At 65.8% G+C, this 115,343-nt stretch carries 99 protein-coding genes, 1 pseudogene and 2 riboswitches (2 of these 102 running past the window's edge); of the genes and pseudogenes, 39 read left to right on the forward strand and 61 right to left on the reverse strand.

All coding sequences use genetic code 11. The features are described 5' to 3' along the window. The 7 genes from uvrC to AL3_RS05910 form a co-directional block, all read right to left on the reverse strand. On the reverse strand, nt 1–1,873 hold the 5' portion of the coding sequence (uvrC, locus tag AL3_RS05880; protein ID WP_066297969.1) for an excinuclease ABC subunit UvrC. The gene continues 140 nt to the left of window position 1, outside the view; the window shows 1,873 of its 2,013 coding nt (coding positions 1–1,873); its start codon is at nt 1,871–1,873; its stop codon lies beyond the left edge, outside the window. Between the two features lie 96 nt (nt 1,874–1,969). Then, on the reverse strand, nt 1,970–2,638 hold the full coding sequence (locus tag AL3_RS05885; RefSeq protein ID WP_066297971.1) for a lysophospholipid acyltransferase family protein: 669 nt from the start codon (nt 2,636–2,638) through the stop codon (nt 1,970–1,972). Then, nucleotides 2,625–3,320 (reverse strand): HAD hydrolase-like protein, encoded by a 696-nt coding sequence (locus tag AL3_RS05890; protein ID WP_066297973.1) that lies wholly within the window; start codon nt 3,318–3,320, stop codon nt 2,625–2,627. Before AL3_RS05890 ends, AL3_RS05885 begins: the two co-directional genes overlap by 14 nt. 110 nt (nt 3,321–3,430) lie before the next feature. Further along, a complete protein-coding gene (gene uvrA, locus AL3_RS05895; protein WP_174522116.1) occupies nt 3,431–6,325 on the reverse strand; it encodes an excinuclease ABC subunit UvrA in 2,895 nt (964 codons plus the stop codon). Between the two features lie 54 nt (nt 6,326–6,379). After that, complete coding sequence (locus AL3_RS05900; protein WP_066297977.1) at nt 6,380–6,757, reverse strand: GntR family transcriptional regulator; 378 nt, start codon at nt 6,755–6,757, stop codon at nt 6,380–6,382. Between the two features lie 96 nt (nt 6,758–6,853). Beyond that, the gene (locus AL3_RS05905; RefSeq protein WP_083521486.1) at nt 6,854–8,767 is read right to left on the reverse strand and encodes an ABC transporter ATP-binding protein; all 1,914 of its coding nucleotides are present in this window, start codon (nt 8,765–8,767) and stop codon (nt 6,854–6,856) included. Nucleotides 8,768–8,769: 2 nt separating this feature from the next. Beyond that, nucleotides 8,770–10,503, reverse strand: a complete 1,734-nt coding sequence (locus AL3_RS05910) for an ABC transporter ATP-binding protein (protein WP_066297981.1) — start codon at nt 10,501–10,503, stop codon at nt 8,770–8,772. A gap of 137 nt (nt 10,504–10,640) precedes the next feature. On the opposite strand from AL3_RS05910, the gene AL3_RS05915 reads away from it, so the two are divergent. Continuing rightward, nucleotides 10,641–11,288 carry an MBL fold metallo-hydrolase gene (locus AL3_RS05915; RefSeq protein ID WP_066297987.1) on the forward strand — a complete coding sequence of 216 codons (648 nt, stop codon included), beginning with the start codon at nt 10,641–10,643 and terminating at the stop codon, nt 11,286–11,288. Between the two features lie 434 nt (nt 11,289–11,722). Here the strand turns inward: AL3_RS05915 and AL3_RS05920 are convergent, their stop codons facing one another. Beyond that, complete coding sequence (locus AL3_RS05920; protein WP_066297990.1) at nt 11,723–12,499, reverse strand: trans-aconitate 2-methyltransferase; 777 nt, start codon at nt 12,497–12,499, stop codon at nt 11,723–11,725. Between the two features lie 61 nt (nt 12,500–12,560). Next, complete coding sequence (locus tag AL3_RS05925) at nt 12,561–13,928, reverse strand: MFS transporter (protein WP_066297992.1); 1,368 nt, start codon at nt 13,926–13,928, stop codon at nt 12,561–12,563. A gap of 323 nt (nt 13,929–14,251) precedes the next feature. Between AL3_RS05925 and AL3_RS05930 the strand changes: the two genes are divergently transcribed. From AL3_RS05930 to AL3_RS05950, 5 genes are all read left to right on the forward strand, one after another. Next, a complete protein-coding gene (locus AL3_RS05930; protein WP_066297993.1) occupies nt 14,252–16,792 on the forward strand; it encodes a DEAD/DEAH box helicase in 2,541 nt (846 codons plus the stop codon). Between the two features lie 10 nt (nt 16,793–16,802). Then, a complete protein-coding gene (locus tag AL3_RS05935) occupies nt 16,803–17,300 on the forward strand; it encodes a GNAT family N-acetyltransferase (protein WP_066297994.1) in 498 nt (165 codons plus the stop codon). Between the two features lie 41 nt (nt 17,301–17,341). Beyond that, nucleotides 17,342–18,592 carry an alpha/beta fold hydrolase gene (locus tag AL3_RS05940; protein ID WP_066298459.1) on the forward strand — a complete coding sequence of 417 codons (1,251 nt, stop codon included), beginning with the start codon at nt 17,342–17,344 and terminating at the stop codon, nt 18,590–18,592. 62 nt (nt 18,593–18,654) lie between these two features. Beyond that, a complete protein-coding gene (locus AL3_RS05945) occupies nt 18,655–19,869 on the forward strand; it encodes a polysaccharide pyruvyl transferase family protein (RefSeq protein WP_083521487.1) in 1,215 nt (404 codons plus the stop codon). 222 nt (nt 19,870–20,091) lie between these two features. Beyond that, a complete protein-coding gene (locus tag AL3_RS05950) occupies nt 20,092–21,270 on the forward strand; it encodes a hypothetical protein (RefSeq protein ID WP_066297996.1) in 1,179 nt (392 codons plus the stop codon). A 107-nt stretch (nt 21,271–21,377) separates the two neighbouring features. Here AL3_RS05950 and AL3_RS05955 read toward each other — a convergent pair whose 3' ends face one another. The 4 genes and pseudogenes from AL3_RS05955 to coaE form a co-directional block, all read right to left on the reverse strand. Next, nucleotides 21,378–21,755, reverse strand: a complete 378-nt coding sequence (locus tag AL3_RS05955) for a PLDc N-terminal domain-containing protein (RefSeq protein ID WP_066298001.1) — start codon at nt 21,753–21,755, stop codon at nt 21,378–21,380. A 425-nt stretch (nt 21,756–22,180) separates the two neighbouring features. Beyond that, nucleotides 22,181–23,176 (reverse strand): annotated as a pseudogene (locus tag AL3_RS05960) (TerC family protein); the annotation flags it as partial. An 83-nt stretch (nt 23,177–23,259) separates the two neighbouring features. Then, nucleotides 23,260–25,338, reverse strand: a complete 2,079-nt coding sequence (gene uvrB, locus AL3_RS05965; RefSeq protein WP_066298003.1) for an excinuclease ABC subunit UvrB — start codon at nt 25,336–25,338, stop codon at nt 23,260–23,262. Between the two features lie 74 nt (nt 25,339–25,412). Further along, on the reverse strand, nt 25,413–26,036 hold the full coding sequence (gene coaE / locus AL3_RS05970) for a dephospho-CoA kinase (RefSeq protein WP_066298004.1): 624 nt from the start codon (nt 26,034–26,036) through the stop codon (nt 25,413–25,415). 58 nt (nt 26,037–26,094) lie between these two features. Here coaE and AL3_RS05975 point away from each other — a divergent pair, with 58 nt between their 5' ends. From AL3_RS05975 to AL3_RS06005, 7 genes are all read left to right on the forward strand, one after another. Next, nucleotides 26,095–26,769, forward strand: coding sequence for an IMPACT family protein (locus AL3_RS05975; RefSeq protein WP_066298005.1), 675 nt, complete (start codon nt 26,095–26,097; stop codon nt 26,767–26,769). Beyond that, nucleotides 26,766–27,965 carry a class I SAM-dependent methyltransferase gene (locus AL3_RS05980; protein WP_066298008.1) on the forward strand — a complete coding sequence of 400 codons (1,200 nt, stop codon included), beginning with the start codon at nt 26,766–26,768 and terminating at the stop codon, nt 27,963–27,965. The genes AL3_RS05975 and AL3_RS05980 overlap by 4 nt, the downstream gene beginning before the upstream one ends. 303 nt (nt 27,966–28,268) lie before the next feature. Further along, nucleotides 28,269–29,537, forward strand: a complete 1,269-nt coding sequence (locus AL3_RS05985; protein WP_066298461.1) for an ABC transporter substrate-binding protein — start codon at nt 28,269–28,271, stop codon at nt 29,535–29,537. Between the two features lie 63 nt (nt 29,538–29,600). Further along, nucleotides 29,601–30,587 carry a carbohydrate ABC transporter permease gene (locus AL3_RS05990; RefSeq protein ID WP_066298009.1) on the forward strand — a complete coding sequence of 329 codons (987 nt, stop codon included), beginning with the start codon at nt 29,601–29,603 and terminating at the stop codon, nt 30,585–30,587. Nucleotides 30,588–30,673: 86 nt separating this feature from the next. Beyond that, the gene (locus AL3_RS05995) at nt 30,674–31,495 is read left to right on the forward strand and encodes a carbohydrate ABC transporter permease (protein WP_151723989.1); all 822 of its coding nucleotides are present in this window, start codon (nt 30,674–30,676) and stop codon (nt 31,493–31,495) included. Then, nucleotides 31,495–32,958 (forward strand): GH1 family beta-glucosidase, encoded by a 1,464-nt coding sequence (locus AL3_RS06000; protein WP_066298011.1) that lies wholly within the window; start codon nt 31,495–31,497, stop codon nt 32,956–32,958. Before AL3_RS05995 ends, AL3_RS06000 begins: the two co-directional genes overlap by 1 nt. A 70-nt stretch (nt 32,959–33,028) precedes the next feature. Next, the gene (locus AL3_RS06005) at nt 33,029–34,048 is read left to right on the forward strand and encodes a LacI family DNA-binding transcriptional regulator (protein ID WP_370665058.1); all 1,020 of its coding nucleotides are present in this window, start codon (nt 33,029–33,031) and stop codon (nt 34,046–34,048) included. Nucleotides 34,049–34,084: 36 nt separating this feature from the next. Here the strand turns inward: AL3_RS06005 and AL3_RS06010 are convergent, their stop codons facing one another. The 4 genes from AL3_RS06010 to polA form a co-directional block, all read right to left on the reverse strand. Continuing rightward, on the reverse strand, nt 34,085–34,789 hold the full coding sequence (locus AL3_RS06010; RefSeq protein ID WP_066298014.1) for a hypothetical protein: 705 nt from the start codon (nt 34,787–34,789) through the stop codon (nt 34,085–34,087). A 111-nt stretch (nt 34,790–34,900) separates the two neighbouring features. Continuing rightward, nucleotides 34,901–36,373, reverse strand: coding sequence for a 30S ribosomal protein S1 (gene rpsA, locus AL3_RS06015; protein ID WP_066298016.1), 1,473 nt, complete (start codon nt 36,371–36,373; stop codon nt 34,901–34,903). Nucleotides 36,374–36,705: 332 nt separating this feature from the next. Next, complete coding sequence (locus tag AL3_RS06020; protein ID WP_066298018.1) at nt 36,706–38,016, reverse strand: GNAT family N-acetyltransferase; 1,311 nt, start codon at nt 38,014–38,016, stop codon at nt 36,706–36,708. Nucleotides 38,017–38,064: 48 nt separating this feature from the next. After that, nucleotides 38,065–40,698, reverse strand: coding sequence for a DNA polymerase I (gene polA / locus AL3_RS06025; protein WP_066298463.1), 2,634 nt, complete (start codon nt 40,696–40,698; stop codon nt 38,065–38,067). 265 nt (nt 40,699–40,963) lie between these two features. Here polA and AL3_RS06030 point away from each other — a divergent pair, with 265 nt between their 5' ends. Then, nucleotides 40,964–41,452: a PaaI family thioesterase gene (locus tag AL3_RS06030; RefSeq protein ID WP_066298020.1), complete on the forward strand. Its 489-nt coding sequence runs from the start codon at nt 40,964–40,966 to the stop codon at nt 41,450–41,452. A gap of 15 nt (nt 41,453–41,467) precedes the next feature. On the opposite strand, the gene AL3_RS06035 is transcribed toward AL3_RS06030, so the two are convergent. Both AL3_RS06035 and AL3_RS06040 read right to left on the reverse strand, forming a co-directional pair. Beyond that, nucleotides 41,468–43,492, reverse strand: a complete 2,025-nt coding sequence (locus AL3_RS06035; RefSeq protein ID WP_151723934.1) for an MFS transporter — start codon at nt 43,490–43,492, stop codon at nt 41,468–41,470. Between the two features lie 71 nt (nt 43,493–43,563). Then, a complete protein-coding gene (locus tag AL3_RS06040) occupies nt 43,564–43,974 on the reverse strand; it encodes an Hsp20/alpha crystallin family protein (RefSeq protein ID WP_066298023.1) in 411 nt (136 codons plus the stop codon). 318 nt (nt 43,975–44,292) lie between these two features. Between AL3_RS06040 and gad the strand changes: the two genes are divergently transcribed. The 3 genes from gad to glsA are packed head-to-tail and all read left to right on the forward strand — an operon-like array spanning nt 44,293 to nt 48,365. Continuing rightward, nucleotides 44,293–45,675: a glutamate decarboxylase gene (gene gad / locus AL3_RS06045; protein ID WP_066298025.1), complete on the forward strand. Its 1,383-nt coding sequence runs from the start codon at nt 44,293–44,295 to the stop codon at nt 45,673–45,675. Between the two features lie 18 nt (nt 45,676–45,693). Beyond that, nucleotides 45,694–47,415, forward strand: coding sequence for a glutamine/gamma-aminobutyrate antiporter GadC (gadC, locus tag AL3_RS06050; RefSeq protein WP_083521491.1), 1,722 nt, complete (start codon nt 45,694–45,696; stop codon nt 47,413–47,415). Next, entirely contained in the window at nt 47,412–48,365 is a 954-nt protein-coding gene (glsA, locus tag AL3_RS06055; protein WP_066298027.1) for a glutaminase A, read from the forward strand. The genes gadC and glsA overlap by 4 nt, the downstream gene beginning before the upstream one ends. Before the next feature lie 123 nt (nt 48,366–48,488). On the opposite strand, the gene AL3_RS06060 is transcribed toward glsA, so the two are convergent. The 3 genes from AL3_RS06060 to AL3_RS06070 all read right to left on the reverse strand — a co-directional run bounded on the left by AL3_RS06060 (nt 48,489) and on the right by AL3_RS06070 (nt 52,097). Then, the gene (locus AL3_RS06060) at nt 48,489–49,259 is read right to left on the reverse strand and encodes an IclR family transcriptional regulator domain-containing protein (RefSeq protein ID WP_066298030.1); all 771 of its coding nucleotides are present in this window, start codon (nt 49,257–49,259) and stop codon (nt 48,489–48,491) included. Between the two features lie 109 nt (nt 49,260–49,368). Continuing rightward, on the reverse strand, nt 49,369–51,201 hold the full coding sequence (locus AL3_RS06065) for a bifunctional sugar phosphate isomerase/epimerase/4-hydroxyphenylpyruvate dioxygenase family protein (RefSeq protein ID WP_066298032.1): 1,833 nt from the start codon (nt 51,199–51,201) through the stop codon (nt 49,369–49,371). Between the two features lie 23 nt (nt 51,202–51,224). Further along, the gene (locus tag AL3_RS06070) at nt 51,225–52,097 is read right to left on the reverse strand and encodes a shikimate dehydrogenase (RefSeq protein ID WP_066298034.1); all 873 of its coding nucleotides are present in this window, start codon (nt 52,095–52,097) and stop codon (nt 51,225–51,227) included. A gap of 180 nt (nt 52,098–52,277) precedes the next feature. On the opposite strand from AL3_RS06070, the gene AL3_RS06075 reads away from it, so the two are divergent. Further along, entirely contained in the window at nt 52,278–53,588 is a 1,311-nt protein-coding gene (locus AL3_RS06075; RefSeq protein ID WP_066298036.1) for an MFS transporter, read from the forward strand. A 113-nt stretch (nt 53,589–53,701) separates the two neighbouring features. Here AL3_RS06075 and AL3_RS06080 read toward each other — a convergent pair whose 3' ends face one another. From AL3_RS06080 to AL3_RS06105, 6 genes are all read right to left on the reverse strand, one after another. Continuing rightward, nucleotides 53,702–55,363 (reverse strand): ABC1 kinase family protein, encoded by a 1,662-nt coding sequence (locus AL3_RS06080; protein ID WP_066298038.1) that lies wholly within the window; start codon nt 55,361–55,363, stop codon nt 53,702–53,704. Nucleotides 55,364–55,449: 86 nt separating this feature from the next. Further along, on the reverse strand, nt 55,450–56,769 hold the full coding sequence (locus tag AL3_RS06085) for an MFS transporter (protein ID WP_066298040.1): 1,320 nt from the start codon (nt 56,767–56,769) through the stop codon (nt 55,450–55,452). A 103-nt stretch (nt 56,770–56,872) separates the two neighbouring features. Then, on the reverse strand, nt 56,873–57,328 hold the full coding sequence (locus AL3_RS06090; RefSeq protein ID WP_083521492.1) for an acyl-CoA thioesterase: 456 nt from the start codon (nt 57,326–57,328) through the stop codon (nt 56,873–56,875). A 110-nt stretch (nt 57,329–57,438) separates the two neighbouring features. After that, nucleotides 57,439–57,792, reverse strand: a complete 354-nt coding sequence (locus tag AL3_RS18890; protein ID WP_066298043.1) for a DUF4389 domain-containing protein — start codon at nt 57,790–57,792, stop codon at nt 57,439–57,441. Next, nucleotides 57,783–58,838: a hypothetical protein gene (locus AL3_RS18720; RefSeq protein WP_066298046.1), complete on the reverse strand. Its 1,056-nt coding sequence runs from the start codon at nt 58,836–58,838 to the stop codon at nt 57,783–57,785. The genes AL3_RS18890 and AL3_RS18720 overlap by 10 nt, the downstream gene beginning before the upstream one ends. 84 nt (nt 58,839–58,922) lie before the next feature. Continuing rightward, on the reverse strand, nt 58,923–59,999 hold the full coding sequence (locus tag AL3_RS06105; protein ID WP_066298049.1) for an ATP-dependent DNA ligase: 1,077 nt from the start codon (nt 59,997–59,999) through the stop codon (nt 58,923–58,925). 58 nt (nt 60,000–60,057) lie between these two features. On the opposite strand from AL3_RS06105, the gene folP reads away from it, so the two are divergent. Together folP and AL3_RS06115 are read left to right on the forward strand one after the other, a co-directional pair. Continuing rightward, nucleotides 60,058–61,050, forward strand: coding sequence for a dihydropteroate synthase (gene folP, locus AL3_RS06110; protein ID WP_246168554.1), 993 nt, complete (start codon nt 60,058–60,060; stop codon nt 61,048–61,050). A 5-nt stretch (nt 61,051–61,055) separates the two neighbouring features. Beyond that, nucleotides 61,056–61,817 carry a pyrimidine reductase family protein gene (locus AL3_RS06115; RefSeq protein WP_066298051.1) on the forward strand — a complete coding sequence of 254 codons (762 nt, stop codon included), beginning with the start codon at nt 61,056–61,058 and terminating at the stop codon, nt 61,815–61,817. On the opposite strand, the gene lpdA is transcribed toward AL3_RS06115, so the two are convergent. The 5 genes from lpdA to AL3_RS06140 all read right to left on the reverse strand — a co-directional run bounded on the left by lpdA (nt 61,814) and on the right by AL3_RS06140 (nt 68,745). Next, the gene (gene lpdA, locus AL3_RS06120) at nt 61,814–63,214 is read right to left on the reverse strand and encodes a dihydrolipoyl dehydrogenase (protein ID WP_066298054.1); all 1,401 of its coding nucleotides are present in this window, start codon (nt 63,212–63,214) and stop codon (nt 61,814–61,816) included. The genes AL3_RS06115 and lpdA overlap by 4 nt on opposite strands. A 94-nt stretch (nt 63,215–63,308) precedes the next feature. Further along, nucleotides 63,309–64,826 (reverse strand): carboxylesterase/lipase family protein, encoded by a 1,518-nt coding sequence (locus AL3_RS06125; RefSeq protein WP_066298059.1) that lies wholly within the window; start codon nt 64,824–64,826, stop codon nt 63,309–63,311. 248 nt (nt 64,827–65,074) lie between these two features. Then, nucleotides 65,075–65,368 carry a hypothetical protein gene (locus AL3_RS06130; protein WP_151723933.1) on the reverse strand — a complete coding sequence of 98 codons (294 nt, stop codon included), beginning with the start codon at nt 65,366–65,368 and terminating at the stop codon, nt 65,075–65,077. 141 nt (nt 65,369–65,509) lie between these two features. Further along, entirely contained in the window at nt 65,510–67,147 is a 1,638-nt protein-coding gene (abc-f, locus tag AL3_RS06135) for a ribosomal protection-like ABC-F family protein (RefSeq protein WP_066298066.1), read from the reverse strand. Between the two features lie 74 nt (nt 67,148–67,221). Continuing rightward, entirely contained in the window at nt 67,222–68,745 is a 1,524-nt protein-coding gene (locus tag AL3_RS06140; protein WP_066298069.1) for a carboxylesterase/lipase family protein, read from the reverse strand. A gap of 247 nt (nt 68,746–68,992) precedes the next feature. Between AL3_RS06140 and AL3_RS06145 the strand changes: the two genes are divergently transcribed. Then, the gene (locus AL3_RS06145; RefSeq protein WP_066298071.1) at nt 68,993–69,649 is read left to right on the forward strand and encodes an SDR family oxidoreductase; all 657 of its coding nucleotides are present in this window, start codon (nt 68,993–68,995) and stop codon (nt 69,647–69,649) included. Nucleotides 69,650–69,766: 117 nt separating this feature from the next. On the opposite strand, the gene galK is transcribed toward AL3_RS06145, so the two are convergent. The 4 genes from galK to AL3_RS06165 all read right to left on the reverse strand — a co-directional run bounded on the left by galK (nt 69,767) and on the right by AL3_RS06165 (nt 73,967). Next, nucleotides 69,767–70,954: a galactokinase gene (gene galK, locus AL3_RS06150; RefSeq protein WP_066298074.1), complete on the reverse strand. Its 1,188-nt coding sequence runs from the start codon at nt 70,952–70,954 to the stop codon at nt 69,767–69,769. Next, nucleotides 70,951–72,210, reverse strand: a complete 1,260-nt coding sequence (gene galT / locus AL3_RS06155; protein WP_083521494.1) for a galactose-1-phosphate uridylyltransferase — start codon at nt 72,208–72,210, stop codon at nt 70,951–70,953. Before galT ends, galK begins: the two co-directional genes overlap by 4 nt. 12 nt (nt 72,211–72,222) lie before the next feature. After that, nucleotides 72,223–73,035, reverse strand: coding sequence for a lysophospholipid acyltransferase family protein (locus AL3_RS06160; RefSeq protein WP_066298076.1), 813 nt, complete (start codon nt 73,033–73,035; stop codon nt 72,223–72,225). Nucleotides 73,036–73,121: 86 nt separating this feature from the next. After that, complete coding sequence (locus tag AL3_RS06165; protein WP_066298078.1) at nt 73,122–73,967, reverse strand: class I SAM-dependent methyltransferase; 846 nt, start codon at nt 73,965–73,967, stop codon at nt 73,122–73,124. Nucleotides 73,968–74,100: 133 nt separating this feature from the next. Between AL3_RS06165 and AL3_RS06170 the strand changes: the two genes are divergently transcribed. Further along, entirely contained in the window at nt 74,101–75,060 is a 960-nt protein-coding gene (locus AL3_RS06170) for an alpha/beta fold hydrolase (protein ID WP_083521495.1), read from the forward strand. 3 nt (nt 75,061–75,063) lie between these two features. Here the strand turns inward: AL3_RS06170 and AL3_RS06175 are convergent, their stop codons facing one another. The 4 genes from AL3_RS06175 to AL3_RS06190 all read right to left on the reverse strand — a co-directional run bounded on the left by AL3_RS06175 (nt 75,064) and on the right by AL3_RS06190 (nt 78,929). Beyond that, nucleotides 75,064–75,822 carry a glycosyltransferase family 2 protein gene (locus tag AL3_RS06175; RefSeq protein ID WP_066298080.1) on the reverse strand — a complete coding sequence of 253 codons (759 nt, stop codon included), beginning with the start codon at nt 75,820–75,822 and terminating at the stop codon, nt 75,064–75,066. A 170-nt stretch (nt 75,823–75,992) separates the two neighbouring features. Then, nucleotides 75,993–76,613, reverse strand: coding sequence for a malonic semialdehyde reductase (locus AL3_RS06180; protein WP_066298081.1), 621 nt, complete (start codon nt 76,611–76,613; stop codon nt 75,993–75,995). A 116-nt stretch (nt 76,614–76,729) separates the two neighbouring features. Further along, nucleotides 76,730–77,749, reverse strand: a complete 1,020-nt coding sequence (gene ligD / locus AL3_RS06185; protein ID WP_066298086.1) for a non-homologous end-joining DNA ligase — start codon at nt 77,747–77,749, stop codon at nt 76,730–76,732. 31 nt (nt 77,750–77,780) lie between these two features. Continuing rightward, nucleotides 77,781–78,929: an MFS transporter gene (locus AL3_RS06190; RefSeq protein ID WP_246168552.1), complete on the reverse strand. Its 1,149-nt coding sequence runs from the start codon at nt 78,927–78,929 to the stop codon at nt 77,781–77,783. 309 nt (nt 78,930–79,238) lie between these two features. Between AL3_RS06190 and AL3_RS06195 the strand changes: the two genes are divergently transcribed. Next, on the forward strand, nt 79,239–79,661 hold the full coding sequence (locus tag AL3_RS06195; protein WP_066298088.1) for a VOC family protein: 423 nt from the start codon (nt 79,239–79,241) through the stop codon (nt 79,659–79,661). A gap of 81 nt (nt 79,662–79,742) precedes the next feature. On the opposite strand, the gene AL3_RS06200 is transcribed toward AL3_RS06195, so the two are convergent. Further along, entirely contained in the window at nt 79,743–80,186 is a 444-nt protein-coding gene (locus AL3_RS06200; RefSeq protein ID WP_157075242.1) for a hypothetical protein, read from the reverse strand. Nucleotides 80,187–80,308: 122 nt separating this feature from the next. Here AL3_RS06200 and AL3_RS06205 point away from each other — a divergent pair, with 122 nt between their 5' ends. The 3 genes from AL3_RS06205 to AL3_RS06215 all read left to right on the forward strand — a co-directional run bounded on the left by AL3_RS06205 (nt 80,309) and on the right by AL3_RS06215 (nt 84,153). Next, the gene (locus AL3_RS06205; protein ID WP_066298093.1) at nt 80,309–80,929 is read left to right on the forward strand and encodes an L-threonylcarbamoyladenylate synthase; all 621 of its coding nucleotides are present in this window, start codon (nt 80,309–80,311) and stop codon (nt 80,927–80,929) included. 154 nt (nt 80,930–81,083) lie between these two features. Further along, nucleotides 81,084–83,393, forward strand: coding sequence for an alkaline phosphatase (locus tag AL3_RS18780; protein WP_205054108.1), 2,310 nt, complete (start codon nt 81,084–81,086; stop codon nt 83,391–83,393). 106 nt (nt 83,394–83,499) lie between these two features. After that, entirely contained in the window at nt 83,500–84,153 is a 654-nt protein-coding gene (locus tag AL3_RS06215; protein WP_066298097.1) for a hypothetical protein, read from the forward strand. On the opposite strand, the gene AL3_RS19165 is transcribed toward AL3_RS06215, so the two are convergent. Beyond that, nucleotides 84,150–84,323 carry a DUF8730 family Cys-rich protein gene (locus AL3_RS19165; RefSeq protein ID WP_502685928.1) on the reverse strand — a complete coding sequence of 58 codons (174 nt, stop codon included), beginning with the start codon at nt 84,321–84,323 and terminating at the stop codon, nt 84,150–84,152. The genes AL3_RS06215 and AL3_RS19165 overlap by 4 nt on opposite strands. A 130-nt stretch (nt 84,324–84,453) precedes the next feature. On the opposite strand from AL3_RS19165, the gene AL3_RS06220 reads away from it, so the two are divergent. After that, on the forward strand, nt 84,454–84,711 hold the full coding sequence (locus AL3_RS06220; RefSeq protein WP_066298099.1) for a metal-sensitive transcriptional regulator: 258 nt from the start codon (nt 84,454–84,456) through the stop codon (nt 84,709–84,711). Nucleotides 84,712–84,721: 10 nt separating this feature from the next. On the opposite strand, the gene AL3_RS06225 is transcribed toward AL3_RS06220, so the two are convergent. The 4 genes from AL3_RS06225 to AL3_RS06240 form a co-directional block, all read right to left on the reverse strand. Further along, nucleotides 84,722–86,677: a glycerophosphodiester phosphodiesterase gene (locus tag AL3_RS06225; protein WP_066298104.1), complete on the reverse strand. Its 1,956-nt coding sequence runs from the start codon at nt 86,675–86,677 to the stop codon at nt 84,722–84,724. A gap of 2 nt (nt 86,678–86,679) precedes the next feature. Beyond that, nucleotides 86,680–87,540 carry an oxygenase MpaB family protein gene (locus AL3_RS06230; protein ID WP_066298106.1) on the reverse strand — a complete coding sequence of 287 codons (861 nt, stop codon included), beginning with the start codon at nt 87,538–87,540 and terminating at the stop codon, nt 86,680–86,682. Between the two features lie 174 nt (nt 87,541–87,714). Next, entirely contained in the window at nt 87,715–88,809 is a 1,095-nt protein-coding gene (locus AL3_RS06235) for a DNA alkylation repair protein (protein ID WP_066298108.1), read from the reverse strand. 63 nt (nt 88,810–88,872) lie between these two features. Next, on the reverse strand, nt 88,873–89,172 hold the full coding sequence (locus AL3_RS06240) for a hypothetical protein (protein WP_066298111.1): 300 nt from the start codon (nt 89,170–89,172) through the stop codon (nt 88,873–88,875). A gap of 334 nt (nt 89,173–89,506) precedes the next feature. Between AL3_RS06240 and AL3_RS06245 the strand changes: the two genes are divergently transcribed. The 6 genes from AL3_RS06245 to AL3_RS06270 are packed head-to-tail and all read left to right on the forward strand — an operon-like array spanning nt 89,507 to nt 94,343. Further along, on the forward strand, nt 89,507–90,637 hold the full coding sequence (locus AL3_RS06245) for an ABC transporter substrate-binding protein (protein WP_066298112.1): 1,131 nt from the start codon (nt 89,507–89,509) through the stop codon (nt 90,635–90,637). A 2-nt stretch (nt 90,638–90,639) separates the two neighbouring features. Continuing rightward, a complete protein-coding gene (locus tag AL3_RS06250; protein WP_246168551.1) occupies nt 90,640–91,746 on the forward strand; it encodes a FecCD family ABC transporter permease in 1,107 nt (368 codons plus the stop codon). After that, nucleotides 91,736–92,584 carry an ABC transporter ATP-binding protein gene (locus tag AL3_RS06255; RefSeq protein WP_066298116.1) on the forward strand — a complete coding sequence of 283 codons (849 nt, stop codon included), beginning with the start codon at nt 91,736–91,738 and terminating at the stop codon, nt 92,582–92,584. Before AL3_RS06250 ends, AL3_RS06255 begins: the two co-directional genes overlap by 11 nt. Then, nucleotides 92,581–93,267 carry a hypothetical protein gene (locus AL3_RS06260; RefSeq protein ID WP_066298118.1) on the forward strand — a complete coding sequence of 229 codons (687 nt, stop codon included), beginning with the start codon at nt 92,581–92,583 and terminating at the stop codon, nt 93,265–93,267. Before AL3_RS06255 ends, AL3_RS06260 begins: the two co-directional genes overlap by 4 nt. Beyond that, on the forward strand, nt 93,264–93,890 hold the full coding sequence (locus AL3_RS06265; protein ID WP_066298122.1) for a hypothetical protein: 627 nt from the start codon (nt 93,264–93,266) through the stop codon (nt 93,888–93,890). The genes AL3_RS06260 and AL3_RS06265 overlap by 4 nt, the downstream gene beginning before the upstream one ends. A gap of 9 nt (nt 93,891–93,899) precedes the next feature. Continuing rightward, a complete protein-coding gene (locus AL3_RS06270) occupies nt 93,900–94,343 on the forward strand; it encodes a hypothetical protein (protein WP_066298125.1) in 444 nt (147 codons plus the stop codon). Here AL3_RS06270 and AL3_RS06275 read toward each other — a convergent pair. Together AL3_RS06275 and AL3_RS06280 are read right to left on the reverse strand one after the other, a co-directional pair. Beyond that, nucleotides 94,327–94,506, reverse strand: a complete 180-nt coding sequence (locus AL3_RS06275) for a YegP family protein (RefSeq protein WP_066298126.1) — start codon at nt 94,504–94,506, stop codon at nt 94,327–94,329. The two genes, AL3_RS06270 and AL3_RS06275, sit on opposite strands and share 17 nt — an antisense overlap. Before the next feature lie 147 nt (nt 94,507–94,653). Next, complete coding sequence (locus tag AL3_RS06280) at nt 94,654–95,316, reverse strand: MBL fold metallo-hydrolase (protein WP_066298127.1); 663 nt, start codon at nt 95,314–95,316, stop codon at nt 94,654–94,656. 305 nt (nt 95,317–95,621) lie between these two features. Next, a riboswitch (cyclic di-AMP (ydaO/yuaA leader) is annotated at nt 95,622–95,795 on the forward strand. Between the two features lie 3 nt (nt 95,796–95,798). Between AL3_RS06280 and AL3_RS06285 the strand changes: the two genes are divergently transcribed. Both AL3_RS06285 and AL3_RS06290 read left to right on the forward strand, forming a co-directional pair. Continuing rightward, entirely contained in the window at nt 95,799–96,692 is an 894-nt protein-coding gene (locus AL3_RS06285; RefSeq protein ID WP_066298135.1) for a LysM peptidoglycan-binding domain-containing protein, read from the forward strand. 355 nt (nt 96,693–97,047) lie between these two features. Continuing rightward, nucleotides 97,048–97,560 carry a CarD family transcriptional regulator gene (locus tag AL3_RS06290; protein WP_066298139.1) on the forward strand — a complete coding sequence of 171 codons (513 nt, stop codon included), beginning with the start codon at nt 97,048–97,050 and terminating at the stop codon, nt 97,558–97,560. A gap of 54 nt (nt 97,561–97,614) precedes the next feature. Here the strand turns inward: AL3_RS06290 and hrpB are convergent, their stop codons facing one another. From hrpB to AL3_RS06310, 4 genes are all read right to left on the reverse strand, one after another. Next, on the reverse strand, nt 97,615–100,260 hold the full coding sequence (hrpB, locus tag AL3_RS06295; RefSeq protein ID WP_066298141.1) for an ATP-dependent helicase HrpB: 2,646 nt from the start codon (nt 100,258–100,260) through the stop codon (nt 97,615–97,617). 61 nt (nt 100,261–100,321) lie between these two features. Next, complete coding sequence (locus AL3_RS06300; RefSeq protein WP_066298143.1) at nt 100,322–100,981, reverse strand: methionine ABC transporter permease; 660 nt, start codon at nt 100,979–100,981, stop codon at nt 100,322–100,324. Beyond that, nucleotides 100,982–102,010 (reverse strand): methionine ABC transporter ATP-binding protein, encoded by a 1,029-nt coding sequence (locus AL3_RS06305; RefSeq protein WP_066298147.1) that lies wholly within the window; start codon nt 102,008–102,010, stop codon nt 100,982–100,984. It lies immediately after the preceding gene. Between the two features lie 81 nt (nt 102,011–102,091). Then, entirely contained in the window at nt 102,092–102,973 is an 882-nt protein-coding gene (locus AL3_RS06310) for a MetQ/NlpA family ABC transporter substrate-binding protein (RefSeq protein ID WP_066298149.1), read from the reverse strand. Nucleotides 102,974–103,053: 80 nt separating this feature from the next. Next, a riboswitch (SAM riboswitch) is annotated at nt 103,054–103,171 on the reverse strand. Between the two features lie 240 nt (nt 103,172–103,411). Here AL3_RS06310 and AL3_RS06315 point away from each other — a divergent pair. Continuing rightward, on the forward strand, nt 103,412–104,335 hold the full coding sequence (locus tag AL3_RS06315) for a macrolide 2'-phosphotransferase (RefSeq protein ID WP_066298153.1): 924 nt from the start codon (nt 103,412–103,414) through the stop codon (nt 104,333–104,335). Nucleotides 104,336–104,672: 337 nt separating this feature from the next. Then, nucleotides 104,673–105,545, forward strand: a complete 873-nt coding sequence (locus AL3_RS06325) for a pentapeptide repeat-containing protein (protein WP_066298165.1) — start codon at nt 104,673–104,675, stop codon at nt 105,543–105,545. 5 nt (nt 105,546–105,550) lie between these two features. Here AL3_RS06325 and AL3_RS06330 read toward each other — a convergent pair whose 3' ends face one another. From AL3_RS06330 to AL3_RS06345, 4 genes are read right to left on the reverse strand one after another with little or no spacing between them, the layout of a single operon-like run. Beyond that, entirely contained in the window at nt 105,551–106,987 is a 1,437-nt protein-coding gene (locus AL3_RS06330; protein WP_174522118.1) for an LLM class flavin-dependent oxidoreductase, read from the reverse strand. Between the two features lie 22 nt (nt 106,988–107,009). Then, nucleotides 107,010–107,999 carry a carbohydrate ABC transporter permease gene (locus AL3_RS06335; protein ID WP_246168549.1) on the reverse strand — a complete coding sequence of 330 codons (990 nt, stop codon included), beginning with the start codon at nt 107,997–107,999 and terminating at the stop codon, nt 107,010–107,012. Beyond that, nucleotides 107,996–108,922, reverse strand: a complete 927-nt coding sequence (locus tag AL3_RS06340) for a carbohydrate ABC transporter permease (protein ID WP_246168547.1) — start codon at nt 108,920–108,922, stop codon at nt 107,996–107,998. The genes AL3_RS06335 and AL3_RS06340 overlap by 4 nt, the downstream gene beginning before the upstream one ends. Next, nucleotides 108,915–110,249, reverse strand: coding sequence for an ABC transporter substrate-binding protein (locus tag AL3_RS06345; protein WP_066298170.1), 1,335 nt, complete (start codon nt 110,247–110,249; stop codon nt 108,915–108,917). The genes AL3_RS06340 and AL3_RS06345 overlap by 8 nt, the downstream gene beginning before the upstream one ends. A gap of 398 nt (nt 110,250–110,647) precedes the next feature. Between AL3_RS06345 and AL3_RS06350 the strand changes: the two genes are divergently transcribed. Further along, nucleotides 110,648–111,682, forward strand: coding sequence for an aldo/keto reductase (locus tag AL3_RS06350; protein ID WP_066298481.1), 1,035 nt, complete (start codon nt 110,648–110,650; stop codon nt 111,680–111,682). Nucleotides 111,683–111,723: 41 nt separating this feature from the next. On the opposite strand, the gene AL3_RS06355 is transcribed toward AL3_RS06350, so the two are convergent. The 4 genes from AL3_RS06355 to AL3_RS06370 form a co-directional block, all read right to left on the reverse strand. Further along, nucleotides 111,724–112,791, reverse strand: coding sequence for a sulfate/molybdate ABC transporter ATP-binding protein (locus AL3_RS06355; RefSeq protein WP_066298173.1), 1,068 nt, complete (start codon nt 112,789–112,791; stop codon nt 111,724–111,726). Continuing rightward, the gene (locus AL3_RS06360) at nt 112,788–113,579 is read right to left on the reverse strand and encodes an ABC transporter permease (protein ID WP_066298176.1); all 792 of its coding nucleotides are present in this window, start codon (nt 113,577–113,579) and stop codon (nt 112,788–112,790) included. The genes AL3_RS06355 and AL3_RS06360 overlap by 4 nt, the downstream gene beginning before the upstream one ends. Before the next feature lie 69 nt (nt 113,580–113,648). Continuing rightward, a complete protein-coding gene (gene modA / locus AL3_RS06365) occupies nt 113,649–114,440 on the reverse strand; it encodes a molybdate ABC transporter substrate-binding protein (RefSeq protein ID WP_066298178.1) in 792 nt (263 codons plus the stop codon). After that, the gene (locus tag AL3_RS06370) at nt 114,440–114,850 is read right to left on the reverse strand and encodes a TOBE domain-containing protein (protein WP_066298180.1); all 411 of its coding nucleotides are present in this window, start codon (nt 114,848–114,850) and stop codon (nt 114,440–114,442) included. The genes modA and AL3_RS06370 overlap by 1 nt, the downstream gene beginning before the upstream one ends. Before the next feature lie 51 nt (nt 114,851–114,901). Here AL3_RS06370 and AL3_RS06375 point away from each other — a divergent pair, with 51 nt between their 5' ends. Beyond that, nucleotides 114,902–115,343: the 5' portion of a putative protein N(5)-glutamine methyltransferase gene (locus AL3_RS06375; protein ID WP_066298181.1), read on the forward strand. 419 nt of this gene lie beyond the right edge of the window; only the first 442 of its 861 coding nucleotides appear in the window; the start codon lies at nt 114,902–114,904; the stop codon falls past the right edge of the window.

The raw sequence follows: 115,343 nt of genomic DNA on the forward strand, positions 1-115,343 counted from the left end.
GCCGGCGCACCGAACCAAAGTGCTTGATCAGTGCCTTCTGCTTGGCCGGGCCCAGACCGGGGACGTTATCCAGGGCGGACGCGGTCATGGACTTGCCGCGCTTCTGCCGGTGGAAAGTGATGGCGAAGCGGTGTGCCTCGTCCCGGATGCGCTGCAGCAGGAACAGCGCTTCGGAGGAGCGGGGCAGGATGACCGGGAATTCGCTGTCCGGTACCCAGACTTCTTCCAGCCGCTTGGCCAGCCCCACCACGTACACGTCTGTGATGCCCAGGTCTTCCAGCGCCCGGGACGCCGCGGCGACCTGGGGCTTGCCGCCGTCGACCACCACCAGGTTCGGCGGGTAGGCAAACTTGGCCTTCGGCGCGGCGGTCAGGGTGTCCGCCACCGGTTCACCGGACTGCAGTGCGGCAGGGTCCGCTGCCCCGGGCACCGAACCGGAATCGGCGTCGGGCACCGCAGCGGCCGGGTCGAAGTTATCCGCCAGATAGTGCTTGAACCGGCGGGAGATTACGTCATACATGGACGCTGTGTCGTCCCGGGCTGCGTCACCGGTGATCGAGAAGCGGCGGTAGTCGGATTTCTTCATCAGACCGTCTTCCGCCACCACCATCGACGCCACCACGTTGGTGCCCTGCACGTGGGAGATGTCGTAACACTCGATGCGCAGCAGCGGCACGGGGATATCCAGTGCTTCCTGGAGTTCGGACAGGGCGGCTGACCGGGTGGTCAGGTCTCCTGCCCGCCGGCTCTTATGCAGGCGCATGGCATCTTCGGCGTTCCGGGTGACGGTTTCCATCAGCGATTTCTTATCGCCGCGCTGGGGAACGGAAATCTTCACCTTGGAGCCGCGCAGGCCGCGCAGCCAGACCTGGAGCTCTTCCGCGTTCTCCGGCAGCACCGGAACCAGGACCCTGCGCGGAATCCGGTCCGCCATGGCAGCTTCACCGTAGACCTGCTGCAGCAGGTGTTCCACGATCTCGCCGGTGTCCATGTCCTCGACCTTTTCCACGACCCAGCCGCGCTGGCCGCGGATCCGGCCGCCGCGGACGTGGAAGACCTGGACGGACGCTTCGAGTTCGTCCTGGACGAGGCCGAAAATGTCCGCGTCGGTATCCTCGGACAGGACCACCGTGTTGCGTTCGAAGACTTTCCTCAGTGCGGAAATGTCATCCCGGATGCGGGCGGCCGACTCATAGTCCAGTTCCGCCACGGCATGCTGCATCCGTTTTTCCAGGTCCTGGATGAAGCGCTTGCTGTCCCCGGACATAAAGGCGCACAGTTCAGCGGCCAGGGCACGGTGGTCTTCCGGGCTGATCCGGCCAACGCACGGTGCGGAGCACTTATCGATGTAGCCCAGCAGGCAGGGGCGTCCGGTGCGCTCGGCCCGCTTGAAGACGCCGGCACTGCAGGTGCGGACCGGGAAGACCCGCAGGAGCGTGTCGAGGGTCTCGCGGATTGCCTTCGCCGGGTAGAACGGGCCGAAGTAGCGGGTGTCCTTCCGCCGGTCTCCGCGCATCACCTGGGCGCGGGGGTACTTCTCCCCCATGGTGACGGCGAGGTACGGGTAGGACTTGTCGTCCCGGAACATGATGTTGAACCGGGGACTGAATTCCTTGATCCAGGTGTACTCGAGCTGCAGGGCCTCGAGCTCGGTGCCAACCACCGTCCATTCCACGCTGGTGGCGTTAAAGACCATGGCGCGGGTTTTGGGCAGCAGCTGCCGCGGGTTGGCGAAATAGGAGTTAAGCCTGGAACGCAGGTTTTTGGCCTTGCCCACATAAATGACCCGGCGGTGTTCATCCCGGAACCGGTACACCCCGGGTTCCGTCGGTATTTCCCCCGCCCGGGGCCGGTAAGTTGCTGGATCTGCCACTTTTCCATCCTAAGGCGGTGCCGGCCTGCCGCCGGACGCCTGCCCGGCCGGTTTCGCCGCCCGCGCAAAGCACGCGCCCCCCCGGCGGGTCCCGGCTCAGGCGCCGTCGGGCCGGTTCTGGTTGTAGCTGGCGGCGCGCTCCTGGCCGGAGAGCTCGGCAATGGCGTCCATGACCTGGTCCGTCACCCGCCGCCGCTCCGGCAGGGCGTGGCCCGGGCCGGTCTTCTGGAAGTACAGCGGCCGGCCCACGGACATGGTGAAAGGCCGCGGCTTCACCCATTTCTTGCCCGCCGGCTGCAGCCGTTCCGTGCCGATCAGGCCAACGGGGACCACCGGCGCTCCGGAGGTCAGCGCCAGCCAGCCGACGCCGGTGCGGCCGCGGTAGAGCAGGCCGTCACGGGAACGGGTGCCCTCCGGGTAGATGCCGATGCCGCCGCCGGTTTCGAGCACGTCGAGCAGGGATTTCAGTGCCGCGACGCTGGCAGCCTGCTGGTCCCGCTCAACCGGAATGGAACCGACGCTTTCGAAGAAGCTGCGCATCGCGGCGCCCTTGAGCCCCGGAGTAGTGAAGTACTCGGCCTTGGCGAAGAAACCGACCCGCCGCGGCATCAGCGCTTGGATCAGGACGCTGTCCAGGAAGGAGAGATGGTTGGAAGCGACAATAAAGGGCCCGGACGTTGGCACGTTCTCCAGGCCGCTGACGGTAGGGCGGCAAAGGCGGATGAGCCCGCGGGTGCTGGAACGGGTGAGATCATAGAGGGCCATGGGCACCTGCCAGACCTGCGGCCTCCGCGACGGCAGCCTTCAGCTCCGCGGCGGATCCGACGACGGCGGCAGCCCCCGCGGCTTCCAGCTCGCCGTCTGCTGCGAAGCCCCAGGAAACCCCGATGCAGGGAATCAGGTTGGCGGCAGCACCGTGCACGTCATGCTGGCGGTCCCCCACCATGACTGCCGCGGAATACTTTCCTGCGTGCCGGTCCAGGGCGGCCTTGATGATGGAGGCCTTGCCGTCACGTGCTGCGGCCCGCTCATCAGCCGGCGAACCGTGGATTGAATCGAACAGTCCCTCCAGGTCCTGGACCCGGAGAAGTTCCTTGGCGGTGGGCTCGGGTTTCTGCGTTGCCACGGCGACGAGGCAGCCGGCGTCCCGCAGTTCTTCCACTGCTGCCCGGATGCCGGGATACGGGCGGCTGGCAGCCATTCCAGTTTCCCGGTAACCGGTGCGGTACCGGGAGATCACGGCGTCCAGCTGGGCGGCGGGTACACCCGCAATGCGGGTCAGCGACTCGGCCAGCGGGGGCCCGACCATCTGATGGAGGTCCGGTTCGGCCGGCACCGGCAGGCCGGAAGCAGAAAGGGCAGCCCTGATTCCCCCGGTAATACTGCCGGCGGGGTCCACGAGGGTGCCATCAAGATCAAACAGGACCAGAAGCCGGAGTTTTATCACCGGGCAAGTTTCCCACAGAGAGGCGCCGGGGCGAAAAATACATAACTCGGCCGGAATATGTCGGCAGGCTTTCGGGGCCGGCGGCCGCCGGCCCCGAAAGCCTGCTGTGACTAGCTGAGAATCTCCGCGAGGAACCGGCCGGTGTGGCTGGCCGGGGTCTTGGCCACCTTTTCGGGGGTGCCGGAGGCGACGACCTGGCCGCCGCCGGATCCGCCGTCGGGCCCCAGATCAATGATCCAGTCCGCACTCTTGATGACATCGAGGTTGTGCTCGATCGTAATGACGGTATTGCCCTTGTCCACGAGGCCCTGCAGGACCATCAGCAGTTTCCGCACGTCTTCGAAGTGGAGGCCCGTGGTGGGCTCGTCCAGGACGTACGCGCTGCGGCCGTTGGACCGCTTCTGCAGTTCGGCGGCCAGCTTGACCCGCTGGGCCTCGCCGCCGGAGAGGGTGGTGGCGGGCTGACCGAGGCGGACATACCCGAGGCCAACGTCAACGAGGGTGTTGAGGTGCCGGGCGATCGGGCTGAACGCCGCGAAGAACTCCGCGGCTTCGGCGATCGGCATATCCAGGACTTCGGCAATGTTCTTGCCCTTGTAGTGGACTTCCAGGGTTTCGCGGTTGAACCGGGCACCGTGGCAGACCTCGCACGGGACGTAGACGTCCGGCAAGAAGTTCATTTCGATCTTCAGGGTGCCGTCGCCGTGGCAGGCTTCGCAGCGGCCGCCCTTGACGTTGAAGGAGAACCGGCCGGGAAGGTAGCCGCGGACCTTGGCCTCGTTGGTCTCGGCGAACAGTTTCCGGATGTGGTCGAAGACGCCCGTGTAGGTGGCCGCGTTGGAGCGAGGGGTGCGGCCGATGGGGCTCTGGTCAACGTGGATGACCTTGTCCAGGTGCTCCAGGCCGTCCACCCGGGTGTGCCGTCCGGCCACGTGCTTGGCGCCGTTCAACTTGCTGGCCAGCACGCGGTACAGGATGTCGTTGATGAGCGTGGACTTACCCGAACCGCTCACGCCGGTCACCGCAGTGAAGACGCCCAGCGGCAGGCTGACATCGAGGTCGCGCAGGTTGTTTTCCCGTGCGCCCACGATTTTCAGCTGACGCGACTTGTCGACCTTGCGCCGCTTGGCGGGGACCTCGATCTTCCGCCGCCCGGAGAGATAGTCACCCGTAATCGAGCGCGTATTGGTCAGCAGCTCGGACAACGGGCCGGAGTGCACAATTTCGCCGCCTGCCTCCCCTGCGCCGGGTCCCACGTCGACGACCCAGTCCGCTTCGTGGATTGTGTCTTCGTCGTGCTCGACCACGATCAGGGTGTTCCCCAGGTTCCGTAGCCGGGCCAGGGTCTCGATCAGCCGCCGGTTGTCGCGCTGGTGCAGACCGATGGACGGCTCGTCGAGGACGTAGAGCACGCCGACCAGGCCGGAACCAATCTGGGTGGCGAGGCGGATGCGCTGTGCTTCACCGCCGGAGAGGGTTGCGGCCGGGCGGTCAAGACTGAGGTAGTCGAGGCCGACGTCGAGCAGGAAGGTCAGGCGCGCCTGGATTTCCTTGAGGACCTGTTCACCGATCTTCGCTTCGCGCGGAGTCAGGGTCAGGGTGTCGAAGAACGTGGCCGCCTCGCGCAGCGGCATCCTGCTCGCTTCGGCGATGTTGCGTCCGTTGATCAGCACCGAAAGCGAGGCCGGGTTCAGCCGGGCGCCGCCGCATTCCGGGCACGGGGTTTCCCGCATGTATTCCTCGTAGCGGTCCCGCGAACTTTCGGATTCGGTCTCCTGGTGCTTGCGCTTAATGTAGCCGATAACGCCTTCGAAGCCGGTGCTGTATTTGCGTTCCCGGCCGAACCGGTTCTTGTACTGGACAACAACCTTGTGGTCCTTGCCGTGCAACACGGCCTCCCGGGCCTTTGCCGGCAGCTTCTTCCACGGCACGTCCATGGAGAAGCCCATGTCCTTGGCCAGTCCGTCCAGCAGGCGGTTCCAGTATTCGGTGGTGGCCGTCCCCATCGACCAGGGGGCGATCGCGCCGGCCGCGAGGCTCAGGTTGGGGTTGGGGACAACCAGTTCTTCGTCGACTTCCAGCCGGGAGCCGATGCCGGTGCAGACGGGGCAGGCGCCGAAGGGGTTGTTGAAGGAGAAGGACCGGGGCTCAATTTCGTCAATGGCCAGCGGGTGCTCGTTCGGGCAGGCGAGGTGCTCCGAGAAGGTGCGGGTCCGTTCAGGGCTGCCCTCCTCCGCGTCCACGAAGTCGGCCAGGACGCGGCCGTCGGCCAGTGCCAGGGCGGTTTCCACCGAGTCGGTGAGCCGCTGCCGGATGCCGTCCTTGGCGACCAGGCGGTCAATCACCACCTCGATGGTGTGCTTGTACTGCTTGCCCAGCTTGGGCGGATCGGAGAGCTGGACGAGCTTGCCGTCCACCTTCGCCCGGGAATAGCCCTTCGCGGCCAGATCCTTGAACAGGTCAACGAACTCGCCCTTGCGGCCCCGGACCACCGGCGCCAGGATCTGGTAACGGGTCCCTTCCTCGAGCTCGAGGAGCTGGTCGGTGATCTGCTGCGGCGTCTGCCGGCTCACCGGTTCCCCGCAGACCGGGCAGAACGGGGTGCCCACGCGTGCCCAGAGCAGGCGCATGTAGTCATGGATCTCAGTGATCGTGCCGACCGTGGACCGCGGGTTCTTGCTGGTGGACTTCTGGTCGATGGACACCGCGGGTGACAGGCCCTCGATGAAGTCGACGTCTGGCTTGTCCACCTGGCCCAGGAACATCCGGGCGTAGGAGGACAGTGACTCCACATAACGGCGCTGGCCCTCGGCAAAGATGGTGTCGAACGCCAGGGAGGACTTACCGGACCCCGAGAGGCCGGTGAAAACAATCATCGCGTCCCGGGGCAGATCCAGATCGACATTGCGCAGGTTGTGCTCCCGTGCGCCCTTAACGATCAGGCGCGACAGGTCGCCGCCGTGGTTCGGTGTTTGGCCAGGGGAGAGTGAAGTCGCGGTAGACACGCTTTCCACTGTAGAACACTCGGAACTCGAACATGTATTCGAGGGTGGGTGTGTTCACCCCTGGCGTAGGGCCGCTTCGACGTAGGACAGCGCTGTCTTCGAGTCCACTCCGTTGGCCTTGACGGTGTGAGCAAAAACCCTGGCGGCTTCAGCGACGCGCCGTCTGCCGTTATCCCCCGCCGCGGCGATGATGGTGCCCGCCCGGGAACGGGTGGTGACCACCTCGGCCTGCTCCAGTTCGCGGTACGCCCGTGCGACCGTATTCACCGCGAGGCCCAGCTGCGCTGCCAGCGCGCGGACGGGAGGAAGCCGGGTGCCAACGGCAAGGCTGCCGTCGTTGGCGGCGTCAAGGATCTGCAGGCGGAGCTGTTCGTACGGCGGCACCGAACTTGTTCCGTCGATCCGTACCCAGGAGAGCACGCCGTCGTCCATGCCACCGCTTTCTGTTGTGCTGCCGGGGTTTACCCGGCAGGTCGGGAAGTCCCTTCAATCTTGCCATGTGCGGGGCCCGGCCAAGGGCCGGCAAGGCTAGTCCGGCGGTTCGGCCGCCGTGGCAGGTTCACTGAACTGGGATTGGTAGAGCCCGGAATAGAATCCCCCGGCCTCCAGCAGGGCCGCATGGGTTCCCTGCTCCACAATCCGGCCGTCCCGGACCGCCAGGATGATATCCGCGTCCCGGATCGTGGAGAGGCGGTGGGCGATCACGAAGGAGGTGCGGGCCTGGCGCAGGGCGTTCATGGCCTGCCGGATGGCGATTTCGGTGCGTGTGTCCACCGAGCTTGTCGCTTCGTCCAGCACCAGGATCGCGGGATTAGCCAGCCAGGCCCGGGCGATGGTGATCAGCTGCCGCTGCCCCTGGCTCAGGGAACCGCCCTCCGCGGTGAGGACCGTGTCGTAGCCATCCGGCAGCGACCGGACGAAGTGGTCCACATGGGTGGCCTTCGCCGCCTCGATGATCTGTTCCTCCGTGGCGTCCGGAGCCCCATAGGAGAGGTTCTCGCGGATCGTGCCTTCAAACAGCCAGGCGTCCTGGAGGACCATGCCAATACAGCTGCGCAGGTCTTCCCTGCGCATATCCATGATGCTGACGCCGTCGATCGTAATGTCCCCGGAGTCGATGTCATAAAAGCGCATCAGCAGGTTGACGAGGGTGGTTTTGCCTGCCCCCGTAGGACCGACGATCGCCACCGTCTGCCCGGGTTTGGCGTCGAAGGAGAGGTCCCGGATCAGTGGGGCCTCCGGGGTGTAGGAGAAGGAAACCCGGCGGAACGCGACGTCGCCGCGCACCTTCTGCAGCACCACCGGATGGTCCGGATCGGGGCTTTCCTCCTTGGAATCGAGGAGCGCGAAGACACGCTCAGCGGAGGCGACGCCGGACTGGAGCATGTTGATCAGGCCGCCCAGCTGCCCCAGCGGCTGGGAGAACTGCCGGCTGTACTGCACGAACGCCTGCACACCGCCGATGGACAGCGCCCCGCCGGCCACCTGGATGCCGCCAACGACGGCGACCGCCACATAGTTCAGGTTCGAAATGAACATCATGACCGGCATGATGATGCCGGAGACGAACTGGGCCCGGAAGGTCGCGGAGTACAACTGGTCATTAGCCGGGGCGAAACCGGCCACCACCCGTTCCTGCTGGCCGAAGGCTTTCACCACATCCTGGCCGGTGAACATCTCCTCGATGTAGCCGTTCACCTCTCCGGTGGTCTTCCACTGTGCTTTGAACTGCACCTGCGAGCGCCGTGCGATCAGGACAGTCACCAGGGCGGAGACCGGAACCGTAGCGACGGCTATCAGTGCCAGCAGCGGGGAAATCCACAGCATCATGCCCAGCACGCCCAAGATGGTCAGCACCGAGGTGATCACCTGGGTGATGCTCTGCGAAAGGGTCTGGGCCAGGTTGTCGATGTCGTTGGTGACGCGGCTGAGCACGTCGCCCCGGGACTCCCGCTGGAAGTGGGACATCGGCAGGCGGAAGAGCTTGGCATCCACGTCCCGCCGCAGCCGGTACATGGCGCCCTGCACGATCCGTGCGGTCACCCGCGCCTGGGCCCAGCCGAAAAAGAAGGACGCCAGGTAGATGGCCAGCACTCCCAGCAGCAGCCCCCCGAGGGCGCTGAAGTTGATCCCCTCCCCCGGCACGGCGTCCATGGCTGCCAGCATGTCCGCGAGCTGGTTCTCTCCCGAGGCACGCAGGGCCGCGACCTGGGCCTCCTTGGGTACCCCCGGCGCCAGCGAGGCGCCGATCACGCCGTCGAAAATAACGTTCGTCGCGTCCCCCAGCACCTTGGGTGCGGTGACCGCGAGCGCCACGGAGACGACGGCGCAGACTGCCACGGCGGCAACCCGCCAGGTATCCGGTGACAGCAGCCGGAGCAGCCGGCCCGCGGAGGAGGCGAAGTTGGCCGGTTTAGCGGCCGGAGCGCCGCGGCCCGGCATACTCACAGTGCCTCCTCGGGAGTGAGCTGGGATTCGACGATCTCGCGGTAGGTGGGACTGGTCTCCATCAGTTCCGCATGACTGCCGGTTCCGGCGATCCGTCCTTCGTCCAGGACGATGATCCGGGCAGCGTCGGTGATCGTGTTCACCCGCTGCGCCACTACCAGTACGGTCGCATGGGCAGTGCGTTCCTTCAGCGCTGCCCGGAGCCTGGCATCCGTGGCGAAATCCAGTGCGGAGAAGCTGTCGTCGAAGAGGTAGATGGCCGGCTGGACCACCAGTGCGCGGGCGATGGCCAGCCGCTGCCGCTGTCCGCCGGAGAAGTTGGTGCCGCCCTGTTCCACGGCGTGGTCCAGCCCTCCCTCGGACGCCCGCACAAAATCTGCGGCCTGGGCGATGTCGAGTGCCTGCCAGAGTTCCTCGTCCGTGGCTTCGGGCCTGCCGAAGCGCAGATTGGACGCGATGGTGCCGGAGAAGAGGTGCGCCCGCTGGGGCACCAGGCCGATTCCGCCGCGCAGCGAGTCCAGGGTGACGGCTGCCGTGTCCTGGCCATCAACGCTGATGCTGCCGGCGGTGGGGTCCAGGAGCCGGGGAATGAGGTTGAGCAGAGTGGATTTCCCGGCCCCCGTGGAACCGATGATCGCCGTCGTCTGCCCGGGCAGTGCCTCGAAGCTGATCCCCTGCAGCACCGGAGCCTCGGCCCCCGGATAGGTGAAGCCCACCTCCCGGAACTCGAGGCGGCCGCCGTCGAACAGCAGCGGCCGGGCGTCCGGTGCGTCGCGGACGCTGGTGCGCGTATCGAGCACCTCGTAGATCCGTTCGGCGCAGACCGCGGCGCGGGGAAGCATCATGATCATGAACATGGACATCATCACGGCCATCAGGATCTGCATGATGTACGCGATGAAGGCGGTCAGTGCGCCGATCTGCATCTGCCCGGCATCGATCCGGAAGGCACCGAACCACACCACGGCTACGGTGGCGGTATTCGCGACGAGCATCGCGGCGGGAAAAAGGAGTGCCAGGTACTGGGCCACCCGCAGCTGTGTGCCGGTGAGGTCGGCGTTGGCGCCTTCGAACCGGTGCTCCTCGGTGCGTTCCCGGACAAACGCACGGATCACCGCGATGCCCATGATCTGTTCCCGCAGCACTCCGTTGACCCGGTCGATCTGGCGCTGTGCCCGCCGGAACAGCGGAACCAGCCGGCGCAGGATCAGGATGATGATGACAAACAGCACCGGCAGGATCAGCAGCAGGATGCCGGAGAGCGGAATGTCCTGGTTCAGGGCCAGCAGCACCCCGCCCACACCCATGATCGGGGCGGAAACCATCATGGTCATGGTGAGCAGCAGGGACATCTGCACCTGCTGCACGTCATTGGTGGTGCGGGTAATCAGCGACGGCGCACCGAAAACGCCCACCTCCCGGCCGGAGAACGTCTGCACGTTGGTAAAGAGGGCGTCACGCACATTCCGGCCCACCCGCATGGCGGTGCGTGCAGAGTAGTAGGTGGCCGCGACCGAGCACACCATCTGAGCGGCCGTCACCGCCAGCATCCAGGCGCCGATCGAGAGGATGGCTCCGGTGTCTCCCTGCACCACTCCGCGGTCAATGATGTCCGCGTTGAGGGTGGGCAGGAACAGGGTCGCGGCGGTCTGCAGGAACTGCAGGACGACGACGGCGGCAACGGCACCCTTGAACGGGGCCAGGTTTTCACGAACGAGCCGAACGAGCACTTATCCTCCCGGAGCTGCCGGGCGGTCCGCCGGCACCATCCGAAACTACGCCCGTTCCCCGAGGCCGGGCAAGGGTCCCCCTGACACGGTCTCCGTGTGCACCCCGGGCACCCTGGCAGCCGTTTAGACTGGGCCGCATGTTGGATACGAAGAACGTCTCGATCAGAAGCGCGTCCGTTGGTTCCATGGACAACAATGTCTACGTCCTCACGGCTAAGAACTCGGGCACCCAGGTCCTGATTGACGCCGCGGATGATTTTCCGCGCATCCAGGCGCTGCTGGACAATGGGGCGGACGATCTGTACGGCGGGCCTGCGGAGGCAGCCGTCCGGATGATCATCACCACCCACAGCCATCCGGACCATGTTCAGGCGCTCGCCGACGCCGTTGCAGCCACGGGAGCCCGCACGGCGGCGGGGGCTGAGGACATCCCGGCGATTCCGGTGCCGACCGATGTGCCGCTATCCCACGGTGACGTGCTGGACTTCGACGGTTTTGACCTGGAAGTGATCAGCCTGCGCGGACACACCCCCGGCTCCGTTGCCCTGCTTTACCGGGATCCGGATGGGCCGGCGCACCTGTTCACCGGTGACTCGCTCTTCCCCGGAGGCCTCGGCAACACGCAAAAGGACCCGCAGCGGTTCAACTCCCTGTTCGCCGACGTATTCGAACGTATCTTCGAATACCTTCCGGATGACACGGTGGTCCATCCGGGCCACGGCGCCGGAACGACCCTTGGTGCCGAACGCCCCCATCTGGCCGAGTGGAAGGAACGCGGCTGGTAACGGGCTCTTCCCGGCACCTGCGAGCGCGGGAGGCGGCGGTCCCCTTAGCCGTTGGCTCCGCCTCTCCGGAACAGCAGTGAATCTCGCGGGGCCCGCGGCGGTGCTGAGCTGCCTCATCGCCGGCGCGGTGATGTGCCTTGTGTGCCCTGTCCTTCATCGTGGTTTCCACCCGGGCCGGGGAAGGTGAATCCGGGTACGGGCCGATCGGGAGCATCCTCCTGATCGGTCTCGGCGGGCTGCTGTACCGGGCCAGGCATTATCAGCGGGACGGGACGGGGCGCCGGGCCGGAGCCGGGCCGGAGCCGGGCCGGAGCCGACGAGCAGATCGATGGGCTTGATACCCCGCTGATGCGCGCGGCCCGGCGCCGTTGATTGATGGCTGCTGTTGTCAGCTGCTGATCCGGCCGCTTCCCGGCGCGGCTGGGCCTGGGGGGCTAGGGCTTCCGCGCCACCATGAATAGCCGGCGGAAGGGGAACACGGTGCCCCAGGGCCTGGCCGGATAAGCAGTCCGCAGCAGCTGGCCGTACTCGGCTTCAAATTCCGCGTACTCCCCTGCGGGCAGGGCAGCCATAACCGGGCGCAGCGCCGTTCCCCGGACCCAGTCCAGCACCGGATCCTCCCCGGTGAGCACCTGCTGGTAACTGGTTTCCCAGACATCGGGAACAAACCCGGCGTCGACGAGCAGCTCGAGGTACCGCTCCGGTTCAGCCACGGAGTCCTCACCCCTCAGCACACCGGCGAGCGCGGGACGCCAGCGCGGCGAGCCGGCCAGTTCACGCATCAGGACGTGGGAGAGGCCGCCGAAGTTGCCGGGCACCTGCACAGCGATCCAGGAACCGGGATCGAGTTCCTTGGCCCAGCGCTGCAGCAGTTCTTCATGTCCGGGAACCCACTGCAGCGCGGCGTTGGAGACCAGCACTCCGGGGCCGGGCCGCGGCTCCCAGTCCCGAATGTTCCCCTCCTGGAAGGAGAGCTGCGTCCGGCCGCCCGCCAGCACGCGCGCCTGGTGCACCATCTCCGGTGAGGAATCCAGGCCGGTGACTGAAGCGCCCGGCCACCGGTCAGCCAGGACGGCGGTCAACGCCCCGGTGCCGCAGCCCAAATCCGCGGCCCAGTCAGGGTTGTCAGCGCCGATCCTGGCCACCAGATCGAAGAACGGCCGGTCTCTGTGGGTGGAGAACTGTGTGTACTTTGCCGGATCCCATTTCATGCCGCGAGCGTAGCAGGCACGGCGGCCAGGGAACGGCGGCTGCCTGGGCTGGCCTGGCCGGTCAGCGCACGGGTGCGGAAGTCCTTGATACCGCGGAGTTCCGGACCCCCTGCTGTTTCTTGATGAAGAGCAGCACCAGCGCAACCGCAGCGAATTCAACAGCAGCAATGAGGTAGAGCCCGCCGGTGTAGTTCCCGGTGGACGCCTTCATGGCACCGAGCACCTGCGGGGCGAAGTAGCCAGCGAGGTTAGCCACCGAGTTGATAACCGCCAGGCCCGCAACCAGTGCGGTGCCGGACATGTAGCGGCCGGGCAGGTTCCAGAACACCGGGATGGCGCCCATCGTCCCGGCGGCGGACAGAGCCAGCGCCAGGACCACACCCAATCCGTTCCCCTGGCCCAGGAAGACTGCAGCCAGCAGCAGCCCGGCCGCGCCCAGGCCCGCCGCGACAGCAGTGTGCCAGCGGGATTCCCGTGCCCGGTCTGAGAGCCAGCCGTTGCCGACCATGCCGATCCAGCCGCAGGCGTAGATGCCGGACATTACCCAGCCCAAGCTGGTGATGTCCGCAAAACCGACGGCCTGCACCAGGCTGGGCCCATAGAAAGTCAGCGTCGCATTTCCCGCCACGATGCAGAAGAACGTCAGGATCAGCACCCAGGAGCTCGGTTGGCGGAGCGAGGACCAGAACTTGTGTTCGCGTGAGCCCAGCACGTGTTCCTCGGCTGCAAGTTCGTAGGCCACATGCTGCTTTTCCGTGGGACTGAGCCAGCGGGCGTTGTTGGGCTTGTCGGTGAGAATGAAGACGGCGGCAAGACCCACCACAATCGAGGGGAAACCCTCCACCAGGAAGAGCCACTGCCAGCCGGCGATGTCCAGGAAGCCGGAGAAACGGTCCATGATGAAACCGGCCAGCGGGCTTCCCACCATCAGTGACATCGCCGAAGCGGACATAAAGATGGCCATCGCCTTTCCCCGGCGGTGAGCGGGCAGCCAGAACGTCAGGTACAGGATCACGCCTGGCTGCAGGCCGGCCTCGAAGGCACCGAGCAGGAACCGGAGACTGTAGAACTGCCATGGTTCCTGCACCCAGGCCATCAGCATCGACACAATGCCCCAGCCCAGCGCAATACGCATGATGGTCTTAGGGGCGCCGATTTTCTGCAGCAGCAGGTTGCTGGGGACCTCGAAGAAGAAGTAACCCAGGAAAAAGATGCCTGCTCCCGCGCCATAAATGACCTCGGTCCACTGCAGATCATCCATCATGGTCAGTTTCGCGAAACCAATGTTGACCCGGTCGATCCAGGCCAGGAACCAGACAAGCGTAAGAAAGGGTACGAGCCGGAAAATTATGCGCCGGAATGTCCGGTCCCGCTCGGCAGTGGTCGACGCCGGGGCGGAGGGCAGGGGCGGGTCAGAAACAGGATTCATGTGGTCTCCAGGGTGCAGTGCGGGAGTTCCGGCCGGTGGCCTGTTAGTGGAACGTCCTTGGCAGTGGAACGGCGGCTGCGCCGCGGCACGTCTCTGTGCCGGGCTGGCGGTGCGTTGAGAGCAGAACATCTGAAGGATGGAAAACAACTAATCCACAATGTGGAATTTCTATTTCTTAATGCAGAATAAAGAGAGTATGGACAGGCTCGGCGGCATAGTCAATAGGCCTGACCGGAGCACCCGGCCCCCTGGCGGGGCTGCCTGGGCCGGCACCTGGCGGCGCAGAACGCGGCTTTCCCGCGCACCGCTAGGCTGGTAGGGAGATGAAACTACTTGAACAGCTGCCTTCCGGTCCCTCCGCCACCCGCACCGTCGATCCCGACGAGCTTTACACTTCCTTCCTGGAATGGGTGGAGAGCCGCGGCATGTCCCTGTACCAGGCCCAGGACGAGGCCGTGATGGAGCTGGTCTCCGGCCACAACGTCATCCTGGCTACGCCCACCGGGTCCGGGAAGTCCATGGTGGCGATCGCCGCTCACTTCTACGCCATGGCACTGGATGAGCGCAGCTACTACACCGCCCCCATCAAGGCGCTGGTTTCCGAAAAGTTCTTCGCGCTCTGCGACATTTTCGGTGCGGAGAACGTCGGAATGGTCACCGGCGACTCTTCGGTCAACAAGGACGCCCCGATCATCTGCTGCACCGCGGAGATCCTGGCGAACATCGCCCTGCGCGAGGGGCCCGACGCCGACGTCGGAACCGTGATCATGGACGAGTTCCACTTCTACTCCGACCCGCAGCGCGGCTGGGCTTGGCAGGTTCCGCTGCTGGAGCTGCCGCAGACCCAGTTCCTGCTGATGTCCGCCACCCTGGGCGACATGACCCGGATCGCCACGGACCTCTCCGAGCTGACCAACCGGGACACCGTCACGGTCTCCTCCGTGGAGCGGCCCATCCCGCTGCACTACTACTACGTGGAGACTCCGGTCCAGGAGTCCCTTGAGGAGCTGCTGGCGACCAAGCAGGTCCCGGTCTACGTGGTGCACTTCAGCCAGATCGAGGCCATCGACCGCGCCCAGGCGCTGATGAGCATCAACGTGTGCACGCGGGAGGAAAAGGACAGGATCGCCGACCTGATCGCCGGATTCCGCTTCGCCCCCGGCTTCGGCAAAACCCTGAACCGGCTGGTCCGGCACGGCATCGGTGTGCACCACGCCGGCATGCTGCCGAAGTACCGCCGGCTCGTTGAACAGCTGGCGCAGGCCGGACTGCTGAAGGTGATCTGCGGCACCGATACGCTCGGAGTGGGCATCAACGTGCCGATCCGCACCGTCCTGATCACTGCCCTGTCCAAGTACGACGGCGTGCGCACCCGCCCGCTGAACGTCCGGGAATTCCACCAGATTGCCGGCCGGGCCGGCCGGGCCGGTTATGACACGGCAGGAACCGTCGTCGTCCAGGCACCGGAGCACGTCATCGAGAACGCCAAGGCGATGGCCAAGGCGAAGGCGAAATTCGGCGATGACCAGAAGAAGCTGCGGCAGGTTGCCAAGAAAAAGCCGCAGGCCGGTTTTGTGTCCTGGGGCGAGCCCACGTTCACCAAGCTGGTGGAGGGCACTCCGGAGCCGCTGACCTCCAGCTTCAACGTCACGCACGCCATGCTGCTGAACCTCCTGGAACGCCCGGGTGACCCGTTCCGCGCTGCGAAGCACCTGCTCACCAATAACCACGAGACCAGGTCCTCGCAGCTGAAACTCATGCGCAAGGCGCTGGGGATCTACCGCGAACTCAAGACCGCCGGAATCGTGGAGAAGCTGCCCGTCCCGGATTCCGATGGCCGCCAGGTCCGGCTCAAGGTGCACCTGCAGCCGAACTTCGCGCTGAACCAGCCGCTCTCCCCCTTCGCCATGGCGGCGTTGGAGATCCTCGACCCGGACAGCCCGTCCTACGCCCTGGACGTGGTCTCGGTGATCGAAGCCACGCTGGAGAAACCGCGCCAGGTGCTCTCCGCGCAGGAGAAGAAAGCGCGCGGAGAGGCCATCGCGGCCATGAAGTCGGAGGGCATCGAGTACGACCAGCGGATGGCGCTGCTGGAGGAAGTCACCTACCCGCAGCCGCTCGCCGAGCTCCTCTTCCAGTCATTCGAGGTTTACCGCAGCGGCGCTCCCTGGCTGGGCGACTTCGAGCTGACTCCGAAGTCGATTGTCCGGGACATGTACGAGCGGGCCATGAGCTTCGGCGAGTATGTCGCGTTCTACTCGCTGGCCCGCTCCGAGGGTGTGGTGCTGCGCTACCTGGCCGACTGCTACAAGGCGCTGCTGCAGACCGTTCCGCCCGAAGCGCTCCGGGAGGACCTGTCAGACATCATTGAGTGGCTTGGGGAACTGGTCCGTCAGACCGATTCCTCCCTGCTGGACGAATGGGAAGAACTCGCCGCCGGGATTGATTCCTCCGCGGGCAGTGAACCCGTGCTGCCCCCTGCCCCGGAGAAACTCACCGGCAACACCCGCGCCTTCCGCGTGATGGTCCGCAACGAGATGTTCCAGCGGGTGAAACTGTTCGCTGATGAGGATGACGCCGCGCTGGGTACGCTCGACGCCGGATCCGGCTGGGATGCCGACCGCTGGGCCGACGTCCTGGATGCGTACTTTGAAGAACACGAGGACATTGACGACGGCCCCGATGCCCGCGGCCCGCAGCTGCTGATCATCAAGGAACTGCCGGGCAAGTGGGAAGTGCGCCAGATCTTCAAGGACCCGGCCGGGCATCTGGACTGGGGGATCACGGCCGAAGTGGACCTTGCCGCCTCGGACGAAGCAGGCAGCCCCGTCATCCGCGTGATCCATGCCGGGCGTCTGGACTAGGCTGGATGCCATGTTGATCCGGCCCGCACGCAAAGCAGACGTTCCCGTAATCCTCGAGCTCATTCATGAGCTCGCCATTTACGAGAAGGAACCAGACGCCGTCCGGAACACACCGGAGGCCCTGGAGCAGCACCTTTTCGGCGAGCACCCGGCCGTGTTTGCGCACGTACTGGAGGACAACGGGGCCGTCCAAGGTTTCGCGCTCTGGTTCCTGAACTACTCCACCTGGGAGGGGGTCCACGGTATTTGGCTCGAGGACCTCTATGTACGTCCCGAGGGCCGCGGCCGCGGTTACGGAAAGGCGCTCCTGCGCAGCCTGGCCCAACTCGCCGTCGACCGCGGGTACGCCCGGGTCGAATGGTGCGTGCTGAACTGGAACGAGCCCTCCATCCAGTTCTACAAATCCCTCGGCGCGGAGCCGATGGACGAATGGACCACGTACCGGCTGACCGGCGGGGCCCTGAACGAATTCGGTGCCGCCGAAGCCGGCCAGACACGTTTGCTGTGAGCATCCCGCACACGGCGTCGCAGCCCGTCGCCGTCCGCGGCATGCGGGTGGTGGAACACCGGTTCAGCGTTCCCCTGGACCATTCCCGGCCGGACGGTGAACACATCACCGTGTTTGCCCGCGAATATTCAGATCCCGAGGTCGCCGGCGCCGATGAACTCCCCTGGCTGCTGTACCTGCAGGGCGGTCCCGGCGGAAAAGGCAGCAGACTGCTGCAGTTCGGCGGCTGGACCAAGGCCGCCACCCGGCGGTTCCGCATCCTGATGCCGGACCAGCGCGGGACCGGCCTGTCCACACCGGCGAACCGGCAGACCCTGGCCGGACGTGGAGACGATGCGGCCCAGGCGGAATATCTGCGGCATTTCCGGGCCGACTCCATCGTCCGGGACGCCGAACTGATCCGCACGGCCCTGGGCTCCGCGCCGTGGAGCATCTACGGTCAGTCCTACGGTGGATTCTGCGCCCTGACGTATCTCTCCTTTGCCCCCGAGGGGCTGAAGGAGGTCCTGATCACCGGCGGGCTGGCCCCGCTGACCGGCCCGGCTGACCGCGTTTACCAGGCCACGTTCGCGCGGACGGCGGCCCGGAACAGGGAGTATTTTGACAAGTACCCCGCCGACCGGGAACTCACCACCCGGATCGCCCGGCATCTGGAGGCCGTTCCGGAGTACCTGCCTGACGGTCAGCGGCTGACGGTGCAGCGATTCCAGATGGCCGGATCCTTCCTGGGCGGCAACACCCGCATGGACGGACTTCATCACCTGCTCGAGGAAGCCTTCGTTGCGGCGCCGTCCGGCGAGCGGCTCGCTGACTCCTTCCTGACCGGCGTCTGGCAACTAGCGGAGCGTTCCGCCAATCCCCTCTACGCCCTGATGCATGAATCGATCTATGGCCAGGGCGGGGCCACAAACTGGGCGGCGTGGCGGGTCCTGCAGGACTGGCCGGAGTTTCGTCCCGAAGCGCCGGAACCGCTCTACACCGGTGAGATGGTGTACCCGTGGTACTTCGATGAGGACCCAGCGCTGCGCCCTTTGCAGGGCACTGCGCATGTACTCGCCGGAATGTCCGGCTGGCCGGCGCTCTACGACACGGAGCAGCTTGCCCGCAACACGGTGCCGGCTGCTGCTGCCGTCTACACCAACGACATTTACGTTGACCGCGGCCTCTCCCTGGAGACTGCCGCCGCGGTCGCCGGACTCCGGGTCTGGGAAAGCGCTGACTTCCATCACGACGGTATTGCCGACGACGGCGAAACCATCTTCAACCGGCTGCTGGGAATGATACGCCCCTAAGCGTGAATTTCACCTCAGGGACGGTGGACGAAATATCAGCGGTTTCAAGCTAATCTGGACTTATGAGGTATCCAGTTTATTATTTGATCGGAACTTCAGGCCACCCCAATTTTGGTGACGAATTTATCACTGCGTCATGGCTGAGGTATTTGAACGAGACGGCACCTGATGCACAGGTGTGGCTGGACTGCCCACAGCCTGGATCCGCGGCGGCGCTCTTTCAGGGGCTGCACCCCAACCTGACCGTCACGAATACGATGTGGCGTGCGGTTCTCGAGTCGGCCCATCTGCCGGCCGGAGAGATCGGCGAACGGGTCCGCGGCCTCGTGGCCAATCTCGGCTCTCCTGCCTACGATCTGGGTCTGATGCAGCTGCGGGAAGCGCAGTCGCTGCACTTGATCGGAGGTGGCTACCTCAATGGTGTCTGGCCTCACCACTTTGCTCTGGCCGACGGGATGAGGGCCGTGAAGGAGCTGACCGGCGCCCGGCTGTATGCCACCGGACAAGGTCTGATGCCGCTGCCGGAAGGCCTGGCCGATCCCACTGCCCTGTTCGCGGATTTTGACTATGTATCAGTGCGTGATAACTCCAGTTCCGCCAATTTCGGTGTTCCGCTGGGAATAGACGACGCATTTCTGGGAACGAACAGGGAAATAGGCCGGGATACTCACGGAGCAGAGGGACTTTTTGTCTGTATCCAAAGTGATATGACCGATACACAAACGTTTCATAAGACTGTCGCGGCCGCCCGTCCGGTGATCGAGCATGCAATCAGCCAGGGGAAGCGGGTCAGCTATGTGGAAGCTATTCCGGGTGCTGATCACGCAGCCTTCGCACTGCTGTCAGATCTGATCCCCGGGGACCGGTTCATCCCATTTTCCCACATCTGGCAGCACGGGCTTCCGCTGTCATCTCAACAGGAGTGGCTGACCACGCGGTTCCACTTTCACCTGCTGGCAGCGGCAGCGGGCGCGCGGGGGGTCGCCTTGGGGATCAAGCCGGGTTACTACGATGTCAAACACCAGTCGCTGATTAAACTGGGCAGCGGCTGGACCTTCGCGGGTGCTGATGACAGTGATTCACGCCTGGAAATTCCCACCGCCACCGGCTCCCTTGCCCGCCGGCTCCCGGAGCTGGAAGCCCGCAAACGGGCCGAGGCGGACCGGCTCTATCCCCCGGTCCAGCGGGACCGGGACCCGGAGACCGGTGACCGGTCTCCCCAGGCACTGGGAAGCACCTTGCTTCGACGCTTCGGGGCCGTGCGCGCCCGCCGCTGACCCCGCCTCCCGCCGCACCACAGTCAGCGGACAGTCCAAGAATCAGCCCGGCGGCCCGCGCCGGCATTATGCCTCAGGCTGTTGGTAGTGTGCCGTCTCCGGCCTACCCTGTCAGCAGGAACGAACCGCGCGGCGGAAGGCCTGACCATGGCACCCAGTACACGCATCGAGGCCCCCCGGACTGCACAGGAGGCCGTCTCTCCACCGAGGTGGCGGAGAATCGTGTCCGCTGTCCTGGGCGTGCTCAGCGCCCTGCTGCTTGTGGCCGCTGTGACTGCGGGCTACGCAGCGAGCCTGGTAAGCAACACCGACCGGTACGTGGATACCATCGGGCCGGTGATCCAGGACCCCGCCGTCCAGGCGGACCTCTCCCAGCAGCTGGGAGACCAGATCACGGAGCGGCTGGACATCAGCACCACGGTCGATGACGCACTCTCCAACCTTGACGATTCACGCGCGGCCCAGGCGCTCGGCGCCGCACTGGGCCCGGTTATCGCTGACCGCACCAACGCCCTGATCGACAACACGGTAACGAAAGCAGTCTCCAGCGAAGCATTCGCCAACCTCTGGGTAGATGCGAACAGGACCGCGCACGAGGCCCTGGTCCGGGCGGTCAACGACGACCCGGCCGGCGCTGCTTCCATTGCCCCGAACGGAGACGTCACCATCTCCACCACACCGATGATCGCCGAGGTGAAATCCCGGCTGCTGGCCAAGGGCGTGTCCGCGGCGTCGGCGATTCCTGACGACGCCGGCAGGGACTTCACCGTGTTCCATGCGCCGGGTCTCGCTACAGCACTCTCTGCGCTGGCTGCCCTGGAACGGGTGGCTGCCGTTCTGCCTTGGGCCGCCCTGGTGCTCGCTGCTACGGCCATCCTGCTGGCTCCGGCGGGCCGCCGCCTGCGTGCCGGCCTGGTCATTGCCGTGGCCAGCGCCGCGGCGGCCCTTGTCCTTGTGCTGGCACTGCGCATCATCCAGCAGATGGGGATCCAGGAGCTGACGGGCAGTGCTGTATCCCCGGATGCGGCCGCAGCCCTCAGCAATGCGTTCCTGGGCCCGCTTGCCGCAGCGCTTCGGACGGTACTGGTGCTTGGCCTGCTAGCGGTGCTGGTGCTTTATGCAGCCGGGCACCCCTCCCGTTGGGAGCCTTGGATGCTGCGCCACCAGCGCTGGTGCCAGGGGGTTGCGGCAGGACTTCTCGTCCTGCTTCTGTTCCTGCCCGGACTGACGGCCGGAACCACCCTTGGGATCGCCGTCGTGCTGGTGGGTCTGATTGTGGTCCTCGAGGTGCTCGGCAGGCAGAATGCGGCTGTCGATCCGCCTACCGTACCGCCGCTGCCACCTACGCCGCCGTCGTCTTCCACTCCCCCGGCCCCGCCCACTCAGCCGGCCTCCGCCTAACCCGGGCACCGCCTAACCCGGGCACCGCGTAACCCGGGCACCGCGTAACCCGGGCACCGCGTAACCCGGGCACCGTTCGCTGCCCGGGTTCCGCGGAACACGGATGCTCAGGCCAGGGCCTTGGCCTTGAGCCGGCCGAATTCGTCGTTGGTGATCAGCCCCTCATCCAGCATGGATTTGGCGGAGCTGATCTGTTCGGCGGGGCTCTGGGCTCCGGCTGTCTGGCGGATGTACTGTGCCGTCTGCTCTTCTGCCTCGTGCGCCCTGCGGACGCTCCTGGCGGCCATGCCCTTGCCCCTCGCAATGACATAGACAAGGGCGGTCAGGTAGGGGACAAACAGCAGGAAGAAGATCCAGACTGCCTTCAGCCAGCCGTTCATGCTGTCATCGCGGAAAATGTCCGCGAAGATTTGGAACAGCAGCATGAGGTAAGCGAAGAGGAAGAACACCGCGATGATTGACCATAGGACTTCGAAGAAGTTCATTGCTGCTCCTTGGGAGCGTGAAGCGGAAACAAAATGGCCACTCAAGGCCGTGGGTGTCCCTATTCGGGATGGTCATAGTAGTTGAAGGGTAGCACCGGCGTCCGGCCAGGGCGCCGGTAGACGCTGTTTCTGCCGGCCGCCACAAACAAATGCGGCTGCCCGGCAGGGTTTCCTGCCGGGCAGCCGCACCAGCTGCTTCAGTGTTCCTAACGCTCCGGGTGCTCCGGGGAGTCTCCGGGAACCCGCGGATCGGAGGCCCGGAACCGGGCCTGCGCCTCTTCCGAAATCTCCGGAAGCTCAACGTCCGGACGGTTCTGGGAAGCCTTTTCCGCGGCGCGGTAGGTCGCGGAAACGTTCTCGTAGGCCTGGACGCGCTCCTCATGGGCAGCGTCCTCACCCAGGCTGCGGTACACGGTCAGCGCATTCTCCAGGGACGCCACAGCCTGCACGGCCTTTGCCTTAGGGCTCAGCAGGCTGGCCACGGTTGCGATCACGATGGTGCCCAGGATGACGGCCAGTGACACGAAGGTCGGGATTTCCGGTGCCCAGGCGACCGGCTCGCCGCCGTTGATGAACGGGAGCTCGTTGACATGCAGCGCATGGAGGATGAGCTTCACACCGATGAACGCCAGGATGATCGACAGCCCGTGCTTCAGGTAGATCAACCGGTCCATGAGACCGCCCAGCAGGAAGTAAAGCTGGCGCAGGCCCATCAGCGCGAAGATGTTGGCGGTAAAGACAATGAACGCACTCTGGGTCAGTCCGAAGATGGCCGGAATCGAGTCCACGGCAAACATCAGGTCGGTGACACCGATGGTGATGAAGACAACCAGCATCGGAGTGAAGACCTTCTTGCCGTCCACCACGGTGCGGATCTTGCCGGCGTCGAATTTGTCCGTCATCGGCAGGAAGCCGGTGAGCCGGCGGATGAGTTTGTTGTCGCTTCCGGAGTCTTCGTCCTCGCCGTTATCGGTGGCCTGCTTGTACGCGGTCCAGAGGAGGAAGGCGCCGAAGATGAAGAAGACCCAGCTGAAGTTCTCGATCACGGCTGCGCCAATGAGGATAAAGATTCCGCGCAGGATCAGGGCAATGATGATGCCGAACATCAGCACTTCCTGCTGGTACTTACGGGGTACCGAGAAGCGGGCCATGATGATGATGAACACGAACAAGTTGTCGATGCTCAGGCTGTATTCGGTGACCCAGCCTGCCACGAACTGGCTCCCGTACTCCGGGCCGGTGAACACAAACATCATGGCGGCGAACAGCAGCGCCAGCCCAACGTAGAAGCCGACCCACAGGCCGGCTTCCTTCATGGACGGTTCGTGGGGCCGTTTGACGACCAGGAGCAGGTCGAAAAGCAGGACCAGTCCCAGGATGATAAACGTGCCGACCTCGAAGGCGACAGGTAATGCGGGCATGTAGAAGTACCTTTCAAAGCACGGAAAAGGCAGGGTCTTCCGGATACCTCCCGGACTGCCCCACCGACGCCAAGCAGTCTATCTCAGGCGTGCCCGGCGTTCTGCATCTGGCGCAGTTCCTTCTTGAGGTCGCCAACCTCGTCACGGAGCCGGGCGGCGAGTTCGAACTGCAGCTCTGCGGCGGCTGCGTGCATCTGTTCCGTGAGCTGCTCAATCAGTCCGGTCAGGTCCTCCGCGGGGGCGGCGGCCAGTCCGTCCTTGCGGATGCCCTTGGCCTTGCCCTTCTTCTTCGTCCGGGCTGCCTCTTCCAGCAGCGCCTTCGTGTCCGCGTCCTCGCGGGCCAGCGAATCGGTGATGTCGGCAATCCGCTTACGCAGCGGCTGCGGGTCCACGCCGCGTTCCTTGTTGTAGGCAACCTGGATGGCCCGGCGCCGGTTCGTCTCATCAATGGCATGCGCCATGGAATCGGTGATCCGGTCGGCGTACATGTGCACCTCGCCGGAAACGTTCCGCGCAGCACGGCCGATGGTCTGGATCAGGGAGGTTGAACTGCGCAGGAAGCCTTCCTTGTCCGCGTCAAGAATGGACACCAGGGAGACTTCGGGCAGGTCCAGGCCTTCACGGAGCAGGTTGATCCCCACCAGCACATCGAAGGTGCCGAGCCTCAGTTCACGGAGCAGCTCCACCCGGCGGAGGGTGTCGACGTCGGAGTGCAGGTACTGGACCTTGACCCCGTTTTCCAGGAGGTAGCCGGTGAGGTCTTCGGCCATGCGCTTGGTCAGGGTGGTGACCAGCACGCGTTCGTCCTTCTCGGTCCGGGTCCGGATCTCGGCCAGCAGGTCATCGATCTGGCCCTTGCTGGGCTTGACCACCACTTCCGGATCCACCAGGCCGGTGGGACGGATGATCTGCTCAACCACGCCGTCGGCCTTGCCCAGCTCGTACTTGCCCGGGGTCGCGGACATGTAGACCGTCTGGCCGATCCGCTCCAGGAACTCATCCCACTTCAGCGGCCGGTTATCCATGGCTGAAGGGAGCCGGAAGCCGTGCTCCACGAGGGTCCGCTTACGGGACATGTCACCCTCGTACATGGCGCCGATCTGGGGAATCGTCACGTGGGATTCGTCCACCACCAGCAGGAAGTCATCCGGGAAGTAGTCCAGCAGGCAGTGAGGTGCCGTACCCGCCCCGCGGCCGTCGATCCAGCGCGAATAGTTCTCGATGCCGTTGCAGAAGCCCATCTGCTGCATCATTTCCAGATCATAGGTGGTGCGCATCCGCAGCCGCTGCGCTTCGAGGAGCTTGTTCTGCCCTTCGAGTTCGGCGAGGCGTTCCCGCAGCTCGTCCTCAATGCCGGTGATGGCCCGGTTCATCCGTTCGGGTCCGGCAACGTAGTGCGAGGCCGGGAAGACGTACATCTCTTCCTCATCGCGGATCAGGTCGCCGGTGAGCGGATGCAGGGTCTGGATGCTCTCCACCTCGTCACCGAAGAACTCGATCCGGATGGCCTGCTCTTCGTACATCGGGATGATTTCCACGGTGTCGCCGCGCACCCTGAAGGTACCGCGGTGAAAGTCCATGTCGTTGCGGACATACTGCATGGAGACGAAGCGGCGCAGCAGGTCATCGCGGTTCATTTCCATGCCGCGGCGCAGCGTCACCATGCCCCGGATGTACTCTTCCGGCGTACCCAGGCCGTAGATGCAGGACACGGTCGCCACCACGATTACATCGCGCCGGGTCAGCAGGGCGTTTGTCGCGGAGTGCCGCAGGCGTTCGACCTCCTCGTTGATGGAGGAGTCCTTCTCGATGAAGGTGTCAGTCTGCGGGACGTACGCCTCGGGCTGGTAGTAGTCGTAGTAGGAAACGAAGTACTCCACTGCGTTATTGGGCAGCAGCTCCCGGAACTCGTTGGCCAGCTGGGCTGCCAGGGTTTTGTTCTGGACCATCACCAGGGTTGGCCGCTGCACCTGCTCCACCAGCCAGGCTGCGGTGGCGCTTTTGCCGGTACCCGTGGCGCCCATCAGGACGACATCTTTTTCGCCGGCGTTTATGCGTTCGGCCAGTTCCTTGATGGCCGTCGGCTGGTCACCGGCAGGTGAGTAGTCACTGACCACACGGAACGGAGCAACAACACGATTGATGTCCTGCGCAAGACTCATGGTTTAACGCTACTCCGGGATGCGGTCAGCTCTTGTCCGTATTGCTCACGGCATAACGTCGTTCCCAAGTACGCTTACTGCCGGTCCGTCCGCAGCCGTGCCTCGTTCAGGGGAACCAGGCGGTTCTCCCAGAGCTCCTTCACGGCCGCCACCAGCTGATCACGGCTGCCGGTGTTGTTGAGTACGACGTCGGCTGCCGCGGCCCGCTGCCCGGCACTCGCCTGTGCCGCGATTCTTGCCTGCGCAGCCGCCGGATCCATGCCGCGGTCCCGGACCATGCGCTCCATCCGCAGCTCCTCCGGCGCTTCGATCACCAGGACGAAATCGAAATTCTCCGCCTGCCCGGTCTCCACCAGCAGGGGGACGTCCTGGACGAGTATCCCCTCGGCCGGGACCTGCGCCGCCAGCTGCGCGGCCCGGGCACGGACCAGCGGATGAACAATACCGTTGAGCACTTCACGCCGCTCAGCGTCGCCGAAGACCACTGCCGCCAGGGCGGCCCGGTCAAGCGTGCCGTCGCCGGACAATATGTCCGGGCCAAAGGCCCGGACGACGGCGGCGAGCCCCTCGGTGCCTGGCGCCACGGCTTCGCGCGCCAGCGCATCGGCGTCGATCAGCACGGCACCGCAGTCCGCGAGGGTCTGGGCGGCCACGGATTTGCCGGCAGCGATCCCGCCGGTGAGTCCTACCTTGAGCATGGCTCCCACCCTACCCGGAACGGAAGCCGCGCCGGGGGACGGCAACTAGACTGGAACGGTGAGTGATTTCGACGCGGCGGCGGGGCGCTACACGACCATCGCCCGGGAGCACCGCAGCGAGCTCGAAATCAAACGCTCACGCTTCATCACAGTGCTCCGGCGCACGGAAACCGAACAGCAGGCCCGTGAACTGGTGGCGGAACTGCGCCGTGAGTTTCACGATGCCCGGCACCACTGCAGTGCTTTTGTCCTGGGTCCGGACCGGGCGGTCCAGCGCTCCAACGACGACGGCGAGCCCTCCGGAACGGCAGGGATTCCCATGCTGGAAGCGCTGACCAAGCGGGAGACTTTTGACGGCTCCGCGGACCTGAGCGACATCACCGCAGTCACCGTGCGCTATTTCGGCGGAATCCTCCTGGGCGCCGGCGGGCTGGTGCGCGCCTACTCCGAGTCGGTGTCCCTGGCCCTCTCATCTGCTCCCCTGCTCCGGCGCAGGCGCATGCAGCTCTACGCGGTGACGGCAGGCCATGCCGGCGCCGGCCGGTTGGAGAACGATCTGCGGAGCGCCGGATACAGCATCAGGGGTACCGACTATGGGCCGGGCGGAGCCACCATCACCGTGGCGCTGCCGGACGCCGCCGGCGCCGCAGCTGCCTTTTCCGACCGGCTGGCTTCCCTGACCGCAGGCGGAACCGCGCCCGAGCCCCTTGCTACCGAATGGATCGATCTGTGACCCACACTGCTGCTTTTGCTTTCGACGTGCTCGGCCGGGCCCCCGACGTGGAGGCTGAGAACCTCCAGGCTTACGACAGCGCGGACCGGCTGCTGCTCGATACCGCTGCGGAGGACCTGGCCCGCCTGGCACGGCAGCAGGAATCCGCACGCAGCGGCGCGGGGCACCCCACCGGGTCCAGCCCGGCAGGACTGGCCGTTATCGGTGACTCCTACGGCGCCCTCACCCTCGGGGCAGCAGCCATGCATGGCCTCCGCGGCATTCGGGTCCAGCAGGATCCGCTGTCCGGAGAACTTGCCCTGGACGCCAATGCCCGGACCCTGGGACTCGGGGAGACCTATGCGCACCATGGACTGGACCGCGGACTCGCCGCAGGTGCACGGCTGGTACTCCTGCGCCTGCCTCGTTCACTGGATGCCCTGGAGGAGATTGCTGCGCTGGTCGCGGAGCACGCTGCACCGGACGTCGTGATCTACGCGGGCGGGCGCGTGAAACACATGACGACGGCGATGAATACCGTGCTGGGGCGGTACTTCGGCTCCGTCACGGCAGGCCTGGCGCGGCAGAAGTCCCGGGTCCTGACTGTGTCCTCTCCCCTGCCCGCGCCGGAGCGCCCGGCGCCGCGCTTTCCCCTGGCGGCGGCGTACGACGCCGGACTGCCGGCGCCGCTCCAGCTCCGGGCCCGCGGCGCGGCCTTCGGTGGAGCTGCGCTGGATCCAGGGACCCGCTTCCTGTTGCCGCATCTGGCTCAGGCCCGGAGCGCCGGGCAGGTGGTTGACCTGGGCTGTGGCAACGGGGCCATCGCCGCGTACCTGGCCCTGACCCGTCCGGAGGCGCGCATCCTGGCCTCTGACCAGTCGGAAGCCGCTGTTGCCTCCACCGTCCTGACGCTGGAGGCGAACGGTGTCGCCGGGCGTGCCGCCGTGCGCCGGGCGGATGCCCTGAGCTGGCTGGCCGATGCATCGCAGGAACTGGTTGTGCTCAATCCGCCTTTCCATATTGGGGCGGCCGTGCATGCCGGCATTGCCCTGAAACTCTTTGCCGACGCCGGCCGGGCCCTGCGGTCCGGCGGTGAGCTATGGGCAGTCTGGAACAGCCACCTCGCCTACAAGTCCGCCCTGACCAGGCTGGTCGGACCCACCCGGCAGGTTGCACGGAACCCCAAGTTCACGGTCACGGTGTCCACGGTCCGTTAGTTTTCCGCTCCTTCACACCCGCTTCTCCAAAGTCGAGAGAGCGCTCTCTTGACAGTGAAGCCCGTCACATCTAGGCTCTCAGCAACATCAGAGAGCGCTCTCTCACACGGCTGCAGCACGCAGCCGGACCTGGCTCCCTGTTAATCCACAACACATGAGTCCCGCCCAGCGGATCAGCCAGGAAGCTCCACGGCAGAGTCCATTCGGGATATATATGCACCGGCTAGACCCACACACAAAGGAGTGACCGTGAAAAACTTCCGACATCCAGCTGCTGCGGTGGCAGGCGCCGCCGTAGTGGCAATGCTGGCCGCCGGCTGCGGCGGCGGCGACAGCAACAGCGACGAACCCGCTTCGGCGGAAAACCCGGTCGAACTGACCGTGACCACGTTCGGCACCTTCGGCTACGACGATCTGTATGCGGAGTATGAGGACGCCAACCCGGGGGTCACCATCAAGGCCACCAACATCGATACCGGCGGCAACGCCCGGACCGACCTGTTCACGAAGCTCGCCGCAGGTTCGGGCGTCAGCGACGTAGTCGCCATCGAAGAGGGCTGGCTCGGTTCGATCATGGAAATCTCCGACCAGTTCGTTGACCTGAATGACTACGGAGCGGCTGACATTAAGGGCAACTGGGTCGACTGGAAGTATGAGCAGGGAACCGATCCTGAGGGGCGCGTGATCGGATACGGCACCGACATCGGCCCGCAGGGCATCTGCTACAACGGGAAGCTTTTCGAGGCAGCAGGACTGCCCAGTGACCGGGAAGCCGTTGCCGAACTTCTTGGCGGAGAAAACGCCTCCTGGGAGAACTACTTCGAAGTCGGAAACCAGTACAAGGACACCAGCGGCAAGGCCTGGTTCGACCAGGCCGGGTTCGTGTGGAACTCCATGGTGAACCAGATGGACGAGGGTTACTACACCAAGGACGGCGAGCTGAACCTCGACGGCAACGAAGCGATGATTTCGCGCTTCAAGCAGCTGGGCGGTGCCATCGAAGACGGGCTGTCCTCTGACCAGACCCAATGGGACTGGGCCAACGGCAAGGCGTTCCTTGACGGCTCCTTCGCCACCATGGTGTGCCCGGGCTGGATGCTGGGAACCATCCAGGGAAAGATTGAGGCCGCGGGCGGCGGGACGGACAGCGGATGGGACTTCGCCGATGTCTTCCCCGGCGGAGCGTCCAACTGGGGTGGAGCCTTCCTGTCCGTTCCGGAAACCTCCGAGCACAAGGAAGCTGCGGCCGCACTGGCAGCCTGGCTGACCCATCCGGACCAGCAGATCAAGCAGAGCGCGGCAGCAAACAACTTCCCCAGCACCATTGCTGCCCAGGAGCAGCTGGCATCCGAGGCCACGCCGAACGAATGGTTCAATGACGCCCCCACCGGCTCCATCCTGGCTGCCCGTGCTGAAGGCGTAGTTGCACAGTTCAAGGGCCCGGATGACTCGGTGATTCAGGAGAATGTCTTCGGTCCGCCGATCGATCTCCTTGAGACCGGCCAGGCAGACGCCGACCAGGCCTGGGCCAAGGCGCTCGAGCTTCTTAACGACCTGGTTATCAACAACTAGCAGCACCGCACGCGGGGCCTTCGGCCTCAGCCGTTGGCCCCGCCTGGAGCATGAGAGTTCCCCATGACCACCACACTGAAACAGCCAGTTGTCCGGCCGCCCGCCAAGAAGCGGCTCACCTTCCGCCAGCGCCGTTCCGCCTGGGATATGAAGGCGTCCCCTTATCTGTATATCTCTCCCTTCTTTATCCTTTTCGCACTCACCGGTTTGTTCCCGCTCCTGTATACCTTTTGGGTTTCGCTTCATGACTGGCACACCCTCAAGGGCCAGGGGGACTTCGTTGGAATCGAGAACTTTACGGCAGTCCTGGCGGACGGCTACTTCTGGAACTCGATGTTCAACACGTTTTCCATCTTCCTGCTCTCCGCCATACCGCAGCTGACAGTAGCGGTCCTCCTGGCCGCTGTCCTGGATCAGCACCTGCGGGCAAAGACGTTCTGGCGCATGTCGGTTCTGCTCCCCTACGTGGTGACTCCCGTGGCTGTTGCCCTGATTTTCAGCAACATGTTCAATGAGCAAAACGGCCTCATCAACAACTTCCTGGGCAATTTCGGGGTGAACGGGGTCAGTTGGCGGGAGGAGATGTTCCCCAGTCACGTCGTCATCGCCACCATGGTGAATTGGCGCTGGACCGGCTACAACGCTTTGATCCTTCTGGCCGCCATGCAGGCTGTTCCCCGGGATCTCTACGAATCAGCAGCCTTGGACGGTGCGGGTGCCGTCCGACGTTTCTTCAGCATTACGCTGCCCAGCATCCGGCCGACGATGATCTTCGTGATCATCACCTCCACGATCGGCGGGCTGCAGATCTTCGCGGAACCGCGCCTGTTCGATCCGGTCACGGCCGGCGGAACCCAGCGCCAGTTCCAGACGACAGTCCTGTACCTGTGGGAGATGGCGTTCCAGCGGCAGAACTTCGGCAAGGCTGCTGCGGTGGCGTGGCTGCTTTTCCTGATCATTGTGCTGGTGGGAGTGGTGAATTTCCTGATCTCCAAGAAAATCGCGACAGCGGATACGAAAAAGCCCCGGCGGGCAAGGAGTAAACGATGACTGTTCTGCAAAAGGCCCGGGCTATTCCGGGCACCGGAGTTGACTCCGGTTCAGGCAAGCCATCCCGCAGGCGTCCACGCCGTTCAATGGGCGGGGCAAGGCGTCCAGGGTTCCTCAGCTACGGGATCCTGCTGGCCTTCCTCATCGGGTCCGCCTATCCCCTGTGGTGGTCGATGGTCATCGGGAGCCGGTCCAACGAGGCGCTGGGATTGGACTGGCCGCCGCTCTGGCCGGGAGGAAACTTCTGGACGAATGCCGCTGCCGTCTTCGACACCGTGCCCTTCTGGAAAGCGCTGGCCAACAGCCTGATCATTTCGGGCACCGTAACGGCTTCGGTGGTTGTCTTTTCCACACTCGCGGGTTATGCCTTCGCAAAGCTGAGGTTCAAGGGCCGGGGCCTGCTGATGGTGGCGGTCATCGCCACCATGGCCATTCCCACGCAGCTGGGCATCATTCCCCTTTTTATGATCATGCAAAAGCTCGGCTGGACAGGTGAACTGGGCGCCGTGATCGTCCCAGGCCTGGTGACAGCTTTCGGGGTCTTTTTTATGCGGCAGTATCTGGTGGATGTCATTCCGGATGAGCTGATCGAATCGGCCCGGATGGACGGTGCCAGCATGATCGGTACCTTCCGGCACGTCGCCCTGCCCGCCGCCAAGCCCGCAATGGCCATTCTGGGCCTGTTTACGTTCATGACGGCTTGGACGGACTTCATGTGGCCCCTCCTGGTGCTGCCGAACAACCCGACTCTCCAGGTCGCACTCAGCCAGCTTCAGTCCGCCCGCTACGTTGACTACTCCGTGGTCCTCACCGGCGCCGTACTGGCAACCATCCCCCTCCTCGTGCTTTTCGTACTGGCGGGCAAACAACTTATTTCCGGAATCATGCAGGGAGCAGTGAAGGGCTAATGACGAAGAAGACCATTCCGGCCAGCGATTTTCCGCCTGGTTTCATCTGGGGATCAGCGACTGCAGCCGCCCAGGTGGAGGGCGCGGCCCACGAAGACGGGAAGGAGGACTCCGTCTGGGACGCCTTCGCGGCGGTACCGGGCAACGTCCTCAACGGAGACACCCCCGCCACCGCGGTTGACCACTACCATCGGATGCCGCAGGACGTGGCGCTGATGAAAAGGCTGGGGCTGGATTCCTACCGGTTCTCCACCAGCTGGGCCAGGGTACGGCCGGGCGGGCGGGAGGTTAATTCCGCGGGGCTGGACTTCTACTCACGTCTGGTGGATGAACTGCTCGAGGCCGGGATACTCCCCTGGCTGACCCTCTACCACTGGGATCTGCCCCAGGGGTTGGAAGAGAAGGGCGGCTGGGCGAACCGGGACACCGCCTTGCGTTTCGTGGAATACGCCCAGGACGTCTATGCGTCCCTGGGCGACCGGGTCCGCCACTGGACCACGTTCAACGAACCGTTCTGCTCTTCGCTGCTGGGATACGGCTCCGGTGTCCATGCGCCCGGTCGCCAGGAGCCGCGTGCCGCCGTCGCCGCCGTTCATCACCAGCACCTTGCCCATGGGATGGCAGCCTCTGAGCTGCGCACCCTCGGCGCGGAACAGGTAGGGATCACCCTGAACCTGAGCAACTCCATTCCGAAGAACCCGGCCGATCCGGTGGATGCAGAGGCAGCCAGGCTGTTCGATTCGCTGCAGAACCGGATCTTCCTGGAGCCGATTCTGCGCGGTGCCTATCCTGAGGATTCCCTGCGGGACCTGGAGCCCTACGGCCTGCAGGACGTCATCCTCCCAGGGGACATGGACATCATCGGAACTCCGATCGACTTTCTCGGCGTCAACCACTACCACGACGACCTGATCAGCGGGCATCCGGATACCACCGGTGCGGACGGCCACGGCGGCGGCACCTCCACCCCCAAGGCGTCACCCTGGATCGGGGCCGAGCACATCACCTTCCCGTCCCGGGGCCTGCCCCGGACGGCAATGAACTGGGAAGTGAACCCCGACGGGCTGCGGCAGCTGCTGGTGCGGCTCAGCAAGGAGTATCCAGAGCTGCCCCCGCTGTACATCACCGAAAACGGTGCGGCCTACGACGACGTCGTCAGCGAGGCGGGCACAGTTCCCGACAGTGACCGCACCCGCTTCATCCTTGACCATGTGAACGCGGTCAAGGAAGCGATCGGCCAGGGCGCTGACGTGCGGGGCTACTTCGTCTGGTCCCTGCTGGACAACTTCGAATGGTCCTGGGGATACGAGAAGCGCTTCGGAATCATCCACGTCGACTACACCACCCAGGAACGGACGATTAAGGACAGCGGTCTGGCCTACAGCAGGTACGCCGAGGCGGCCCGGCGGAAGGCCCGGGCACGGGTGTACGGGAACGATCCGGCGCCCGCGCCGGTCGGGTGAATGAAACTAGAATTGGTACCTGAGCGAGGCTTGGGGCGAGAGAAACGGACACCGCTATATGGAGACCACAGTGGGTACTGACACCGGACAGGTGCGGCCGGCTCCAACCTTGGAGATGGTGGCTGCCCTGGCCGGTGTCTCCCGGGCGACTGTCTCACGCGTCGTGAACGGGTCGACGTCAGTGGCGCCGGAACTGGTTCAGAGCGTGGAGCAGGCAGTGCGCGCGCTCAACTACGTTCCCAACCGGGCGGCCCGGACGCTGGCCAGCAGGCGGACGTACACGATCACGCTCCTGGTACCCGAGTCGACGTCCAAGGTGTTCGCCGATCCATTCTTTGCAACGGTTGTCGAAGGTGTGGCCAAATATCTCAGCTCCACCGAGTACATGCTGAACATGGTTACTTCTTCCGAGGCCAATCCAGGAAAGACCCAGCGGTACCTCATGGGCGGCAATGTGGACGGCGTCCTGGTGGTTTCCCACCACAGCGGGGACCATTCGTGGGAGCACCTGAACGAGGCACTGCCGATTGTTTTCGCCGGACGGCCGCTGCTTAATGCCAGTGACAGCTACTACGTAGAGGTGGACAACGAGGAAGGCGCGTTGGCTGCCACCGCGCACCTGATTCACGCCGGACGCCGGAGCATAGCCACCATCGCGGGTCCGCAGGACATGCCACCCGGAGTTGACCGGCTGGCCGGCTGGCGGTCGGGGCTGGCAGCCGCGGGATTGGATGACGCGCTCGTGGAGTACGGCGACTTTACGGTTTCCTCCGGGGCAGCTGCCATGCGGCGGCTGCTGGCGCGCGGCAAGCCGATGGACGGCCTGTTCGCCGCGAATGACCAGATGGCAGCTGGAGCCCATGGCGTCATCAAGGAACATGGGCTGCGCATCCCTGAGGACATCGCCGTCGTCGGTTTTGATGATGACCTCTTCGCGACCAGTGTTTCGCCGGCGCTGACCACTGTCCACCATCCCATCTCCGATCTCGGTGAGAAGATGGCGCGCATGCTGGTGGAGCTGATCGAGGGACGGCCGGCGCACCGCGTGTGCCGGCTGCCCACCTCGCTTGTGGTGCGAGATTCCGCCTAGCCGCAACGCCCTGCTGGACGGCCGTCCAGCAGGTTTTCAGCGCAGCGCCGTGAGGCCGCTGTAATCCTCGTGTGCGTAGCGGACGCTGCTCCGGTTACGGAGGGCCCAGGAGTCCTCGACCTCCCGGAGGCCTTCCTCCTGGGCGGCAGCACCGGGTTCGCGCAACCGGATCAGTTCCGCCGCGGCTGCCTGCGCCGCCGCGTGCCACACCGCCCTGCACATGTATTTGGGGTCGGAGAAGACGCCCTTCCAGAGCGGGCTCGTGCGCCGTTTCAGGAACCGTCCACCCAGCAGGAAAATCCCGATTGAGAATGCCCAGCAGGCCAGCAGGACCGGATAGCCAATGAGGTTCACGCCCAGGGCCAGGACCCCGGTGAAGGACAATGCTGCTCCCCCGGTGCGCAACCAGGGTGCCAGGGTGGCTGCGGGTCCGTCCGCTGCCCGGGCGAGGGAGAGCTGTTCCCGGCGCCATCCCCGGAACCGGGCCATATCCGCTGCCGCTTCAGACTTCGCGGCAGAGCGGGCGGCCCGGAAGTAATTTGGGTATGCCTCCTGCAGTGCACCGACCGCTTCCTGCTGGGCGTCGAATTCGTCGGGGCTTAGCCCCCTCTCCGCTTCCTCGAAGCCGTTGACGAGATTCGCGGCCTGCTGCGGCCGCAGCTGCGCCGCCCCTCCCCTGGCCCGCCGGCGGATCTCCTCCTCCAACAACCCGTCCATCTTCGGCCGGTCCTCGCGCTGCATACGTCCCCCGTGGTGTCTGTGGTGGTTTCCAATTCCCAGTATCAACGACAAAGCGGGCCCCCACCGAAGTGGAGGCCCGCTTTGAAGCGGCTAATGCCTAAGCAACAATAATTAGTTGCCGGTCAGCTTCTCGCGCAGTGCGGCGAGAGCCTCGTCCGATGCCAGGGTGCCGGCAGCGGACTCGGATGCAGCAGGCTCGGAGGAGTAGCTTGTTGCGCTGGACTCGACGGAGTCCGATGCAGCAGCGACATCCTCGGAGTTGTGCTGGGCAACCTGCTTCTTGTGAGCTTCCCAGCGGGCCTGGGCGTCAGCGTACTGCTGCTCCCAAGCGGCGCGCTGGGTCTCGTAACCTTCGAGCCATTCGTTGGACTCGGGGTCGAAGCCCTCCGGGTACTTGTAGTTGCCGGCTTCGTCGTACTCTGCGGCCATGCCGTACAGAGCCGGATCGAATTCGGTGCCTTCGGGATCGACGCCCTCGTTCGCCTGCTTCAGCGACAGGGAGATGCGGCGGCGCTCGAGGTCGATGTCGATGACCTTGACGAACAGTTCGTCACCAACGGAGACAACCTGCTCGGCCAGCTCCACGTGGCGGACTGCCAGCTCGGAGATGTGAACCAGGCCTTCGATGCCGTCTTCGACGCGTACGAACGCACCGAACGGAACCAGCTTGGTGACCTTGCCCGGCACAACCTGGCCCAGGGCGTGGGTGCGGGCGAAGGTCTGCCACGGATCTTCCTGCGTAGCCTTCAGCGACAGGGAGACACGCTCGCGGTCGAGGTCAACTTCCAGAACCTCAACGGTGACTTCCTGGCCAACTTCAACGACCTCGGAGGGGTGGTCGATGTGCTTCCAGGACAGCTCGGAAACGTGGACGAGGCCGTCTACGCCGCCAAGGTCCACGAATGCACCGAAGTTGACGATGGAGGAAACAACGCCCGGACGAACCTGGCCCTTTTCCAGCTTGTTGAGGAACGTGGAACGAACCTCGGACTGGGTCTGCTCGAGCCAGGCACGGCGGGACAGGACCACGTTGTTGCGGTTCTTGTCCAGCTCGATGATCTTGGCTTCGATCTGCTGGCCGATGTACGGAGCCAGGTCGCGGACGCGACGCATCTCCACGAGGGATGCCGGCAGGAAGCCGCGCAGCCCGATGTCGAGGATAAGACCACCCTTGACAACCTCGATGACGGTACCGGTAACGACGCCGTCTTCTTCCTTGACCTTCTCGATGTCGCCCCAGGCACGCTCGTACTGTGCGCGCTTCTTGGAGAGGATCAGACGGCCTTCTTTGTCTTCCTTGGTGAGGACCAAAGCTTCAACCTGATCGCCAACGGAGACGACGTCTCCGGGATCAACGTCGTGCTTGATGGAAAGCTCACGCGAAGGGATGACACCCTCGGTCTTGTAACCGATGTCGAGCAGGACCTCGTCGCGGTCGACCTTAACGACGGTACCTTCGACGAGATCTCCGTCGTTGAAGTACTTGATCGTTGCGTCGATTGCGGCGAGGAAGTCCTCGGCAGTACCGATGTCGTTGATTGCGACCTGCGGGGTACCGGACTTCTCGGTGGTGGTGATGGTCATGTAGTTGGGACTCCGATGTGGAAGTTGTTGTAATTCCGGATGTGCTCCCACCGGCTCGGGTGCAACCCGGAAAAACCAGGTTCAAGACGGTGCTTGGTTGTCCGGAGATGGACAGAATGTAAATATTTGTGTTGCCCGCCTGCGGCGGTGGATCCCTAGGATAAGGGAGTCACCAGCACGCGTAACGCGCCTGTTTAGTCTAGCCGCAGCCGCCAAGTCAGGTCAAAGCCAGATGAAGAAACCCGTACCTGGAATCCGTCACCTGCGTAACGCCTCACGCACACCAGTAATTCCTGGGGCTCATTCCGTGCGGCCCGCGGGTAGGGCCGGGCCTAGAAATGCGTGCTGCAGTAAGGCGGCCGGGGCACCGCAAACAGCCGGCTCAGGGTTTCCACCGCATCACCGGATCCGCTGATGCTTCCTGCGGCGCAGAGCAGGTCCGCGCTGACGCCTCCGAGGTAGAGGGAAGCGAAAGCCCTTACATCCATATCCACAGCCGGAATTCCCGGCGGTGGAGTATCCCGGGCTTCGAGCCCGGTGACGGAAGCCCTGCCGGCATCCACCTGTACCAGCCACCGCCCCGAAGCCAGTTCCATTGGATCAGCGATGCCCAGCACCAGGGCACCTGATGCTTCGAATCCACGGGCACGAAGCATGGTGGCGGGGTCCAGCGGACGCAGCCACAGCAGGTCCTCACAGGACTTAACCGAGTAGCGGCGGCGGTCTGCCAGCCCCCAGGGCAGCGGGTCCGCTTCCGGCGCCGCCGCGCAGGTAATCCGCTCCACCAGGTCAATGGATCCCAGGAACCGCCAGAGTTCGAGCCTGGCGGTGTCATCCACGGCCACCAGGTCAAGCACCTTGAGGGTGTGCGGCTCGGTGTCCCACGGAAGGAACTTGAAGGTGACATATCCGTCCGGTACCCCGGAAGGGCCGTAGTGGACCGCGGCTCGGACGTCCTTCTCCGGTTCCGGCAGATCGCCCCAGAGGCCGGCCGCGCGCTTCGAGTAACCAAGCTGCCGTCCCAGCGCCCCGCGGTTTTGGGCCAGGTGCCTGCGGAAGATTTCCGGAGCCAGGGTTTCCAGCTTCGCGAGGTCGGCGACCACGGTGCTGCCCGTTGGTGGGACGGTCAGTTCCAGGCGCCCCCGGGCGTCCACTTCCACCGCCACCTCGGAGGTAGCCACCCCGAAACCAAACCGGCCATAGATCACTGCCTCGGAAGCGCCCAGCGCTGCGACGGCGAAGCCTTCGTCCTTGGCCCGGCGCAGGTCCGCCGTGATCATCTGCCGCAGGATCCCGCGCCGCCGGTGGGACGGACGCACGGTCACGGACGTGATCTGGTGCGCCGGAAGCAGCGCGCCGCCGGTGTTCAGTTCGTGGACCATCGTGGCGTAGGTAGCCACCGGCGCGGCGGGATTCCACGCGTACTCCGGCGCGGCGTCGTCATAGACGCCCGTGAGCCACCGCCCGTCCGTTTGGTAGGCCTCAACCAGTGCTGTGATGTGCTTGGACTCGTAGCGCGCCTCGTGGAATCCGAGGGCCACCGCCTGGAACCAGGCGTCCGTCCGTTCATCGCTGCGGCCGGCATCCACCGCAGACAGGGCAGCACGGAACCTCTCAGTACGAAGACCTGATCCTGCTTCCATGCCTGCCCCCTCCGGCGGTGTGTTAACTAATCTGTGCGGCCGGCCGGACTAGTGGCCGGCTTCGTGCCAGCTCGCGCCCCAGCCAACGGAGACGTCAAGCGGAACGGCAAGGTCCGCGGCACCGGCCATTTGCTCACGCACCAGCTTTTCCGCCGCTTCGCGTTCACCGGGTGCCACTTCCAGCACCAGTTCGTCATGGACCTGCAGCAGCATACGCGACTTCAGTCCCTGCTTCTTCAGTTCCGCGTCGACGCCGAGCATGGCCTTCTTGATGATGTCCGCAGCCGAGCCCTGGATCGGGGCGTTCAGCGCTGCACGCTCCGACATTTCCCGCAGCTGGCGGTTGGTGCTGGCAAGATCCGGCAGGTAGCGCCGGCGGCCTTCAATGGTGGAGGTGTATCCGTCCTTGCGTGCCTGCTCGACGACACCGCGCAGGTAATCGCGGACAGCGCCGAACCGGGTGAAGTAATCACGCATCAGTGTTCGGGCCTCGTCCACGGGGATGGAGAGCTGCTTGGAGAGCCCGAACGAGCTCAGCCCGTAGACCAGTCCGTAGGACATGGCCTTGACCTTGGAGCGCATGGCACTGGTGACCTCTTCCGGCGGCACCCCGAAGATGTGCGAGCCGACGAACCGGTGCAGGTCCTCGCCGTCGCGGAAGGCCTGGATCAGGCTTTCATCGCCGGAAAGGTGCGCCATGATGCGCATCTCCACCTGCGAGTAGTCAGCGGTGAGCAGGGTTTCGTACCCCTCGCCCACAACGAACACCTCGCGGATCCGGCGTCCCTCCTCCGAGCGGATCGGAATGTTCTGCAGGTTCGGGTTGATCGAGGACAAGCGGCCGGTGGCGGCAACTGTCTGCGCATACGTGGTGTGGATCCGGCCGTCGTCGGCCACTGCCTTCCGCAGGCCTTCCACCGTCTGGCGCAGCTTCGCGGCATCGCGGTAGGCCAGCAGGTGGGCCAGGAACGGATGCCCGCCGGTCTTGACGATCAGGTCGGCCAGCGCATCGGCATCGGTGGAGTAGCCGGTCTTGATTTTCTTGGTCTTGGGCAGGCCAAGCTCCTCGAAGAGCACCACCTGGAGCTGCTTCGGTGAACCAAGGTTGATCTCCTTGCCGATAACCGCGAAGGCTTCTTCCTTGGCCTGGTTGATCGTGAAGCTGAACTGGTCCAGCAGCGCATCCAGCTTGTCGGTGGACACAGCAATACCGGCGAGTTCCATTTCGGCCAGGACCTCGGAGAGCGGCAGTTCCAGGCCGCCCAGCAGCTGGTTGGCTCCCCGCTCAACCAGCTGGCCGGCGAAGTGCTCGCTCAGCCGCAGGGCCGCGAACGCCTTCCGGACGGCGGGTGCAGCGGAATCCTCACCGTCCAGGGAGAGCTCCAGCTGATTGCTGGAGCCGGCGGCGGCATCGAGGGAAAGCCTGAGGTGAGTCAGGCTGAGGTCGGCCAGATCGTAGCTGCGCCGGTCCGGCTGGATCAGGTAGCCCGAAATGGCTGGGTCGTCCACCTCGCCTGCCAGGTGCAGGCCGCGGCGGGCAAGCAGCTTGTAGGCCGACTTGAAATCGTGCACCACCTTCGGTGCGTCCTTATCCGCAAGCCAGTCTGCCAGGACCTTCTCCGCGCCTGCATCGATGTCCGTCAGCGGGATGAAGGCAGCCGCCTCGTCCGTGACCAGTGCAACGCCTACCGCGTCGCGGGCCTCACCCGCTCCTTCGGTAACCAGCTGGAGTGCTGCGGGCGCCTGGTTGGTCGCTTCCAACCAGCTCTCCAGTGCGCCGGCCTCTGTGAGCACGGTGTGTGCCGGGGGCACCAGCTCCGGATGGTCTGCCGCGGTTTCCTCTTCGCCGTAGACATCGAAGAGCCGCTTGCGGAGAGCATTGAACTGCAGGGCATCGAAAAGTTCTTCGATGGCATCCCGGTCAGGGCGGCGGGCCGCCATGGCGTCGAGGTCCACCGGAAGCTCCAGATCGCGCAGCAGCCGGTTCAGCCGGCGGTTCCGCTTAACGTCTTCGATATTGGCGCGGAGGGAATCCCCCACCTTGCCCTTGATCTCATCCAGGTGCTCCAGGATGCCTTCGAGGCCCCCGTACTGCTTGATCCACTTGGCTGCGGTCTTCGGTCCGACCCCCGGAACGCCGGGCAGGTTGTCCGCGGACTCCCCCACCAGTGCGGCCAGGTCGGAGTACTTATCCGGCGGTACCAGGTACTTCTCTTCAACTGCCTCCGCGTCCATGCGGGGCAGGTCGGAGACCCCCTTCTTGGGGTAAAAAACGGTGACGTTGTCGTTGACCAGCTGGAAGGCATCCCGGTCACCGGAGACGACCATCACGTCCCAGTTCTTGGCCGCTGCCTGCTCAGCGAGCGTGGCCAGGATGTCGTCCGCCTCATACCCGTCCAGGGAAATGGTCGGAATCCGCATGGCTTCCATGACCTTGATGATGAGGTCCACCTGACCGTGGAACTCTTCTGGGGTCTTGTTGCGGCCGCCCTTGTACTCGGAGTACTCCTCGGTCCGGAAAGTGGGGGTATCCAGGTCGAAGGCCACGGCGATGTGCGTTGGTTCCTCGTTTTTGATCAGGTTGATCAGCATGGAGGTGAACCCATAGACAGCGTTGGTGTGCTGTCCGGTGTCTGTGGAGAAGTTCTCCGCCGGCAGGGCGTAAAAGGCGCGGAAGGCCATGGAATGGCCATCGATCACCAGGAGACGGTTGTGCCCGGCAGCATTAACCGTGCCCAGCGGCGCAGCCTCGGTTGCTGCCGGTCCGGTGGACGGAGCAGGCGCCGCGTGGCTGCCCACGGGGACGCCGGCCGCAGTGTCCGCCTGCGCGGCATCATCCTCTGTTTCCAGGAGACCGGTAAGGGACTCTTCGGGGTTGGGAACGGAATCAGAGACGGGGGCAGCGGCCAGTTTGGCAGTTTCACTCACAGATGCAAGCCTAGTGGGCATGAGCGACATTTTCACGCCGGGCCAGCCCGGCCCCGCCGGGGACGAGTACCCCAGGCTGCAGGAATTGATTGATGCCGGTGTTCCCGCGGAACTCCACCCGTGGCTGGGCGAATCCGGCGTGGGCTCCCTCGTTGTCCGGATGGGAATCCGATTCCTGGAAATGTCACCTGAGCGCATGGTGGCCACGATGCCGGTGGAAGGTAACCAGCAGGTCGCCGGGATCCTCCATGGAGGTGCCCACATGGTGCTCGCAGAGACCCTGGGTTCCTTCGCTGCGGCGATGCACGCCGGTCCCGGACGATACGCCGTCGGCATAGAAATCGGAGCCACCCACCACCGGTCAGTCTCCGAAGGCCTGGTCACCGGAACGGCTGAGGCCATACACCTCGGCGGCACCCTCACCACCCATGAAGTCGTGATGACAGACGGCGGGGGCCGCCGGCTCTCCACCGCCCGCATCACCAACCTGATCCGGGACGTCCGGTAGCCTGCCCCGCTTTCCTTAAACCTGCAGTCCGGTCCGCTGGGGCGGCCCGCCCAATTCGACGTCGATCACCGGGTCGTCGGAGGGCAGGAGAACGCGCCGGGTATGTGTCCGCCCACTGGGTTCCACGACGGTCAGGACATATCTGCCGGCGGCCGGGAGCGGCAGCTCAAAGCTGCCGTCCCTGCCGGACCGGACGGCTGACGGAGCGTCACCTGCTCCCCTGACCAGCAGGACGAGCGCATTATCGACCGGCCGGCTGCGGTGCCTGATCCGTCCGGCGAGCAGGAGCCGCTGCTGAAAATGAATGTCGTGCTGAAGACCCGTTTCCGGGAACGGCAGTACCTCGGCGACAGGCCGCCAGCGGGGGTGCGCAGCCACGAAAATGTACCGTCCCGGCCCTGGCAGGACTACGGCGTAGGAGCCGTGCTCATCGCTGCGGTCCCAGTCCACGGGTGAGCCTTCGCTGTCTGTCACCGTGACCGTTCCCTGGTCGAGCGGAGCCCGGTCACCGGCTGGCCGCAGCACACCGGTGAGCAGAATTTCGTTCCGCTGTGCCGAAGCGGGACCGGCCCCCTGGGGAGGGGCATGGAGATCGGGGTGGGTGGCTTCCCGGTGGGATGACTTCGGAATCAGCACGGAGATGGCTGCGCCCGCTGCCGCAGTGACACCGGCGAGGATGAAGATCAGCCGGAAAGCCTCCAGATCCGGAAACACCCGGCCGCCGATGGTCACTGTGACCGAGGCGAGGATGACGGCGACGGCAGCACTGCAGGTGGACGTGCCAACGGAGCGGAGCAGGGTGTTGAGGCCGTTGGCTGCTGCGGTGTCGGTCCTGGGCGAGTTGCTCATAACAATGGTCGGCATGGCTGCCATGGCCATGGCTGTTCCGATCGAAATGATCACGGCTCCGCTGATGATGCCGGCTATGGTTTCCACCAGCACCACCCGCAGCAGGTAGCCGGCGGCCATCACCGCGCAGCCAGCCACCATGGTCACCTTGGCTCCAAAGCTGTTGGTGAGCCGTGCGGAGACCGGCGAAATGGCCACCATTGCCAGGCCGGCCGGGATCATGGCCAGTCCTGCCACCAGGACGCTGAGGCCAAATCCGAATCCCGTTACCCGGGAGAGCTGCAGCTGCTGGGTGGTAACGAGCATGTTCGCGTACATCGAGAATCCGACCAGCACTGCCGCGATGTTGACCAGGAGGACCGGCCTCCGTGCCGATGTGCGCAGATCGATCAGCGGCTGCCCGCTGCGCAGCTCAAGGGGGAACCACAAAGCCAGCAGCACTGCGCATGCCGCGAACAGCCCCAGCACGATGTCGCTGGTCCACCCCCATACTCCGCCCTTACTGATGGCCAGCAGCAGCGCCGTCATGGCGCCGGACAGCAGGAGCGCGCCGGGGTAATCAAACCTGCCCCTCGTGCGGACCGTGGATTCCGGCACGAAGAAATAGACCGCGGCGGTGAGAACCAGGGCGATCAGCGCGACCACCCAGAACGTCGCCTGCCAGCCCAGGTTCTGGTAGATAAACCCGGCCATCGGCAGGCCCAGGGCGCTGCCGATTCCGAAACTGGCGCTCATCAGGGCCACTGCGCCGGCGATCCTGCGCTGCGGGAGAGTGTCCCGAAGAATGCTGATGCCGATGGGAATGACTGCCCCGGCGAAGCCCTGCAGCGTCCGTCCGGTCAGTGCGGCTGCGAAGGTACCGCCGATGGCGGCAGTGAACCCTCCGACCACCATCATCACCAGTGCCAGTATCAGCATCCGCTTTTTGCCGAACATGTCCGCAAGCCGGGAGACCACCGGTGTGGCCACCGCGGCACTGAGCAGGGTAACTGTCACCAGCCAGGAGACGTCATCGCTGCTGACACCGAAGATGCGTGGATACTCGGGCAGGAGGGGCACGATGGCGGTCTTCTCGAGTGATACTGCGATTCCGCCGCAGCCCAGGATGGCCGTAATCAGCCAGTACGGCGCACGCAGCCCGTCCGGCTCCTGCCCGGAGGCCGGCTTGTCCTGCATTGTTTGCTGGGGCACAGGACCTCCCACGCGGCGCCGGATACGGCGCCACAGCGCCGTCTGCAGAAAAGGGCCTGCGGCCCTCAGGTTTATGCCCGGTTGACGGTGACCTTGCGCCCTGATCCGCCGTCTTCAGCGACCGGGACCCTGACTTCCAGGACGCCGTCGTGATAGGACGCCGAGACACCGTCCGGATCGGCCCCGGCCGGCAGCTGGATGTCCCGGGTAAAGGAACCGTACTTGAACTCGGACCGGTAGCCGTTCCGGGCCTTCTGTTCGGCGCTTTCCCGGCGTTCACCCCGGATCCGGAGGGTCCCCTCGGAAACGGTCACGTCGAGGTCCTTTTCGGGGTCGATGCTGGGCAGTTCGGCCCGGACCACCATGGTTGGACCGTCCCGGTACTCCTCAACCCGGAAGGCAGGGACGTCCCAGTCCCCCTCGAAGAGGCGGCGCATGGGCTCAGGCAGTTCGAAACGGTCGCGTCGGGTCAGTCCAGCCATGGGGTCTCCTCCGGTGGCCCGCGTCCAGCCGCAGGGCCGGGTCCCGGACGAACCGGAAGGGGCGGGCTGAAGCGGGGTGAATGGTGCGGACAGCCTACCGGGAGCAGATGGTCCGCTCAACGGTTGCGGGAGCTAACCGGGCCCGCCCGGTGAAGATCCCGGAAAGGGCTGCGGACACCTGTATTTACGGGCGGGATACCTAGTAATGGCTGAAGGGCTGCGCGTATAGTCATGAAGCGCGCGCACCCTTGGGGAATCGAAACAGCCGCTCACGACGGCCCATGCAGTAGGGACACTCCCATTCGAGAGGTTGATGTCATGCCGCAAAATGATCCGCAGGACTTCCTCAGCGCCAATCCGGTTTTTTCCCGTTCCGGGGAGGCTACCCAGGTCTCCAAGACCCGCATCCCGCAAGGGGAAATGGCCCCTGAAACCGCTTACCAGATTGTCCACGACGAGACGATGCTCGACGGCAATGCACGTCTGAACCTGGCGACCTTCGTCAGCACCTGGATGGACGATCACGCGGACCGGCTGTACGCCGAGACCTATGACAAGAACATGATCGACAAGGACGAGTATCCGCAGACGGCTGCCATTGAGCAGTACTGCTGGAAGATGCTCGCCGGCCTCTGGAACTCCCCTGATCCCACGGGAACGATTGGCACCTCCACCATCGGGTCCTCCGAGGCCTGCATGCTGGGCGGCCTGGCATTCAAGCGGCTGTGGCAGCACAAGCGGCGCAGCGAGGGGAAATCCACCGAAAAACCGAACCTCGTGATGAGTTCCGCCGTCCAGGTCTGCTGGGAAAAGTTCTGCAACTATTTCGACATAGAACCCCGCCTGGTGCCCATCAGCGAGGAGCACAAGTGCCTGGACGGGTTTGAACTCGAGAAGTACATCGACGAAAACACGATCGGTGTCGTTGCGATTATGGGTGTGACCTACACCGGCATGTATGAGCCGGTGAAGGCGGTAGCAGCGAAACTCGACGAGATCCAGGCATCCACCGGACTGGACATACCGATCCATGTGGATGCTGCCTCCGGCGGTATGATCGCCCCGTTTATCCAGCCGGAGCTGGAATGGGATTTTCAGCTGGAACGGGTCCACTCCATCTCCACATCCGGTCACAAATACGGCCTGGTTTATCCGGGCCTGGGCTGGGTTGTCTGGCGCGAGCGGCAGTGGCTGCCGGAAGACCTGATCTTCTACGTGAGCTATCTGGGCGGCGACATGCCCACCTTCGCGCTGAACTTTTCCCGCCCCGGTGCACAGGTGGTCCTGCAGTTCTATCTGTTCCTCCGTCTCGGGTTCGACGGCTACAAGAAGGTGCAGCAGGCAAGTCAGGACGTTGCACTGTTCCTGTCCCGCGGGATCAGCGAAATCGGCCCGTTCGAGCTCTGGAACGACGGATCGGATATCCCGGTGTTTGCCTGGCGGCTCAAGGAGGGCCACACGGACCGCTGGACCTTGTACAACTTGGCGGACCGGCTCCGGACCAAGGGCTGGCTGGTGCCTGCATATCCACTGCCTGCCAACCTCCAGAACCTGACGGTGGAACGGATCGTGGTGCGCAATGGCCTGAGCATGGATTTAGCCGCGAGGCTGCTGGATGACATCCGGGAGGAGACCTCCTACCTGAACCATCTCAGCGCCCCCATGCCCTCGGAGCGGAAGCATCCGGGATTCCACCACTAACCCGAGGAGGTGGGTGGGATGAGCGATTCCACAGCAACCACGCCTAGTAAGAAGGGCCGGGCAGGGCAGACAGCCACCATCACCATTGGGGCTCTCGCGGTCATGAACATTGTTGCCGTCGTAAGCCTCCGCGGACTGCCGGCCGAAGCTGAATATGGCTTGAGCTCGATCTTCTACTATGTCTTCGCAGCTATTGTTTTCCTGATTCCGGTTTCCATCGTCGCGGCCGAACTGGCCACCGGGTGGCCTGAGACCGGAGGCGTTTTCCGCTGGGTGGGTGAGGCCTTCGGGCCGCGGTGGGCGTTCCTGGCAATGTTCATGCTCTTTATCGAGGTAACCATCTGGTTCCCCACGGTCCTCACCTTCGGTGCCGTCTCACTTGCCTACACCGGGCCCAACGAGAGCCTGGACGCGCAGCTGTCCGGAAACAAGGCCTTTGTCCTCGCCGTCGTCCTGGTCGTTTACTGGCTGGCTACATTTATTGCGTTCCGCGGTGCTGCCGCCTTCTCCAAGGTGGCTCAATGGGGCGGGATCATCGGCACACTTATCCCCGCCGCAATCCTTATCGTTCTGGGCTTTACCTACTTCTTCGCCGGAAACACACCCCAGATCGAGCTGGGCTGGGGTGAGCTGATTCCGGACTTCTCCAACTTCTCCAACGTGGTCCTCGCAGCGAGTATTTTCCTGTTCTATGCGGGCATGGAAATGAATGCCATCCATGTTAAAGACGTCAAGAATGCCAACCGCAGCTATCCCCTGGCCGTGCTCATTGCCGCAGCAGGAACAGTGATCATTTTCGTCCTCGGCACGCTGGCCATCGCCTTCGTTGTCCCGCAGGCGGACATCAACCTCACGCAGAGCCTGCTGACCTCCTACAACGACATGTTCGAATGGGCCGGCATGGGCTGGGCCGCACCCATCATCGCCGTGATGCTCCTGATCGGGGTGCTCGCCGGCGTCGTCACGTGGGTTGCGGGTCCGTCCAGCGGCCTGCTGGCCGTGGCCAAGGCCGGCTACCTGCCAAGGTTCTGGCAGCACACCAACAAGCACGGGATGGGCACGCACATCCTCCTTTTCCAGGCGCTTATGGTTACGGCGCTGGGCATCGTGTACGTGGTACTGCCTTCCGTCCAGGCTGCCTATCAGATTCTGAGCCAGCTGACCGTGATCCTCTACCTGATCATGTACCTGCTGATGTTCTCCTCAGCCATCTACCTTCGATACAGCCAGCCGAACCGGCCACGCCCCTACCGGGTGCCCGGCGGTGGAGCGGGAATGTGGATTTTCGGCGGTGTGGGGTTCCTCGGGTCGCTGATGGCCTTCGTCTTCAGCTTCATTCCGCCGGACCAGATTTCCGTGGGTTCCCCGCTGACCTACGTCGGCATCCTGATCGGCGGTGCCGCGGTGCTGGTGATCGTGCCCTTCGTCATCTACGCGCTGCGCAAACCCCACTGGCGAGATCCGGGCACCGTCTTCGTGCCCTTCACCTGGCAGCTGGAGAACAAGCATCCGGGCGTCGTCAACGATTCCGCGGTCTCCACTGCCGATCTTTCCGAGCGCTGGGAAGCGCAGCCCACCCCGGGAACTGCGCAGCCGGCAGATCAGCATCCGGGCAGCGCCCCGCCGCCGTCCGGTACGGCGTCCGGTACCCAGTCCGGAACCCAGCCTGGAACCGGACAGACCGGAACGGGTTCACCCAAGCCGCATGCCGGCCCAGCCGACGGGAGCACCTCGGTATGAAAATCGATAAAGAAGCCATCCAGGCAGCGGTGAGCACCGCGCACCGGGACCATACCGAAGAGCACGGCGGGAAAAACGCCAGCTACATTCCCTACCTGGCATCCGTCGATCCGGCCCTGTTCGGAGTCAGTGTCGTAACTGCCGACGGCGAAGTCTTCGAGGCCGGTGACGCGCGTTTCGAATTCGCCCTCGAGTCAATTTCCAAGGTCTTTTCCATGGCCGTGGCGATGAGCGACGTCGGGCTGCGGGAATTCCATGACAAGGTGGGGGCTGATCCCACCGGAGAACCGTTCAACTCTGTGATCAGTGTGGTCCTCCACGGTGATACTCCCGTCTCGCCCCTGGTCAACGCGGGCGCGATGTCCACGGTCTCCCTGATCAGGGCCGATGGTCCGGAGCAGCGCTGGGAGCGGATCCTGGCCGCGCAGTCTGCCTTCGCGGGACGCAGGATCCAGCTCAGCGGCGCAGTCAATGATTCGGAGCAGTCCACGAACTTCCACAACCGTGCCATTGCATGGCTGCTCTACTCGGGCGGCACCATGTACTCGGACCCGATGGAAGCCTGCGATGTCTACACCCGCCAGTGCTCAACGCTGGTAACCACCGTCGACCTGGCCACCATGGGCGCCACGATCGCGGCCCGGGGAACCAATCCGGTCACCAGGGAACGGGTCATCGCCAACCAGGCGCTGGTCCCCCCTATGCTCGCCGAGATGACCATGGAAGGGCTCTATACCGCCTCCGGAGACTGGGCTTACCGGGTCGGGCTGCCCGGAAAGTCCGGAGTCGGCGGCGGTGTGCTTGCCATCATGCCCGGGGTCCTGGCCATCGCCGCGTTCTCCCCGCCCCTGGATCCCGCAGGCAACAGCGTGCGGGGGCTCAAAGCCGTCGCGCAGATCGCTGAAGCGTTGAACCTGAATCTCTACAACGCCCAGGATTACGCCACCTAGCCGGAATCCCACGGACGGACTGGCGGCACAGACCGAACTGCGGCGGGGAGGAGCGAACGGCCCCCGTCGCAGTTCGCTGCCGGGCCCTGCCTCCAGGGCGGGACCCGAAGGCGGGCCGGCAACTCAGCTGAGCGGACGGATTCCGTAGTCCGAGGAAATCGCTTCCGCCGCCTGGACCAGGCGGGGAAGGACAACGTCGCCGAGCGACGCGCCCCGGTGCTGGTGAAGCGAGACGTTGGCCGCGGCCACCACCTGGTTTCCGCGGCGGATCGGAACGGCCACGCCGCTGAGCCCCTCCTCATACTCCTCGCGCACCACCGCCCAGCCGCGGGCGCGGACGCCCGCGAGTTCCTCGCTCAGCCTGCGCCGGTCGGCAATCGTGTTCGCCGTGTACCGCCGGATCTCCGACCGGTCCAGCCGGGAATCCAGGTCTGCGGGGTCGAGGCTGGATAACAGCACCCGGCCCATCGAGGTGGCCCAGGCCGGAAAGCGGGTGCCGACGTGCACGGCGACGTTGACCAGCCGGGGTGCGGTGACGCGGGCAACGTACACCACGTGCTCGCCGTCGAGGATGCAGACGGACGCTGTTTCCTGCAGGTCGGAGGAAAGCGACTTCAGGTGCGGTTCCGCGATGGCGGGGAGCGTGAGGTTGGAGAGGAAGGCCGATCCGATGTTCAGGGACCGGGGGGCAAGCTGGAAGCGGACACCGTCGGAGGACAGATAGCCGAGTTCCGTCAGGGTCAGCAGGAACCGGCGGGCAGCGGCGCGGCTCAGATCCGCTGCTGCGGCCACCTCGCTGACGCTTTTCGCCGGGGCATCTTCCGTGAAGGCGCCGAGGACAGCGAAGGTTTTTTCCACTGATTTGACGTACCAGCCGCTGCTGTCTGCGCTCATTCGTCCGCCCCTGCCTTGCAGTCCTGCCGGGGCAGCCAGCTGCGGCCCCGAAGGCGATCCTAGCCGACCCCGGGCCTGCGCCGTGGCTTTGAGCTGATATAGCCGCTGGTCAGGAGCGTGCTGCAGCACTTGTGTGGAACTGTGAAGCGAGCCGCACCGGGGCGTTGGGCGCGCCGTATCCCTCGTAGAAGGGACGCCGTTCCAGCACTTCGAAGAAGACGTTGCCCACGGTGGAGGTGTAAAAGTGCAGGAACTCGCCGTCGCCGTCCCGGTCGTAGAGCAGGTTGAGTTCCCGCAGCGTGGAGAGGAATTCCGGCTCAAGGCCAAACCGGGCATCCAGGTCCTCGTAGTAGTTGCCCGGTACCGGGAGGAACTCCAGGCCCCGCTCGACGGCGGTGCGCGCCACGCTGACCAGGTCGCTGCAGGCGAAGGCCACGTGCTGGGGATAACCGGATCCATCGAAGATGGGAGGTGCGATATTGAGGGCGATGCGCACAGCGCCGTCGCTGCTGCGCATCACCTGGCTGCGGACCAGCCCCATAGGGCTGGGCACTTCCACGCTGGGGCGGGTGGACAGGCCCAGGGTGGAGTCGTAGAAGAGGACAGCCTCATCGAAGTGCTGCCAGGGCTGGGACAAATTAACGTGGTCAATCGCCGTCACGGACCCGGGTGCCGGCAGCGGACTGCCGGTGCCAAACTCTGTGCTCCAGGCGGGTTCGCCGGAGGTGGCCTGGCAGAGGATGATTTCGGTCCCGTCGGGGGCGGCGACCACCTGGAGGACCTCCTCATTGGCCTGGCTGCGCCGGGTGACCGGTGTCGCCTTCAGCTGCAGGGCCCGTGAGGCGGCAGCGGGAGCATCCGGAACATCCAGCCCAATCGCTGAAATTCCGGGCTCCATGCCTGTCGCCTGCTGGCCGTTGATGATCATGCGGACACCGTTCTGCGTCCACAGTTCCACGGATTTGGTGCGGTGCCTGCCCTGGCAGGTGAATCCCAGCTGATACAGCAGGCTGCGAACCTGCGCCGGGTCTCCGGCTTTAACCTCGGCGAAACTGAAGCCGAGGGGTTCACCGACGCCGGGCAGGGTGGCCAGCTCCATCCGTCCGCTGCCGGTTCCTTCCTCCGCCAGGTGCAGCGAGGTGCGTTCGGCCAGCCGGATGAGGGAACGCATGGCGTCCACCGCGGTGCGTTCCTCAGCCGCCTGCCGGAACACGTCGTTGAAGATCTCCAGCGAGACCGGGCCGTCGTAGCCGCTGCGGACCAGGTGGCCCATGAAGGTCACCAGGTCGAAGGCGCCTTCACCAGGGAAGACCCGGTAGTGGCGGCTCCAGGACAGCACGTCCATGGACAGTTCCGGAGCGTCGGCAAGCTGGACAAAGAAGATCTTCTCCGCCGGAAGCTGCTCGATCGCGGCCGGATCCCAGCGCCGGGAGAGAATGTGGAAGCTGTCCAGGCAGGTTCCAACATTGGGGTGGTCTGCCAGCTCCACGATCCGCCAGGCGTGCTCGAAGTCGCTGACATACCGGCCCCAGGCCAGGGCTTCATAGGCAAGCCGGATTCCGTAGCGGGCCGCCAGCTCGCCCATGCTACGCAGCTGGGAGGCTGCAACGGCGTCGTCATCAATGGTTGCCGTGGCCACGTTGCTGCAGACCAGCATGGTGTCGATCCCCAGCCGCCGCATCAGGCGGAATTTGGCTTCAGCGCGCCGCAGGTTCTGCTCCAGCAGGTCCTGCGGAACTCCTTCAAAGTCCCGGAAGGGCTGGTAGAGGTCCAGGGTCTGGCCCAGGCTGGCCGCCAGCGCCCGGATTTGCTCCGGGCTGGACGGGCTGACAACCAGGTCCTGTTCGAAGATCTCCACGCCGTCGAAGCCGGCTGCCGCACAGGCGCGGAGCTTGTCCTCGAGGGTGCCGCTGAGGCATACCGTGGCGATGGAGGTGCGCATTACCGTTCCCTTCGGAGGCAGACTCAGAGTCCGCTGTTGACCATGTGGAGAAAGTGGGCCCGCATGCGGGCGGCATCCGGACGAACCCCAGTGATGAGTTCGAAAGCATCCACGGCCTGACCAACAGCCATGTGGCCGCCGTCCAGGACACGGCAGCCTTTCGCTTCCGCCGCGGCAGCCAGTGCGGTGCGGACCGGGCGGTAGATGACATCGGCGACCCACGTGGCGGGGTCAATAAGGGCAGGATCCAGGGGAAGGCCGGGGTGGGAGTGCATGCCGATGGGAGTGGCCTGGACAAATCCGTCCGCCCCGGCGAGCAGGCGCGGCAGGTCTGCCGGAGCGCCTGCAGCGACAGTGCTCTCCGGAAACAGAACCGCCAGGGCCGCGGCGCGTTCAGCTGCCCGGGCGGCGTCCAGGTCCACCAGCGTCAGGCAGGAGACACCGGCCTTCAGCAGGGCGTAGGCGACGGCGGCACCGGCACCGCCGGCACCAAGCTGGACCACCCGCTCCAGCGCTGCGCCTGGCAGACCTTCGGCCAGGGCGCTGCCGAAGCCGGAATGGTCGGTGTTGTGCCCGATAAATTTGCCCGAACGGATGAGGACGGTGTTTACGGCACCCAGCCGGGCGGCGTCGTCGGATACCTCGTCGAGGTGCTCCAGGACCAGCTGCTTACAGGGATGGGTGATGTTGAAGGCGTTGAAACCGAGGTCCCTGCCGTAGCGCAGCAGCTCCCCGACGCCGGATGGAGGCCGGCCGTTCACCGCCAGGTCAACTGGCCGGTAGAGATAGAGCATGCCCCTCTCCTGAGCCTCCCGCTCATGCATGGGCGGCGTCAGCGAGGCGGTAATACCGTCCCCGATCAGCCCTACTAGCCAGGACTCGGTGGTGGTGCTCAAGCGGTTCTCCCCTTCCAGGCCCGGAGCGGGCTAGGCCCACGGTACCGGGCTGTTCATAAAATGCACAAGTGTGCGTAAAGCGCACAGCGGTGATTGCATCTGAGTATGGCGCGGGTTACATTGTGGTGTTCGCATCAAGTACCGCTGTGCGATTACCGCACATATCAATGGAGGCCCCCCATGAGCGCTGCGCCCCCGCACGCCGCTGCAGCCACCGCCAAGACCCCGAAGAAGGCCGCTGCGGCAAGCTTCATGGGCAGCGCGGTTGAGTACTACGACTTCTTCATCTTCGGCACAGCCGCGTCGCTGATCTTCCCGCACGTTTTCTTCCCCGATGCTGATGCCCAGGCCAGCATTATGTCCCTGGCAACCTTCGGCTTCGCCTACATTGCACGTCCGGTTGGTGCCGTCATTCTTGGCCACTTCGGCGACCGCGTCGGCCGGCAGAAGATCCTCATGTTCACGCTGGTGCTGATGGGCGCGTCCACCTTCCTCATTGGCTGCCTGCCGACGTTCAGCACCATCGGCTGGTGGGCTCCCACCCTGCTGGTTCTCTGCCGCCTGGCCCAGGGACTCTCCGCCGCCGGCGAGCAGGCCGGTGCCAGCTCCATGACCCTGGAACACGCCCCTGACGGCCGCCGCGCCTTCTTCACCTCGTGGACGCTGACCGGGACGCAGGGCGGCCAGATCCTCGCCGCCCTCGTCTTCATCCCCGTTGTCGCTTTGCCGGACGAGATCAAATACGGCATCGGCTGGCGCATCCCCTTCTGGCTCTCCGCCGTCGTCGTCCTGGTCACCTACTTCATCCGGCGTTCGCTGCACGAGACACCGACCTTCCAGGAGGCCAAGGCAAACAACCAGATTGCCAAGCTGCCCGTCAGCGACCTGATGAAGCACCACTGGCGGGATGTGCTGCGGGTTATCTGCTGCGCCTTCATCGCCGCCGTTTCCACCGTCTACGGCACCCTGGCCATCAAGTACGGCACCGAGGTAGGCAATGTCGATGCCACCATCACCCTCTGGCTGGTGGTCGCGGGCAACGTGGCCGCGCTGTTCACCCAGCCGTTCTTTGGGATGGCGGCGGACCGCTTCGGCCGCAAGCCGGTGTTCATTTACGGTGCCGTCGCCAGCGCAGTGGTGATGCCGTTCTACCTGCTGTCCATGGAATCCGGGAACGCACTGCTGCAGTTCACGCTGTCCGTGGTGGTCTTCGGCTGCGGCTACGCGGCCGCAAACGCCGTCTGGCCGTCCTTCTACGCGGAGATGTTCAGTGCCCGGGTCCGCTTCTCCGGCCTGGCCATCGGCACGCAGCTCGGCTTCCTGATGGCTGGATTCGCCCCCTCCATCGTCGCCGCGCTCGGCGGCCTCCAGCCTGGCGGCTGGGTTGTCATCAGCTGGTTCACCGCGGCCATCTGCCTGGTTGCCACCATCTCCGCGCTCACAGCGAAAGAGACGTCCAAGATTCCGACGGCGGAGCTCGGGCTGCGCTAGCGCACCAACCATTTCCAGGCACACCAGCCGGCAGCTGCATTCCGTGGCCGCCGGCTGGTGCGTTTTAACCGGCCTGCGGGTCCAGCCGTGTGCCGGGCTGCCGCACTGTGCAGCTACCCGGCGTCGCGCCGCCGCTGCTTGCGGGCCGACCAAGCGAGGTAGCCGCCAAGCGCTCCGGTGGAAGCTAACCCGGCGCCCATCAGCGGTGCCTGCCAGCCACGCCAGCGGTCGGCATCGCCCAGGGTCAATTCGCCGATTCCCCGGATAAAGGCGGCAGCAAAGATCGCCGCCACCATCCGGTTCCCCACGCGCTCAAGGCGCTCCACCAGCGGCACCAGATCCCCTGCGCGCAGGTGCACCTCCATGCCTTCGAAATCCAGGGTGTTGATCAACCGCTGCACCTGGCCTGGAAGCTCCGTGCCCAGTTCAAGCAGCTCACCCCCGGCTTTGCCCAGCCGCTTGGCATAGTTGACCGGGTTCAGCTGTTCCATGGTCATCCGCTTGGCGTACGGCGCCAGTGTTTGGCCCATGCTGAAGTCCGGGTCCAGGACTTCGCCCATCCCTTCGGTCATAATCAGCATCCGCAGCAGCAGGGCAACCTCGCGCGGCAGCTGGAGGTGGTGGTTGCGGATGATGCCCAGGCCCTGGCTGATGATCTTGCCGACCGGGGCATCCCGCAGTGTCCGGCCCGAATAGAGCCGGATGAGTCCGGACAGATCCGTCCGCAGCTTGATCCTGTCCGGACGGGTCTGGGCCACCGTCATGCGGATCAGCGCCGACGCCATCCGTTCCGGGTCCTTGCGGATGACGGCGATAAACAGGGCCGCGAGCTGTCCGCGCAGCTTATCGTCCAGCTCCCCCACCATCCCGAAGTCGATCAGGCCGATCTGGGAATTGGGCTGGACAAAGATGTTCCCGGGGTGGGGATCGGCGTGGAAAAGGCCAAATTCGAAGACCATCTTCATTTCCGCGTCCGCAGCCGTGGCGGCCAGCGCCCTGCGGTCCACTCCCGCAGCGTCCAGGGCCGCCGTATCGGTGACCTTCATGCCGTGGAGCCGCTGCATGGTCAGGACTTTGTGGGTGCTGTGCTGCCAGTAGATCCGCGGAATGATGACGGCGGCATCCTCGGAGAAATTCAGCGCAAACCGGTCGGCGTTCCGCCCTTCCTGCACGTAGTCCATTTCCTGCCGGAGCGTGGAAGCGAACTCATCCATAAATCCCTTGACGTCGTAGTCACGGGCTGCCTCCCAATGCCGGCTGGCGTGGGCGGCCAGGGACTGCAGGATCGAGAGGTCGGCTTCGACCTCCGGCACGATCCCGGGCCGCCGGACCTTCACCACCACGTCTGCGCCGTCCTTTAACCGGGCTCCGTAGGCCTGGCCGATGGAGGCGCTCGCAATGGGGGTGGTGTCGAAGGAAGCGAACACGCTGAGGGGGTCGTCGCCGATTTCCTGGCGGAGTTCCTCCCTGACGGCTTCCCACGGCGCGGGGGTGGCATTGTCCTGGAGTTTGGCGAGCTCATCCATATAGGCCGGCGGAAGCAGATCCGAGCGGGTGGAGAGCAGCTGCCCCAGTTTGACGTAGGTTGGCCCCAGCTCTTCCAGTGCCCGGCGCAGGTATTCCGGGCTGGCCATCCTGGGGTTCCCGGCGTCCTCAGCGGAGCGTTTGCGGAACGGCAGGCGGGACTCCAGGCCGGAAACCGAGACCAGATAGCCGAGCCCGTTCCGGTAGAGAATCTCGGCCATCTGGCGGTAGCGGTCAAAGTTGTTCTTCATCTACTTCTTCCCCTCGGGCGGACGCGCAGGGGTGCACGGCCCTACAGGGAACGATAGCCGTGCCGGTGGGCCGGAGAACAGGGAGATCAGCCCTGTACCCGCCGCTGGGACCTGCCCGCGGCGTCGGACTCCACCGCTGCCAAGGTGCCCGCCACCAGCAAAGCCGCGATGCTGAAGCCCACTGCAACCAGTGGCAGGACCCAGCCACCGGTCAGCGTGTTCAGGCTGCCCAGAATCACGGGCCCGGCTGCGGCTACCAGATAGCCGCCGCCCTGCACCAGGGCCGAAACCTGGCCGGCCTGGCGGGTTGACCCGCCGAGCCGCACCAGGATCAGGAAGATCACGGTGATGCCGGCTCCCTGGGCGACACCGCCGACGGTGACCCAGACGGCCCAGCCGGAGGGCGCCAGCAGCAGTCCGAGGGGCAGTGCGGCCCATGCGGCGCAGGTCAGCCACAGCAGCGTCCGGCTTCGGAGCCGGCGGGAGAGCAGCGGAACGGCCAGGGCACCGGCTATTCCGGGCCCCTGGAACAGCGAGGCGCCTGCTCCGGCTGCCGTGGGATCAAGGCCGGCGACGTCGGAGAGCAGCGTGGGCAGCCAGGTGGAGACAGCGTAGAACGCGAACGCCTGGCCGCTGAAGGCGATCAGGAGGATCCAGGCGGCGGGCAGCCGCCAGCCGGCCCGGTCCGCAGCGGCGGCTGCCGGTTCCGCGGGCACGCCGCCCGGCCGGGGTGCGGCTTCCGGCTCCAGTCCGGTTCCGTGGGCAGCATTCCCCTTCGCTGCGTCCGATCCAAGGAGGAAGGCGCGCCAGCCCACCAGGGTCAGCCACGCCAGCGCCGCCACCAGCGCCAGGGCGCTCCACAGAACCAGCGCCGTGCGCCAGCCGAAGGCCTCTGCAAGGGGTGCCGTGATGATCAGTGTCGTCATCGAGCCGATGTTCATCGCCGCCGTGTACACGCCGGTAACCAGGGGTACGCGGGCCGGTGGGAAATCACGGCGGATCACCACGGGGACCAGCACATTGCCGACGGCGATGGAAGCGCCGATGACGACGGTGCCAGCCAGCGCCAGTTCGGCACCGCCTGAGGACCTCAGGAGAGTTCCCGCAGCAATTCCCGCAAGGCAGAGGGCGATGGCCTGGTCCGGTCCGCTGCGCCGCAGCAGGGGCAGCGCCAGGAAGGACACCACGCCGAAACAGGCAATCGGAAGGCTGGTCAGCAGGCCCGCTGTCCCTACGGACAGGTCCAGCTCCACCTGCAGCAGGCCCAGGATCGGCGAAGGGGCGACAATTGGTCCGCGCAGGTTCAGCGCGATCAGGATGATGCCGGTGAGAGCTCCCCAGAATACCCAGGGCCCCGTCCGCTGCTTCCCGTTTCGTCCGGTGGCAGCTGGACTGTCGATGTGCATGGGTACCTGCTTCGCTGAAGGCTCGTTCGTTCCGCTCTGGCGGCCTTCCGCGATTCTGTCAGCTGGCGGCCCGGGTACGGGCACCGGATCCTGAGTGTGACTTTTATGCTGCCGGGAGGTCCGCCTCCGTGCGGGGCGGCCCCGCCGGAAGATGGTGCTTGGGCAGGCGGTCACGGTCGTACGTGACTTCGGTGTAGCCGTGCGGTGCCGGGCGGCCGTGCTCGTCGAGGTTAACGAAGACGATCCGCTCGATGGTCAGGATGCTGGACCGGGTAATCATGTTGCGGACTTCGGCCTGCATGGTCAGCGAGGTGGTGCCGAATTTCGTGGCCCGCAGGCCCATTTCGATCAGGTCGCCCTGCTGGGCCGAGCTCACGAAGTTGATCTCGGACATCAGTTTTGTCACCACACGGCCGTTACCCATCTGGAGGATCGCGTAGATGGTGGCTTCCTCGTCGATCCAGCGCAGCAGCGAGCCACCGAAGAGGGTGCCGTTGGCGTTCAGGTCCTCAGGCCGGACCCATTTGCGGGTATGAAAATTGATATTGCCGGGTTCCATATTTATTAACATATCGCCGCACCCCGCTGCTCAGGGGTACTCCGAGAGGACTCTCACAGAGCTCTGTTGCGGGTATCGCAGCCCGGTATCAAAGGACGTGGCACACGGCACTACGGTGATGAAGATCCAGGGAGCCCTGCCCCGGGGAGCCGGCCGGGACCGCTGGAATCCTCCGGCCCCTGGTCGAGGCGGAACGGCGGATATTCGTCCCGCAGCAGGGCGGTGTAGGCCAGGACCCGGTACTGCCAGCGGTTCAGGCGCTCCGGATAGTCGACGTCGAAGTCCGCCGGGTAGTCGGTCCGGGCCAGGGTGAAGGGCGGGTAGCGGTCAGCACCCAGTGCGCTGGTTGCGTAGAAACTGACCCGCCAGCGCCAGCGGAGCACGCCCACCGAGAAGTCGAACAGGGCCCTGGGATACCGGGCGGTGAACAGGATCGCGAAGCCCGCCACGATCGTCACGGCCACAAAGCTATCCACAGGAAGAACAACACCACGTAGTGCGGGATGGCGAGAAACCATTTGACGAGCCACTGCCAGCGGCTCAACCCCGGATCCAGCCAGCCCTGCAGCCGGGCCGGATAGGAGCCGCCGGTGTCTCCGTACCCGCCGGACTGCCCAGCGGAGGCCGGGTACCCCGCGGCGAAAGCCGCGCCTGGCGGAGGTTGGTGCGGCGGGGGTCCAGGCGGCGGAGGTTGGTGCGGCGGGGGTCCAGGCGCCGGAGGTTGGTGCGGCGGAGGTCCAGGCGCCGGCCCGGGCTGCGCCCCGCCTGGCCCATAGCCGCCAGGGCCCGGGTAGCCGCGAGGGCCCGGGTAGCCTCCTGGACCTGGATAGCCGCCGGGTCCCTGCGGATGACTGCGCAGGACCACGCCGCCGATAATGAGGGCTGCCCCGGCCAGGACCAGGCAGACAGCACCGATGAGCAGGCCTCCGGCCACGGGTCCCAGGAGGTCTGAACGGGCGCCCATCTGGAGTTCGGCCCGCACCGGCACACTGCCATCGGCGTTCATCACCACCACGGTCCAGCTGCCCTCATCCAGGTTCCAGCTCATTTCCTGGAGCCCCGTTCCGGAGGAAGCTGTTGCCCAGAAATCCTGTTCCGCCGGCGGAGCAGGGAGGGCTGTGCCCTCGATTTCGCGGAAGTAGGCGTTGAACGGTTCAAACGTCACTTCCCGCAGTTCGCTGTGCTCCACGTCGGCGAAGTAGCGGCTGACGTCCGCCGTGGGACCTATCCCCACGAAAAGTTCCTGGTCCGGGGCCACAGCCTGGCCCCGGACCACAATCGTGCCAACCGCATCTTCACTGGCCACGCCTCCCCCGACACTGAACGGCTGGGTCGTGATGGCGTGGGAATCGACCTGATACACCTCCTGCGGCAGCGGCACTGACAGGAACTCCCCGGCGGCCTGGCGGGCATTGAGAAAACCAACGGCGGCACCGCCGATCCCGGTACCGAGCCCAAGCAGGATCAACAGGCTGCCCGCTACGATCATCACGATTTTGCCGGCGCGCATGGTGGTACGTCCCTCCGGTGTCGCGGGCTGCGGTCCCCTCGTTTCAGGGTTCTCCCGTCCCCGGACCGTGTCAAGGAGGCAGCGCTAGCCCTCCGGCACCTGAAGCACGTCGGCGAGGTCGAACCGCACGGCTTCTTCGAGCTGGGCGTAGCCGCAGGATTCCGGGTCCCGGTCAGGGCGCCAGCGGACGAAACTGGGCGGGTGCCGGAAACGCGGACCTTCCATATGGTCGTACGCGACCTCCACAACACGCTCCGGGCGCAGCGGCGTAAAGGACAGGTCCTTCGTCCCGCTCCATCTGCTGCCTTCGGCGTTCCGCGGAGTCCGGGTTCCGGCGGTTTGCTCCGCCTCGGTCCAGGGATGGGCGCTGTCCCAGGTCACCAGGGGCTGCAGTTCCTCGAACAGCTCCTGGCGGCGGGCCATCGGGAAGGCACCGATAACACCCACATTGGCGAGGACCCCGCCGTCGTCGTAAAGCCCCAGCAGCAGGGAACCGATCCGGTCCTCCCCACTCTTGTGCACGCGGTAGCCGGCTACCACGCAGTCGGCCGTGCGGCGGTGCTTGACCTTGAGCATGGTCCGCTTGCCCGGTTGGTACGGCGCCTCCAGGGGTTTGGCGAGGATACCGTCCAATCCTGCCCCTTCGAAGCGGCTGAACCAGTCCCGGGCGGTTCCCGGGTCCAGGGTCTGCCGGGTCAGGTGCAGCCTGCCGCCGGCGGTTCTCAGAACGGATTCCAGTGCTGCCCTGCGTTCCTGGAACGGCTGGCCGGTCAGGTCCCGGCTGTCCAGGGCAAGCAGGTCGAACGCCACGAAAGCGGCGGGCGTCTGCCTGGCCAAGAGTTCCACCCGGCTGGCCGCGGGGTGGATGCGCTGCTGCAGCTGATCAAAATCCAGCCGCGTGCCATCGGCGCTGACCAGGATGATCTCGCCGTCCAGCACGCACTTTTCCGGCAACCCGTCACGGAAGGCGTCCACAAGCTCCGGAAAATAGCGGTTCATGGCCCGTCCGTTGCGGCTGGTGACCGCCACCTCCCCGCCATCGCGGAAGACCACGGCGCGGAAGCCGTCCCATTTGGGTTCGTACGCAAAGCTGCCTTCGGGGACGCCGTCAACGGCCTTGGCCAGCATGGGCTCAACCGGCGGCATAAGCGGCAGTTCCATGGGGTACCTTCCGACGAGGAGACATTTCCCGGGGTGAGCTCCACCGTAGGATGCAATTATGAGTCTGAACAGCATGGCACCCCACCCCGGCGGCTCCGGTCCCGGCTCCGGAGCGGCATCGGCCGGTCCGCAGGCAGCCGGCTATGAGCCGTCCCTTCTGCACCCGGTCCATACTTTTGGCGGCCGGACCCTTGATTTCCGCCGCCGGGTGGCGTTGATGGCCATCATCAACCGGACTCCGGACTCGTTCTACGACGCAGGTGCCACTTATGCGCTGGACGCCGCTGTGGGCGCCGCGCTCCAGGCAGTTTCCGACGGCGCCGATTGGGTGGATATTGGAGGCGTTCCCTTCGCCCCCGGGCCGGCCCTGGACGCAGCGCAGGAAGCGGCGCGGGTGGTACCGGTTATCCAGGCGGTCCGCGCATCCTCGGACGTGATCATTTCCGCCGACACGTTCCTCCCGGCAGTGGCAGAGGCGGCCATCGAGGCCGGTGCCACGGTCATCAACGACACCACCGGGCTGCACAATGCCGATCTGGCGCGGGTGGCCGCCGACGCCGGCGTCCATCTGGTCATCACGCACAGCCTGGCAGCTCCGCGCACCGTTTACCCCCGTCCGCAGTACGGAGATGTCGTCGCCGAGGTGGCGGAGTTCCTCCGCCGGCGCAGCGGCTATGCCCAGGAACTGGGGGTCCCGCCGGAGAAGATCATCATTGACCCCGGGCACGACCTGAACAAGAACACCCTCCATTCACTGGAGCTGACCCGCCGGCTGTCCGAAATAGCGGCAATCGGCTACCCGGTGCTGGCCGCCGTCTCGAATAAGGACTTCATCGGCGAAACCCTGGATGCGCCGAAATCCGGACGGGTGGAAGGCTCGCTCGCGGCCGGAGTAGCCAGCATCATGAACGGAGCCCGGATCCTGCGGATGCACAACGTTACCGCCGCAAGCAGCGCTATTCGGATGACTGAAGCCATCCTTGGCTGGCGGGAGCCGGCCTATCTGAGGCACAACATGGGCGATGTCAATGAACCGGCGGCCAAGGAATGAACGCGGTGATTACCGTCCCGGGGTCTCCGGAGGGGCTCAGCGATGAGCAGCTGCTGGACGCCTACGCCTGGGATGAAGGTCCGCCCCGGACGGACCGCCCCGTTTTCCGCTTCAATTTCGTGGCGTCAGCCGACGGCGCCGCGGCGGTCGACGGGCGTTCCGGCGGACTTGGCGACGACGCCGACCACCGGGTCTTCGAACTGCTGCGGCGTACCTGCGGCGCCGTCCTGGTGGGTGCCGGAACTGTGCGTGCGGAGGGCTACGCCGGACGGCTGATCGATACCGGTTCGCTGGCCTGGCGGGCGGCGAACGGCCTGCCCGCGCACCCCGGACTTGCCATTGTCTCCGGCACGCTGGATCTGGATCCCCTCAGTCCGCTCTTTACCCAGACGCCCGTCCGGCCGCTGATCCTGACGACGGCGATCGCTCCGCCTGAGCGGCGCTCAGCCTTGGAGAGGGTTGCCGACGTTGCCGTGGCCGGAGCCCGGACGGTGGAACCGGAACAGGCTGCGCGGGTGCTTGCAGAACGCGGATTCCACCGGGTCCTGTGCGAAGGCGGTCCGCACCTCTTCGGCACGTTCCAGGCTGCGGGCCTGGTCGACGGCCTCTGCCTGACCCTCAGCCCTGTGATGACTGCGGGCAACGCGACCCGCATAACGGCAGGGACCCCGGAGCTGCCGCCGCGGCGGATGGAACTGGCACATGTGCTGCGCAGCGGCGACACCCTGCTGCTGCGCTACCGGACCGCCGGACCGGGAGCCGGCTAGAGGTTGATCATGTGCCCGGTCAGTCCGTGGAACGCTTCCTGGAGCGCCTCGCTCAGGGTGGGATGGGTGTGGACGTTCCGCGCGAGTTCCGCGGCGGTCAGGTCCCATTTCTGCGCCAGGGTCAGTTCCGGCAGCAGCTCTGAGACGTCCGGGCCGATCAGGTGTCCGCCCAGCAACTCACCGTAGGCCGAATCCGCAATCAGCTTGACGAAGCCCACCGGTTCCCCGAGGCCATGGGCCTTGCCGTTGGCAGTGAACGGGAAGGTGCTGACCAGGACGTCGTGCCCCTCATCCCGTGCCTGCTGCTCGGTGAGCCCGAAGCTGGCCACCTGCGGCTGGCAGAAGGTGGCCCGAGGCATCATCCGGTAGTCCCCCAGCGGCATCGTCTCAGCGCCGCCGATGGTCTCAGCCGCGACCACCCCCTGGGCCTCCGCCACGTGTGCGAGCTGGAGTTTGCCGGTCACGTCCCCGATCGCAAACAGGCCCGGCACGCTGGTGCGCATGTAGTCATCAATGGCGATGGCTCCGCGGTCCGTGACCTCCACCCCGGTGGATTCGAGGCCGAAGCCGCCGAGCCGCGGTGCAAACCCAACGGACATCATCACCCGGTCGGCGTCAATGGTCTGCTTTGCGCCGGCTTTATCCGTGTAGGTGACCGTGACTGAGGACCCGTTGTCCGTGACGGTTTCCACTTTGGCTGAGGTATGGATGGGGATGCCGAGCTTCTTGTACTGTTTGGTGATTTCCTTGGAAACGTCGGCGTCCTCATTCGGCAGGGCACGGTCCAGGAACTCAATGATGGTCACGTCCACGCCGTAGCTGCGCAGGACGTAGCCGAACTCCATGCCGATCGCGCCCGCTCCCACAATCACCATTTTTGCGGGCAGGTCCCGGCTGAGGATCTGGGTCTCGTAGGTGACCACGTTCTCGCTCAGCTCCACGCCCGGAAGCAGCTTGACGGTTGCACCGGTGGCGATGATGGCATGGTCGAAGGTGAGTTCCTCGGTTCCGCCCTTGCCGAGGCTGACCTCCATCGTGTGGGCGTCCTTGAAGCTGCCCCGGCCGTCGTACTCGGTGATTTTGTTCTTCTTCATCAGGTAGTGGACCCCTTTGACCCTGCCCTCGGCCACCTGCCGGCTGCGCTCATAGGCCGCGCCGTAGTCGAAGCTGACTTCACCGCGTATCCCGAAGGTGCCGGCCTGCCGGGTAAAAAGCTGGGCCAGCTCTGCGTTGCGCAGCAGTGCCTTGGACGGGATGCAGCCCACGTTCAGGCAGACACCGCCCCAGTATTTTTCCTCCACCACGGCAACACTGAGTCCCAGCTGGGCTGCCCGGATAGCCGCCACGTAACCGCCCGGGCCGGCCCCCAGGACCACGACGTCGTAATGTGCACTCATGCTGGCTCCTCGTCAGATCTGTTCAGACAGGCAAAACCGCAAGCTGGCTTAACCCTCTCACGGGCCCGCCGGGGACTCCATGGCTGGTCCCGGCTCAGATGTAGCCGCGGTAGCCCTGCCACGCGACCCGGCGTTCGGCGAAGGGATCGGACTCGATCCGGTCCTCCACGTCGAAGATCCTGGTGTGCCGGTTCTTTTCCTCATACCGCGGCCAGTCCTCGCCCGGAAGGTGGCTGCGGGCGAGGCTCAGCAGCGACCCCTGGAACCGGGCGGAAAGCTCCTTGAGCTCGTCCATGCCGCCAAGGAGCGAGAGCGCCCGCATCATCCGCTCATTCGTTTCGCCGAACATCACGGGCACGTCGAATGCGTGGGTTGCCCCCAGCCCCAGGAGGTTCATCAGCCGGGTGGCGTAGTCGTACCGGTAGGTCCAGGTGGGGGCGATGCGTGAGTGGCCTTCGGCCACCATCTGGCTGGGGTACCAGAAAACGAGGTCACCGCTCATTTCCACGGACCGTTCCCGCGACGGATAGCCCGGATAAGCCGCCACCACACGGTCCCGGGCCGCGGGGTCCGTTCCGGCGAACATCCGCTCGATCCGTTCCGGTGTGGAAGGCAGGATGTTGTCGAGTTTCGCAAAAAGCGCGCCTTCCTGGGCCATGGTGCCCAGAACCATGGGTTTGGGCGCGGACTGACCGTCCAGGAACGTGTCGATCGGATGCCGGGGCAGGAAGCGGCCGTCGATCACCGGAGACACGCTGAGCGTGCCGGGTTGGACCACGGGCCCGATCTTGGTGGTCATTTCCCGGGTCGCGCTGACCAGTTTGGCGGCGGAGATGGTGCTGAGCGCTTCCGCTGCATCTGATTCGTCCACCCTGAGGATTTCAAGCAGGTCCAGTGCCCAGCGCTCGTGCATGTCGGGATAGTAGGCGCCGGACGGTGCCGGGCTCTGGGCGAAGGCCTTGTGGAAGTAGGGGGCTGCGGAGGGGATGCACATCAGCGCCGTGACGGATATCCCGCCGGCAGACTCGCCGAAGATGGTTACGTTGTCCGGATCACCGCCGAAGGCAGCGATATTCCGGTTAACCCATTCCAGTGCCGCCACCTGGTCCCGGAGTCCAACATTGGAATCGAAGGGCCGCTCAGGAGTAGAGAAACTGGTGAAGTCCATGAACCCCAGCGCGCCGATCCGGTAGTTGAGGCAGACGTAGACCACACCGCCGCTGCGGACCAAGTTGGCTCCGCGGTAGGTGCGCACCGCCGAGGAGCCGGAACTGAACGCACCACCATAGAAATACACCAGGACCGGCAGCAGCCCGGACGGCGGGTCCAGGGGCGAGCTGACATTGACGGTCAGGCAGTCTTCGCCCATCAGCGGACGGCGGCGGGAGCGTTTCAGCGACATCCCGCGCAGCTGCGGCGGAATGGGACCAAATTCAGAGGCGTCCCGCACTCCGGTCCAGCTGGCGGGAGGCTCCGGTGCCCGCAGTCTCAGGTCACCCAGTGGAGGTGCAGCGTAGGGAATACCGCGCCAGGTGCGCACTCCGTCGTCGACCGTTCCGCGGACCCAGCCGTTGGCTGTTTCCACCTCCAGCGCTGAAATGTCCAGGGACATGGCTCACCTTCCACCGGGGCGGCGCATTGCAGCGCCTGGTATGACCTTTACGGTCCCGGCTTCAGCAATTTTGGCGCCGCGCGAAGGGCGCAGTCCCTTTCTGATGCACTTTGCACCACCGGAGGTGTTCGTCCAGGACCAGTGCCGCGCATATCAACGATAGGCCCCGCTGCAGGCCCCGGACCAGAGTCCGGCGAAAGGTTCGGGCGGCCGCACCCGGATGCCGGGGGGCGGAAATTCCTGCCGGATCAGTCCTGGTATGCGGGCTCAGGCACCCGCCGCAGGAGAACCGGACGGGGGGCCGGCTGGAACCGGCGGTTCTGGAGATACCGGTGGACGGCTACCTCCTTCAGGCAGAGCAGTCCCACTGCCACCACGTTGAGGAGGACTTTGGCCGGTGTTGACCAGTCTGTCAGGACGCAGAGCATCCAAACGGTCATCAGGACCGGTATGTCCATCATGCGCAGTGCGGCCGGCGGCCTTTCGGCGCGCCGGACTGCGGCTGTTGGCTGAGCTGACATCCATGTGCTCGTCGAAGCCATGACAACTTCTTTCCCCCGCGAGACGGTGGCGCAGTTATCATCCATGACACAGCTGCCACCCTTGAGTAACTATTATCACATGTTTAACACCAGTCACAGTTTTGCGAAAGAAACTGCCTCAGGCGCTTAACGTTCTGCCGTCTAACGTTCGGCTACAGTTCCGTCCTGCACCAGCCAGAGCCGGTCCAGATGCACGTTCTGCAGCATCCGGCGGTCGTGGGTTACCAGAAGCAGAGTTCCGGCATAGCTTTCCAATGCTTCTTCAAGCTGCTCAATGGCCGGGAGATCCAGGTGGTTGGTGGGCTCATCCAGGACCAGCAGATTTACCCCGCGTGCCTGCAGCAGCGCCAGGGCCGCACGGGTCCGCTCGCCCGGCGACAGCGCACCCACCAGGCTTGACGACTGGTCCGCTTTGAGGCCGAACTTCGCCAGCAAAGTGCGCACCTCAGCCGGGTTCATCTCCGGAACGCAGGACTCAAACGCATCGGCGAGCAACTCGTCCGCCCGGAGCTGGCCGCGCAGCTGGTCAATTTCGCCTACCGCCACGGAAGCGCCGAGCGTCGCCGTGCCGGCACCGGGTTCCAGCCTGCCCAGCAGCATCTGCAGCAGCGTCGACTTCCCGGCCCCGTTGGGACCGGTGATGGCGATCCGCTCACCGGCGTTCACCTGAAGCGAGACCGGACCCAGCGTGAAGCCGCCGCGCCGGATCGTGGCTTCATTCAGCACCGCGGTCACAGTGCTGGACCGGGGCGCCGGAGCGATGCTGAACTGGAGCTGCCACTCCTTGCGGGGCTCTTCAACCTCGTCAAGGCGGGCGATCCGCGACTCCATCTGCCGGACCTTCTGCGCCTGCTTTTCAGAGGACTCCGTGCTGGCCTTCCGCCGGATTTTGTCATTGTCCGGAGACTTCTTCATGGCGTTGCGAACGCCCTGCGAACTCCATTCACGGGTGGTCCTGGCCCGGGCAACCAGATCTGCCTTCCGCCCGGCAAACTCCTCATAGGCTTCCCTGGCATGGCGCTTTGCCACAGCCCGTTCCTCGAGGAAGGCGTCATATCCGCCGTCATACACCGCCACCTGGTTTTGGGCGAGGTCAAGTTCCACCACCCGCGTGACACAGCGGGCGAGGAACTCACGGTCGTGGGACACCAGGACGACGCCGCCGCGAAGGCCGCGGACGAACTCCTCAAGCTTTGCCAGACCATCGAGGTCCAGATCGTTGGTGGGTTCATCCAGCAGCACGATGTCAAAGCGGCTGAGCAGCAGCGCGGCCAGCGCCACCCGTGCTGCCTGGCCGCCGGACAGACCGGTCATTAGGGCTTCCGGACCGGTTTCCAGGCCCAGTTCCGCCAGGACGGCCGGCATCCGCTCCTCCAGGTCCGCGGCACCCGATGCCAGCCAGGTGTCCAGGGCCGCCGCATACCGGTCGTCTGCGCCTTTGGTTTCCGCCCCCAGTTCCTCCGCGGCGGCCTCCATGGCTGCGGTGGCTGCGGCAGCCCCTGTCCGCCTGGCAATGTAGGCGGCCACGGTTTCCCCGGGAACCCGCTCGTGTTCCTGCGGCAGCCAGCCGACGAATGCGTCCGTAGGGTGCCGCTGAACCTCGCCGCCCATCGGTTCCGCAGCTCCGGCCAGGATTTTCAGGAGGGTGGACTTACCGGCACCGTTGGCACCCACCACTCCGACGACGTCGCCCGGGGCAACTGTGAGTGAGAGGTTCGAAAAGAGGACGCGGTGGGCGTGGCCCCCGGAAAGTTCCCGGGTGAGCAGTGTTGCGGTCATCCAACAATCCTATGCGGCGCCGTGTCTGCTGCCGCACCGGCCTGGCGGGGCCGGGCTGCAGCAGCGGGTTCGGCCTACCGGTACCCGCGGTAGCCGTTCCAGGCCTTCCGGCGGGCGCTGCGGGGATCCAGTTCGATGCGGTCGTACCGGTCAAAGATCTTGGTCCGGCGGGAAGCCGTGTCGTATTTGGGCCACATGGGCCCGGGCACGCCGCTCTTCGCGAACCGCAGCAGGGCAGCCTGGAACCGGTGCCCCACGTTGGCCGCGGTGCGCCGGTTCCCCAGCCCCACCAGCACCTTGCCCGCCCCTGAGCCGTAGGTGCCAAAAACTGCCGGCAGGTCCAATCCGTGTGTTGCCCCCAAACCGGCCAGGCGGGCGGCGCGGGGCGCATAGTCAAACCGGTAGCACCAGGCCGGCGCGTACTCCGAATGGGCCTGGACCAGCTGTATCCCCGGGTGCCAGAAGACGGCGTCGCCTCCCAGCTCGACTGCCTGCCGCTTGTGCGGGTAGCCCTGGTACGCCGCTGTCACGCCATCACGGAGACCGGGTTCTGTCAGGGCGAACATTTTCTCGATGCGTTCAGCGGAGGTAGGCAGGATGTCATGGAATTTGTCGAACAGCGTGCCCTCGTTGTCCATGGTGCCCAGGACGAGCGGAAGACGCTGAGCGGCGCCCTGGGCATAGGCATCCAGGGGGTGCAGCGGCAGGAAGGAACCATCCACTACCGGCGCCAGGCTCCGCGCTCCGGGCTGCGCATCCGGTGTGATCTTTCCGGCCAGCTTATCGGCTGCCGCAACCAGCGACGCGGCCGGCAGCTCGCTCAGCGCCTCCGCGGCACCGCCGCTCCCGATACCGAGGATCCCGAGGAACTCAGCGGCCCACTGGGCCGCAAGCTCCGGCCCGTAGACCGCTCCTGCGGCCGGACTCTGCAGGAAAGCGCGGTGAAAAAGTCCGTCTGCCGCCGGGACGCACATCAGGGTCAGCGCAGCAGTGGCCCCGGCAGACTCGCCGAAGAGCGTGACGTTGCCGGGGTCTCCCCCGAAAGCCGCGATGTTCCGCTGTACCCACTCCAGCGCGGCCACCTGGTCCGCCAGGCCGGGATTGGCGTCGAAGGGCCGTTCCGGTGTGGAGTAGGCGCGGAAGTCCATAAATCCCAGCGCCCCGAGGCGGTAGTTCATCGCCACGAAAAGGACGTTCCCTCCGCTCACCAGCGCGGATCCGTCGATCAGGTCCATGGCCGCGGACCCGGAACTGAAGGCACCGCCGTGCAGGAAGACAAGTACAGGCAGCGGCTCGGCCGAGGGTTCCTTCGGGGCCGTGACATTGATCGTGAGGCAGTCTTCACTCATGGGGGTACCGGGACCCGCGGCGGACAGCATGCGGCGGGTGCGCTGCGGTGCCCACGGGCCGTATCCGGAAGCGTCCAGGACATCGTGCCAGGGCCGCGCCCTGCGAGGCAGCCGCAGCCTCAGCTCACCGACCGGCGCTTCCGCATAGGGAATGCCCCGCCAGGAGCGCGTTTGACCCCGGACACGTCCCCGGACCGGGCCTTCACTGGTCTGGACGGTGAGGCCGGCTTCTGCGGTGGCAGTGGACATGGGCATCCTTTCAACCGGTGGAGCCTGCAGGCTGGCCCGGCAGAGCCCGGCGCCACTTCTGGATACTAGCCAGCACCGCCGCCATGCACCATCCTCCCCGGGCTGCTGTTCGTCCGTGGTGCCAACTTGGCCTCCGCCGGTCCTGTTGCGGCTCCCCCGCCCTGGTTCAGCCGGCGGCTGAAGAACCCTGCGGCGGATCACTAAGTATGCTTATGCTTGCCGGGTACATCCCGATGAGAGGAGCAACATGGCACGAGTGGCAATCATTGGCGGTCATGGAAAAGTGGCGCTGCAGCTGGCAAAGGATCTGGCGGCAGGAGGCCACCAGGTCACCTCACTGTTCAGGAATCCAGACCATGTAACCGAAGTCGCCGCCACCGGCGCTGCACCCGTGGTGGCCGATGTTGAATCCTTGGACACTGCAGGCATCGCGGAGCGGCTGGCCGGCCAGGACGCCGTCATCTGGTCGGCAGGTGCAGGCGGCGGTTCGGCGGAGCGTACCTACGCCGTGGACCGCGACGCCGCCATCCGTTCCATTGACGCGGCCGGGCAGGCCGGGGTGCGCCGGTACGTCATGGTGTCCTATATGGGAGCAGGCAAGGACCATGGCGTGCCCGAGGACAACAGTTTCTTCGCCTACGCCGAGGCCAAGGCTGCGGCAGACAGCTATCTGCGCGGCAGCGGCCTGGATTGGACCATCCTCGGCCCCAGCGTGCTCACCGACGATCCGGGGACGGGACGCATCAGCATCGGCCCCGGCCAGGACGGAAGCGTCTCCAGGGCGGATGTGGCAGCCGTCGCCGCGGCGGTGCTGGACCGGCCGGCCACGGTTGGCACGTTTATCGAGTTCATTAATGGCGACACTCCAATCGCCGAGGCACTCGATTCAGTGGGCAGGGCCTAGGAGCGGATCCATTAACGGGTGTGAGGCTGGCCTCCTGGCCGGCCTCACACCCGTTTTTGTTCCTGTCCAGCCTTTCTTTCCATCCCGGGCCGGGTGCCGGCCGGACCGATGGAGGAGTCAGGATTTTCCGGTGTGCGGAGGACCGGTCAGGAGGGGATCGCGGGCCGCACCGGAGCCCGGTGCCACGGCGAAGACCTCGGGTGCCGCATACCCCGCATTGCCGAACGCCCTCACCACTGACCGCTCCACGCGTTCTGCGTCGGCAACGCGCACCAGGGCGATGGTGGATCCGCCGAACCCTCCGCCGGTCATCCTGGCGCCGGCGGCGCCGGCAGCCAGGGAGGCTTCCACCGCCAGATCAAGTTCCGGGCAGGAGACCTCGAAGTCATCACGCAGGGATTCGTGGCTGGAGGCCAGCACCGGTCCAAGTTTCGCCACCGGCTTTCCGTTTTCCAGGTGCCCAACCACGGATTGCACGCGGGCATTCTCACTCACGACGTGCCGCGCCCTGCGGTAGGCCTGGTGGTCCAGCTGCCCGGCTGCGAGCACAAGTTCAGGGAGACCGATCTCACGCAGGGACTCCAGACCCAGTTGCTCCGCGGCTCTTTCGCAGTCCCGCCGCCGGTCGGCATAACCGCCGGAGTCATGGGCATGGCTGACCTTCGTATCGATCACCAGCAAAAGCATGCCCTCGGCTGCGAAATTCAGCGGCACTAGGCGGCCTTCGCGGGACCGGCAATCCAGGAACAGGCCGTGGCCGGCCGTACAGAGCAGCGACGCCGACTGATCGAGGATGCCCGTGGGAGCCCCGGCAAAATCGTTCTCTGCCTGCTGGCACAGCAGCACCAGTTCCTCCGGCGGCAGCTGCGCGCCGGAAAGATCGTTGACGGCCAGCGCCACGGCACATTCGACGGCGGCGGAAGAGGATAGCCCGGCCCCCACGGGAACATCGGAGTCCAGCAGGATGTCCATCCCCGGAACGGCGGTCCCGCGCAGCCCGAAGGCCCAGTGGACCCCGGCCGCGTAGCGGCTCCACCCCGCCAGCTTTCCCGGGGCAAGGTCTTCGATCCGGATGTCCGCCGGCTGCCCGTTCCCGGTAGTGGCCAGCCGCAGCCGTCCGTCGCTCCGCGGCGCCGCAGCCACCCGCGCGCGCCGGTCGATCGCCAGCGGGAAGACCAGGCCCAGGTTGTAGTCCGTGTGCTCACCGATCAGGTTGACCCGTCCCGGCGCCGACCATACGCCCGACGGCGGTGCTCCGTAGGTTGCCGCAAAGGCATCTTCCACACTCCGTGCTTCGCCGCTCATACCGGTTCCTCCTGTCCGGCCCGGGGGTTGGGCCCAGCTGGCTGCCGGCTTCCTGGAAACGCTCCGGTCCCGGTATCGCTGATGGCACTGGTTTCGCCACTGGCACTGGATTCGCTGCCGGTCCCGGTATCCGGGACGAACGGCGGCAGGACGGAGCGGAGCCGTTCGGCTGTCTGTTCGGGCAGCACATCACCGATGAACGCGCCCATGGCGGCCTCCGACCCGGCGAGGTACTTCAGTTTGTTCTCCGCCCGCCGCGGAGACGTCAGCTGCAGGTGCAGGCGATAGGCTCCGCGCGCCGGATGGACGGCCGGGGCCTGGTACCAGGCAGCGATGTAGGGCGTGGGGGTGGGATACAGGGACTCGACCCGGCGCAGCAGGTCCAGGTACAGGCCGGAAAGCTCTTCCCGCTCAGCGTCGGTGACGGACGGCAGGTCCGGGACCGGCCGGTGCGGAACAACGTGCACCTCGACGGGCATCCGGGCGGCGAAGGGCACATAAGCGGTCCAGTGCCTGCCCCGGCTGACGATGCGGCGTCCGTCCGCGGTTTCGTTGGCCAGCAGGGACGCGAACAGGTCCCCTCCGGTCTCTTCCTGGAACCGGGCGGCGGAGTCCAGGTGCGTCAGCGTCCGGGGCGTGACGTACGGGTACGCGTAGATCTGTCCGTGCGGGTGGTGCAGGGTTACGCCGATCTCAGCGCCCCGGTTTTCGAAGATGAACACCTGTTCAACGCCCGGGAGCGTGGAAAGCTCGGCCGTGCGCTGGGTCCAGGCCCGGATGACGGTCCGCACCCGTTCGCGGGACAGCCCCGGAAAAGAGGTGCTGTGATCCGCTGAGAAGGCGATGACCTCACAGCGCCCGCCGGCGGGCGCCGCCTGGCCGGGGACCGGTGGCAGCTGCCTCTCGCCGGTTCCGGGGCCAAAGGAGGGAAAACGGTTCTCGAACACGGCGACGTCGTAGCCCCGCGCTGGGATCTCCGTGGCGTGTTCCGGCCCGGAGGGGCAAAGCGGGCACTCAGCCGCCGGTGGAAGGTGCGTGCGTGACTGGCGGTGGGTGGCGTAGGACACCCAGTCACCGAGGAGCGGGTCCCGGCGCAGTTCCGGGGCTGCGGGGCGTGGCGGAAGATTCCTGGTGTCCGCCGGGGACGGTCCCGGCCGCGGATGGTTCCCGGCGTCAAAGAAGTACAGCAGCTCGCGTCCGTCGGCCAGCCGGGAACGAAGCGGTCCGGCTGTCCCGCTGCCGGCGGTGTCGCTCATCCGCGCGGTTCCCTAGCCGGTGATCTTGTATTTGGCCCGGTCTGCTTCATCCAGGGCCACCTGCTCCTCCGGCGTCATGGCAGAACCGCCGCGGCTGACGGGCATCCACCACGCCCCGGCAGGCGGCTGTTCGGGATAGGTATCGATGCACTCGTCGATGCCCGCCTGCAGTATCTCCTGCAGCCGGGTTGTTTCCTCCTGCACGGACGCCGAGGGGTCAACGTTGACCGGCGCGCCGATGTGAATCCGCACCGGCGTTTTCCAGACCGCCTTCAGGCTGAGGCCGTGGCCGCGGGTCAGCATCCGGTGGCCACCCCAGACGGACACGGGAATGATCGGCACATCCGCCTCGGCGGCCATGCGCACGGCACCGGTCTTGAGCTGCCGGACGGCGAAACTCCGGCTGACGCCGGCCTCCGGGAGCACTGCCAGGTAGTCGCCGCGGTGCAGTTTCTCCACCGATTCGGTGTAGGCGGCAGCCCCGTTGGACCTGTCCACCACCACATGCTCACACCAGTCACACACGGCAGCCACGAATTTCTTGCGGGCGGCTTTTTTCGTGACGAGGAAGCGCATGTGGACGCGAAGCTGCTTCCAGAGCAGATACTCGGCGAAAACGAAGTCCAGGTAACCGAAGTGCGTTACCGCGACCACCGCACCCCTGCCCGGCGCCACCTCACGGTTCAGCCCGCGGATCACTTCGTCTGAGGGAAGGTTCTCCAGACCGGAGGGGATGACTTTGATGCGGAACAGCTTCACCGCGGCGACGCCTGCCAGGACGATCGTGCGGTAAACGTATTTGTTCGGCCGGCGTTTCCGGGGCAAGGTTGCCTCCTGGTGTGGGGTTGGCAGGGCTTCGCGCCAATTCTATCCCTGCCCCGGGGGCTGCTTGAATCCGCTGGCTGCGGGGTTTACGTACCGCCCCGCCCGGTGCCCCGCAGAAGCAGATATTCCCAGTCCATTTCGATACCGGCATCGGTTGTCCGGGCATGCCGTTCCGCCAGCCCGGAGAGTTCCCGGTCGAGTGCGGCGGTCCGTTCCGCGTCCCCGCCCAGTCCGCGGTAGACGCCCATGGTGGGTCCGTAGTTGGCTTTGAAGAAATCCCGGAAGTGGTCAGGTTCGGTAAACCGGTCCACGGTCACCGTGGCCCGCTGCGTTGCCACGCCGTCCACCAGGCCGTCGAGGAGTGCCCCGATGTAGTCCTCACTGCCCCACATCGGCGGGCTGGAGGCCCCGGGCGGCGGGGTGGGCTGGTAATCACGCATGATCCCGAACATTTCCCCGATAAACCCCTCCGGAGTCCAATTCAGCAGCGCCACCGTACCTCCCGGCTTGCAGACCCGGGACAGCTCAGCCGCGGATTTCACGTGGTTTGGGGCAAACATCACCCCGACGCAGGAGATCACCGCGTCAAACACGCCGTCCTCGAAGGGCAGGTTTTCGGCGTCACCTTCAACCCATTCCAGGTCCATCCGGCCGCCGGAAGCATCCTTTCCGGCCTGCAGGAGTTCCGGTGTCAGGTCAACCGCCACAACGGAGGCTCCGGCCTTCGCCGCAGGAATTGCCGCATTGCCGGTCCCCGCTGCGACGTCCAGCACATAGTCACCGGGACCGATTCCGGCCTCCTCGACCAGCGCCGCGCCAAGGCCGGGTATCACTTCCCCGGCGACCGCCCCGTAGTTCCCCAGGGCCCAGAGTTTCCTGTGCCGCTCTTTCAGCGCCCGGTCCGGATCCGGGGAAACGCCTGGCGTCTTCATGGCTGCCTCCTGCGCCAACGGGCACCGGGCAACTGGGCGCCCGGCTACATGCAGACATTCTGATCTTCCCGATCTGTGGCTGTAAAGAGACCGGGGACGCTTCGCGCAGGCCCGGCGCTGGTTATCGTAAGGTATGCCCCCTCCGGATGGTCCCGGCCGGGATGTGCCGGAGAACGGCGTGCCCAGCGGGGCCGCTCCCCCACCAGCGGCCGTCCTCGACGCACGGCTGGTGCAGATCGACTGGTCGGTCCCGCCGGAAGGGTCCGCCCGGCTCCAGCTTCCTGCTCCCAGCGGAATGCTGGCGGGTCTGTCGATGGGGGAACCGGGCAGCCCTGCCGTGGTCCTGGTACCGGGGGTCATGGGTTCCAAAGAGGATTTTTCGCTGGTGATGCCGTTGCTTGCTGCCCAGGGATACTACGTCCTGTCCTACGATCTTGCCGGTCAGTATGAATCTGCTGCGGCTGGACCGGAAAACCTCTCCCCGGCGCGCAGGAGGTACGACTATGACCTCTTCGTGGAGGACCTGCTGGCGGTCCTGCAGACATTGGACGCTCCTGCCCACGTGTTGGGCTATTCGTTTGCCGGCGTCGTCGCCCAGCTTGCCCTGCTCCGGCGGCCGGAGCTGTACCGCTCCCTCACCCTGATGAGCGCACCGCCGGAGCCCGGACTGTCTTTCCGGTCCGTCAGCGTGGTGGGAAGGTTCAGTCCGCTGGCATCGGGGCGGGTCAGCGCCGGCTTGGTCGTCTGGGGCGTCCGCCGGAACTTCGCGCGCGTTCCGGCGGAGCGGATGGTGTTTGTCCACCAGCGTTTTGCCCTCACCCGGCGCAAGTCAGTCCGGGACATCATGGGACTGATGCGGCATGTCCCGGATCTCCGGGCCCGGATTGCCGGCTCCACCCTGCCCAAGCTGGTGGCGGTTGGAGAGCGTGATGTGTGGCCGAACCGGATCCACGCGGCCTTCGCGTCCGCCATCGGCGCCCAGCTGACCGTCTACCGCGGCGGCCACAGCCCGTGCGAAAACGCACCCCATCAGCTGGCCCGGGACCTGCTGGCGCTGTATGCGGGGACGGGTGGAGCACCCGGCCAGGTCTAACGGCTAGACCCCCAGGCCCGGCGGACCGTTCCGGGCCTGCCAGCCGCGGCGGGCCCGCAGCCGCCGCCAAGGCAGTTCCTGCTGAAAGTCGGTGCGGTAGGTAGTCCAGGCCATGGAGAGCCGGCGGCCCACCGCACTCCAGTGTTCCAGCGGACGCGTGGAGACACCCACCCGCAGTGTTCCGTCCCAGAGGACGGCCATATCGGGGGTGATCTGGTAGCTCAGGTCCAGATCGTCATGGATCCGTTCACTCGAGCGGTGCATCCTTTCCCGCAGGCGTTTCCACATCTGCGCACGGATAGCGAAGTTGGAGCCGAAGAGCGGCGGATGGCCCAGCAGCCAGGACATGGACCAGCGGTACCCGTCGATGTAGATGTTCTCCGCGAACCAGCGCGTGAGCCGGTTGCTGCCGTAGAAGTCGCCCGGGCCGGTCACCGCGGTGAGGGGACCCACTCCCTCCACCAGGCGTTCCAGCCGCTCAAGCCAATCTGCGGGCGGCCTGGAATCCGCGTCGAGGCGGGCAAGGATGTCTCCGCTGGCGGCGTCGAATCCACAGGCCGTGGCGGGTGACACGCCCGGCAGCAGCTCAACGACCCGGCGCACGCCGGCCGCCGCGCAAACTGCCGCGGTCCCGTCCGTGGAGGCGTTGTCCACCACGATCGTTTCATCGGGCGGCCGGGTCTGTCCGGCCAGCGCCGTGAGGCAGCCGGCCAGGAAGGCGGCGTCGTTCCGTGCCGGAATCACTACAGAAATGGTCGCCATATCCCCTGCCCTCACCGGCCCCTGACATCGTCCCACCGGACGGGGATCAGGCGGAAGGACCTGCGGCGCGGCGGGGAGGTGTACCGGACAGAACCCTGAGCCTGCTGGGAACGCTGCAGGGCCGGCCCGAAACCGGGCCGGCCCTGCAGTGCGTCGTGCTGTGGGTCCGCTTAGACGGTCGCCGTGACGGCGTCGTAGTCGTAGCGCGGCAGGCGGTCGAACCACGGGTTCTCGCCCGGCTTGCCGATGTTGACTACCTGGAAGGTGCGCTGGGTGGTGCCGGCGTGGAACTCGGCGTCGATGCCCGCGGCGTCAAAGGCGCCCATGGGTCCGGCGGCCAGGCCGACGGAGCGCACGGCCATGATGAAGTAGGCAGCCTGCATGTGGGCGTTGTTGTTACCCATCACGGTGCGGAGTTCTTCGTTGCCGTCGAACATTGCCTTGCGCTCGGCAGCGTGCGGGAAGAACGTGGGGAAACCTTCGTGCCAGTCGGTGTCGAAGCTCAGGACAGCGACCAGCGGAGCGCTGGCGGTCTTGTCCTTGTTGCCGTCTGCCATGTGCTTCACGAGGCGCTCGCGGGCCTCAGCCGAACGTACCCAGGTGATGCGCATCGGCTGGATGTTCATCGATGTGGGACCCATTTTGGTGAGTTCGTAAATCGCGCGCATCTGCTCGTCGGTGACGGGCTCGCTGCTGAACGTGTTCGCCGTACGCGCTTCCAGGAAGAGCGTGTCGAGGGCGGCGCTGTCGACGACGAACTCGTCCTGGGCCTGGGTGGTGCCATTGGTCATGGGAGAACAACTTTCTATCGGTTGAAGATTCCACCTTTACCAACACCGCGGTTCTCCATCCGCTTCCCAAAGCTGACTGTGACCCTGCACACACTGGGGTATTCCTGAGGGTTCTCCTACTCCATTTTTCGCCGGCTGGGCTGTACCCGGGGCGGTTCACCGGGCATTTTCGGATAGTCCGGAGGGAAGGGCAGCTCACCCAGCCCGGAGTCCAGGTCCCGCTGCCACCAGTCGAGCAGGGCACTGATTGACCCCGGATCTGCGCCGAAGTCCGCCCACGGATCGCCGCTTTCCGCCAGCCGTGCCGGCACGGTCTGGACCGTGAAGGCCCGGGGATCAACGGTTTCGATTTCGTCCCAGCTGATCGGCGTGGACACCGGGGCGTGCGGCAGGGCCCGCGGGCTGTAGGCTCCCGCCATCGTGCGGTCACGGTTGGCCTGGTTGAAATCAACGAAGACTTTCTTGCCGCGCTCTTCTTTCCACCACGACGTCGTCACTTCCTTCGGCATCCGGCGTTCCAGTTCCCGGGCGGCGGCGATGACGGCGTGCCGCACGTCCTGGAACTCGCGCACCGGCTCGATCGGAGCGAACACGTGCAGGCCACGGTTCCCGGAGGTCTTGATGAAGGCGGTGAGCCCGGCCTCTGCCAGCACGTCCCGCAGCGCCAGCGCCGCCGGGACGGCGTCGTCGAAACCCGTCCCCGGCTGCGGGTCCAGGTCGATGCGCAGCTGGTCGGGGTTGTCCGAATTTTCGGCCCGGGAGGGCCACGGGTGGAACACCACGGTGTTCATCTGCACGGCCCAGACGGCGGCGGCGGGTTCGTCGATGACCAGCTGCGGATGTGAGCGGGCACTGGGATAAACCACCATCACGTCCCGCACATAGTCAGGTGCGCCTTTGGGAGGATTCTTCGAGAAGAACTGTTCCCCGTCGATGCCGCCCGGAAACCGCTGCAGGGACAGCGGCCGGTCACCGTTCGCCGCGACAAAGGCCTGCCCCACGGCGCGGATGTATTCGGCCAGGTCCAGCTTGGTGAAGCCCAGTTCCGGCCAGAGCACCCGGTCCGGGCTGGAAATCCTGACCTCGCGGACGCCGTTGGGCCCCGGCACGGAAATGGTTGTCGCTTTAGCCGCCATGCAGGCAGGCTACCCCGGGACCCTCCACCTGTCAGCGTATGGGCTGCCCGCTGCTCCCTCCGGTCCGCCGCCGGCCGTGGACGAAGTGGTACAGGATCATGGACGCGGCGACGAGGCACGCGAGGACGGCGTACATACCCGGCAAGCCGGTGACGGGGACAAGCAGGCCGAGCAGGAACGGACCAAACCCGATGCCGACGTCGAGCATCAGGAAAAAAGTCGACGTGGCGATTCCGATCCGGTGGTCCGGCGCCACGGTGACCGCGATGGCCTGCGCCGTAGGCATCAGCGCGCCGAAGCCCAGGCCAACGAAACCGCCGGCCAGGGCCAGGACGGCACCGTTGGGTGCCCAGGCCAGCAGCGCCATGCCGACGGTGAAGGAGGCCAGAATGGGGTAAACGACGGCGTTGTCCCCATAGGTGTCCTGCACCCGCCCCACAACAAACCGGGACAGGAGCACAACCGCGGCGTAGATGAGGAAGAACGCTGATGCTGCCGGCACGAGGTTCCGTTCCTGGGCATAGGAGTTCAGGAACGTCAGGATGCCGGAATACGCCACCCCGCCGACCAGCATCACCGAAGCGACCGCGGCCGCCTGCGGTTCGAGCACGTCGCGTGGCCGCATGCGCCACTTGGCGGCCCTTTCATAGGCCGTGACGGTCCGCTCCGGAAGCTTGAGCAGCAGCGCCACCAGCAGGGCAGCGCCGGCGCAGGCAGCGCTGACGGCAAAGAGGACGTTGTAATCCGCACGTTCCACGATGAGCAGGGCCAGGAAGGGGCCGGCGGCCGTGGCGAGAGTATTGGAAATACTGAAATAGCCGGTGCCCTCGGCCCGGCGGCGGACCGGGATCAGCGTCATGACCGAGGCGGAGATTGCCGTGCTGGCCATGCCGAAAGCCGCTCCGTGCAGGAACCGGATCAGGATCAGCACGCCCAGGCTGCCGGCGGGGATGTACAGCACGGCCGCGGCGGTGTAGCCCAGCAGGCCGATCAGGAGCATTCTCCGGCGGCCGATGAAATCCAGGAATTTTCCGGCGAAGATCCGCGCCGCCAGGCCGCCAAGGACAAAGGAACCGGCAGCCAGGCCGGCTGCTGTGTCGGAGGCCTGGAAACGTCCGGCCGCGTAGAGGGCCATCGTGGTCATCAGGAGGTAGAACACCAGTGCAATAAAGAAGTTCACGGCAACCGCCAGGCTGAATGCCTGAGTCCACAGCGGGGTGCTGCTGTCCCTGTCTCCGTCTCCGCGGAGGGGGCCGGTCCTGGGCAATAGGTACTCCGAATCACTCATCTGGTGGTTAGGTTCCCTAACCCAACCTCTCCACGTTACGTCCGGCTGGTCCCCTTTCCGCCGTCTATTGCTTCCGGCGTCAGGATCCCTTCTGCGGAGTTTGGGTATCCCCTTCCGCTGGGCCCGGCTCACCCGGCATACTCTTTGCCAATCGGCTGCGATCCAGCATCCGTCCTGATCCGTGATCGAAGGGACTGCGCTATGTCCAGCACCATGAACCCCTACCTGAGCTTCCGGGACAACGCCGCTGAAGCCATGGCCTTTTACCAGAGCGTCTTCGGCGGAACGCTGGAAAGCACGTCCTTCGCGGAGATGAATGCCAGCGATGACCCGGCTGAGAGTGAGAAAGTGATGCACTCGCAGCTGACCACTGACAGTGGATTCGTCCTGATGGCCTCCGATACACCGAACAGCATGGAACTGGACCAGGGCAGCAGTTACTCCATCTCGCTCAGCGGCGACGACGGAGCTGAGCTGCGGGGTTACTGGGACCGGCTGCTCGACGGCGGGACGATGGTTCTGCCGCTCGAACAGGCCCCCTGGGGAGATATGTTCGGTATGCTCGCGGACCGGTTCGGCACCAGCTGGATGGTCAGCATCAGCGCACCTGGTTCCGCTGGCTGACTCCGGCGGCTAAGCCGGGGCCGCAACCCTTAGCAGGGGCCCTGGCCTGGCGCCCGGGGGGGCCAGGGGGCGGCGGCACCATCAATCCCGGGCCGGCAGTCCTCTCTGCGGTGCCGGTCCCCGCAGGGCCAAGGCAACGACGGCGCCCCCGACCCCGGCAAAAACTGCTTCCAGCGGCTGGAACTCCACCACCGCGGCTTCCCAGGTTTCAAGTGCAACGAGGGATGCCCCGGCAGCTACGGACACTGCCCTGGCTGCGCGGTGGCGGCGCAGCTGAAGAATTCCGGCCAGCAGGTATCCGCCGCCGCAGCCTGCGGCCAAAAGCAGGCCGGGCACCCGCCAGTCCGCAAACGGGGTGCGCCGCAGCACCGCGGGATCCGCGTGCAGGAACGCACCGTCCGGCCGCAGGACCAGCAGCAGCCCGGAGCCCAGTGCCGCAGCTCCGGTGCCCAGTTCCAGGCCGATCAGCACTTTCTCCGCCCGTGAATAGCGCTCCTCCGACCCTGGCGTTCCCGCCGCCGGCATTCTTCTGCTCTGTGCATCCATACCCGGAAAGTATCAGGCCCGAAGGGGAAGGTGCACGGATCCATCGAGCCGCGGCCGGCAGGTTACACCGGTTGGCGGGAGTGTCCGCGTATGCTCGGGACATGGCCCGCTATTTCGATGTTCACCCGGATAATCCCCAGCCCAGAACGGTCAGCCAGATCACCGCGCTGCTCCGCGGCGGCGGTCTGATCGCCTACCCGACGGATTCCTGCTATGCCCTGGGCGCCCAGATCGGAAACCGGGAAGCCCTGGACCGGATCCGCAGCATCCGCAACCTCGATGCCAAGCACCACTTCACTCTCGTCTGCCGCGATTTTGCGCAGCTGGGACAGTTCGTCCAGCTGGATAACGATGTCTTCCGGGCCATTAAGGCCGTCACCCCGGGCAGCTACACGTTCATCCTGCCTGCCACCAAAGAGGTGCCCAAACGCCTTCTGCACCCGAAGAAGAAGACTGTGGGGGTCCGGATTCCGGATTCCAAAGTGGTCCAGGCGATCCTGGCTGATCTTGGCGAACCGCTCCTTTCCAGCACCCTGCTCCTGCCGGGCCAGGAGGAGGCGCTGACCGAGGGGTGGGAAATCCAGGACAGGCTGGAGCATGAAGTGGACGCCGTTGTTGACGCGGGACCCTGCGGTGCCGAGCCAACCACCGTTATCGATTACTCCTCCGGCACCGCTGAAGTGGTCCGGCGCGGCACCGGGGATCCGTCGCGTTTTGAGTAGCCGGGTGGCGCCGGCCCGGCCGCGGAATTATCCGCTGCCCGCCGGAGGGATCGCCGCCACGGGTTGACAGCCCAGACTGGCTTGTCGAGGGTGGACCCACTTGACCAGGGGGGAATGCGTTATCACTCGCGCACTCTGAGACGGGATTCCACAAATGAACAAGGGAACACTGGCAGTAACGACGGCGATACTGGGCGGGCTGGTCCTTTCGGGCTGCAGCGGAAGTATGTCCACAGCCGGAACACAGTCCGGAAACCAGAGCGGCGGGGCTTCCGGTGAAACGCAGCTGGAGGCTGCAGGGCACCGAAAGGACAAGGACAAACCGGTGCCTGCCACGGCCCGTAACGTCATTCTGATGGTCGGCGACGGAATGGGCACGGCACAGCGCAACGCCATCCGGCTCTCCCACGTTGGCCTCACCGGGGAACTGGTGATGGATTCCCTTCCGGAGCTGGGACTGGTCCACACCAACTCGGCGGATCCGGGGACCTTTGTCACCGACTCGGCAGCAGCCGCCACCACCATGTCCACCGGTGTGAAGACCTACAACGGGGCGATTGGCGTCGATCTAAACGGCCAGCCGGTACCAACCGCGCTTGAGATTGCAGCTGCCCTGGGAAAGTCCACCGGGCTGGTGACCACGGCGCAGGTGACGGACGCTACCCCGGCTGCTTTCGGAGCGCACGTGGCCGACCGCGGGGAGCAGAGCGAGATTGCCCGCCAGTTCCTGGAGTCGAGCCGGCCGGACGTTATCCTGGGCGGCGGCGAGGACCATTGGTACCCGGCCGGAGACCCGGGCAGGCATCCGGATAACCCACCGGAGGATCCGGCGGAGGAAAGTTCCGGAACCGTCAACCTCGTGGAGCAGGCCCAGGCTGACGGTTATGAGTATGTCTGGGACGAGGCAGGCCTGCTGCAGGCCCAGGGACCGAAGGTGCTGGGCCTGTTCGCCAATGAGGAAATGTTCCAGTATGGCGACGACGTGGAGGAGATCTACGAACCGGCAGTTCCCTTGCCTGCCATGACCCGGAAGGCACTTGAACTGCTGACGTCCCCGGCAGCGGCAGAGTCCCGGCACGGCGGCCACGGAGGCGGCGGCGGCAGTAACGGCGGCGGGCAGGAAGCCGGATTCTTCCTGATGGTTGAAGACGAAGGCATCGATTCCATGTCCCACGTAAACGACGCCGAGCTGACCATCAAGTCCGGCATCGCCTTCGAAGAATCAGTGGCGGTGGCCCGCGGCTTCGCTGAAGCGGACGGGAACACACTGCTGATCGTCGTCGGAGACCACCAGACCGGCGGGATGACGATCGAGTCCTTTGATGATGACGGTGATGAGTCAGGCGACGGTATCTCGGCCGAGGACGGACCGCTGCCGGTGGCCAATTCGGACCAGGTCTTCGCCGTTGACTGGACCACCGACGGACACACTGCCCTCGATGTGCCGCTGACGGCCATGGGACCGGGATCGGAGCAGCTGGGCGGGTTCTACGAGGACACGCACATCTTCGACGTGATGGTGGCACAGATGCGTGCCGGTGCTGAACGCTCCACCATTGACCTGCAGTCCCACCGCGGCGGCCGCGGTGAATACACGGAGGAGTCACTCACCGCATTCCGGCACTCGCTGGCACTCGGCGTCAACACGCTGGAACTGGACACCCATCTGAGCCGCGACGGCGCCGTCGTTGTCTGGCATGACGACACCATCCAGCCGGAGAAATGCCGTGATACCGCACCGGCTGCGTCCGGGGACCCGGACTTCCCCTATGTCGGGGACCGGGTGGCGGCCCTGACGCTGGCCCAGCTGAAGACCCTCGACTGCGGTTACCAGCAGCTGCCCGGATATCCTGAGCAGCAGGTGGTTGAGGGCAACCGGATCGCGGAGCTGAAGGACGTATTCGCCCTGGTCCGCGAGGTGCGCGCCCGCGGCGTGGGGTTCAATATCGAAACCAAGGTCGAGGACGGGCAGGCCGGGGGTCCGGGAATGGAGGCCTTGACCCGCGCGGTTATCCGGGAGATCCGCAACTCGGGAATGTCGGACCGGGTGACCCTCCAGTCCTTCGACTGGTCCGCGTTGAACCTGGCCGGACGGATCGCACCGCGGCTGCCCCGGGTGGCGCTCGCCGCCGGACCGGAAACACTCGAAATCGGCCAGCCCGGCGCCGCTGCCATCCTGGGCGGAATCGATATAGACGACTATGACGGATCCGTGGTGAAGGCCGCGGCCGCGCAGGGGTACGACGTGATCTCACCGGTGTACACCAGCGTGACGCGGCAGATGGTGGCTGAAGCGCACGAACTGGGCTTGGAGATTGTGCCCTGGACGGTGAACCAGCCGGCCGTGATGAACTATCTGATCGATCTGGGAGTGGACGGAATCATCACCGACTACCCAACCCGGCTGCGGCTGGTGATGGAGGAACGCGGCCTGAAACTGCCCCGGTCCTACGGGGGTTCCTGACCGGCGGGACCGGCCGGGAACGGCGGCGGCGCACTCTGCCAGGACGGGGTGCGCCGCCGGTTCACTAGACTGGTGGACGCCCCGCCCGCTCCACCGGAAGTTCCCAATGTCCCGAGGAAAGCACCACCCTCCCCGCCCCAAGCCCGCCAACAGCGAGGGTTTCCTGATCGCTGCGGACCTCAAAAAGGAACGCGGCTGGACCGAGACCCAGATCAAGGCCTTTCTGCCTGAACCGGATAAAACGGCCCGCAACCCGTTCTCCCGCAAGGCCGCACCCATGAAGCTGTACGCGCTGGAACGGGTGGAAACGGTGGAAGGAACAGACGAGTTCCGGCGTGCCCGCGAGGCGTCACGGAAACGCCAGCTCGCAGCACGCGGCCGGGCCCTGGAGAAGAAGAAACAGGCGGTTGCCGTCGCCGAGGCCCTGGAGCTGCGCATCGCACCGGAGTCCTGGGACGAGGTTCAGCGAAAAGCCATCGAGCACTACAACTCCCGGCTGCGCCGGAGCCAGTCCCCTGCCGGACCGCGCACCACCCGTTCCCGGCTCGACCGCCTGACGGTCAACTATCTGCGGCACAAGCAGACCTCCTATGAGGAGGAGCTGAAGGATTTCAAGGGGGTGGTCGGTGTCGGTGAGGCCTACCTCGTGGTCCGGAACCGCATTCTGGACCTGATCGCCCAGGCCTATCCGGCCCTCGAAGCCGAGTGCGAACGCCAGAAGTTCGAGGCTCCGGACCTTCCCGACGGCGTCGTGCTTTAGGGCCTGGCAAAGAGCCTGGCCAGCCAGCCGCCGCCCTTTGGTGCGGGAGCATTCCGGTCGCAGCTGCAGCGGTCGGGCTTGGCGACGTTCCGCATCACCTCCTGGACATGGTTTCCGCACCCCGCCCAGGTGGTTTTTCCGCAGCTTCTGCATTGAACTGGCCGGCACATGATTGTTCTCCCTTTGGAAAATGGAACCGGGTCTTCCCGGCATGTGAACCATCCTGAACGATACCCCCCAGGGTATGCAAATTACCCTTAGGGGTATAAGATGTTCATTCAAGATCACGGGAGATAAAACATGCAGCTCGACACGGACGACACAGCTCCGATCATCAACCGGCTCAAGCGTGCCCAGGGGCAGCTGGCTGCCGTGACCCGCATGCTGGAGGAAGGCCGGGACTGCAAGGACATCGTCACGCAGCTCTCCGCTGTCTCAAAGGCAATCGACCGGGCCGGCTTCGCCATCATCGCCTCCGGTCTTGAGCAGTGCCTCACCAGCGACGATCCGGCGCTGGACCGCAAGGAAATGGAAAAACTGTTTATGTCCCTGGCCTAGGCCGGCCTGGCTAGAAAATCAGCACAAACCGCATGACGGCGTCGTAGAGCTTGGTGCTCATGAACTCCTCCGGGCCCATGGCGCCCCGGTCCCGCAATGCCGTGTCCGGATGGTCCGTAATGATGCCGTCCACATTGTCGCGGAGCATGTTCCGGATGCTGCCCGTGCCGTTGACGGTCCAGACGTAGATTTCCTTGCCCTTGTTCCAGGCAGACTTCCGCACAGCGTCCGTATAGGACGCTTCCTCGACCACAATGAAGTCAGCCGTTGTCTCCGGCGCGGCAACCCCGGCTACCGCCATGGTCAACCCCACATACAGTCCCGGCCGCAGCCGCTTCAGCTCCTCCGCTTTGTCCTTGTCCAGCGAGTGGTAGATGTTGCCCTGCAGAGCATCCAGTGACTCGAGGTCCGCCACCAGCCTGGGTACGTAGTCCTCCGTCTCCCCTCCGTGCATCTTGAGCTCGATCAGCAGCGGCTGGCCAAACTCCTGTGCGGCACGGATGTACTCCTCCAAGGAGGGGATGGTGTCCTGGTGCCCCTGCTGATCATGCACGGTAATGGCGGTGAGCTCTGCCAGCGTGAGGTCCTTGACGGACTCGCCGCGGCCGGCCAGCCGGCTGAGTGAAGCGTCGTGCATCACTGCGAATCCGCCGTCGGCGGTTTGCATCACATCCATTTCAACCAGGTCCGCGCCGGCATCGGCAGCGGCCTTCAGGCCGGAAACTGTGTTTTCCACGCCGCCGTCGCTGAAACCGCGGTGGGCCAGCACCAGGGTCTGCGGTACCTGGCGCAGGCCTTCCATCAGCTGGATATTCAACCCGCCCAGGACCAGGACCGGGACAACGACGGCGGCGGTTACCAGGATCCCACCGCGCCGGGACCGGCGGGTGGCGGCTTTCGCCGCAGGCAGCGGACCATCCGCAGGAATCGTCCGGGCAGTCCCCTCACCGGCGGCAAACGTCCCGTCCCGCTCAGCGCCGCAGGACAGCACCAGGTCCGCCGGCAGCACCGGGAGGCTCCGGACTGCCAGCTCAATGAGCATGGCGGCCAGGAACATCACCAAACTGCCGGCGATGACCACACCGCCCACCTGGGCAGCCCCCAGCGCGAAGGCGGCTGTCACGGCGGCCAGGCCGGGTGCCGCCAGGTCAGCAGCCAGTGTCGGCAGCAGTGCCGCAGCCACCAGCAGCGCACCGGCGAAGAACGCGGCGGCCACCGCGGCCGCTCCGGCCACCAGAAGGGCTGGATCAGTCCGGTGGGTCACCCGCCAGCTCAGCCGCATGGCCCGGCCGCCGGAGACCTTTCCGAGCGCGAAGATCGGCAGCGCGGCGGCGAAGCGGGTGCCGAGTGTCCCGATGACCAACAGGAACACAACGTAGGCGATGACTCCCGGCGTCGACTTCAGCAGTTCCCCGGAAATGAAGTTGGGTACGGCGATGGAGTGCGTCAAGACCGAGAAGAATCCGGCCTGAGCCAGCGGCAGGACCAGGAAAAGGTACCAGACCAGGGGAAGTGACCCCGGGCTGGGCAGCCGGCGCAGGACCGGAACAAGCTCCCGTGCCAGGGCCGCAGGTTTCAGGCTCAGGCCCGCGCGGACCCTAGCCGCAGCCAGGACCAGAAGTGTGAGCTGAACACACACCCCCAGGACGGCCAGGACGCACAGCCCTGCGATCCACGCTGCCGAAACACCGTTGCCAAGGATGGAAGCCAGCGCGGCGGAATCCACGGCATGCAGGCCCGCCGCCGCCAAAGCCTCGGTGAACATCCAGCGGATCAGCGGTGAGAACAGCACCAGCAGGAGCGCCTGCGTTGCCGCGTAAAGTGCCAGCAGGCGCCAGCCGCCGGTTCGCAGCGTTCTCCAGCCTGCACCCAGCAGTCCCGGCACCAGGGCACGGAAGCGCAGATTGGCGGGCAGCACCTTGCCGGATGCCTGGACCTGCTTGTCCAGCATCGGGAAGTTCGCCATGCTCAGGCCGTGGCCCGGTTGCGGACCTTGCGGTATGGATGAGTATCCACTTTGGTCGTCAGCTCGGTGATGACATTTTCATAGGCGTGGTTGCGGCGTGCCGCGGCCATCATGCCTTTTGTGGTCTTGGCGGCACTGCGCAAGTTCATGGGGCGTCCCGCCACTCCGTACAGCAGAAGTGCCCAGTCAGGCAGCAGGGAAAGGATTCCGTCCTGGATGATGATCCCGGTCCAGACCTTCACCGGATTTCCTTTCAGCGACGGCTTGCGGATTGCCTGGCTGACCTCCGCTGCCGGCAGGCACAGTGCCATCCAGTGCCGCTGGCCGTCGATGTACTCCTCCAGGGCGGCACGGGTGGCGGGCAGCCGGGCAGGGTCGATCCCCACGAGCTCGGCGGAAATGTGCTGCTCCAGGACGAACTGGTCCTGCTCACCCGGCGTGAGCTTGGGCCCGAAGGCCTCGGCTGCGCGAAGTATGGCGTAGACGAGCGTGTTGTGCGTCCAATCCATCCAGCCTTCGGTTTCGGCCTGCAGCGTTTCTCCGGTGGCAGGGTCCTGCCAGGTGGCATGTTTATGCATGCCGCGGACGGACCGTGCTGCGGCGTCCGCATGTGCCTTGTCACCAAAAATGGTGGTGTCAATGTACTGTCCGGTCCGCTCACCGCGTGCGGCAGCGTCCTGGCCCGTGACGCTGACCGCCGAGAACAGCCTCATCATGTTGGGATTCAAGGCCTGAAGCAGAAGGGCAGCGATTCCGCCAAGCTTCGCCGACGGGTCCGCATAGACCCGCCAGCTGACACTGTCCGGGCCAAAGTACCCATCGTCCTGCCTGGGCTGGTCCGTCGCCGGCGCCGTCGCTGTCATGCTTTGCTCCTCTGCTGTTCAGGAGCAAACAGGGCCTCCAGGCGCACCGCTGCTCCGGTACGTGGCTAGTCCGGGGAATCTGGACTACGTCCAACTTTTTGTCAGAGTATATAAGCCGCATCACAGGAATACCGTCATCGCCGCGACACATTCGGGATTGCGCCACGCCAGCCGCTACAGGCTGACGTCGAATTCCAGCCGTCCGTGACGGACTCCGTTGACCTGGAGTTCCAGATGATGAAGCCCCGCGTAGTGCCGGCGCGTGGTCATTTGATGGAAGGCATGCCGTCCGGACAGCCTGCGCGACTCTCCGGGTTCCAGATCCAGCACGGCCAGCTTGAAGACTTTAGGTGCCGTGGAACCACTGGCCTTCACATAGTGGACTACATAGTCGACGGCCAGTCGGGCAGCAGCCGCGGACCTGTTCGTCAGCACACAATCGAAGCTGAGCACAGCGGGCAGTGTGAGCAGCACCGTCTCCGAGTGCGGGCCCTCCACGGCTACGTCAGCAGGGCGGAAGCCCATCAGTGCCAGCGCATCAGGGTTGGCCTTTTTCACCAGGGTCCGTAATCCGCGGCGGATAATCCAGGCGCTTTCCGGGGTACCGCTTTCCTGCCACCGGGAGGCCAGGGCGAGGACCATTCCCGGTGCGTGCCTGGCCAGGTCGTTGAGGTGGTTGGCCACCGATCGGCGCACATAGTCACTGGGGTCACTGCGCAGGGAATCGAGGATCGGGACGGTGGCGTCCGGACGGTCAGTCAGCCCGGCCACGCGGACCGCCCACGGCAGATAGGGCCGGGTGCCCTCGCTGGCCAGCCTGCGCACGTGCGGATCGGGATCCGCCGTCCAGGCCTGGATCCTGGCCAAAGCCCGGTCCAGGTCCGCACTGAGGAGCCTGCGGATGGCAAACTCACTGGTCAGGCGCGGCGTGAGTTCTGCGAGCAGGTCAAGGCAGTCATCGAAGGCCTGGCTGTCTCCATGAGTCAGGGCCAGCGTGACCGCCGCTTCCGTAACCGGCCAGATGGCCCAGCCACTGAAGGCCGGATCCTGCAAGGCAGTCCGGAAAGCGGCGGCGGCCGCGGAATACTGCGGGAAGATCCCGACGAGCGCGTGCGCCGCGAGGTCGGTCCTCGCCCGCAGCGACAGCGGGCCGAGGAGCGCGGTGGTTTCCAGCAGGGCATCAAATCCCCTGTCCGGGGCGGCGCGCTCCAGCGATTCACAGAGCTCCGCTATCTGCCGGGGGCCCAGCAGGTCATCCATTGCACCCATGCTGCTCCCTGCTGTGGACTCCGGTTACCGGCTTCTCATCCTAGCTGGGGCTGGGTGGCCGGTTTAGCGCTCGGCGTCGGTGTAGCTGCCGCGGCGGCTGCGGGCCGGGTGCCCGGCGGCGGCAAAAGCAGCCACGTAGCTGTCAACGGGCGCGGCCTTCCGGCCGCCGGCAGGACCGTCGAAGGCCGCGGTGTAGTGCCCGCCGGTGGCATCGGCTGGTGCCTGGCCGCGGTCAAACACTGCAACGTAGTTCCCACCAAAGGGACTGGCGGGACGGACCGGTCCCGGAGCGGCCGGAGTCAGCGTGTGGGCTGCGGCCGGGCTGGCGGTACGGGCGGTCTCGGCAAACATGGTCTTGAACAAGGGGCAACTCCTGGGGGTAAAACGGCAGCACCGGGCGAGCCGGCACAGGCTGCGGTGTCTGTCATAGGGAAGGGCGATGCGCTGCCGGCAAGGGTGCGGCGCGCAGTACCCGGGCCGCGATTCCACCTCTTGAGAGGGGATCCGCCGTACTGAACTCCTTGAGTGGAGCAGATCCGGCTGGCGCGGCTTCTGCTAAGACTCTACCAGTTATTCTGAGTCATTCATAAAAAGGGCCGGGACGTGATGGCAATTAGCACACATAAATGTTCGCTAATATGGATCTCAATCACTTAGGTGAGCCTAACCAAACAAGCATGCTGGAGTTCCGTTGCCTTTGCCCTCCCCCGCCCCATCCCTTTCCCGACGCGGCCTGCTCGGCGCAGGAGGCCTCGGCCTGCTGGCGCTCACCTTTGCCGGCTGCTCCAGCCGCGCCACGGTAGCGGACACCGGAGCGGGAACATCCGCAGATGCGGCCTTCTCCGTCACCGACATGCGCGGCGTTACGGTCTCCTTCGACGCTCCCGTCCAGCGCATTGCCACCACCGTCATCCCGTCTCCGTCCATGATCGCTGCGGTCGACGGCGGATATGAGCGGATCGTCGGGATCAACGAATCCACCCTGCAGGCGAATCAGCAGGGTCTCTTCGGTGAAATCTTCCCGGAGTCCAGATCCACCACCACCATCGCGCCCTCCAGCTTCACCCCCAACATCGAGACCATCACCGATCTGGCGCCCGACGTCGTGTTCCAGTGGGCTGATCAGGGCGACGGCCTGGTGGAACCACTGGAGAACGCAGGCTTCAAGACGGTCTGCCTGCTCTACGGGACCCAGGAGCATCTCGAGACCTGGGTGCACCTGTTCGCCGCGATCCTGGGCAAGCCCGAACGCGGAACCGGGATCACCGAGTGGATGCACTCCGAGATCGCCCGGCTGGAAGCTGAGCTGTCAGCCGTGGCGGAGCCGGTGCGCGTAGTCCACCTGGGCCAGTCCGGGGAGGGCTATTCGGCGTCCAACAAATCCTCGTACATGCACTACTGGATGGAGCTGGCCGGCGGGCGGAACATGGCTGCGGACAACGTGTCGACGGACAATACCGTCAGTGCGGAACAGCTGATCGAGTGGGATCCGGAGGTCATCACCCTCGGCGGCTTCGATGCCCGCACTCCCGCGGACGTGTACGCCGACAAGTCCCTGGCCACCGTCTCCGCCGTGCGCAGCAGGCGCGTCTACAAGGCCCCGCTTGGAGGCTACCGGTGGGAGGTGCCCTGTGCCGAGTCTCCGCTGATGTGGCAGTGGGCCGCCGAGCTCTACCACCCCCAGCTCACCGGCCACACCCTGCGGGAAACTCTGCGGGAGAAAATCCGCTACCTCTACAACTATGAGGTGTCTGAAGCGCAGATAGATGCCGCGCTGCGCCTGGATCTGAACCGGAACAGCTCCGGCTACAACGTCTTCGAAGCCTGACGGTGAGCGTAGAGGAACGGGCGGTGGCCCCGGCCGGTGCCCGGGCTGAAGCCCCCGGACGCCGCAGCCTTTTCCGCCGGCACCCGGTGCTCCTCAGCGCCCTGCTGCTGGCCGCCGTCGCTGTGGTCTCGATGGCCGCAGGCCGCTACTGGGTACCTCCGAATGAGATCCTCCGTGTCCTCGCCGGCGAAACGGCTGGGCTGCTGCCCGGCGGAGCGGATCTGGTCCGGCGTACGTGGACCGACCAGGAAGCCACCGTGATTCTGGACGTGCGGCTGCCCCGGGTGCTGCTGGCGTTCCTCGTTGGCGGCGCCCTGGCGCTGGGCGGCGCCTGCCTGCAGGCACTTTTCCGCAACCCGCTGGTCAGCCCGGACATCATCGGCGTCACCTCGGGTGCTTCCTTCGGCGGAGTTCTGGTCCTGACCCTTGGGCTCTCCGGTGCCTGGATGGTGGCCGGGGCCTTCGGATTCGGCCTGGCCGCCCTGGTGATCGTGCTTTTCCTGGGCCGGCTCGGGCAGGGCGGGCGGGTGCTGATGATTGTCCTGGGCGGGATTGTGGTGGCGGCGTTCTTCAACGCGCTGGTTTCCTTTATGACCTACATCGCCGACCCCTACTCCGATCTGCCCTCGATCGTCCATTGGCTGCTGGGTTCCATCGCAGCTGCCAGCTACGGCAAGGTGCTCATTGCCCTGGTTCCGGTCGGCATCGGTGCGCTCGTGGTGCTGGCCCTGCGCTGGCGGCTCAATGTGCTTTCCCTCGGGGATGACGACGCCGCGGCCCTGGGCGTGAACCCGCAGCGCTCCCGGATCCTGCTGCTGTGCGCCGTGGCCCTGATGACAGCCGGAACAGTGGCCGTCGCCGGAGCGGTGGGGTGGGTAGGGCTGGTGGTCCCGCACCTTGCCCGCCTCTGGGTCGGCTCCGACCACCGGGTACTGCTGCCGGTGTCCCTGCTCCTGGGCGGCACGTACCTGATCCTGATCGACACGCTGAGCCGTTCGATCACCAGCAGCGAGATTCCGCTGGGCATCCTCACCGCAATTATTGGCGCGCCGGTGTTCGTCGCACTGCTTGCACGCTCCCAGAAGAAAGCACAGTTCGATGGCAACTAAGACCCTGATCCCGCCTCCGGCCCAACCCACGGCAGACGCCAAGCTGCTGCTGCAGGCAGCCGGCACAGGCTTCCGGTACTCGCGGCTGCAGCCATGGCTGTTCCGCGGGCTGGATTTCACGCTGGAACGCGGAGAGGTCCTGTCCATCCTGGGACCCAACGCACGCGGCAAGACCACGCTGCTCAAGTGCCTCTCCGGCCTGCTGAAACCGGTCGAGGGGACAGTGGAATCCGCTTCTGCGGTTGGCTATGTGCCCCAGGACCACGGAACCGGCCCGGACTTCACCGTTCAGGACATGGTGCTGATGGGCCGGACCCGGCACCTTCGCGCCTATCAGGTACCGCGCAGTGATGACCGCGGCGCGGCAACCGCTGCCATGGAACGCGTGGGGGCAGCCGATTGGGCACTCCGCCGTTACTCCGAGCTCTCCGGCGGGCAGCGCCAGCTGGTGCTGATTGCCCGTGCGCTTGCGTCCGGTTCCGAACTGCTGGTGCTGGACGAACCGGCGTCGGCCCTTGACCTGCGCAATCAGTCGCGCGTACTCACCGTCCTGGCCGCACTGGCCGCGGACGGAATAGGAGTCATCATGACCACCCATCACCCCGATCACGCACTGCATGTTTCCCGCAATGCCCTGCTCTTCGTCGGCAGCCATGACACCCGCTGGGGACCGGTCGAAGACCTCCTGACCGGTCCGGCGCTGTCTGAGGTTTACGGGCTTCCCATCTGCACCCCAACCGTGGGCACCGTCTCGGGGAACCGCACCATTGCTGTTCCCGACTTCGGCCCCACCTGCCGCGGCGGGCGCACCGCCGGCCCTCGAAAGGACCATCCATGACCATCATCCGCCTGACCGGTACAACCACCATGCCCGGGCTCGGCGATCCCGGCTGGCGCGGTGCCATCAGCGACACCGACACCTATGACCTGAACGACCCGGCGAAACGCCGGACCATTCTCTCCTCCGCCGCCCTGATTATCAGCGGTGCAGCCGACCATCTCCTCCTCCACCAGCACCGTGAGCACCTGAGCGGATACGTCCGGGACGGCGGCCGCATCCTGGTCAACGGCCAGGTTGTCCTGCCGTTCATCGACGGGCTGGCGCGCTGGCTCAAGCTGGATTACCGCAGTCCGCAGGATCTTCGCCCGCACGCTTTGGCTGCGCACCCGGTGTGGGACGGCGTTGACCACCGGGACCTGCATTTCCGCACCGGTGTCCCGGGGACCCACTCCCATGCGCGCCTGCAGGACATCGGCGTCGCGGGTTTCTACGGCCGCGGATACCACTCACCGCTGCCGGACGGCGGTGAAGCGGTCACCGGCATCGGACCCAATTCGCTTCCCCTGGACTACACCTATCCGCTGGGCACAGGCGAAGTGCTGGTCCATGGCGGCCTTGACCTCGAAGGGTTCACCGACGAGCGGTACAGCAGCCGCCGGATCGGCCCCAACCTCGTGGCCTGGCTGACCGGTTCCGCTGCTGCCTCCGATGTCCGCTCCACGAAGGAAGTACCTGCATGAGCACCCCCCGCATCGGACTGCTTCACTGCGGCACGTTCCCCGCACTGCGCACCCTGGAAGATCCCGCCCTGCAGCCCTACCGCATCGAGCCGGTGTACCTGCCGGATTCCGATCCCGGTTTCCTGGCGGAACTTGACGTTGTGCTGGTTGGTGACCGGCTGCATGCCGGACAGCGCGCACGCTTCGAACCGGCGATCCGCGAAGCGCTGCAGGATCACACAAAGACGGTGATCGTACTGGGTGAGAACAACGTCGAGAGCTGGCTGCCGGGGGTCGGGTACAGCTTCCGGCCAACTGTTTTCTGGGCCTGGCGGACGGGAACCGACACCGGCACCCGCCTGCGGCTGCCGGAGGACCCGATGTGGGAGTTCTTCACCCGCCGGGCAGTCGACTGGCACCATCACGGCCTGCTTCACCCACCCCAGGGTGCACGCCAGCTGGTCACGATGGAGGAAGACGGAACCGACAGCGGGGCCCTGCTGTACGTGGACGAGGTTAATCAGCCGGCCCGTCTGCTGGTGACGACCATGGATCCGGTGTACCACCATGGTTCCGGCTTTATGCCCGGAGCCACCCAGCTGCTCTACTCGCTGCTGCGCTGGGCGATGTGGGACCGGCGATAGAGTTGCACCATGAGCAATACCCCGGCGCGGGCCCGCAGGTCTGTCTTTCTCCTCATTCCGATCGGCGCCCTGGCGGGCATGGCCCTGGCCATCCTGAACTTCCGGATTAACTACGCGTCGACCGTGGAGTCCCAGGACCTCGGGAGCTACATCCTCTGGACGCTCATCGGCGGCGCGGCACTGGGCGCATCCTTTGCCTGCCCGGCCAGCGTGGTGTCCTTCCTCAGCGCGGACGCAGGGAGGTCACGGCGCTTTAGCGCGGTTGCTGCGGGCGTGGTCCTGGCGGTGTGCTGGCTGCTCTATGTGGGCGTTTCAGCGTCCGGGGGCACGCCGGTAACTGTGCTGCTGCCGGTGGCCGCCGTCGTAACCACGGCGGCCGGCGCCTGGTTCGCGTGGTTCACCACACGGCCTAAGGCACCGGCGGGCGGAGCGGAAGCTACGTCAGGTCCGTGATGTCGGCCCCCGCATTGGAGCGGACCGATTCCACGCCCTTCAATGCTGACGCCTTGGACTTATAGCTCTCCGAGGAGGAAGCAATGACTTCCCCGTTGCCCGCTTTAAGCCGGAACCTGAACCCGCCGGCCTTGTCCTGGTAAACCTCAAATTTTCCTGCCATGACTGCCTCGCTCTACTCGGTTGCAGATGAGCCGGTATCCGGAATGGTACGCGCCGCGGATGCGGCTTGGCAGGGCTGGCGCAATTCTTTCGGGTCTGCCCTGCCAGTGCCGGCGGGGCCTCTGAACGTGTCCGCCGGCGTCCGGCGTTAGTGCGGTCCGCCAATCATCCTCGCCAGCGCATCAGCAGGCGAGGCCACCTCGGCGCCGTGTGCAAAGAGAACGCGTTCCGGCCCAAGGGCAGCAATCCGCTCCAGGGATTCCTCCGCCCGGCCGGCATCTGACATAAATGCGCTGGGCCCCCGGACCACGTGGCCATGCGATGACCCGGCCGCATCCCCTACAAACAGCGTTCCCGTGCCCTCATGGAACAGGGAGATATGCCCCGGCGTATGGCCGGGGGTGGCCAGGATTTCCAGTTCCTGCACCATGGCCCCTTCGCTGATGGGACTTACGTGGCGCGGGGAGCGGATATCCGGGGAATCCGGCCCGCCGGCGTAAATCGCGGCGTGTGGTGCCCGTTCGGCGACGGCAAAAAGGGAGCCAACATGGTCCATATGCAGGTGGGTCAGCACGATGTCGCGGACATCTGACCAATCCCCGCCCAGAGCTTCGACGGCGGCAGCAATACCTGCGTCTGCGTCCGGCATGCCTGTGTCAATGACCACTATTCCCTCCGGTTGAGCTACGGCGTAACAGCGCACATCCATGACCAGCTGATCCGGCCCGGCGACGCCGGCTGGGATCACTACCTCGCGCACCACGTCCTGAACGGGAAGCTGCGCTCCGCGGCCACCGGTTTGCTCACTCATGGCCCCTCCTTCGCTGGATATTCGGCCCTTCCAGCGTATTCCCGCTCTGCGGCATCCGTCGCCGCGTTCCGCAAAAATCCCCGGTCCCCACCCCGGATGGACCGTCTCCAAACAGCAGCGCGGGCCGCAGCGCGCGGCCGGTCCAATGTGGCCGCTGTGACTAAAGAAGAAAGCACACTTCCCATTACCAGAGTGACTGGCCACACACAACAGCAACACGGCGTCGTTACCGAATTGCAATGCAATCTCTATTCCATGTAGTGTCCTTGGCATGCCGCGATACTGATGCGGCGTCCTTGGCTTGTTACCTAACTCTGCCGCTGGCCAAGGTCCCCTTTTGCAATACGACGGCAGGGGCGGGGGACCCAATTTTTTGGATCCTTTGAATCCTTGGGGTTAAGCCGACCGGTTCAGTCCGGCGGCCGGGTGACTCCCATCCGAATCCGACAGCTCACCTCGCAGGTATTGGGAGAGGTAATTCCTTGTCTATCAATAAGAACCGCGGACGCCACCGCTCAAATTCCAACATCTGGACGACTATCGCCCAGGTCTCACCGGCAAAGGCACGCACCTTCGGCGGAACCGCCGCAGCCGTTGTTGCCGGCTCCGGGCTCATGTTCGGCATGGCCGCCCCGGCCCAGGCCGGCGTTGTAGCCAACGATCCCGCCCCGGCGGCTGCCGCAGCTGCCGCAGCTCCTGCTGCAGCTCCCGCCGCAGTCACCGTGGCCGAAGCTCCGGCCGTGGAAACCGCATCCACGCACACCGTGGTCGCGGGTGACACCCTGGGCCAGATTGCTGCCACCTACGGCGTCTCCCTGGACAGCATCTTCGCGCTCAACGGCCTGTCGATGTCCTCGATCATCTACCCCGGCGACGTCATCACCTACGCCGGCACTGCTGACATCCAGCCCGCCGCCGCCTACACGCCGGTGGAAACCGCAGCCGTGGTCGAAGCTGCTCCGGCGGCCGCGACGTACACGGATCCGGGAACCTACACGGAATACAGCACGCTGAGCACCCAGGTCACCCCGGCTGCTCCCAGCGTCGGCACCTCCGCCATTGGCCAGACCATGGTGAATGCGGCTTACTCGCAGCTCGGTGCTGCCCAGGACTGCACCGTGCTGGTTGAGGTGGCTCTCCGCGCCGCCGGCCACTCGGTTGGCGACCTGGCTCCGGCCCAGCTTGCCGCTTACGGCACCCCGGTGTCTGATCCCCAGCCCGGCGACATGGTTTACTACGCCGACGGCGGCATGGGCTTTGCCCACATCGCCATTTACATCGGCGACGGCCAGGCCATCCACAGTGGCTGGAACGGCAACCAGACCGTTATCCAGTCCGTGAACGTCGGCTCCGGCCCGGTTTACTACCGCGCATAACTGAACCGCCGCGGACGGTCCGGTCCGCTGGTTCGAGAAGCACCCCGCCTGGTAACAGGCGGGGTGCTTCTGTTATGCGGCTCTGTGGCGCCCACCGGACCTCTCACCCGGAACCGCTCACCGAAGTGTCCCCCGGTTTCGGGGACCACGCCCAGCAAGTCGTGAAATAATAGTCAGGTCAGACCCGCGGCTTTCCGGCGCTTTCACCCATGTGGAGCGCCCACGGCCGCGCTTCCGTCACGACTGTCACCGGAATCCGGGCAAGTGGCGGGACGAGCGTCCCACACAGGCCCCTGCACAGTGCAGCGGTCCGCGGCTGCCGGGCCCGGCTTCGATCCAGCCAGAGGTAAACACATTGACGTTTAACGTAGGTCAAACCGTAGTCCACCCCCACCACGGCCCGGCCACCATCCGCCGTCTGGCCAGCCGCAAGATCCGCAGCGTCGAGAACGAGTACCTGGTACTTGAAGTGCATGCCAACAAGCTTGAGGTTTGGGTTCCCACCGCCAAGGCCCAGGATGTGGGGCTGCGCCCGGTCCTGAATTCACCGCAGCTGGAAGAACTCATGGAAATCCTCAGGGCTGCCGCGGACGCCGAGGAGTCCCAGTGGTCACGGCGTTTCAAGGAAAACACGGAGCTGCTCGCCAGCGGGCGGATCGCAGACGTAGCCCGCGTGGTCCGCAACCTCACCCTGCGTTCCCTGGACAAGGGACTCTCCCACGCTGAGCGGGACATGCTCCGGCATGCCCGCCGGCCGCTGCTCACCGAGATCTCGCTGTCCCTGGGAGTCAGCGAAGAGGAAGCCTCGGCGGTGCTCGACGGCGTCTGGGCCGGTTCGGGCACCTCACTGGCCGAACCGGTTACCTAAGCTCCGGATCACCTCCGGAGGTCCGGGTTACCGGCTGCCGCTCCCGGAGACGGGTCAGCCCGGCGCCCGGAACCCGCCCTGGGATCTGGCCTTGGTCCGTGCCGTTGCGGCGGCGGACCAGGGATCTTCCGGCCAGGGATGCTTCGGGTAACGCCCGCGCATCTCCGCACGCACCTGATGGTAGGGACCAGCCCAGAAAGAGGCCAGGTCGTCGGTGACAGCCAGTGGCCGGCCAGCCGGGGAAAGCAGATGGAACAGTACCCTGACCCGGCCGCCGGCGAGGGTGGGCGACCCTGCCCAGCCGAAGCATTCCTGGAGTTTGACGGCCACCACCGGCCGCCCGCCGTCGTCGTCAGGTTCCGGGTAGGCCACCCGCACCCTGGAGCCGCTGGGCACCTGCAGCCGTTCCGGCGCCAGTTCATCCAGCCGCGCGGCCTCCGGCCAGGGCAGCAGCCGCCGCAGCGGCTCAGCCAGATCGATTCCGGCGGCGCGTTCTCCTGAGGCCAGCGCATCCAGCTCCGGTCCGAGCCATTCATCCAGGCGTTCCAGGAGCGCTGGTTCGGAGACATCGGGCCACGGTGAGCCAAGTTCACGGTGCAGCAGGGCCAGCCGCCGGCGCAGGGCCTCTGCCGCCGGGGACCAGCCAATCAGTGCCAGGCCCTTGGCGTCGAGCGCGGCTGCGACGGCGGCCCTGCCCTGGGCCGCCGTCGCGCGGACCGGTGTGGAAACCAATTCAATGGCGCCGAGCCGGCGCTCCCGCCGTGCGTTCACTCGCCCGCCGGCAAATTCAGCTAAGACACTCTCCGTGAGCAGATGCGCGGCCGCCGCCTCAGCCGTCCCTGCCTCCAGCGGTGCTGCTGCGCGGATGACGGCGCCGGTGCCCGCGGCTGCGCGGCCCTCGGCCCGGGTGACGTCGGCGACGGCAAGCCATTCGGAGCCCCGCAGCGGACTGTCCGGCGGCAGCCCGGCACGCGTTCCGGAGGCCAGGAGGTACTGCTCCCCCGGGCTCCCTGCCACCCGGCGCGCTACACGGGCGGGGAAAGCCAGCGCAATGATGAATCCCGCTGCCTCGCCCGGTTCCAGCCGGTGGTCCAGCCTCACGCCCCCTTCCGCCGGTTCCACGGCAAACCGTTCGAGCCGCCGGGCCTCCCGGGACCAGGCCCGCGCCCCCGGATCCGCGCCGGAGCGGAGCCTGGCCAGTTGCCGGACCAGATCCGCCCCCGGAGCGCGGAGGTCCCCGGACACCATGGCGGCCACCTCGGCCGCGGCCCGGGCTCCGAGAACTGGAGCCCCGTCCACCAGCGCACGGGCAAGCGGCGGATCTACCGGAATGCGGGCCAGGGCACGGCCGGACGCCGTGGCCCGGCCTTCCTCGTCAACGGCGCCGATCGCGCGGAGCTCAGCCTCTGCATCGGCCATCGCGGCCGGCGGCGGCGGTTCGGGAAGGTTCAGTCCGCGCCCGCCGGGAGTCCCCCAGCAGGCCAGGAGCAGGGCTGCGGCGGTGAGGTCCGCCGTGGCGATTTCCGGCGTCTGCTGCGCCGGCGCTGCGGCATAAGCTGCCTCGGGATAGGCCCGGATCACGGTCCCCGGGCCCTGCCGGGCAGCCCGCCCGGCCCGCTGCTGCGCCGAGGCCCGCGAGCAGCTCACGGTCACCAGGCCGGACATTCCGCGGGCGGCGTCCCGCCGCGGTTCGCGGGAGAGTCCGGAGTCCACCACCAGGCGGACGCCCGGCACGGTCAGGGAAGACTCAGCGAGCGAGGTGGACACGATGATGCGCGGCCGGGCGCCTGCCGGCCGGCCCGAGACGGCGCGGTCCTGTTCCGCTGCCGGCACCTGCCCGTGCAGTTCCAGGACATCGACGGCTGCGCCGGACGCCTGCCGCAGACTGGCCGCGACAGCGGACACTTCGCGGGCACCCGGCACAAACACGAGGGCATCCGCCTGCGGGTCGGCCGCCAGCGCCCGGGCGTGCCCCGCCGCGGCGGTCCGCGCCAGTTCACTGAGGTATGCCCGGGTCACGCCGCGCTCATCGAGCCGCCGGGCAGCCGGGGGTTCCCAGCGCACCTCGAGCGGGTAGAGCGCGGACGGGCAGTCAATCACCGGGGCGGGCCCGTCCGGACCGCCGATCAGCGAGGCAAAGCGGGCGGCGTCCAGGGTCGCGGACATCGCGACGAGCACCAGGTCCTCCCGCAGCTGCCGCACCTCAGCCAGCAGGCCTACCAGCAGGTCGGTTTCCAGGCCCCGTTCATGGACCTCGTCAAGCACGACGGCGGCGGTGCCCTCCAGCGCCGGATCAGCCAGCAGCCGGCGCAGCAGGATACCGGGAGTCACGAACTCCACGATGGTTCCCGGCCCGGTGTGGCGTTCGCCGCGCACGGTGTAACCGGCAGCTTCGCCCACGCTGGAATTATCGAGCGCGGCCAGCCGGCGGGCGGCAGCCCGGGCCGCCACCCGGCGGGGCTGCGTGACAATGACCCTGCCTGGTCCGGCGCTGGTGAGGTTTGCCACCAGCGGCGGAACCAGGGTGGTTTTGCCGGTGCCGGGCGGTGCCTGCACAACCGCGGTGCGGCCGCCGGCAGCCGGATCCAGCGTCAGGGCGAGATCCGGAAGCGAGGCGGCAAACACCAGTCCCCGGCCGAGCCGGGACAGGTCGAAGGGTCCGTCCGGGAGTGGACCGGTAGCCGGCCGTGGGGTGCTCACCCCACTATTCTCTCCTGCGGTTCCGCCCGGGGTGACGCCGGAGGGCGGCCCGTCCCGTGCGCTAGCGCCGCAGCGCCTTCCGCGCCGCCTGGTTACCCAGGAACTGCACCAGCTGGACCAGCACAATAATCACGGCAACCGCGGCCCAGGTCACCACCGGGTTGAACTGCCGGTAGCCGTACTGGATCGCAAAGGTGCCCAGGCCTCCGCCGCCCACGTAACCGGCCACCGCCGACATATCCACCAACGCCACGAAAACGAACGTGTAGCCCAGGATGAGCGGGCCCAGCGCCTCGGGAATCAGGATGGTCAGGATGATCCGGCGCCGCCCAGCCCCCACGGAGCGGGCTGCTTCGATGACCCCGGGCTGCACGGTCAGCAGGTTCTGCTCCACGATCCGGCTGATGCCAAACGCCGCCGCCAGGGACAGGGTGAAGATGATCGCGTTGTTGCCAATTCCGCTGCCCGTGATCGACCGGGCCAGCGGCTGGACCGCGGGCAGGAAGATGATGAAGGGAATGGGGCGGAAGACGTTCACCAGCACGTTCAGGGTCCCGAAGACCGCCCGGTTCGCCAGCAGCGCTCCGCTGCGGGTGGTGTAAAGGCCCAGGCCGATCAGCAGTCCGCCCACTCCGCCGAACAGCAGGCTCAGGCCCACTATGTAGAGGGTTTCTCCGACGGCCGTCCACAGCTGGGGCGTCAGGGGAATCAGTTCTTCCATTCAGCTCAGCTCCGTTACCTTGATGCCTGTGCCTACCGAGGCGAGTGCGCCGTCGATCGCCTGGTCCGCTCCCTTGAGCGCCAGGGTGAGATGCCCGAAGGCGCGCCCCGAAATGTCATTGATGCCGCCGTAGATCAGTTCAAATCCCACACCGGCTGCGGCAAGTTCAAGGAATACTCCGGCCTGCGCCTCGTCGCCGTCACGGAAGGACAAGGTGACAATCCGGCCCTCGTGGCGGGACTTCAGCGAGGCAAGCTCATCCGGTGACGGAATGCCCCGGACCACGGTGGAGACAAATTTCTGCGAAGATTCGCGGAGCGGATTGGAGAAGACTTCAAACACTTCGCCCTGTTCCACGATCCGGCCGCCATCCATCACGGCTACCCGCGTGGCCAGGTTTTTGATCACATCCATCTCATGGGTGATCACCACAATGGTGATGCCCAGTTCCCGGTTGACGCGGCGCAGCAGGGCCAGCACCTCGTGGGTGGTTTCCGGGTCCAGCGCCGAGGTGGCCTCGTCTGCCAGCAGGATTTTGGGCGACGCGGCCAGCGCACGGGCTATGCCGACCCGCTGCTTCTGTCCCCCGGAAAGCTGCTCGGGGTAGCTTGATGCCTTGTCCGAGAGCCCGACGAAGGCGAGCAGTTCCTCCACCCGCGCTGCGATTTCCGGCTTGCTCCGCCCGGCCACGCGGAGCGGGTAGGCGATGTTGTTGCGGACGGTCTTGGAATTGAAGAGGTTGAACTGCTGGAAGATCATGCCGATGCCCAGGCGCAGTGACTTCAGCTTCCGCTCGGAAACCCCGGAGACCTGCTGCCCATCCACGGTGATGCTGCCGGACGTGCTGGTTTCGAGGGCATTGATGAGCCGGACCAGGGTGGACTTACCCGCGCCGGAATAGCCGATGATGCCGAAGATCTCCCCGGTCTCAATCTCGAGGTTAATGTCCTTCAGCGCGGCCACGGCGGGTTCGCCCTTCCGGGCCGGCGGATAGGACTTGGAGACGTTCTGCAGTGAAATGAGGGCCATGAAGGTTCCTTGTTTTTCAGACGGGTGTCCCGGCCGGCAGCTGCTGCCGCCGGCCGGGACCCTTCGGTGATGCGGCCGGGGTTAGCCCAGGGCTTCGATGTCCTTCTGGACCTTTTCCAGCGACGTCTTCAGGTCCTCCACCGGAACTTTTAGGAACTTGGCGGTGTTGCCTGAGGCCTCCTGCACACCGTCCTGCACGGACTGGGTGTTCTGGTAGATCTCCACCAGCTTCACGTACGTCTCATTGTTTTCCTCGCCGGCGCGGGCCGCGAAGATGTTCACGTAGGGAATGGCCGCGGGATCCGCGGGGTCATCCTGCGCAATGGCATCCTCAAACTTCAGCCCGGCGTCTTCCACGAAGTCGTTGTTGATGATGGCTGCGGCAACGTCGGGCAGCGAGGTGGGTGTCAGCGACGCTTCCAGGGTGGTCACCTTGACCTTGGACTTTGCTGCATCGATGTCATCGAGGGTGGAGAACGCGCTGCCGCCGCCTTCCAGGGTCACCAGACCTGCGGACTGCAGCACCAGCAGGCCGCGGGACAGGTTGCTCTCATCATTGGGGATGGCCACGGTGGCGCCGTCGGGGATCTCTTCCACGGAGTCGTACTGCGTGGAGTAGAGCCCCAGCGGGTAGATGGCGGTGGAGCCGACGGGTGTCAGGTCGCTTCCGCTGGCAACGTTGTAGCGGGCCAGGTAGACGATGTGCTGGAACTGGTTCAGGTCCAGCTCACCCTCTGACAGCGCCGGGTTGGGCAGGGTGTACTCGCCGAAGTCGACGATTTCGACGTCGATGCCCTCCGCCTTGGCTGCCTCGGTATAGGTGGCCCAGTACGGATCGCTGGCACCAACGACGCCGATTTTCACCGGCGCACCTTCGTCACCGGCCGCGGAACCGCAGGCAGCCATGCCGAGGGCAAGGAGGGGTGCTGCGGCAAGAGCCAGGATTTTCCTGCTGAGTTTCATGGTTCGGTTCTTCTCCTGAATGGGTCCGCGGCAAACCGCGGAAGGGTGGGGAGGCGCAGGCCGCTGTGAGGGCAATGCCGGCGCCGTACTTGCCCTGCGGAAGGTCTCCGCCAGGGCCGAATCTTCACCTGGAGCACCCCGCTACGACGAGAGGGTTGCTGTCCAGCCGGCCAGGGCCGTTGGCTGGAACTCTTGATTCCGGACCCACGCTAGGGGCGCCTTCAGCCCGGGCCAAATGTTGCGCCATGAGGCGTCGCGCCCCGTCACGGAAGGTCATATTGCGCCATGTGCTGTCATACAGGGCAGCCCCGGTACTTCACTGCCGGCCAGCCTGTTGATGAAGCACGGGCCGCGGGGTCGGTAGTCTGGGTTCTTCCTGCCGCGGAAATCAACGGCAGTGAACGTCCAGGAAGGCTGATCAATCCAGGAAGGCTGATCATGGGCATGGTTGAGGATCTCGGCGCGGACGACGTTTGTGCCCTGGCGGCACGCCACGGTTTGCTGCTCGAACCGGGGAGCGTCCGCTTCAACGAAGCCGGCCTGGACTACCGGGTGGCGTTCGCATCGGAAGCGCCAACCTCTGAGCGGGACAATGAAAAAGTTCTTCAACGGTGGGTCCTGCGCGTGCCGCGCCGGCCGGACGTGGCGGCGAACCAGGACGAGGAACGGGCCATCCTGGACTTTGTCCGTCCGCGGCTTTCGGTGGCTGTCCCGGATTGGCAGATCCAGGCCGATGACCTGATTGCCTACCCACTGCTGCCCGGCTCCCCCGGACTGACCGTGGGTCCGGAGAACCAGACGGACTGGCATTTCGACCCGTCCGGCAAGGCCTATCTGCAGTCTCTGGCGGAGCTGATCGCGTCCCTGCACGGCCTGGATGCCGGTGCCGCCGCCGCAGCCGGTATTCCGGCCGAAACGCCGCACGCTGTCCGCAGGCACTGGGCGGACGGGCTTCGCAGAGTGGCAAAGGAGTTCCGGATCGCGCCGGACCTGCTGGCGGGCTGGGAGCAGTGGCTCAGCGATGACCGGCTCTGGCCGGAGCGGACCGTCCTGACACACGGTGAACTGTATCCCGCCCACCTGCTGCTGGATGAGGCAGACCGCATCGTTTCCGTGCTGGACTGGACCACCGCCAAGGTCAGCGATCCTGCGCTCGAATTCATGTATGTCCAGCTGATTTCGCCGGATTCGCTGGAGGAAACCGCCGCGCGCTATGAGGAGGCAACCGGAACTTCCGAGCCGCACCTGGTGGAGCGCTGCACCGCCCTCATCGCAGCCGGCCCGCTGAACCATGCGCTCTATGCCCTGACGACGGGGCTCCCCGAGCACCGGGACGCCGCCGCTGCCCAGCTGTTTCCCTGACCGGCTGTCCCTGCCCGGCTGTTTCCCTGCCCAGCAGCTTTCTGACCGGCAGCTTTCTGACCGGCTGTTTCCGAAACAGCTGCCGCCGGCGGCGCATCCTCCGGCGTTGCCTCCTCGGCCAGGGCCGTCTGGCGGTCGGGTCCGGAGCGTGTGTATCCTGCCAGCAGTGCAAACTTCTTCTTTTTCGTGACGCAGAACTCTTTCTGCCATTCCGCCTTCACGCGGAACCGTGTAACTGCTCCCTGGCGGGCAGTGATTTCGTGCGCCCCGGTGCCGGAACCCTTCAAGGGTTCCGGCTGCCCAGGCCCACCACCGGACACTTCACGGAAGAACAATCATGCCTGTCCCACAACCTGCCCAACGTCGATTCCTCCCCCTCACCCCGCTGCTTGAGCGGGACGAGCTCCACCCGGACTGCTCCAACTGTTATGCGCTGTGCTGCACGGCGTTCGGGTTCACGCGGTCAGCTGACTTCGCCGTCGACAAAGCCGCCGGAACCCCCTGCAGCAACCTGGCCGGGGACTTCACCTGCACCATCCATGCTTCCCTTCGCCCGCGTGGTTTCACCGGCTGCACCGTGTTCGACTGCCATGGAGCCGGCCAAACGGTATCCCAGGGCTACTACCCCGCTGAGGACTGGCGCACCCATCCCGGCCTGGCCCGGGAGATGTTCAGCGTTTTCGCCACCGCCCGGCAGCTGCACGAGATGCTCTGGCACCTCGCCGAGGCTGCCGAGCGGGCCTTCGACCCGGACTCTGCGGGTCGGGCGGAGGAACTCCGCACGTTGATCGGCTGGGAGCTGACCCAGGGCCCGCCAGCACTGCGCGCCCTGGATCTGCCCGCACTGCACGAACGGGTCCGGGCACTCCTGCTGGAGGTCAGCGCCGAGGTGCGGGCCGGCTACTTTGCCGAGGGCAGGCAGGAAGCCGCAGCCGGCCTGCTGCCCTCCGCGGACCTGATGGGCCGGGACCTGCGGGCGGCTTCCCTCTGCGGCGCGGACCTCCGCGGGACGTACCTGATCGGCGCGGACCTCCGCGGGGCCGATCTCGCCGGCACGGATCTGCTTGGCGCGGACCTGCGCAGCACCAGGCTGGAGGATGCCGATCTGTCCCGCGCCCTGTTCCTGACGCAGCAGCAGGTGAACGCCGCCCGTGGGAACAGCAACACGCTTCTGCCTCCGGCACTCAGCCGCCCCAGGCACTGGCTCTGAGGACCTCAGCCGCCGGCGAGTATGGCGTCCGGGGTTTCGGTGGCCCGCGAGTCGGCGGCAGAGGGCAATCCAGCGTAAGCGCCGCGGTAGCGAGCCGCCGGATGGGTGTCGGCAACCCTTGGTTTTCCGGCGCCGCCGACGTACTCCCGAAGGGTCCCGCCGTCATAGCCGTCCCATACCCGGCCGCGCTTGCGGAGTTCAGGGACCACCAGGTCAACGAACTGTTCAAAGGACCCCGGCGTGACCGCATAGGCAAGGTTGATTCCGTCCAACCCGGCCTCGTCCACCCAGCGCTCCACTTCATCGGCCACGGTCTCGGCCGAACCGACCAGGACCGGTCCGATTCCGCCGATTCCCAGGTAGTCCGCGATGGCGTTCGGCGTCCAGGACCGGCCGGGATCGGCGGTGGTGAAGATGGACAGCGCAGAACGGGCGGCGTTGGTATCCAGATACTTCAGCTCCTCCTCCGGGGCGTACCGGCTCAGGTCCAGGCCCGACCAGCCACCGTAGAAGGTCAGGGCGCCCTCGCGGGAAGAGTAGGACAGGTATTCCCGGTAGAGCTTTTCCGCAGCGGCATCGGAATCCGCGACGACGGCGGTGACCAGGGCGTAGATCCTGGCCGCGTCCCTGGGCCGGCCGGCTGCCTCGAATTCGTCGCGGGTCGCGTCGGTGGTCCTGCGGGTCAGGTCCGGGCGGATCGAGTTCAGGAAGATCCCTTCGGCGTGCCGGGCACCGAAGCGGCGTCCGCGGGCTGAGGCACCGGCCTGGAAAATGGCCGGCGTCCGCTGCGGGGACGGTTCAGCGAGATGAATCCCCGGCACCTGGTAGTAGGCCCCGCTGTGGTTGATCGGATGGACCTTGGCGGGATCGGTGTAAATACCGCGCTCACGGTCCTTCAGCACCGCTCCCTCCTCCCAGGAGCCTTCCCACAGCTTGTACGTGACCTCCATAAACTCATCCGCCAGGTCGTAGCGTTCATCATGGCCAAGCTGGCGTTCCAGGCCGAGGTTCCGGGCCGCGGATTCCAGGTAGCTGGTGACAACGTTCCAGCCGATCCGTCCGCCGGTGAGGTGGTCCAAGGTGGAGAATCTGCGGGCCAGGGCGTAGGGCTGCTCGTAGGTCAGGGCGCTGGTGACGGCGAATCCGAGGTTCCGGGTGACAGCGGCCATCGCAGAGATCTGCATAAACGGATCATTCAGCGGGACCTGGTCTGCGTCCAGCAGTGCCGGGGCCGAGGAATTCCGGTAGACGTCATAGATACCCAATACGTCGGCCAGGAACAGTGCGTCAAAGGTGCCCCGTTCCAGGGTTTTGGCCAGTCCGGTCCAGTAACTGAGGGTGTTGTAGCTGTCGGCCCGGTTCTCCGGATGCCGCCATAATCCGGGGCTCTGGTGCGTGGGCGTGGTCATATCAAAGGCATTGAGGCTGATCCGCTTACTCACGGCGCCTCCTTTCCGTAGCTGGTTATTTGCCGAAACCGCTGGTCAGGCCGTCAACCATCCAGCGCTGCAGCAGGGTGGCCAGGGCGAAGACCGGTAGGACGACGATGGCGCTCGCGGCCGCGATTTTTCCGAAATGCGGGGTGCGGTCCCCGTAGTAGAGGGACAGCACCACCGGTGCGGTCTGTGCGTCGGGACTCTGGGTGAGGAAGGTCGCGAGCAGGAACTCGTTGTAGTTGAGGATGGCGATGATGGTTCCGACGGCAATCAGGGCAGGCCACATCAGTGGGAGGAGCACCGCCCACAGCTGCCGCCAGGGACCGGCGCCGTCGATTGCGGCGGCTTCAAAGATTTCGCCGGGCAGCCGCCGCACGAATCCCTCCAGCAGCCAGACCGCAATGGGGAGGTTGATCAGGGCATACACCAGGGTGAGTCCCGGCAGCGTATCGTTCAGCCCCAGGATCCGCAGCAGCGTGAACAGCGGAATAACTGCGACGATCGGCGGGAGCAGCCACGGGCTGGTCAGCACGTTGGCCAGGGCCCTGCCTCCGCTGCCCTGCCGGACCATCGCCCAGGCCCCGGGCAGTCCAAAGGCGAGTGAGAGCAGCGCCCCGCCGAGTGCCGCGGTGCCGGAATTGGCGATGGAGCGGAGCAGGTCTGTTCCCTGGACGGCTTCCGCCCAGTTGGAGAACTGCGGATTCGTGCTGAATAGGATGCCGGAGACGGTCTCATCCCGTCCCATCAGGGAGACGGAGATCAGATAGGCCAGGGGAACCAGCACCATTATCAGGGACAGGACAACAACTGCCGCAGCCCAGGCCGGTCTGCGGACCGCCCGCCGCACGGCCCGCCGGCGGCTCCGGGCTGGTTGGCGACGGCGGCCCGGAACCGCACGCTGCTCTCTCCGGCCCCTGGCGGCGGTGGCCGCCGCCAGGCTGCCGGTGCCGGCGGCAGGGGCTGCTGTCCCGGCTGCCGGTGGTGCTTCAACCAGGTTTCGAACCGGGGCTCCGCTCATGCTGCGGCCTCCTCACGGCGGCGCCGGCCGGCGGTCAGCGCTGCCAGCGGCAGGGTCAGGGCCGCCACCAGGAGCGCCAGCAGTACGGTGATCGCGGAAGCCCGCCCAACGTCGAACTCCTTCAGCGCTGCCTGATGGATCAAGGCGGACACCGTGGTGGTGGACTGCCCGGGACCGCCGGACGTCATCACATGGATGAGGTCGAAGACTTTCAGGGCGAGCACCAGGCGGATGAACGCGGCGGCGGCCACCGTTCCGGCGATAGCAGGCCAGGTGACGGAGGCGAAGAGCCGGCGCCCGTGGGCGCCGTCGAGCCTGGCCGCCTCGATGACGGAATGGTCCTGGCCCAGCAGCGCTGCGAACACCAGCAGGAACACCAGGGGTGTCCACTCCCAGATATCCGCCAGCATGACCGCGCCCAGGGCGAACCTGCTGTCCGAAAGCGGCGCGGGGATACTGATCCCCGCGAATCCCAGGAGCGTGGCCAGCAGACCGCCGGCCGGATTGAAAATCAGTTTCCACAGGGTTCCAACGACCACCGGCGGAACAATCAGCGGCAGCAGGAGGAGCGTCCGCACCAGTGACCCGGAGCGGGCAGCCTGATAAACGGCAGTGGCCGTGAGTACCCCCAGCACCACACTGGCGGCAGTTACGCCGATCGAGTATCCGGCGGTGCGCCAAAGACTCGCGACGACGTCTCCGTCGCCCAGCACAGTGGCGAAGTTCGCGGTTCCGGTGAATTCCTTGAACGGCTTACCGAGGGAGGACTCGGTGAGCGCCGCCGCCAGGATAAACAGCAGCGGGAACACGCCGAGCACCAGCAAAGCAAGCACCGTGGGCGAGATGAAGATCCGTCCCGCCCGGGTGTCTGCCCGGCTGCGCGGGCGCGGCGAAACTGCTGCAGGCAGGGCTTGGTCAGCCAAGGATCTGCTCCCACTCAGCCTGGACGCGGTCCAAGGTCTCCTTCGCTGTTCCGCCCTGGCCCGCCAGGAGCTTGGCCAGTTCATCCGTCAGGATCTGGGCCGCCTGATTGGCGTTTTTCCCGGTGGGCCAGGCGAGGGTCCCGGAGAGGGTGGTCCGGTTGACCTCCTGCAGTTCTGGGTAGGCGCTGCCGTAGCTTTCACTCTCAAGCGAAGACTGGCGGTTGGGGTCGATCCCGGTGGGCGGATCAGCCGTGAGCAGCGCTTCATTAACCTCCGAGGACGAAGCCCAGGCGATGAACTCCCGGGCGAGGTCCTCCTTCTCCGTGTTTTCGGCAATCACCCAGGTGAATCCCGCCACGAGGGAGGCCCGTGCCTCAGTCTGCGCCCCGCCCAGGGGCAGCGTGGTGACGCCCCACTTGCCCGCCACTTTGGAGTCCTCGTTGAGTTCGGAACCAACGCCCAGATCGGTCCAGTTCTCAATGAACCCAACCTTGCCGTCGAACCAGGCGCCGTTGCCGACACCGAAGTCCGTTTCCGCGGCGGTGGGATAGGCGTACTTCGCCGACTCCACCAGGTTTTCCGCCGCGGCCACGGCAGCCGGTGTGTTAATGGTCGGCTTCCCGTTGCCGTCGACAAACGAACCGCCGAAACCAGCCAACCGGTTGGCGTAGGAGGCTCCGAGGATCAGGGGGGACTTCTGGCCAAAGACCGCCGCGCCGTAGGTCCCCGCCGCACCTTCGTTTTCGGTGATCGTGCGCGACTGCTCCAGGTACTCGTCCCAGGTGGCGGGCGGGGTATCGAACCCGTTCCGGGCCAGGACCTCGGTGTTGTAGAAGAGAACGTGGGTATCACCGTCGAAGGGCAGCCCGTAACGCCGGTCATCAACCAGCGTGTACGGATCGTAAATCGAGGGAATGAAATCTTCCGTGTCCAGCTCTGCCCCCTCGATCCACTCCGTGAGGTCCTTGATGGACTCGTCCGCGGCCAGGTCGCCGATCGAGACGTACCACGGTGCGGCGACATCGAATTGGTTCGCCCCGGACTGCTGGTCAAGGGCCAGCGTGGAACCGATTTCGTCATAGGGAACGATCGTCGGGTTAATTTTGGCGCCGGTCTTCTTCTCGAATTCTTGGCTCAGCCATTCCGAGGCCCCCTCGTGGGAGGTGATCAGCAGGAGGTTCAGCTCCTGGCCCTCAAAGGAACCTGCCCCATCCTGTCCTGCTGCCGGCGCTCCGGAGCAGGAAGCCAGGGCCAAGGCCAGGACGCCCAAAGCGGTGCCGGTACGGAGAAAACTGCCAAAAACGGGGGCATAGCGGCTGCTTGCCATGAACGGGTCCTTCCGGGAGTGGGGAAAACTGCGTCCGCTGCCGGAGATTGGCTCGGCGGTACGGGTAACAGTAAGGACCAGCGGCGGCCGGCCGGCAACTGTCCTGTCACGGCAGGTATCGCTTCGAAATGTGGTGCGAAACTTCGTCACGCACCGTCGCATTGGGCCGCGGAAAAGCCCGGATGCGTCGCCGTATTTCATCAAGATGAGCCCGGATGACGCTGTGTTCCGCCGCTTCCAAAGCGCCGCTGCGCCAGGGCTAACATGGCCGGATATGTTCGCTCACCACCGGAGGTTCCACCGTGCCAAGCCCCCTGTCCACCACGCTGTCCGCCGGCTCCCCCGACGGAAAGCCAACGGGCCAGGCCACCGGTGCCGCCGGCGTCGTCCCCGCTCCGGTGCCCGGCTCCCAGCCCCCGTATGCGGCTGCGGACGGGCGTTACGGTTCCACCGGCTACCGGAGGGTGGGGCGGTCGGGGCTGCTGCTGCCGCCGATCAGCCTGGGCCTGTGGTGGAACTTCGGGGACAACCGGCCCTTCGCCACGCAGCGCGGCATTCTCCGCCATGCTTTCGACCGCGGTATCACCCACTTTGATCTGGCGAACAACTACGGTCCGCCGTACGGTGCGGCGGAAGAGAACTTTGGCCGGATGCTCCGGACCGACTTCCGCCCCTACCGGGACGAACTGATCGTGTCCTCCAAAGCCGGGTGGGATATGTGGCCGGGGCCGTACGGCATCAATGGGTCCCGCAAGCACCTGATTGCCTCTGCCGAAGCCTCACTGACCCGCCTGGGACTGGACTACGTGGACATCTTCTATTCGCACCGGGTGGACGCGGATACTCCGGTTGAGGAAACTGTGGGCGCCCTGGATTCGCTGGTCCGGCAGGGCAAAGCGCTCTATGTGGGGCTCTCCTCCTACTCGGCCGAGCGGACCCGGGCAGCGGTGGCCGCGGCCAGGGACCTGGGTACTCCCCTGGTGATCCACCAGCCGGCCTATTCGCTGTTCAACCGGTGGGTTGAGGAGGAGCTGCTGGACACCCTGGATGAGCTTGGCCTGGGCTCAATTGCCTTTACCCCATTGGCCCAGGGCCTGCTGACCGGCAAGTATCTCGGCGGCAGCGCCGAGCCCTCCGGGGGCCGGACCTCCCTCCAGGGTCACCTCACCGAAGACAACCTCGCCAAGGCGCGGGCGCTGAATGAACTGGCCGGTGAACGCGGCCAGACGCTCGCCCAGCTTGCCATCGCGTGGCTTCTGCGGGACGGAGGTGCCACGTCCGTGCTCCTCGGTGCCTCCTCCACCGCCCAGCTGGATGAGAACCTCGGTGCCTTGGCCAACACGGACTTCCAGCCGTGGGAACTGGAGCGGATCGATGAGATCACCCGCGGCGGCACCAACGTCGATATTTGGAAGGTATCCGCCAGCCTGTGACCGCGGTGCTGCCGGAGGACAGCTTTCCCGGATCGGACAGATCAGGCCGGATAGCAGGAGACAGCCGCCGGCTGCAGCACCAAGCAGACCTCCTGGCCGACCATCAGGGACAGCTCCGCGGCCTGGACCGGGCTGATGTCGGCGGCCAGCCCGGCCGCGCGCACCCGGATGTGTCCTCCGTGCGGCTCCAGATCTGTCACGGTGGCCCGCAGGATGTCTGCGCCGCTCACGGTGGACGGCACCGCCCCCGCGGCGAAGACGCTCACCGACGACGGCGGGAAAGCGGCTATCACCGGACCCCCGGGAACTGCCGCGGACTGCGGTAAGGATTCCGCATCCCGCAGGTTGAGCGCCAGTCCCTCCCGCGTCACCAGCCGGCCGCGTTCCCAGGTGCCCCTCACAGTATTCAGCCCGGCCAGGCTCGCAGTGAACCGGGTCCGGGGCTGGCTCAGCACGGACGCCGGACTCCCTGACTCCACAATCCGCCCACCCTCCATGACCAGCACCTTGTCCGCCAGGGTCAGCGCATCCAGGACATTGTGCGTCACGATCAGCGCGCTGCGCTTCGCAAGCACCCGTTTCAACAACCGGCGCATCAGCGGAACCGCTTCCACGTCCAGCGCCGCCATGGGCTCGTCCAGCAGCAGGAGCGACGGCTCCGCCGCCAGCGCCCGGGCCAGTGCCACCCGCTGCGCCTGTCCCCCGGACAGTTCGGCGGGTTTTCGGGAGGCAAAACCCGCCGCATCGGCCTGGTCCAGCCAGAACCGCGCCGTTCTCCTGGCCTGCCGCCGGGGAATCCCAGCGCTTCGTGGCCCGAAGGCCACGTTCTCCTCTGCCGTGAGGTGCGGGAAAAGCAGCGCCTCCTGGGCCAGCAGCGCAGTGCCCCGGCGGTGGGGCGGCACCCGGACCCCCGCGCCGACGTCGAACAGCAGCTTCCCGCCGAGCTCAGCCCGGCCCGCCTCGGGCTGCAGCAATCCGGCGATCAGGGAGACCACCGTGGACTTCCCGGCGCCGTTGGGCCCAAGCAGCGCCACCGTTTCACCGGCCGCTATTTCCAGCGTCACGTCGATGCCTCGCTCGGCAACCACGGCCCGCAGGTCCAGCCTCATGGACGCACCATTGCTGTACCGGCGGACGTACTGCGGTAGGAGAGGCCAACGACAATCACGGCGACTGCCACCAAGACCAGGGAAAGGGCAACGGCGGCATCAGCGTCAGTCTCGCGCTGCAGGTAGATCTCCAGCGGCAGGGTCCGGGTGACGCCCTGGAGGCTCCCGGCGAACGCCAGCGTGGCTCCGAACTCCCCCAGGCAGCGGGCGAAGGAGAGGACTGCCCCGGAGGCCAGCCCCGGGAGAACCAGTGGAACGGTGACCCGCCGCAGGACGGTGCCGGGACCGGCGCCCAGGGTCGAGGCCACGGCCTCGTACCGGGTGCCCGCCGTCCGCAGCGCGCCTTCGACGCTGAGCACCAGGAACGGCAGTGCCACGAACGTCTGCGCCAGGACGACGGCGGCGGTGGAGAACGCGATCTGCACGCCCAGGACCTCCAGTACACCGCCCAGCAGTCCCTGCCGCCCGAAGGTGTACAGCAGCGCAATGCCCCCGACCACGGGAGGCAGCACCAGCGGAAGCAGCACCAGCGCCCGCACCAGCCGTTTACCTGGAAACTGCTGCCGGGCCAGGACCAGAGCCAGCGGCACCCCAAGCAGCACGCACAGCAGGGTACTGACGGCAGCGGTCCGCAGACTGAGCGAGAGCGCAGCCAATGAGGATTCGGAAGTGACCAGCGGGATGAACTGGCCCCAGTTCACCTCTGCGGTAATGGCGGCCAGCGGCAACAGCAGGAAGACCGTTCCCAGACCGGCGGCAGCCAGAACCCAGCGCGGCAGCTGGATCACTGCGGTTCCCCTGCGGGCCGGCCGGCCGTGGTTCCCGGACTGCGTAGCCGCTGGAGAGGGGGCAGCTCGCTAGGGCGCACCGAAACCCGCTTTCCGCAGAATGTCCTGCCCGGCGCTGCTGTGCACAAAACGGATGAACTCGTCAGCCAGCTCCGGCTGCCGGGCCTGGAGAATACGGACGATCGGGTAGGTGTTCACCGCTCCGCTGGCTTCCGGAAACGCGACTTCCTCCACGCTGCCGGCAGCGGCCAGCACATCGGTCACATAAACCAGCCCGGCGTCGGCCTCCCCGGAGGCCACCTTCCCCAGAACTCCGGTAACCGACGTCTCCTCACTCACCGGGGCGATCTTCGTCCCGGTGGCTGCTTGGATCTTCGCCGCTGCGGCACCGCACGGCACCTGCTCGGCGCATATCACCACCTGCCGGGCCGGGTCACCCAAATCCGCGAACCCGGTGATGCCGGCGGGGTTGCCCGGCGGCACGGCAATCGTGAGGGTGTTGACGGCGAAGGGTGCCGGATCGCTGCCGGCCAGTCCGCCGCCGCTGATCTTTTCCATGTTGGCTGCGTCAGCTGAAGCAAAAACGTCAGCCGGGGCACCGGACTGGATCTGGCTTGCCAAGTCGGCTGACCCAGCAAAGTTCAGCCGCACGGTGGTCCCGGGGTGGGCAGCCTCAAACTCGGCGGCCACATCGGAAAAAGGATCTGAGAGCGACGCAGCGGCGAAAACCATCAGCTCCTGCCCGGCCTCCGCATCGGAGGAGGAGGACGGTGTGCTGCCGCACGCGCTCAGCGCCAGCGCCGCGGCCAGCCAGACGGCAACAGCACGGGCAGGGCGGCGAAGCAGATTCCTGGAGGGCATCACTGCTGCTTCCGTGCCGGGGGCATTTCGACAATCACGTTGGTTGCCTTGACGACGGCGGTGGCCGTGGAACCCGGTTCCAGCCCAAGCTCACGGACGGCCTCGGAACTCATCAGGGATACAACCCGGAAGGGACCGCACTGCAGCTCGACCTGGGCCATCACCTTGTCCATCACGATTTCAGTCACCAGGCCCACGAAACGGTTCCGGGCAGAGCTGGCAATTTCCGTGGGGTCTTCGGGCAAGTGGGCCTGCTGCCGGGCCAGGTGGGCCAGTTCCAAGCTGTCAATTACCTGCCGGCCACTGGCATCGCGGCTGCCGGTCAGGGTACCGTGCTCTATCCAACGCCGGACGGTGTCATCGCTGACTCCCAGGAACCGGGCTGCTTCGGCGACTCTCAGGCTAGGCATAGTTCGACAATATGCCGCACATGCGTCTATTTCCAGAGGACCGTGAAATATATGCGGAAGTTTAATCGGTTGGATCACTTTGATCCAGAGGCATCGCTGCCCCTGTCAGTGTCCCGGTTGCGCAGGGCCGGCTGCGTTTTCGCCGAAGAAGAGGCACAACTGCTGGGGGCTGCCGCAGTAACGGACAGCGAACTGGAAGCCCTGCTCAGCCGGCGGGCCGCGGGAGAACCTCTCGAGTATCTCCTCGGCTGGGCGCAATTCGGTGCTCTGCGGATCCGGGTGGGCCCGGGTGTCTTCATCCCGAGGCGGCGGACGGAGTTCCTGGCTGCCGCCGTCGTACAGAGCCTGCAGGGCCGCCGGCCCCGGCGGAACGGCAAGCTGGTGGCAGAGCGTGGGGAACCGGCGGTGCTGGAACTGTGCTGCGGCTCCGGTGCCATCAGTGCCGCGGTTGCTGCGGCCGTTCCGTCCGCCGTGCTGCACGCGGCCGACCTTC

This window comes from Arthrobacter luteolus NBRC 107841 (genome assembly GCF_001552075.1).
In the GTDB taxonomy this organism is placed as follows: Bacteria; Actinomycetota; Actinomycetes; order Actinomycetales; family Micrococcaceae; genus Arthrobacter_B; species Arthrobacter_B luteolus.

Bases quoted from the DNA above. Each gene is read 5' to 3' on its own strand.
- AL3_RS06170 (WP_083521495.1), top strand. From the start codon at position 74,101: ATGCCCCCTCCGGATGGTCCCGGCCGGGATGTGCCGGAGAACGGCGTG.
- AL3_RS05915 (WP_066297987.1), top strand. From the start codon at position 10,641: ATGTTGGATACGAAGAACGTCTCGATCAGAAGCGCGTCCGTTGGTTCC.
- AL3_RS06200 (WP_157075242.1), bottom strand. From the start codon at position 80,186: ATGCCGGCGGCGGGAACGCCAGGGTCGGAGGAGCGCTATTCACGGGCG.
- AL3_RS06065 (WP_066298032.1), bottom strand. From the start codon at position 51,201: ATGCGCACCTCCATCGCCACGGTATGCCTCAGCGGCACCCTCGAGGAC.
- AL3_RS06325 (WP_066298165.1), top strand. From the start codon at position 104,673: ATGCCTGTCCCACAACCTGCCCAACGTCGATTCCTCCCCCTCACCCCG.
- AL3_RS06080 (WP_066298038.1), bottom strand. From the start codon at position 55,363: ATGAAGAACAACTTTGACCGCTACCGCCAGATGGCCGAGATTCTCTAC.
- AL3_RS05985 (WP_066298461.1), top strand. From the start codon at position 28,269: ATGCTGGCCGCCGGCTGCGGCGGCGGCGACAGCAACAGCGACGAACCC.
- AL3_RS06195 (WP_066298088.1), top strand. From the start codon at position 79,239: ATGTCCAGCACCATGAACCCCTACCTGAGCTTCCGGGACAACGCCGCT.
- AL3_RS05940 (WP_066298459.1), top strand. From the start codon at position 17,342: ATGCGGGTGGTGGAACACCGGTTCAGCGTTCCCCTGGACCATTCCCGG.
- abc-f (WP_066298066.1), bottom strand. From the start codon at position 67,147: ATGACCGCAACACTGCTCACCCGGGAACTTTCCGGGGGCCACGCCCAC.
- AL3_RS06000 (WP_066298011.1), top strand. From the start codon at position 31,495: ATGACGAAGAAGACCATTCCGGCCAGCGATTTTCCGCCTGGTTTCATC.
- AL3_RS06010 (WP_066298014.1), bottom strand. From the start codon at position 34,789: ATGCAGCGCGAGGACCGGCCGAAGATGGACGGGTTGTTGGAGGAGGAG.
- AL3_RS06335 (WP_246168549.1), bottom strand. From the start codon at position 107,999: ATGAGCGGAGCCCCGGTTCGAAACCTGGTTGAAGCACCACCGGCAGCC.
- AL3_RS06175 (WP_066298080.1), bottom strand. From the start codon at position 75,822: ATGGCGACCATTTCTGTAGTGATTCCGGCACGGAACGACGCCGCCTTC.
- AL3_RS05885 (WP_066297971.1), bottom strand. From the start codon at position 2,638: ATGGCCCTCTATGATCTCACCCGTTCCAGCACCCGCGGGCTCATCCGC.
- AL3_RS06230 (WP_066298106.1), bottom strand. From the start codon at position 87,540: ATGACAGCGACGGCGCCGGCGACGGACCAGCCCAGGCAGGACGATGGG.
- AL3_RS05925 (WP_066297992.1), bottom strand. From the start codon at position 13,928: ATGAATCCTGTTTCTGACCCGCCCCTGCCCTCCGCCCCGGCGTCGACC.
- lpdA (WP_066298054.1), bottom strand. From the start codon at position 63,214: ATGAGTGCACATTACGACGTCGTGGTCCTGGGGGCCGGCCCGGGCGGT.
- modA (WP_066298178.1), bottom strand. From the start codon at position 114,440: ATGCCCTCCAGGAATCTGCTTCGCCGCCCTGCCCGTGCTGTTGCCGTC.
- AL3_RS06125 (WP_066298059.1), bottom strand. From the start codon at position 64,826: ATGTCCCTGGACATTTCAGCGCTGGAGGTGGAAACAGCCAACGGCTGG.
- AL3_RS06315 (WP_066298153.1), top strand. From the start codon at position 103,412: ATGGGCATGGTTGAGGATCTCGGCGCGGACGACGTTTGTGCCCTGGCG.
- AL3_RS18780 (WP_205054108.1), top strand. From the start codon at position 81,084: ATGAACAAGGGAACACTGGCAGTAACGACGGCGATACTGGGCGGGCTG.
- glsA (WP_066298027.1), top strand. From the start codon at position 47,412: ATGAAAATCGATAAAGAAGCCATCCAGGCAGCGGTGAGCACCGCGCAC.
- folP (WP_246168554.1), top strand. From the start codon at position 60,058: ATGAGTCTGAACAGCATGGCACCCCACCCCGGCGGCTCCGGTCCCGGC.
- AL3_RS05990 (WP_066298009.1), top strand. From the start codon at position 29,601: ATGACCACCACACTGAAACAGCCAGTTGTCCGGCCGCCCGCCAAGAAG.
- AL3_RS06140 (WP_066298069.1), bottom strand. From the start codon at position 68,745: ATGTCCACTGCCACCGCAGAAGCCGGCCTCACCGTCCAGACCAGTGAA.
- AL3_RS06260 (WP_066298118.1), top strand. From the start codon at position 92,581: ATGACCATCATCCGCCTGACCGGTACAACCACCATGCCCGGGCTCGGC.
- AL3_RS06060 (WP_066298030.1), bottom strand. From the start codon at position 49,259: ATGAGCGCAGACAGCAGCGGCTGGTACGTCAAATCAGTGGAAAAAACC.
- AL3_RS06215 (WP_066298097.1), top strand. From the start codon at position 83,500: ATGTCCCGAGGAAAGCACCACCCTCCCCGCCCCAAGCCCGCCAACAGC.
- AL3_RS05955 (WP_066298001.1), bottom strand. From the start codon at position 21,755: ATGAACTTCTTCGAAGTCCTATGGTCAATCATCGCGGTGTTCTTCCTC.
- ligD (WP_066298086.1), bottom strand. From the start codon at position 77,749: ATGGCGGCTAAAGCGACAACCATTTCCGTGCCGGGGCCCAACGGCGTC.
- AL3_RS06220 (WP_066298099.1), top strand. From the start codon at position 84,454: ATGCAGCTCGACACGGACGACACAGCTCCGATCATCAACCGGCTCAAG.
- AL3_RS06030 (WP_066298020.1), top strand. From the start codon at position 40,964: ATGAGCGACATTTTCACGCCGGGCCAGCCCGGCCCCGCCGGGGACGAG.
- AL3_RS05935 (WP_066297994.1), top strand. From the start codon at position 16,803: ATGTTGATCCGGCCCGCACGCAAAGCAGACGTTCCCGTAATCCTCGAG.
- AL3_RS06265 (WP_066298122.1), top strand. From the start codon at position 93,264: ATGAGCACCCCCCGCATCGGACTGCTTCACTGCGGCACGTTCCCCGCA.
- AL3_RS19165 (WP_502685928.1), bottom strand. From the start codon at position 84,323: ATGTGCCGGCCAGTTCAATGCAGAAGCTGCGGAAAAACCACCTGGGCG.
- AL3_RS06165 (WP_066298078.1), bottom strand. From the start codon at position 73,967: ATGAAGACGCCAGGCGTTTCCCCGGATCCGGACCGGGCGCTGAAAGAG.
- AL3_RS05945 (WP_083521487.1), top strand. From the start codon at position 18,655: ATGAGGTATCCAGTTTATTATTTGATCGGAACTTCAGGCCACCCCAAT.
- AL3_RS05920 (WP_066297990.1), bottom strand. From the start codon at position 12,499: ATGAAATGGGATCCGGCAAAGTACACACAGTTCTCCACCCACAGAGAC.
- AL3_RS06355 (WP_066298173.1), bottom strand. From the start codon at position 112,791: ATGAGGCTGGACCTGCGGGCCGTGGTTGCCGAGCGAGGCATCGACGTG.
- AL3_RS06145 (WP_066298071.1), top strand. From the start codon at position 68,993: ATGGCACGAGTGGCAATCATTGGCGGTCATGGAAAAGTGGCGCTGCAG.
- coaE (WP_066298004.1), bottom strand. From the start codon at position 26,036: ATGCTCAAGGTAGGACTCACCGGCGGGATCGCTGCCGGCAAATCCGTG.
- AL3_RS06020 (WP_066298018.1), bottom strand. From the start codon at position 38,016: ATGGAAGCAGGATCAGGTCTTCGTACTGAGAGGTTCCGTGCTGCCCTG.
- AL3_RS06345 (WP_066298170.1), bottom strand. From the start codon at position 110,249: ATGGCAAGCAGCCGCTATGCCCCCGTTTTTGGCAGTTTTCTCCGTACC.
- AL3_RS06235 (WP_066298108.1), bottom strand. From the start codon at position 88,809: ATGGGTGCAATGGATGACCTGCTGGGCCCCCGGCAGATAGCGGAGCTC.
- AL3_RS05995 (WP_151723989.1), top strand. From the start codon at position 30,674: ATGGGCGGGGCAAGGCGTCCAGGGTTCCTCAGCTACGGGATCCTGCTG.
- AL3_RS06280 (WP_066298127.1), bottom strand. From the start codon at position 95,316: ATGAGTGAGCAAACCGGTGGCCGCGGAGCGCAGCTTCCCGTTCAGGAC.
- AL3_RS05900 (WP_066297977.1), bottom strand. From the start codon at position 6,757: ATGGACGACGGCGTGCTCTCCTGGGTACGGATCGACGGAACAAGTTCG.
- AL3_RS06085 (WP_066298040.1), bottom strand. From the start codon at position 56,769: ATGCACATCGACAGTCCAGCTGCCACCGGACGAAACGGGAAGCAGCGG.
- AL3_RS06040 (WP_066298023.1), bottom strand. From the start codon at position 43,974: ATGGCTGGACTGACCCGACGCGACCGTTTCGAACTGCCTGAGCCCATG.
- AL3_RS06130 (WP_151723933.1), bottom strand. From the start codon at position 65,368: ATGGCTTCGACGAGCACATGGATGTCAGCTCAGCCAACAGCCGCAGTC.
- galK (WP_066298074.1), bottom strand. From the start codon at position 70,954: ATGAGCGGCGAAGCACGGAGTGTGGAAGATGCCTTTGCGGCAACCTAC.
- AL3_RS06270 (WP_066298125.1), top strand. From the start codon at position 93,900: ATGAGCAATACCCCGGCGCGGGCCCGCAGGTCTGTCTTTCTCCTCATT.
- AL3_RS06300 (WP_066298143.1), bottom strand. From the start codon at position 100,981: ATGGAAGAACTGATTCCCCTGACGCCCCAGCTGTGGACGGCCGTCGGA.
- AL3_RS05905 (WP_083521486.1), bottom strand. From the start codon at position 8,767: ATGCCGGGCCGCGGCGCTCCGGCCGCTAAACCGGCCAACTTCGCCTCC.
- AL3_RS06205 (WP_066298093.1), top strand. From the start codon at position 80,309: ATGGCCCGCTATTTCGATGTTCACCCGGATAATCCCCAGCCCAGAACG.
- AL3_RS06075 (WP_066298036.1), top strand. From the start codon at position 52,278: ATGAGCGCTGCGCCCCCGCACGCCGCTGCAGCCACCGCCAAGACCCCG.
- rpsA (WP_066298016.1), bottom strand. From the start codon at position 36,373: ATGACCATCACCACCACCGAGAAGTCCGGTACCCCGCAGGTCGCAATC.
- AL3_RS06275 (WP_066298126.1), bottom strand. From the start codon at position 94,506: ATGGCAGGAAAATTTGAGGTTTACCAGGACAAGGCCGGCGGGTTCAGG.
- uvrB (WP_066298003.1), bottom strand. From the start codon at position 25,338: ATGAGTCTTGCGCAGGACATCAATCGTGTTGTTGCTCCGTTCCGTGTG.
- AL3_RS06305 (WP_066298147.1), bottom strand. From the start codon at position 102,010: ATGGCCCTCATTTCACTGCAGAACGTCTCCAAGTCCTATCCGCCGGCC.
- AL3_RS06225 (WP_066298104.1), bottom strand. From the start codon at position 86,677: ATGGCGAACTTCCCGATGCTGGACAAGCAGGTCCAGGCATCCGGCAAG.
- AL3_RS06105 (WP_066298049.1), bottom strand. From the start codon at position 59,999: ATGGAACTGCCGCTTATGCCGCCGGTTGAGCCCATGCTGGCCAAGGCC.
- AL3_RS06370 (WP_066298180.1), bottom strand. From the start codon at position 114,850: ATGCCTAGCCTGAGAGTCGCCGAAGCAGCCCGGTTCCTGGGAGTCAGC.
- polA (WP_066298463.1), bottom strand. From the start codon at position 40,698: ATGGCCTTCCGCGCCTTTTACGCCCTGCCGGCGGAGAACTTCTCCACA.
- AL3_RS05930 (WP_066297993.1), top strand. From the start codon at position 14,252: ATGAAACTACTTGAACAGCTGCCTTCCGGTCCCTCCGCCACCCGCACC.
- AL3_RS06255 (WP_066298116.1), top strand. From the start codon at position 91,736: ATGGCAACTAAGACCCTGATCCCGCCTCCGGCCCAACCCACGGCAGAC.
- AL3_RS06180 (WP_066298081.1), bottom strand. From the start codon at position 76,613: ATGACCAATGGCACCACCCAGGCCCAGGACGAGTTCGTCGTCGACAGC.
- gadC (WP_083521491.1), top strand. From the start codon at position 45,694: ATGAGCGATTCCACAGCAACCACGCCTAGTAAGAAGGGCCGGGCAGGG.
- galT (WP_083521494.1), bottom strand. From the start codon at position 72,210: ATGAGCGACACCGCCGGCAGCGGGACAGCCGGACCGCTTCGTTCCCGG.
- AL3_RS06310 (WP_066298149.1), bottom strand. From the start codon at position 102,973: ATGAAACTCAGCAGGAAAATCCTGGCTCTTGCCGCAGCACCCCTCCTT.
- gad (WP_066298025.1), top strand. From the start codon at position 44,293: ATGCCGCAAAATGATCCGCAGGACTTCCTCAGCGCCAATCCGGTTTTT.
- AL3_RS18720 (WP_066298046.1), bottom strand. From the start codon at position 58,838: ATGCGCGCCGGCAAAATCGTGATGATCGTAGCGGGCAGCCTGTTGATC.
- AL3_RS06090 (WP_083521492.1), bottom strand. From the start codon at position 57,328: ATGGAACCCGGCAATATCAATTTTCATACCCGCAAATGGGTCCGGCCT.